The sequence below is a fragment of the Actinoplanes sp. NPDC051537 genome (genome assembly GCF_055586105.1).
This window is the reverse complement of record NZ_JBVJIU010000014.1, coordinates 201,595-302,383: the sequence shown is the minus strand read 5'-3', so window position 1 is coordinate 302,383 and position 100,789 is coordinate 201,595. Positions and strand designations below refer to the sequence as shown.

Here is a 100,789-nt window from a genome sequence, read left to right as displayed (position 1 = left end):
CTAGTCCACGTCCCAATTTTTCCGCCTCCCCCACGGGCGGTTCTTGACCTCTGCCCCCGCCCTCAACCCACGCCGCCCTCCCCCTCCCCCCCGCCCGGTCTTTGCCGGGGCCGGGCGGCGGGCCGCTCTTTTCGCGCCGCCGCTCCTTCGCCGCGCTGCCGCTCTTTCCGCCGTGCCGCGCCCTTTCGCCACGCCGCCACCGTCTCCGCCGCGCCGCCGCCCTTTCGCCACGCCGCCACCCTCTCCGCCGCGCCGCCGCCCTTTCCGCCACGCCGCCACCCTCTCCGCCGCCCTTTCCGCCACGCCGCGCGTATTGGTAAGCAGAGCTGCGGGTCAGGCCTTGGCCGGCGGGTCGGTCCGGGCCTCGCGCGCTCCTTCCGCCCCGCCGCCGCCCTTTCGCCACGCCGCCACCCCTCCCCGCCACGCCGCGCGTATTGGTAAGCAGAGCTGCGGGTCAGGGCTTGGCCGGCGGGTCGGTCCAGGCCTCGCGCAGGTCCTTCTTCGTGGTGACCCACCAGTCGCGGAACTCGGCACCGATGTCGCGGAACGCCTGCCGGAACCCGGGGTCGTCGAGCCCGGCCCCCAGCATCTCGAGGAAGCCCAGCAACCACAGCACGGGCGCCAGCACCAGGGCGAGCGCCGCCGCGATCCACCACCCGGTGACCGCGTGCAGCACCAGCAGCAGGGTCGCCGCCGCCATCAGCCCGGGGCCGCCGTAGTTGGCCCGCCGCATCATCGCCGGCAGCAGCGGCAGGCAGCGCCACGGCAGCCGGCCGGCGGGCACCAGCACCCGCGCGCCGAAGCCGGTCAGCACCGCCGCCAGCACGCCCGAGAGCACCCGGGCGAACGTCGTGGCGTGCGACCACCAGTGTCCCGCGACCAGCAGCGCGCAGACGATCAGCGCGCCGACCGCCAGGCCCCGGCGCAGGCCGCTCAGCACGCCCCGGATCGGCCAGGTCATCGAGATCAGGTCGGGCCGGGCGGGGTTGTCGCGGGCCACGTCCCGCAGCGCGCGCATCGAGCGGCGGACCTTCAACCGCTCGGCGTCGAGCATGGCGATCAACCAGCGCCCGTACGCGTTCTCCGGGTCGATCGCGAGCGCGGCTCGCGCCGATGCCGTCGCCACCTCGCGGTTGCCCGCGTCCCGCTCGACGTCGGCGACCGTGAGCAGGCCCTCCACCGAGCGCGGGCTCAGCGACAGGCCGTGGGCGGCGGCCTCCCGGGCACGCGCGGTCTGGCCGTCCCGGGACAGCGCGCGGGCCAGCACCAGGTAGCCGGAGGAGTCGAACGGCTCGAGCCGGACCGCCTCCCCGGCCGCCGCCACCGCCTCCTTCGCCCGGATCAGCAGCATCAGGCTCTCGGCCCGCTCGGCGTGCGCGTCGGCCAGGCCCGGATCGGCCGCCACCGCCGCGCCGGCCGCCGCCAGCGCCGCCACGTACTCCCGGCGCAGGCGCAACACGGAGGCGAGCAGCGTGAGCAGCCGCCCATGCTCGGGGGCGCCGGCCAGCCCCGCCCGGGCGATCCGCTCGGCCTCTTCGTAGCGCCCGACCTCGGCGAGCCCCTGCGCCCGCCGATAGGCCTGCTCCGCGTCGTCCTCGGTCACCGGGTCATCGGATCTTGCGTTTCTTCAGGTAAGCCGCCAGGTCGTCGTACTCCCCGGACTCGTTGGCGAACATCGCGACGTTGCGGGCCGTGGCGAACCACGCGTCGGTCGACGGGCGCACCTCACGGACGGCGGCCAGCATGTCCTGCTGGGAGATCATGCGGATGTCGCCGGTGGCGATCGAGTCGCGCATGGCGAACTCGGCCGCGGTCTCGCAGACGTGCGCGAGGTCGGCGCCCGAGTAGTGCTCGCTCGCGTCGGCGACCTTGCCGAGGTCGATGCCGGCCACCGGGCGGTCGCGCAGGTGGTACTCGAGGATCGCGGCGCGGGCCGCCTTGTCCGGCGGGAGCACCAGCAGCGTGCGGTCGAGCCGGCCCGGCCGGCGCAGCGCCGAGTCGATGTCCCACGGAGCGTTGGTCGCGGCCAGCACGAAGACGCCGTCGTTGTTGCCGTCGACGCCGTCGAGCTCGGTGAGCAGCTGGTTGACCACCGTGCGCATCGAGGACGAGTTGAGCTGGCTGCGCTTGTGCCCGAGCGCGTCGATCTCGTCGAGGAACAGCACGCACGGCGCGTGGCTGCGTGCCGACTGGAACAGGTCGTGCAGGTTGCGCTCGGACGAGCCGACCCACATGTTCAGCACGTCGGTGATCGACAGCGAGATGAACGCGGCCCCCATCTCCCCGGCGACGGCGCGGGCCAGGAACGTCTTGCCACAGCCGGGCGGCCCGTAGAGCAGCAGCCCGCCGCGCAGGCTCTTGCCGAACAGGCTGCGCAGCTTGGGGTTGCGCAGCGGCCCGAGGAAGGAGACCTCGAGCCGCTTCTTGACCTCCTCCATGCCCCCGACGTCGGCCAAAGTGATCGTCGACGTCTCGATGTCGAACGTGCGGTCGGCGTGCCCCCGAACCGGGTCGGGCTCGTCGTCCGCTTTGGCAAACCGCGGCGGCACGATGTCGCCGAAGTCCTCCTCCATGGCCGCCCAGTCGACCGTCTCGTCCCCCTTGGGGCGGCCGTCGTCCCCGGGCCGGCTCCCGTCTCCGGGACCGCTCCCTTCCCCGGGACCGCGCCCCTCCGCCGGACCACGCCCCTCCGCCGGACCACGCCCCTCCGCCGGACGGCTTCCGTCGCCGGGGCCGCTCCCCTCCGCGGGGCGGCTCTCGGGCGCGGGGGCCGCGCCGCCGCCCAGCGCCGTGGTCATCAGCCGCTGGGCGGTCGCGTTGGCGGGCTCGCGGGCCAGCACCTGCGCGGCGTGTCCGATCGCCTCCGGTCCCCGCCCCGCGTCGACCAGCAGCTCGGCCAGGTGCAGCCGGAGCGGCATGTCATCGGGCCGCGCCTGCACGGCCGCGGTCAGGCTGTCGATCAGCGGCGAGTCGCTCATGACACCGAATTATGCCCGCGCCCCCAACCCGCCGAAGAACGAGGTGATGTCGGCGGCCAGCAGATCAGGCACCTCCAGCGCGGCGAAATGGCCGCCCGACGGGAACTCGGTCCACTGCCGGATGTCGTGCCGCTGCTCGACCAGGGGACGGACCGGCTGGACGATGTCGTGCGGCAGCACCGCCACCCCCAGCGGCGCCGGGCACGGGATCGGCCCGCTGCCCAGCCCCGTCTCCTTGACCAGCCGGGACGACGAGCCCGCGGTGCCGGTCAGCCAGTAGTGCATGACGTCGGCCAGGATCACCTCGTCGGCGATCGGCCGGCTCGGGTCGGCCCACTGATGGAACTTCTCCGCGATGAAGGCCAGCTGCCCGGCCGGGGAGTCGGTCAGCGCGTACGCGATGGTCTGTGGCGCCGCCGCGAACAGCACCTGGTGCGGATGCCGGTTGGCGGCCAGCCGCCGGGTCTTCTCCAGCCGCGCGGCGTCGACCTCGCTGAGCGGCCCGTCCCAGGCGCCGCCGGTGGGCATGAAGTTCACGTGCACGCCGATGACGTGCTCGGGGGCGACCGACGCCAGCAGGCGGGAGATGCCGGAACCCCAGTCGCCACCCTGGGCGCCGTATCGCTCGTAACCGAGGCGGTCCATGAGCGTCGCCCACGCTCGCGCGACCCGCTCCTGCCCCCAGCCGCGGGACCGGGTCGGCCCCGAGAAGCCGTAGCCCGGTATCGCCGGGACGACGAGATGGAAATGGGCCGTGAGCAGCGGGATCAGGTCGAGGAACTCGGCGACCGAGCCGGGCCAGCCGTGGGTGAGGATCAGCGGGATCGCCTCCGGATCGGCGGACCTGATGTGCAGGAACCACACCCGCTCGCCGTCGACGACCTCGACCGACGGCCCGTACGCGTTGAGCTCGGCCTCGTGCGCCCGCCAGTCGAACTTCTCCCAGGCCGCCGCGAGCGACCGCACCCGGTCGAGCGGAATGCCGTAATCCCAGCCGGCGCCGGGCAGCTCGTCGGGCCAGCGGGTGCGGGTGAGCCGGTCGCGGAGATCGTCGAGGTCGGCCTGCGGAACGTGTAGCGCGAATTCGTTCATGCGGCTAACGTTAGCCGCACCAACGTTAGAAGGGCAAACAAAATGTTAGTCTTGGCACATGGAACGCCTGCCGAGCTGGCTGCTGACCCAGACCGCCGCGCACGCCGGTCGCCTGGTCCACGACGGCTTCGCCGAGGTCGGCGCCCGCGGCTACCACTACCGCCTGCTCAACTCCCTGCTGGAGGAGGGTCCGGCGAGCCAGGCCGACCTGGGCCGGCGCACCGGCATCCACCTCAGCGACATGGTCGCGGCGCTCAACGAGCTCCAGCGGAACGGCTACGTGCGCCGCGAGCCCGACAAGTCCGACCGGCGCAGAAACGTCATCTCGCTGACCCGGGTCGGTCACGAGCGCGCGGCCCAGCTGACCAATCGGGCGAGGGACGTGCAGGAAAAGCTGCTCGCGCCGCTGACCGAGGCCGAGCGCGCCCAACTGCTCTCGACCCTGCTCAAGCTCTACGACCACCACAGCAGGCAAGGGATTCCTCCGTTGCCCGAGATGTAGGAACACATTCATTCTCGTCGAATGATGAGACGAGTGCTTCCGGCCTTGCTCGCGCTGACCGCGACCATCGCCGTGCCGGCCACCCCGGCAAGCGCGGCGGCCACCGACGCCACCCGGACGCCGGCGACCCCGGCCTACACCATCAGCCTGACCAGCAACGCGACCGGCGGCGTCTGGACCGGCCACGAGAGCGTGAGCTTCTCGAACGCCTCGGCCGTCCCGCTCACCGAGGTCTACCTGCGGCTGTGGGACAACGCGCACGGCACCTGCTCGACCCTGCCGATCAAGGTCACCAACACCACCGGCGGCACCGCGGGCGCGCTCGAGGTCGCCTGCACGGCGCTGAAGATCACGCTGCCCGCGCCGCTGGCCCAGGGCGCGACCGGCAGCATCGGCTTCGACCTGTCGATCACGGTGACCGCCGGGATCGACCGGTTCGGCCACGACGGCAGCTACTACTTCATCGGCAACGCGATCCCGGTGCTGGCCGTGCGCGACGCGGCGGGCTGGCATCTCGATCCGTACACGAACAACGGCGAGTCGTTCTACGCGCTCGCCTCCGACTACACCGTCGCCCTCGATCACCCGAGCACGATCGCGGCGCCGGCCACGGGCACCTCCGTCGACCGGGCGGGGAGCTCCGGACGTACGGTCACCACCGCCGTGGGAAAGCAGGTGCGCGAGTTCGCCTGGGCCGCCGGGCCGTTCCGCAAGATCTCCGGAACGACGGCGGGTGGCGTCGCCGTCAACGTGTACTCGGTGAGCTCGATCAGCACCTCGAGCGCCAACTCGATGCTGAGCACCGCCAGGGCCGCCCTCGACGCGCACTCGGCCCGCTTCGGCGCCTACCCCTACGGCGAGGCCGACGTGGTGCTCGACAACGGCTACTGGTTCGGCGGCATGGAGTACCCGGGCTTCGTGCTCGACGTGATCAGCTCGACCGCCCTCGCGCACGAGCTCGCCCACCAGTGGTTCTACGGGATCGTGGGCGACGACGAGTACACGACGCCCTGGCTGGACGAGGGCTTCACCGACTACGCCACCGACCTCTACCGCGGCCTGACCGGCTCGGGCTGCGGCATCACCTGGCAGTCATCGGCCGAGAAGCTGACGAACTCGATGGCGTACTGGGACGCGCACTCCAGCCGCTACAGCACCGTGGTCTACGGCTACGGCAAGTGCACGCTGCACGACCTGCGCCGCCTGATCGGCACGACGGCGATGACCAACCTGCTCAAGTCGTACGCGGCGTCGCACTGGTACGGCGTCTCGACGGTGGCCGACTTCAAGGCCGCCGCGCAGGCCGCCGCCGGCTCGACCAGCCTCACCTCGTTCTGGGCCGCGCACCGGGTCGAGGGCTGAGAGGTCGGGGGCTGAGAGGTCGAGGGCTGGGACACAGCGAGGGCCGCCATCCCTGGCGGCCCTCGCTGCACGAAGCACGTACCGAGAAACTCAGCCCGGACGCCGGAAGCCGGCGATCGGTCCCACCTTGTCGAGCACCGCCATGCGCACATGGTCGCCCGTGTGCGGGGCGTGCACCACCTTGCCGCCACCGATGTAGATGGCGACGTGATGGAGACTGCCCGGATAGAAGAAGACCAGGTCGCCCGGTTGCAGCTCGTCCCGCGACACCGCCCTGCCCTCGTTCCACTGGTCTTTCGTGTAGTGGTCGAGGAAGACGCCGACGCTGGCCCACGCCGCCTTCGTCAGACCCGAGCAGTCGTAGCTGTTCGGGCCCTCGGAGCCGAAGACGTAGGGCTTGCCGACGAGGTCGCAGGCTCGCTGCGCCGCGCGGCCACCCTTGTCCTGGCTGTAGGTGACGGGACAGGCCCCGGTCTTGAACGGGCCGTCGGACTCGCCGGCCGCGCCGTACGCCGCGAGCCGCAGCTTCTGGAGCGAGTCGATCTTCTTCTGGATCGCGGCCTTCTGCTGCGCGAGCTGGCTGTCGCGCGCCGCGATCGACTTGGTCAGCACGTCGAGATCGGACTTCATGCCGGCGTACTTGTCACGCAGTTTCGCGACGCCGGCGATCTCGTCCTGCTGGTGACGGGCAAGCTGATCGAGGTACGTCAGCTTGTCGGTCAGCCCGGTGGGCGACCCGCTCACGATCATGGCGTTGAACGCGTTGGGCGAACCCTGCATGTACGCGTCGACGGCCATCCCCCGCACCTGAGACAGGGCAACATCCACCTGGATCTGGAGCGGGGTGAGCTGGGTGGTGAGCTTCTTCAGCTGAGTCTGGTTCTTGAGCAGCTTGCCGTGCACGTCGTTGTACTGCTCAATGACCGGCTCGAGCTCGTTCCACTGCTTGTCGATCTGGGCCTCGACGCTGGCCGGCGAGGGAGTCGCTTGCGCCACGGACGGTCCGGTGAAGACGATCCCGACCGCGGCGAGCGCGCAGGCGAGACTGCGCAGAACTGCGGCGCGGCGCGCCCCAATCCGTTTCACGTAGGTGCGTTATCCCTTCTTCCATCAAGCCGCCGACCGGGTTAGCTGACGGGTTCGGGCGGGAAGCGCGCCCGGCCGCAGGGGATCGCGGCTTCACCCCGACTACTCGGGTCCCCGGTTCGTCGCCATGGACGATTAGGCGGTGGTCCGTCAGATCGTCCGGATGGACGATGGGGGGCTGCCGAACCGGGGACCACCGTACTCCCGATCAAGTCGTTAACTGAAGCTGCCACGGCCAGGAAACTGCTTGCACCGTGCAGGCTACTCAGCGTGACTAGAACGGCCACGCCTCCAGGGCCTGGTCGAGCCAGGGCAGGACCAGGATCACTGTGGGTAGTACGAGCAGGGCCAGGGCGCCGGCCGCGACGGTCACGGTGAGGGCCGCGGACGACCGTGGCGGCGCCGCCAGACGGTCGAGACGGCGCGCCTGGTCGCCCTTCGCGGGACCGACATCCTCCGTCAGAGGGACGGCGTCGGTCAGGCGTTCCAGGGCGCCGCGGAGCGGCGCGGACCCGGTGCGGCGGCGTGCGGCATCGTCGGCCACCATCTCCAGCAGCAGATGTACGGCGTCCAGCGGCGCCCGGCTGCGCAACGGCGCCGGGACGGCGCGATAGAAGGCCGTGAACGACTCCATCACCACCTCGTGGCGGTGGCGCAGATGGGTCTGCTCGTGGGCGAGGACGGCCTCGACCTGAGGACGGTCGAGCAGCCGGAGCGCACCGTCGCTGAGCACCACGCGCGCCTCCCGGCCGGGCACGCAGTAGGCGAGCGGCAGGTTGCCCTGGAGCACGCGGACGTTGTCGTCGTCGAGCTCCTCGCGCTGCTCGGCGCGGTCGAGCAGGTCGACGAGCAGGCGGTGCCGGGCGCGGCGCTCGCGGGAGCGCTTGGTGACGCCGTAGAGCGACCAGAGCAGCCGCAGCACGATGGTCGCGGCCACGGCGAGGGCGCCGACCAGGGCGGCGGCGGTGACCGGCTTGCCGGCGCCGGCCGCGCGGGCCAGCTCTTCCGGGGCAGCGAGCACGACGCCGAGCGCGGAGAGCACGGCGGCCAGGGTGATCGCCTGCCACAGCAGCACCGCCGCGGCCGGCGCGCGGTCGGGCCAGCGGGCGTGGGCGAGGATGCCCGGAACGGCGAGCGACAGGGCCAGCCCGAGCGCGCCGAGCAGGAGCGCGGTCACCCGTCCCACCGCCCCGCCCGCCACCCACGAGCGGATCGGCGAGCCATCATTTCCGCTTGGTCACGGCCTCGAGCGCCGCCTTGAGGGCCTCGGGGGGCAGCCGGCCGACGAAGTAGGCGAGCGCCGCGTCCTGGTCGGTGCTCGCGCTCAGGGCGTCGAGCATCACCGACGCCGTCATCTCCTCGCGGGACTGCGTCGCGGCGTACCGATAAGCGCGGTCGGCCTTCTGCTCGACCACCACGCGCTTCTTGGCCAGGCGGTGCAGCACGGTCATGACGGTCGTGTAGGCGAGGTCGCGATCGGGCCCGATCGACTCGTGGACCTGGCGGACGGTGAGCGGCTCGCCCGCGTCCCACAGGACGTTCATCACCACTCGTTCCAGGTCTCCCAGCGCCATGGACCAAAGTCTACTGCACAACGTCGTACTACAAGGCGTAGTATCTACTACGCGGCGTCGTACTGACTGACGAGGGGGAGCCGATGGACGTGCTGGACCTGACCCGGCTGCAGTTCGCGGTGGTGACGATCTACCACTACTTCTTCGTGCCGCTGTCGATCAGCCTGGCGGCGATCGCGGCCGGCCTGGAGATCACGTGGCTGCGGACGCGCGACGACAAGTACCGCGACCTCGCCCGCTTCGTCGGCAAGATACTGATCGTCACGTTCGCGGTCGGCGTGGTGACCGGGCTCGTGCAGGAGTTCCAGTTCGGCATGGCGTGGAGCGCGTTCGCCAGGTTCTACGGCGACGTGTTCGGGCCGACGCTCGCGATCGAGGGGATGCTCGCGTTCTTCCTCGAGGCGACCTTCCTCGCCCTCTGGTATTTCGGCTGGGATCGGCTGCCCAAGCTGCTGCACGCGGCCACGATCGTGATCGTCTCGCTGGGCACGGTGCTGTCGGCGTTCATCATCCTGGCCGGCAACAGCTTCATGCAGAACCCGGTGGCGTACGCGATCGATCCCGTCACCGGCCGGGCCCGGCTCACGTCCTTCACCGAGCTGCTGCTCAACAAGGTCAACCTGGCGGCGTTCCCGCACACGCTGTCGGGGGCGGCCATGGTCGGCGGGGCGCTGGTGCTGGCCATCGCGGTCTGGCGGATGGCGCACGAGCCGGCCATGCGCACGCTCGCCCGTCTCGGCGCGTGGGTGACCCTGGCCGGCGGTGCGGCCACCGCGCTGACCGGCGACCACCTCGGCAAGGTCATCACCTCGGTGCAGCCGATGAAGATGGCGGCGGCCGAGGCGCTCTACGAGACCACGCGGGGCGCGCCGTTCTCGATCTTCACGGTCGGCACGCCGCTGCCGTCGTTCTCGCTGGACATCCCGTGGCTGTTGTCGATCCTGGCCAAGGGCTCGCCCGGCGCCACCGTCCAGGGCATCGACGACCTCCAGGCCCAGTACGCCGCCCAGTACGGGCCGGGCTCCTACGTGCCGATGATCCCGGTCGCGTTCTGGAGCTTCCGCCTGATGATCGGAGCGGGGATGCTCGCGGCCGCCGTCGCCGCGTTCTACCTCTGGCGTACGCGCAAAGGCCGCTCCGCTCCTCGCTGGCTCACCCGGTGGTTGCCGCTCATCCCGTTGCTGCCGACCGCGGCCAACACGCTCGGCTGGATCTTCACCGAGACCGCCCGGCAGCCCTGGATCGCCTTCGGCATCTCGAAGGTGGCCGACGGCATCTCCCCCGGGCTGACCAGCGCCGAGGTGATCGCGTCGCTCACCGGGTTCGCGATCGTCTACGGCGTGCTGGCCGTGGTGTGGCTGCGGCTGGTCCGGCACCTGGCGCGACAACCCCTGCACCCCGCCCCCGCCGCCGGCACGTCGCCCGAGCTCGCGCCCGTCTACTGAGGGATCTGATCATGGTCACCTTCTGGTTCGCGATCGTCGTCCTCGCCTGGGTCCTGTTCTTCGTGCTCGAGGGGTTCGACTTCGGGGTCGGCGTGCTCGGCCCGCTGCTCGGCCGCGACGACCACGAGCGCGGCGCGATCGTCCGCACGATCGGCCCGTTCTGGGACGGCAACGAGGTGTGGCTGGTCGCCGCGATCGGTGTCACGTTCGCGGCGTTCCCCGCCTGGTATGCGGCGCTGCTCTCCGGGCTCTACCTGCCGGTGGCCGCGCTGTTGCTGCTGCTCGCCGTGCGCGGGGTGGCGCTGGAGTTCCGCGGCAAGGGCGACGGCGCTCGCTGGCGGCGGCGCTGCGACGCGGCCCTGACCGCGAGCTCGGCCGCGATCGTGCTGCTGTGGGGCGCGCTGCTGTCGGTCTTCGTGCGGGGGCTGGCGCTGGGGCCGGACGGCTCGGTCACCGGTCGCGGGCTGGGGCGCAGCCTCTCACCCGTACTCACCTGGGAAGCCGGCGCCGGCGCGCTGGCCGCACTCTTCGCCGCGGTGCTGCTCGGCGCAACCTTCCTCAGCCTGCGCACGAGCGGCCCGGTCCGCCGCCGGGCCCGCACCCTCGCCGGGTGGCTGGGCACCGGCGGCGCGGCCGCACTCCTCCTGATCGGCTTCGGCACCGGCTCGCGCGTGGTGCTCGGCGCCGCCGCCCTGTCCCTGGCCGCCGGCATCCTGGCCCGCAACGGCCGCGAGGCCCTGTCCTTCGCCGCCACCGCCGCCGGCGTGGCGGGCGCGGTGGTCGCCGTCCTCACCGCCCACGGCTCGGTCGTCCTGCCGAGCACCCTCTCCGCGGCGTGGTCGCTGACCATGTCCGGCGCCGCCGCCACGCCGTCCGCCCTGCGCCTGCTCACCGGGTTCGGCGTGGTCATCCTGCCCGGCGTGCTCGCCTACCAGGCCTACTCCTACGTCATCTTCCGCCGCCGCGTGGCGAGCGAGCGGGTGCCATCATGACCGCCGCCGTCTCCCACCACCCACCCGACGCTCCGCCCGCCCGCCCCTCCGCCGTCGGCGGCGGCCCCGCCGCCGACAGCCAACCCACCGCCGCTAGCCAACCCCCCGCCGCTGGCCAACGCACCGCTTCGAGCCGGACCACCGCCTCCGCCGGCCGCGGCCCGATCGACCCGCGGCTGCTGCGGCATGCCCGTTCCGCCCGTCGCGGCGTCGCGGCCCTCGCCGCGCTCGGCTTCTTGCAGGCCGCGTCCACCGTGCTCGTTGCCGTCGCCCTCACGCTGATCGTGGCCGCGCCGCGCTGGTGGGCCCTGGGCCTGCTCGCCTCGGCCTATCTGCTGCGGGCCGCCGCGTCGTGGGCCGAGCAGCGGGTGGCCGTGGCCACCGCCGCCCGGGTGACCGACGAGCTGCGCCGCCGGATGCTCGCCACCCTCCCCCGCCGCGGTCCCGCCTGGGTGGCCGCCTTCGGCGCGGGCCGCCTCACCACGGTGCTGACCAGCGGGCTGGACTCCTTGCGCCCCTGGTTCGGCGGCTATCTGCCGTCCCTGGTGCTCGGCGTGGCCCTGCCTCCACTGGTCATCCTCGGCATGGCCGTCGTCGACCCCGCGTCGGCGCTGATCGCCCTGGTCACGCTTCCGCTGATCCCGCTGCTGGGCGCCCTGATCGGCTGGGCCACCCAGGCCCAGGCCCGCCGCCGCTGGCAGGCCGACGCCCGGCTGGCCGGCCACTTCCTCGACGTGGTGCGCGGCCTGCCCACCCTGCGAGTCTTCGGCCGGGCCGAACGCCAGACCGCCACGATCGCCACCCTCACCGACCAGCACCGCGGCGCGACCCTCCGCGTGCTGCGCGTCGCGTTCCTCTCCTCGACGGCCCTCGACCTGGTCGGCACCCTCTCGGTCGGCCTGATCGCCGTAGAGGCCGGCCTCCGCGTAGCCGCCGGCCACCTCTCCCTGGCCCCCGCCCTCCTGGTGATCCTGCTGGCGCCCGAGGCCTACCGCCCGCTGCGCGAGATGGCGGCCCGCTACCACGCCGCCACCGACGCAACCGCCGTCATCGCCGACGTGGACGAGATCCTCACCGGGGCTGCGCCCCACGCCGACGCCGCCGTGTCCGGGCAGGCTCCCATCGACCGCGCCTCCACGGCCGGGTCTTCCGGCGGGTCTGCCGCCGGCCGCGCCTCCGCGACTGGGTCATCCGCCGGGTCCTCCGTCGCCCGCGCCCCCGCGACCGGGCCCGCCACCATCCGTCCCTCCATGGCCGGGCCCGTCGGGTTGGCGGTGGAGGGCCTGCGCGCTCGCTATCCGGGCGCGGGCGGCGACGCCCTTTTCCTGCCCGCGCTGTCGGTGGCGCCCGGCGAGATCGTCGCCCTGCGCGGCCCCTCGGGCGCCGGCAAGACCACCGCCCTGCGCGTGCTGGCCGGCCTGCATCCGGCCACGGCCGGCGCCTTCAATGCGGCCGCGCCGCTCTATCTGCCGCAGCGCCCCACGTTGCCGCACGCTCGCACCGTGGCCGACCTGTTCCCGTCGCGCGGGGCCGCCGTGACCGCCCTCGCCGCCGTCGGCCTCGACCTGCCGCCGGAGACCCCGCTGGGCGAACACGGCAGCGGAATCTCCGCCGGGCAGCGCCACCGCCTGGCCCTCGCCGCGCTGCTCCACCGCGCGGCCGCGTCCCCCGCGACGCTGCTCCTGGACGAACCCACCGCCCACCTCGACCCCGACACCGAACGCCTCGTCATCGCCCGCCTGCGCGAGGCGGCCGCGACCGGCTCCGCCGTCCTCGTCGTGGCCCACCGCCCGGCCCTGCTCGCCGCCGCCGACCGGATTGTCACCCTGGTCCCGCCGGCGCCCTCCGCGTCGACGGCCCCCGAGGCGCGCCCGGCCGGCCGCTCGGATTCGATCCCGATCCCGATCCCGGCCCCGCGACGCGCCCTGCCGTGGCCGGTAGCGGTCGCGCTGGGCAGTGGTTCCGCCCTGGCCGGGTTGCTCCTCACCGGCGCCGCGGCCTGGCTGCTGGTGCGGGCCGCGACGCTGCCACCGGTGCTCACGCTCTCGACGGCGGTCGTCCTGGTCCGCGGAAGCGCCGTGGCCCGCCCGCTGCTCCGCTACGTGGAACGGCTGGTGTCGCACGACCTCGCCTTCTCCCGGCTCGGAGCACGGCGTTCGCGTGTCTACGCCGCGCTGATCCCCCGCACCCCCGGCCCGCATCTGCGCCGCCGCGGTGACCTGCTCGCCCGCGTGGTCGACGACGTCGACGCCCGCGTGGACGGCCTGCTCCGGGGCCGCCTCCCGGCCCTCACCGCGGCCGTGACCATCGCCGTCGCCGCGCTCGCCGCCGTGGCCCTCGCGCCGCCGGTCGCCGTTCCCGTCGTCGCCGGGCTGCTCGTCGCCGCCGTCGTCGCCCCGGCCCTGGCCGCGCATCAGGCCTCGCGCGAGGACGCCGCCACCGCCGCCGCCCGCACCCGCCTGCGCGACGCCATGGTCGAGACCGTGGACGGCATCGAGGAGCTCGCCGACAGCCGGGTGCCCGAGACCCGCAGTCGCGCCCTCTCCCGCCTCGAGACGCGCGCCGCCGCGTCGGCCGGCCGCGCGAACGCCCTGGCCCACCTGGGTTGGGGCCTGGCCGTGACCGGCGCCGCCTACGCCCTGACCCATGCCGCCACCCTCACCCCGGAGTGGACCGCGGTGGTGCTGCTGGCCATCGTCGCCCTCGGCGAGACGGTCCTGACCCTCCCGGACGCGGCCATCGCCCGCCGTCGCGAGGCCGGCGCCGCCACCCGCCTGGCCGCCCTCACCTCGGCCCCCGCGCCCGCGACGTTCCCGACGGATCGGGCGACTCGCGCGACGTTCCCGACGGATCGGGCGACTCGCGCGACGTTCCCGACGGATCGGGCGACTCGCGCGACGTTCCCGACGGCTGGGGCGACTCCGGTGCCCGCGCCCCTGGGTTCGTTGGCGATCCGCGGGCTCGACGCCGGCTGGGATCTCACCCGAGAGCCGGCCCTGCGCGACCTCGACCTCGACATCCCCGCCGGGGGCCGGGTGGCGGTGGTGGGCCGTTCCGGTTCCGGGAAGTCCACACTCGGGGCCGTCCTGGCGCGCCTCCTCGACCCCCGCGCCGGCGTCATCACGGCCGGCGGTCGCGACCTGTGCACGTTTGCCGAGGACGAGATCCGGGGTCGCATCGTGCTGGTGGGCGACGATACCGGGCACATCTTCGCCTCGACGGTGCGCGAGAACCTGCGCCTCGCTCGGCCTGCCGCCTCCGACTCTGAGCTGGAGGCGGTGCTCGCCCGGGTCCGCCTGGAGGACCGGTTCACGCTGGACACCTGGCTCGGCACCGGCGGCACCACGATGTCGGGTGGGCAGGCGCGCCGGCTGGCCACGGCCCGGGCGCTGCTGGCCGAGCCCGAGCTGTTGATTCTCGACGAGCCGACCGAAGGGCTGGACGAGGACCTCGCCGAAGCCCTGATGGCCGACCTGCTCGACGCCGCCGCGGACCGCACCGTCCTGCTGTTGACCCACCGCACCGAGGGGCTGGACCGCGTCGACCGCATCATCGACCTGACCGCCGAGGCCGAGAAGGTGGGCGCGGCCGAGAAGACGGGCGCGGCCGAGAAGACGCGCGCGGCCAAAGGAGCGGGCGCGGCCAAAGGAACGGGCGCGGCCAAAGGAGCGGGCGCGGCCAAAGGAACGGGCGCGGCCGAGAAGACGCGCGCGGCCCGACGAACTGCCGCGGCCCAAACTGCTCAGTCGAAGTCGAAGATGCTGTGGCTGTCGTAGAAGTGCAGCACGTACCGGCAGCGGCGGCAGATCATCAGGGTCATGCGGTGGCTGGTGAAGCCCCATCGGCTGTCCTGGCGGGACTCCTCGTGCTCGAACTCGGTGCAGCGGCAGAGCGGGCAGGCGAGAACCGGTCGATCCATGCACCCGAGCGTAGGAGGGCGGGGCAATCAGCGGCGCAGGCGGGAGACCACGGCGTCCAGGGTGGCGATCAGCGACTCCGGCTCCACCGCGGGCGGGAGCGCCACCGGGGACGGGGCCGGCACCGACGCGGACTCGGCCACGGCGGCCGGCAGCTCGACCACGTCCCAGACGGCGGTGACGCGGCCGGCGGCCTCCTCGAAGCGAAGGAAGCGCTCCTGGCGGTCGCTTCCGGTCTCGCCCAGGCGCCGGCGGCGGGCTACGACGATCGGCACGCGGCCCAGGCGCTGCACGAGCCGGACGGTGCTTCCGGCATGCGTGATGACGATGTCGGCGTCGGCGAGGCGGCGCTGCATCTCGTCGAAGGGGACGTAGCGGTCGTGCGGGCAGGGCGGCGTCACGGACGAGGCGCCGGTCTGGACGAAGACGTCGTGGTACGCGCAGAGCGGCGCCACGGCGGTGACCAGGCGGTCGAACGGCCATGAACCCATCCCGACGGTCACCAGCAGCCGGGCCATCAGAGCAGCTCGCCGAGATGGACGCCGGGACGGGACGGGCGCTGGGTCAGCACCGCGCCGGCGAGCCACGAGCACAGTCGCGCGCTGCCGACCGGCGGGCCGACCTGGGTGAACGTCTCCACCCACAGCGACGGCACGCGGCACAGGCGGGCCGCGACGAAGTAGGGCACGGCGATCCGGTGGCCGGCCGAGATCACGACGTCGGGTCGCACCCGGCGCAGCCGACGCCACGCCGCGAGCCACCCGGGGCGCCAGCACACGTCGAGGCCGTCGAGCGCGACCAGCGTGTCGGCGGCCGGCGGGGCGACCCAGGACGTCTCGTGCCGGGACCACCACGGGCGCAGCGCGAGCATGTCGAGCAGGACCCCGCCGCTGTCCGCGACGATGAGCACGCGCATGGCAGGAAAGCTAGACCGGCGGGAGCGGTCCCAAAATCCACTGTGGAGCGCATGATCTCCGACGTTCAGGCGATGTTCAACTCCGGGCCGAGGAAGGGGATGGTCAACTCCGGGCTGTGGAAGGCGATGGTGAACTCCGGGCCGAGGAAGGCGATGGTGAACTCCGGGCTGTGGAAGGCGATGGTCAACTCCGGGCTGTGGAAGGGATGGTCAACTCCGGGCTGCGGAAGGGATGTTCAACGCCTCCCGCAGGAAAAGCAGTTCGGGCGTGAGCAGATCGGTGCCGGGCGGCATGTGGCTGGCGCCGGGCAGGGGCAGCACGGTGTGCGGGCGGGCGGCGGCCAGCAGCGCCGCGGAGAGGCGCATCGTGTGGACCGGGTAGACGTTGTCGTCGCGCAGGCCGTGGATCAGCATCAGCGGGCGGGAAAGGCCGGCCGCGTCGTCGATCAGCGAGCCGCGGCGGTACGGCCCGGGGTCGATCCGCGGGTCGCCGAAGAAGCGCTCCTGCCAGTGCGTGTCGTACAGCATGAAGTCGGTGACCGGCGCCCCCGCGACCGCCGCGTGGAAGACGTCGGGCCGGCGCAGCACGGCGAGCGCCGCCAGGTAGCCGCCGGCCGACCAGCCGCGGATGCCGACCTTGGTGAGGTCGAGCGGGTACTGGTCGGCGACCGTGTGCAGGGCCTCGATCTGGTCCTCGATCAGCAGGGTCGACCGGTCGCCGTAGATCGTGCGCTCCCACCGCGGCCCGCGCCCGGGTGTGCCGCGCCCGTCCGCGACGATCACGCAGAAGCCCTGGTCGGCGAACCACTGCGACGCGTAGTAGTAGTCGCGGTCGGCGATCGCCTTCTGCATGGCCGCGCCACCGTAGGGATCCATCAGCACGGGGAGGCGCTCACCCTCCCAGGCCGACGGCAACACGATGGCCGTACGCAACTCGCGCTCGCCGGACCGGATCAATTTCACCGAGGGTACGAGCGGGGAGCGCATCGAGAGATCCTTGACCGTACGCCCGGAGGCCGTGATCGCCCGGCCGACCAGTGTCGCGCTGTTGACCACCGTGGTCCCGGCCGTGCGGATCCCGGAGTGCCACCCGGGATCGGTGGTGAGCCGGGTCGCGCCGTCGGCCGGCGACCAGCTCCACAGGTGCCGCTCGGTCGGCTCCTCCTGGGCCGAGAACAGCACGGCCTCCCCGTCGGCGCCGTGCACCTCGGACACCTGGAGACCGGCCGGGGTGACCGGTTTCCCGTCCACGGTCAGGTGCCGGGTGTCGTCCACGTCGGCGGTCCAGACCAGGGCGCCCGAGGCGGTGCGGACCGGGACGCCGGGGACGATCTGGGTCCAGGCCTCGTCCCGGCTCTCGGCGACCACCGACGCGCTGCCGGTGCCGGGGTCGACGGCGACGATCCGCAGCACCGACTGGGGGCGGTTCTGCAGGACGGCGAGCAGGCCGTGGCCGTCCCAGACGACGTCGACCAGATATTCGTACTCGTCCCAGCCGAAGTTGACCTCGACCCGCTCGCCCTCGGTCGTGTAGATCCACAGCGACACCACCGCGTTGGCGGTGCCGGCGGCCGGGTATCGCTGGGCCGTCGCCGGAGCGGCCGGGTTGCCGGGGTCGCTCAGCCACCAGACCTCGACCGGCGCGTTGTCGACCCGCGCCACCGCCAGCCGCCTGCCGTCGGGCGACCACCAGTAGCCCCGGTTCCGCTCCATCGACTCGGCCGCGACGTGCTCGGCCAGCCCGTACGTGACCTCGGGGCCATCCGGCGAGGCGAGCGCGCGATCACCCGAGCCGTCCGTCCCGATCAGCCGGAGCTCACCGTCGTGCACGTACGCGACGAGGTCGCCGTCCGGGCCGACCGTCGCATCGGTGAGCGGCGTCATCGCCGGCAGCTCGGTGACCGTGCCGGTGCGCGGCCCGACCACGTGCAAGCTCTCCGACAACGTGCACGCTATGACCCGTACGGCCGAATCGAAGCTGTAGGCCACGATGCCGGAACCCTGGTCGCGCGCCCGCTCCCGCCGGATCCGCTCCTGCGCCGAGGGCGCGTCCTGCCCCGCGCCCAGCGTGAGCGGATCGGCCAGCAGGCGCTCCGCCCCGGTCTCGATGTCGAGTTGCCAGAGGCAGCGCACCGGGTCCTCGCCGCCGCGCGAGCGCAGGAAGAGCACGCGCCGCCCGTCCGGGGTGAGGGTCAGGCGCGTCGGCCGGCCGAGACGGAAGCGCTGGGTGCGGCTGAGCAGGCTGGGATACGAGGCAGGCATGCCCGCCAGTCTTCACGATCCGCCCCGCCGTTTCAGTCCAGCCGCTCCACGATCGTGGCGTTCGCGGTGCCGCCGGCCTCGCACATGGTTTGCAGTCCGTAACGGCCGCCGGTGCGCTCGAGCACGCCGAGCAAGGTGGTGGCCAGTCGCGCTCCGCTCGCGCCGAGCGGGTGCCCGAGCGCGATCGCGCCGCCGTCCACGTTGACCTTGGCGAGGTCGGCGCCGGTCTCCGCCCGCCAGGCCAGCACCACCGACGCGAAGGCCTCGTTGACCTCGAACGCGTCGATGTCGGCCACGGTCAGGCCGGCCCGGTCGAGGACCTTGGCGGTGGCCGGGATGATGCCGGTGAGCATGAGGATCGGGTCGTCGCCGGTCACGGTCGCGGTGTGGATGCGGGCGCGGGGTCGCCATCCGTGCTTGCGGGCGTTGTCACTGGTGGTGACGAGCAGGGCGGCCGCGCCGTCGTTGACCGGGCTGGAATTGCCGGCCGTGACCTTCCAGTCGATCGGGCCGAAGCGCTCCTCCCAGGACGGGTGCTCGAACGCGGTGCGCAGGCCGGCCAGCGTCTCGGCGGTCGTGCCCGGGCGTACGGTCTCGTCGATCTTGAGATTGTTCATGCTGGTGATCTGCCCGTCGAAGTGGCCGTGCCGCCAGGCCTCGGCGGCGCGGTGGTGGCTGAGGGCCGAGAACTCGTCGAGCTCGGTGCGGGAGAGGGCCCATTTGCGGGCGATCAGCTCGGCGCTGATCCCCTGCGGGATCAGGCCGCCCGGGTAGCGGCGGGCGAGGGCGGGACCGCCGACGTCGGCGCGGGCGCCGCCGACGTAGGCCGAGGAGCCGATCGGAACGCGCGACATCGATTCCACACCGGAGGCGATGACCAGGTCGTACGCGCCGGAGACGACACCCTGGGCGGCGAAGCTGAGCGCCTGCTGGCTGCTGCCGCACTGCCGGTCGATCGTGACGCCCGGCACCGACTCGGGAAAGCCGGCGGCCAGCGCGGCGAGCCGGGTGGCGTTCAGGCTTTGCTCGCCGACCTGCGCGACCGTGCCGCCGATGATGTCGTCGACCTCGTCCTCGTCCACGCCTTCGTTGCGTTCGATGAGGGCCTTGAGGACGTGTGCGTGCAGATCGACGGGGTGGATGTCGTGATAGGCGCCGTTCGGCTTGCCCTTGGCGATCGGGGTACGAACCGCGTCGACGATGACGGCGTCCCGCATGGGTGCCTCCCTGCTCGGATGTGCCGGACCGATCGGTCCGATACTAAGCGCTTGACGGACCGATCGGTCCGTTAGACTTGTCACTCATGGCACGAGCAGCAGACCCGTCCGGGCGCGAGCGCATCCTGTCGGCGGCGGCGGCGCTCTTCTACGTCCGGGGCGTGCGCGCGGTGGGGATGGCCGAGGTGATCGCCGCGGCCGGGTGCGGGAAGAACATGCTTTATCGGTATTTTCCCGGCAAGGCGGCGCTGGTGGCGGCGTATTTGACGCTGGTGCGGGCGGAGCGCGACCGATCGGCGGCCGGGGCGGTCGCGGCGGTGGGCGCGGGAGGAGCCGACCGAGATCAGGCGGCCGAGGGTGGTGCGCTCGGCGGGGAGGGCGGGGCGCTCGGCAGGGAGGGCGGCGCGCTCGGCAGGGAGGGCGGCGCGCTCGGCAGGGAGGGCGGCGCGCTCGGCAGGGAGGGCGGCGCGCTCGGCAGGGAGGGCGGCGCGGCGGAGCAGTTGGTCGCGCTCGTCGCCGAGGTGGCGGCCTGGGTGCAGCGCCAGGATTATCGGGGGTGCGCGTTCCGGAACTATCTGACCGAGTTCCCGGCGGGCGAGGACGAGCCGGCCGAGGTGGCGCGGGCCTATCTGCGCGACACCCGCAAGCAGGTCGACGACCTGGTGGCCGAGCTGGGCGCGCCGACGGTGACCGCGGACCGGATCTGGCTGCTGATCGACGCGCTCTACGCCAACACCGGCGGATCTCCGGGCGTCGCCGTCGAGTGGGCCCGCGAGCTGGTCACGAGCGACCGGTGCGCTGGCGAGGGATGACCACGCCGGGGGCCTCGGCCGGTGGCGTCAACGCGGTCACTGTCGCATAACCCTCGGCCAAGACTGCCAAATCGGTGCCGGGCTCGGGCACCCGGCTCGTCTGGCGGACGGTCATGCGGACGAAGTCCTCGCCCGCCTCGGCGATCGTCATCTGGGCCTGGCCGAACGACGCCAGCGTGGCCCGGCGCAGCTCGGGGATCTCGGGGCGGTCGGGCACGTTCAGGTTGAGGACCGTGCCGGTGGGCAGGGCGGCCAGGTCGTCGAGAAGGGTCGCGGCGAGGGTGGCGGCGGCGGTCCAGTGCAGGGCGGCGTCGTCGGCGACGGTGATCGCGGCGCCGCCCCGGGAAGGGTCGGGGGACCAGTCGATCACGTCCAGGGAGACGGCCATCGCTCGGGCGCCGTGGGCGGCGGCGGTCAGGGCGGCGCCTACCGTGCCCGAGTGCAACACCGCGTTTCCGGCGTTCGCGCCGCGGTTGATGCCGGACAGCACGACCTCGGGAGGGTCGCCGAAAACTTCCAAGAACGCGAGCATCACGATGTACGCGGGGGACGCCGCCACGGCGTAACCGAGCGGATGCCGTCCCATCAGGATGCGGCCCTCCTCGGTCACCGCGGTCAGGGCGGCGCTCATGCCGCTGGCCTCCTCGGCGGGCGCGGCGACGATCACCTCGTGGCCGGCCGCCGTCGTCGCGGCGGCCAGGGCCGCGATGCCGGGCGCGTCCACGCCGTCGTCGTTGGTGATCAAGACACGCATCAGGCCACCGCCGCCCGGAGAACGCTGAGCAGGGCGCGCATCACGCCACCGCCGTGGGACGGGCGCCGCGCAGGAGCGCGCATCACGCCACCGCCGTGTGAGGGGCGCCGAGCAACGCCGGCGGCACCGGGCGGCCGAAATGGTAGCCCTGGAGGATGTCGAAACCGGCCGCGGTGAGGATGTCGGCGGTCTGTTGGTCCTCGACGCCCTCGGCGACCAGGGTCAGGCCCAGGCCCTTGGCCATCGCGGCGACCGCCTCGACGATCGCCCGGTCCTGGGCGTGGTGGATGCGGTGGACGAAGGCGCGGTCCAGCTTGAGCTCGTCCAGCGGCAGCTGGGTGAGCAGCGCCAGCGACGTGTAGCCGGTGCCGAAGTCGTCCATCGCGATGCGCACGCCCAGGTCGCGCAGGGCCCGCAGGCGGTCGGCGCTGCGCTCGGGGCGGGTCATCACGGCGCTCTCGGTGATCTCGACCTTCAGGGCCTCGGGTGGCAGGCGGTGCTCGGCGAGCAGGCCGGCGACGACGCCGACGATGCGGTCCTGGGCGAGGACCGGGGCGGGCAGGTTGACGGCGACCGGCACCCGCCAGCCGGCGCGGCGCCAGCGGGCGGCCTGGCGCACGGCGTCGGCGAAGACCCGGTCGGTGAGCGCGGTGATCACATCGGAGCGTTCGGCGCCGGGCACGAACGCGGCGGGGGCGAGCAGGCCGTGGCGCGGGTGGTCCCAGCGGACCAGCGCCTCGAGCGAGGCGGTCTCGCCGGTGCGGGCGTCGACCAGCGGCTGGTAGTGGAGCACCAGCTGGCCCTGGTCGATGGCGGCGCGCAGCTCGGCCTGCAGGCGCAGGTCGGTGGCGGACTCGGCGGCCAGCTCGGGGCGCCACAGCTCGACCGCGGTGCGGTGCCGCTTGGCCGCGTACATGGCCGTGTCCGCGGCGGCGAGCAGGCCGCCCAGGTCGCGGCGGCCGGGGGCGGTGCGGGCGATGCCGGCCGACGCCTCGACGGTGATCGGCACCCCGGCCACCGTGTACGGGCCCTGGATGCCGTGCAGCACGCGGCGGGCGAACCCCTCGAGGTCATCCGGCGGATCGTCGAGAAGCAGCACGAACTCGTCCCCGCCCAGGCGGAACACGCCCGGCCCGGAGACGCCGGGCCCGGAGACGCCCGGCCCGGAGACGCCCGGCCCGGAGAGGCCCGCGGGCAGCAACGACACCAAGGCGGACGCCACCTGCCGCAGCAGATCGTCACCGCGGGAGTGGCCGAGCTCGTCGTTGATCTCCTTGAACCGGTCGAGATCGAGCAACATCAGCGCGACCGTACGGTCGTCGCCGGCCAGCAGGTCGTCGGCGACCTCGGCCAGCCGCCGCCGGTTGCCGAGCCCGGTGAGGATGTCCTGCTGGGCGAGGGTCTCGTAGCGGCGGCTCAGGTGCTCGACGAGCGGGCCGACCGGCGCGATGCCGAGCCGGCCGTCGTCGAAGCGGACCACCACCGGGATGGCCTTGGCCGCGTTGGGGCGGGCGAGCAGGGCCCGGGCCGCGTCGTCCCAGGCGGTCTCGGCCGGCAGCACGAGCGCGGGCGCCCGCAGGATGGCGTGGGCGGGGCGGCGGAACAGCAGCGCGCGGCCGTAGCCGAGGCGTCCGGCGAGAACCGATTCGAGGTAGGGCCGGTCGAGCACGTACATGGTGCCGCCGGCGGCCGCGACCAGGCCGAGCAGCTCGGGGTCGGTGCGGATCATCGCCTCGATCTCACCGACGCCGGTGTCGGCGTCGATGACCCGCACGGGGGTCGCGAGGTCGCCGAGCACGGGCGAGTCCGGCATGGGCACCACCTCCCCCGTCCGGCGGTCCCAAAGACTACGTCAGGTTCCGGAACGAGTTCGACCCATGATCCAAGAATTCACGAAGACGCGACCGCCGCCGGTCCATTGCCGACGGCCGGGGCGCGGGCGACTACCAGGCGATGTGCGACGGAACACGGTCGGGGTGGACAGGAAAGATCGTTTGCGATCGCTTAGGGTTCGCCCATGGCTACCATCCACCGGGCCACCCTTGAACCGACGAAGCTCGAACTGCTGGAGGCCTGGCTCCCCGGCCGCCACTGGTATCCCGACGACAAGGCCGGCGGACTGGAGCGGGTCGCCGCGTTCCGCTTCGACGACCCGGGCGGCGAGGTGGGTGTCGAGACCTTCGTGGTGCGCTCCGGTGACGGGCCGCTGGTGCACGTGCCGATGACGTACCGCGCCGAGCCCCTCGAGGAGGGCGACTTCTTCCTCATCGGCACCACCGAGCACTCGGTGCTGGGCACCCGGTGGGTGTACGACGCGGTCGGCGATCCGGTGTACGTGGAGGCGCTGGCCACGGCGATCCGGACCGGTGGCCACGAGGCCGACGAGATGATCGAGACCGACGACGGCCCGCAGCGGCGCGACCCGCTGATGACCGTGCGCGGCTCGGGCATGGCGCGCGCCTCCGACCCGGTGGGCCGCCTGGTCCGCGTCGAGGACGGCGACCCGGCCGTGGTCGTGGCCGAGGCCGCCCGCCTCGACGTGCGCCGCGTCCTCTCCCCCGCCCGCGCGGAGGGCGACCTTCATCTCGAGGGCCGGTGGCCCGCGAACGACCACCCGGTGGTGCTGGCCGTTCTCTACTGAGCCACCCCGACCGTGTGCCCGATCGTGTCCGGCAGCAGGACGCAGGCGAGCATATGGTGGGCGACGTCGGCCCGGGAGATCGAGAAGCCGCCGCGCACGTTGCGGTCGAGGGCCGTACGGTATCGGCCGGTCAGTGGCTTGTCGGTGAGCTTGGGCGGCCGGCTGACCGTCCAGTCGAGCCCGCTGGCGCGCACCACGTCCTCCATCCGGGCGAGGTCCTCGTAGTGGGTGCGGAACATGGCCTTGGCGAACGGGGTGCCGAGGTTGCGCATGAAGAAGCCCTCGCCGGGGTCGTGCCGCGGCGGGTGGGGGCGGTCGGGTGACGCGACCGTGGCGATCGGGGCGGCGCTGACCACGACGAGCCGCCGCACGCCGGCCTCCTTCGCGGCCTCGACCAGGGACTGTGTGCCGCGCCAGGCGACGCCCGCCTCGGCCTTGGTGCGCGCGCCGAGCCCGGACAGGATCGCGTCCGAGTCCCGGACGGCGTCGGCGAGCGTGCCGTCGATGGCCGGGTGCGCCAGGTCGGCGTACACGGTCCGCACCTCGTCCTTGATCTTCTCGGGGCTGCGCGCGATCGCGGTGACCTCGTGGCCGGCGTCCAGCGCCTGGCGCAGCAGTTGACGTCCGATTCCGCCGGTGGCGGCGACAATGGTGAGCCGCATGGCCCCTCCCTCAGATAATATGAAAACCATACCATCTAATTTGAGGCTCGTACGATATGAGTTCCGTATCACCTACCCCGCGACGGCTCGCCAACGGCGTGAAGCAGGCCCTGCGCGAGACCTCACTCCAACTCGCCCTGCTCAACCACCAGGTCGGCGCCCGGCTGAAGCTGCGCGACGTCGATTTCGACTGCCTCAACCTGATCAACCAGCACGGTCCGCTCGGGCCGGGGGCGCTCGCGAAGCTGGCCGGGCTCCATCCCGCGACCATGACCGGGGTCGTCGATCGGCTGGAGAAGGCGGGCTGGGTGACCCGCGACCGCGACCCGGACGACCGGCGCGCGGTGGTGCTCCGGTCGGCGCCCGAGCGCGGCCGCGAGGTGCTCGATCTCTTTCGCGGGATGAACGACGCGATGGACGAGGTCTGCGCCGCCTACTCGGCCGAGCAGCTCGAAGTGATCACGGACTTCCTGCGGCGCGCCGCGGACGCCGGCCGCGGCGCCACGGGCGAGCTCATCTGAGCTCCTTGGCGCAGAAGTCGAGGAAGCCGTCCGGGTCGGGGCCGACGTTCATCAGCACGATGTGGTCGTAGCCGGCCTTCTCGTGCTCCTGGATGGCCGCCCGATAGGGCTCGGGGTCGGGCCCGACCACCATCTTCCCGGCGACGTCCTCGGGCCGGATCAGCGCCGACGCCGCCTCGAAGTTGGCCGGGTTGGGCAGCTCGGACATCACCTTCCAGCCGAGCAGCGCCCACCTCGTAGTGTCGTGCGCGGCCTTGACCGCCGCTTCCTTCGACGGCGCCCACGCCACCGCTATCTCCACATATTTCGGGCCCTTTCCGCCCGCGCCGGCGAAAGTCTCCACCAGATCCGCCCGCGGCTCGGTGGCGAACAGACCCGAACCGTGCGTCGCGGCCAGCTCGGCCGCCTGCTTGCCGCCGGCCGCCACCGCGATGGCCGGCAGCTTGTCCGGAAGGTCGAAGACCCGGGCATCCTCCAGGCGGAGATGGCGCCCGTCGTAGGACTGATAGCCGCCTTCCCAGAGCAAGTTGATGATGTCCAGCGCCTCGGCCAGCCGCTCCTGCCGCTCCCGCACGGCCGGGAAGCCCCGCCCGACCACGTGCTCGTTGAGCCGCTCCCCCGAGCCGATGCCGAGCGTGAACCGGTCGTCCGACAGGATCGCCAGCGTCGCCGCCGCCTGCGCGATGATCGCCGGGTGGTACCGCACGGTCGGGCAGGTCACCCCCGTCGCCAGCCCGAGCGTGGAGGTCTTGGCGGCCAGCGTCGCCAGCACCGACCAGGCGAAGGGCGAGTGCCCCTGCACGTCCAGCCACGGGTGGTAGTGGTCGCTGATCTCCGCGAAGTCGAAGCCGGCCTTCTCGGCCAGCACACCCTGGCGGACGAGCTCCTTGGGCCCGAACGCCTCCGCCGCCAACTTGTATCCGAGTCTCATACCGTCGCTGTTACCCTCGCGAACCGTGGGTGAACAGCACAGCAAGCGGTTGATCGGCGGCCGCGCCTTCGATTTCGCGCGGCAGGTCGCGGTCATGGCGATCGTCAACCGGACCCCCGACTCGTTCCACGACAAGGGCAGCACGTTCGCCCTCGACCGCGCGCTGGAGGCAGTCGACCGGGCGGCCGCGGCCGGCGCCGACTGGATCGACGTCGGCGGCGTCCCGTTCGCCCCCGGCCCCGAGGTCAGCGCGGCCGAGGAGATCGACCGGGTGCTGCCGGTCGTGATCAAGGCCCGCGACCGGGCCGTCGTCTCGGTCGACACGTTCCGGCCCGAGGTCGCCCGCGAGGTGATCAAGGCGGGCGCCGGCGTCATCAACGACACCTCCGGCCTGCGCGACCCGGCGATGGCCGACGCCGTGGCCGGCACCGATGCCCAGCTGGTGATCGCGCACAGCCTCGCGCCGCCGCGCACCCTCTGGCCGTCGCCGCAGTACGACGACGTCACCGCCGAGGTCGCCGCCTTCCTGCGCGAGCGGGTGGCGCTCGCGCTGGAGCGGGGCGTCCGGCCGGACCAGATCATCATCGATCCCGGCCACGACCTGAACAAGAACACCCGGCACTCGCTGGAGCTGACCCGCCGGCTCGACGAGATCGCCGCCGTCGGCTACCCGATGCTGGCCGCGGTCAGCAACAAGGACTTCATCGGCGAGACGCTGGACGCGCCCCAGCAGCAGCGGCTCTCCGGCACGCTGGCCGCGGTGGTCTTCTGCATCGTGCACGGCGCCCGGATCGTGCGCGTGCACGACGTGGCCGCGACCGTCGACGCGGTGCGGATGACCGAGGCGATGCTGGGCTGGCGGGCGCCCGCGTACACCCGCCACAACATCTGACCGCGGCCGCCCCCAACCATTCGGCGCCCCGGAGGCGTCCTGTTCGGCGAGGGGGTGGCGAATGGAGTTCCGGGAGTTCGTCCGGGAACGCTCACCGGCGTTGTCGCGCCACGCGTATCTGCTGACCGGCGACCACCAGCTGGCCGAGGACCTGCTGCAGAGCGCGCTGGCCGCGACGTACCGGCATTGGCGCCGGGTGCGCGACAACAACCCGGACGGCTACGTGCGCCAGGCCATGTACCACCAGCACATCAGCTGGTGGCGGCGCCGGCGCGTGCCCGAGCACCTGGCCGCCGAGCCGCGGGGCGCCGCGCACGCCGACCCGGCCGACGCGACCGCGCTGCGGCTGACGATGGCGCAGGCGCTGGCCCGGCTGAGCCCGAAGCAGCGCGCGGTCATCCTGCTGCGCTTCTACGACGACCTGACCGAGGCCCAGGCGGCGGACGTGCTCGGCTGCCGGGTGGGCACGGTGAAGCGGCACGCCCACGACGCCCTGCGCCGGTTGCGCGAGATGGCGCCCGGCCTGCTCGCGGACGTGCTTTCGGAGGATTCACCTCTTTCGGAGGGGAAGCTATGACCATCGGCTTGCGCGAGGAGCTGCGGCGCGAGGGCGCCAAGGCCAAGACCTACGACGTGTACGCCCGGAGCCTGTCGACGGCCCGGCGGACCAGGCGGCGGACGGCGGTCGCCTGGGCTCTGGTGCTCGCCGGCCTGGCGCTGGTGATCCCGTTCGCGCCCCGGCCGGCCCCGGTCCAGCCCGCCGACGCGCCCGGCCCCTCGCTGCCGGACCGGATCGGCTCGCCCGCCCTCGGCTCGATCCCGGCCACCGGCAGCCCGCACCTCGGCGCCGCGTCGGCCGTGTTCATGGGCTACGGCTGGCGCTTCGGCGGCCTCACCGACGACCCGACCCTGGCCGGCGTGGTCGGCGCCACCACCGAGACCTACCGGACGCTCGAGGTCGGCCCGGTCGACGACGCGGTGCTGCTCTCCCCCGACGGCCGGCGGATCGCCACTCCCGACCGCATCGTCGACCTGGCGACCGGCCGCACCGGGATAAGGCTCGACGGCTGGGGCGTGCCGTTCGCGTGGTCGCCGGACGGCCGCAAGCTGGTGACCGGCGGCGCCCGGCTCACGCTGCTCGACGTCGCGGCCGACTCCGGCGCCGACCTCGGGCCGGCCGACGAGTGGTCGTCCGCGGCCTGGTCGCCGGACGGGAGCCGGCTGGCGTACGAGAGCGACCACCGCATCGTGGTGGCCGACAGGACCGGGCGCACCCTCTCGTCGTTCGTGCCGCCCGCGGGCTCGCGGCTGGCCGGCAAGGGCGCCTGGACGCCGGACGGCCGGGCCCTGGCGCTGACCACCGACCTCATCTGGGCGCCGCACTGGGTCGACGCCGCGACCGGCGAGGCGGCCGACGGGCCGGCGCTGCCGTCGGTGGCCGGCGCGACGACCGGCAGCCTGCTCGGCTGGACCGCGAGCGGGGACGCGCTGGCCTTCGTCAACAACCCGTCGCGGGTGCTGCGGCTGACGCCGGGCGCGGCCGCGCCGGTCACGGCGATCGCCGTGCCCGGCGACCTGCTGTGGATCGACCTGGCGACCGACGCCATCGCATCGGGCAGCATCCGGCACGGCTCCCCGCCGTACGCGCTGGGACCCCGCGCCTGGCTGTGGATCGCCGCCGTGCTCGCGTTGATCGTGGTGGTGGTCCTGTGGAACCGGCGGACGCGCCGGTACCGCCGGGTCGCCGCCATCCCATGGGAGACCGCGCACGGCCCGCTGATCTAGCTGCTGCTCTCGTCGATCCTGCGGCCCAGCTCCTCCTCGACGTCCGGCCGGTTGGCGTGCAGCTTGTTGATGCCCTTGTTGCTGCTGCCGTTCGACGGGGTGCTCGAGGTCGGCGGCCGGTCGGTGAGGAACGTGCCCTCCTCGTCCTGGCCGGTGATGTGCTGGTCGGTGCTCGCACCCGGAACCGTCTGCTCGTTGCTGGTCATGGCTCGTGGTTACCCGCGTCAGTGGTCGGTGAACGTGCTGAGCAGATCGTCCATCCACGGCTTCTGCGGCACCGGCTGCGGGCCGACCACGCCCATCGCGCCCAGGCAGGTCAGCAGCATGCCGATGGCGAAGAAGTCGCGGGCCTCCTCCGAGCTCGCCCCGGTCAGCTGTTTGACCAGGTCGTAGAGCCGCCCGAAGCAGGCCCGCACCGGCTCGCCGATGGCCGGGTCGGCGCTGGCGGTGAAGCCGTGCAGCAGCAGCGTGATGACCTCGCGCTCGGCCAGCAGGTCGTCGTAGGCGTGACCCAGGCTCGCCAGCGTCGCCTCCCGCCCGGCCGCCTCGCGGAACTTCGCCTCGATGCGGTCGCCGGAGTGGTTGACGGCCGCGATGAAGAGCTCCTGCTTGGTGCCGAAGATGCGGATCACGTACGGCTGGGAGACGCCGGCCAGGCGGGCGACCTGATCGGTGGTCGTGCCGGCATAGCCGCCGCGGCTGAACGCGGTGACGGCGGCGGCGACGAGTTGCTCGTGCCGTTCCTCCGCCGTGAGACGTGTGCGCTGGGTCATGCTTGACAGGTTATCAGTGAATAACTACTGTCCTAGTTATCAGTCGATAACAACTACGGGGGTTTCCATGACCGCCACCGCTGTCCGCCCTTCCGTTCAGCGTTCCTCCCGCCCGTTGGCCGCGGTGCTCGCCGCGGTCGGCATCCCGACCTTCATGGTCACGCTGGACAACCTGGTCGTGAGCACCGCGCTGCCGGTGATCCGCACCGACCTCAATGCGTCGCTGGCCGACCTGCAGTGGTTCGTCAACGCGTACACCCTGCCGTTCGCCGCGTTCCTGCTGACCGCGGCCGCGCTCGGCGACCGGATCGGCCGCCGCCGGATGTTCCTGGCCGGCATCACGGTCTTCACGCTCGCCTCGCTCGCGGCCGGCCTGGCCACCGAGTCCTGGCAGCTCACCGCGGCCCGCGCGATCCAGGGCCTGGGCGGCGCCGCCGTCGCACCCCTCGCGCTGACCCTGCTCGCCCAGGCCGTGCCCGATCGCATGCGCACGGCGGCAGTCGGCATCTGGGGCGGCATCAGCGGCCTGGGCGTGGCCGTCGGCCCGGTCGTCGGCGGCGCGGTCGTCTCCGGCCTCGACTGGCACTGGATCTTCTGGCTGAACGTCCCCGTCGGCGTCGTGGCCGTGGTCCTGGCCGCCACCGTGCTCGACGAGTCCCGCGGCGGCGCCCGCAAGCTCGACCCGCTCGGCCTGGTGCTCTCCGCCGCCGGCATGCTGCTGCTGATCTGGGGCGTCGTCGACGGCCCCGACCACGGCTGGTCCTCGACCCGGGTGCTGACCATGCTGATCGGCGGCGGCGTGCTGATCGCCGCGTTCATCGCCTGGCAGGCCCGTAACAAGAACCCGATGCTGCCGCTGTCGCTGTTCCGCTCGCGCGGCTTCAGCCTGGTCAACATCGTGACGCTGACCTTCTCGGCCGGCACGTTCGGCGCCGTCTTCCTGCTGGCCCAGTTCTTCCAGGTGGTCCAGGGCCTGAGCCCGCTCGGCTCGGGCTTGCGCACCCTGCCGTGGACGATGGCCCCGATGGTGGTGGCCCCGCTGGCCGGCATCTTCGGCGACCGCATCGGCCAGCGAAACCTCATCTTCACGGGCCAGGTCCTCCTGGCCGGCGCGATCCTGTGGATGGGCCTGGCTACGACCGCTACGGTCAGTTACTCGGACTTGGTGATCGCCTTCCTGATGGCCGGCGTGGGCATGGGCTTGACCTTCGCCCCGATCAGCACGATGGCGCTGGCCAGCGTCTCCGCCGAGCAGAGGGGCGTGGCGTCGGGGGCGAACAACACGATCCGCGAGCTGGGGGTGGCGGTGGGGGTGGCCGCCCTGGCGTCGATCTTCAGCTCGTACGGCAGTTATGTGTCGCATGATTCGTTCGTGGACGGTTTGCGGCCGGCGGTGCTGGTGGGGGCCGCGATCGTGGCGGCTGGGGCGGTGGTGGCGTTGTGGCTTCCCCGGCGGGAGAAGGTTGCGCTGGGTGAGTGATTGATTTTGGGGATAGGCCCGCCTGGGGGATGTCCTGGGCGGGCCTTTTCATTGGCTCGGGGGTCGCTTTTTGCCGCGTTAGGCCGCGGGCCGCGTCATCGCACTGGCTGAGCCGCTTCGCCGCCGCGTCATCGCACCCCCAGCCGCCGTGTCGCCCGAGCGGCCGGGCCGCCGGATCACCGGATCACCGGGTCGCGGCATCGCCCGAGCCGCCGGGCCGCCGCATCGCCCGAGCCGCCGGGCCGCCGCATCGCCCGAGCCGCCGGACCGCCGCATCGCCCGAGCCGCCGGACCGCCGCATCGCCCGAGCCGCCGGACCGCCGCATCGCCCCGAGCCGCTGGGTCGCGGCATCGCCCGAGCCGCTTTGCCGCCCGAGCCCCGCTAACTCCGAATGCCGCTCGAGCCGCCACCACGCGCCTACCCGAACCGCCGCCTCGCTACCAGAGCCACCTTCGCCACCCGAACCGCCGCACCGCCCGCTGGGCTTTGTCGCTCAACCCGCCCCAACGGCCAGCCCGCCCTCCTCAGGGGGTGCCCCCGCTGGTCATTGTGGCGGAAAACGCGGAGATCAAGCGGATGAGCCGGCCTCGCCTGTGGACGACCCGCCAATGTGGAAAGCGTGCAGTGATCGGGAAAACGTGCTCTGCCCGGCGTGGGGCTCCCGCAGTAAGCGCTGAAGAGTTTCTGCTCGTGGGACGCACAAACTCTTCAGCGCTTACTGCGGGAGGGCGGTCCAAACGGGCAAGCGGACTCAAATCACCCCGCCGCAACGAGCCACGCCGAGCGCAACCCACCACCGCCGTGCCATGGCGGTCCGGCCATGCCACCCGCGGACCGCGAGCGCCGCGCCCACGAGCACCGCACCCGATGAGCACCGCACCCAATGAGCACCGCAGCCGATGAGCACGGCACCCAATGAGCACGGCACCCAATGAGCACGGCACCCAATGAGCACGGCACCCAATGAGCACGGCGCCCAAGAGCACCGCACCCGATGAACACCGCACCCAATGAGCACCGCACCCCACGAACGCGCCACAGCGGCCACAGCGGACAGAGCGGCGGCCGGCGGCCGGCGAAGCACCGAGCCCGCACAGCGAAACAGTGGCGTCGAACAGTCGGGTTCCTCCGCGACATTGGCCCGGCCGGCGACGGGGCGGGCGCGGCGAGAAATCAGGAAACCGCCCGCCACCACAGATAACCGGCCAACCCCAGCGCAGCGACAGCGATCGCGAAGCGTAGCGGCCTCTCCGGCGTGCGGCGGACCAAGCCAGGCCCGATCCAGCTACCCACCAAACACCCGGTGGCGAGCACGGCGGCCGCCGGCCAGTCCACGGGAGCGATCACGGCATAGATGACGGCGGCGGCCAGATTGGCGGCTCCGAGGGCGATCGACTTCACAGCGTTGGTCACCGGCAGCGGCTCGGTGGCGGCCACGGAGAGGACCGCGAGCATCAGGACGCCGGCGGCCGCGCCGAAGTAGCCGCCGTAAATGCCGATCAGGAAGACCGCCGTGGCCAGCAGGGGCGGGGACATCGTGCGGTGGCCGGCCCAGCGGCGCAGCGGGTCGCGCAGCAGGAGCAGGGCGGCGCCCAGGGCGATCAGCAGCGGGACTATGCGCTCGAAGGCCGAGGATGGGGTGGCCAGCAAGAGGACGGCGCCGGCCAGGCCGCCGACCGCGGCTATCGCGCACAGGCGGATCAGGCGGTCGCGGTGGCCGCGTAGTTCGGGGCGGGCGCCGGCGGCGGTGCCCACCGTGTTGGAGAGCAGGGCGACGGTGTTGGTGACGTTGGCGGCGATCGGGGGGATGCCGATGGCCAGCAGGGCGGGGTAGCTGGCCAGGGACGCCAGGCCGGCCATCGAGCCGGTCAGGCCGGCGCCGACCCCGCCGAGCACCAGCAGGATCGCGTCGCCCGGATGCACGCCGCAAAGCTACCGGGCGGCGGAAGCAGGAACGCGCCCCCAAGCTACCCAGGCGGCAGAAGCAGGAACGCGCCGCAAAGCTACCGGGCGGCGGAAGCAGGAACGCGGCAGAAGCAGGAACGCGTCGCAAAGCTACCGGTCCGGGGAAGATCGCCAGACGGCGCGCAGCCACAGGAGGGCGACCAGGGTGATGACGACGATGCCGCCGATCGAGAAGATCGTGAACAGGTGGACCTGTGCGCCGGTCGGGCGGGGGATCCAGCCCTGCGCGAAGAGCCGCTGCTGGGCGGCCGAGCTGGTCAGCGCGTACGTCAGAATGATCGCGATGCCGTGCATGGAGTCCCAGAGCGCGTGCAGCAGGGCGACGCCCAGGTAGCCCAGGACCAGCCTGCCGGTCATCCGCGGCTGACCGGTGGAGCGGGCGGTCGCGAACAGCAGCCCGCCGAGGATGGCCGTCCACAGGCCGTGGCCGAAGGGGGCGAGCAGGCCGCGCAGGATCTCGGTCTCGACCAGCGCGCGCAGCGACAGGCCCTGGACGGTGATCATGGCGTTCAGCGCGTAGCCGGCCGACTCGAAGGCCGCGAAGCCGAAGCCGACGGTGGCGCCGAGGATGACGCCGCTGCGGACCGAGCGGGCGGTGACGTGCCGGGTCAGGAACCACAGGGCGCCGAGCTTGACGCCCTCCTCGATCAGGCCCACGCCCGTGAACATCCACGCCGACGGGTGCACCAGGTAGGACTCGAGGATCGAGGCGCCGAGGACGCCCAGGATGCCGCCGACGATGAAGCACTTGAACAGCAGCTCGACCGGCATGGTGGCCTGGTCGCGGTGCTCGTAGGCCCACGCCACGAAGGTGACCGGAACGAGAAAACTGCCGAGCAGGATCAGCGTGGGTACGAGGTTGGCGTTCCCGGTGATGAAGGTGATCGCCACCGTGAGCAGCCACAGCACCAGCCCGGTGAGCAGGATGGTCAGCCACGGGGGTCGGCGACGCGCGACGCCCCGGACGTCGGTCACCGCGGGTGGGTAGTACGCCATCACCGCAGCCTCGCGGTCCCGGCGCCGGTTGACCTCCCCCGGAAGGGATGAGCGAACGCGGTAGGGGACGAGCGATTAGTTTCGGCGACCCGCGTCGTATCCCCTCTGTGCGTGCAACGGGCGCGCGGGAAAGAGGGAACCGGTGGAAACGGTGCGAGCGAACATCATCGCCGAGCGGCGGGAGCTGGCCGCGATGCTCGGCGGGCTTACGCCGGAGCAGTGGGCGGCGCCGAGCTTGTGCGAGGGGTGGCGGGTGCGGGAGGTGGTCGCGCACATGACGATGCCGTTCCGGATGTCGGCGCCCAAGTTCGCGCTCGAGATGGCCAAGGCGAAAGGCAACTTCAACCTGATGGCCGACCGGATGGCGCGCCGGGACACCGCGCGGCTGAGCGACGCCGACCTGCTGGCCTCGCTGCGGGACAACGTCGAGCACCGGTGGAGTCCGCCCGGCGGGGGTGAGGCCGGCGCGCTTTCCCACGACGTCATTCACGGGCTCGACATCGCGGTGGCGCTCGGGCTGGAACGGCGTCCGCCGGCGGACCGGGTGCGGCTCATTCTCGATTCGATGCGCGACAAGAACGTGCGATTCTTCGGTACGGATCTGAGCGGTGTGCGGCTCGAGGCGACCGACCTCGATTGGCAGATGGGCGAGGGTGAACCGCTGAGCGGGGAGGCGAGCGAACTGTTGCTGGTCGTGTGCGGTCGCCGGCTGCCGGACGGGCTCCTGAGAGGTACGCCGGCGTTCCGCTTCACCGGGTGATCTTGACGACCATCTCTTAGCGTCGATGGCGTGGTCGATGACGAGCCAGCGGAGAAGCCCATCGGACGCGCCACCGTGCGCAAGCCGTCGAAAGGCCGGGCCAGCGTGAGCCGGGCGGTCGGGAAGGCCCCGACGCCGGAACGAGCTCTCACGGACGTGATCAGGGACGACACCCCGCCGTCGCCGATCTTTGTGGATCCGAGCGGGTCCCGTCGGCGCCGGGTGCGCTGGATCGCGTACGTCATCGGTGTGCTCTTGATCTTGTTGGTCCTGACCGTCTGGATCACCCAGTTCACCGGCCCGGCCACGCCGCCGCCGGCTCACGCCCCCTGCCCGTCGGCCTGCGCGCGGTGACCGTCTACGGCGCTCCCCCACCGCCGGCGAGCAAGCGCGGCGGGCCGCTGCGGGCCATCTTCGCCCTCGCCGCGCTGCTGCTGATCGCCACCGTGGTGCTGGTCGAGTTCTACACCGACGCCGGGTTCAGCCCGGACGGCACCAATCCGCGCTCGTCGAAGGACAGCGACGTGCCGGCGAAGGTCCGGGACGGCGGCCCGGTGATCGACATGACCGGCGACGCGCCGAGCTCGACCCGGCTGCCGGCCCGGACCGTGGCGCTGACCTTCGACGACGGCCCGGACCCGACCTGGACGCCGCGCATCCTCGACGTGCTGGCCCGCCACCACGTGCCGGCGACGTTCTTCGTGATCGGCTCGCAGGTCGCCCGGCACCCCGAGCTCGCGCGCCGGATCACGGCCGAGGGGCACGAGATCGGCGCGCACACCTTCACCCATCCCGACCTGGCGTCGCTGCCGGGCTGGCGGCGGGACCTGGAGAACTCGCAGGCCCAGCTGGCGATCGCGTACGCGACCGGCCGGGAGACCGCGCTGATCCGGCCGCCTTACTCCTCGGTGGCCGATGCGCTCACCGACAAGGACTATGCGGCCGTACGGGCGATGGGCGCCCAGGGCTACCTGACGGTGCTCGACGACGTCGACAGCGAGGACTGGCGGCGTCCCGGCGTCGACAAGATCGTGCAGAACGCCACCCCGCCCGGCGACGAGGGCGCGATCGTGCTCTTCCACGATGCCGGCGGCGATCGCGGGCAGACCGTGGCGGCCCTCGACCGGCTCATCCCGCGGCTCCAGGAGAACGGCTACACATTCCGTACGGTCACCGGCACCGCCAACCCGCGGGCCGGGACCGCCGAGATGTGGCGCGGCGGCGCGCTGGTGTGGTCGGTCCGCGGCGCCGACGCCATCCTGCGCCTGCTGTGGCTCCTGCTGATCGTGGCCGGCGGGCTCATCGTCGTACGCACGCTGATCCTGTTCGTTTTCGCCCGCAAGCACGCCCGGAGCCGCCGCGCGCCCACCTGGTCGTGGGGTCCCCCGGTGCGAGATCCCGTCACCATCCTGGTGCCCGCCTACAACGAGGCCTCGACGATCGGGCCCGCGGTCGCGTCCATGGCCCGGTCCACGCATCCGGGGGTGTCGATTCTGGTCATCGATGACGAGTCCACCGACGGCACCGGAGAAGTCCTGAAAAATCAGGACAAGGTGCGGGTGGTACGCGTCCCGAACGGCGGCAAAGCCACGGCGCTCAACACCGGGATCGCCTTCAGCAGCGACGAGCTGATCGTGATGGTGGACGCCGACACCGTGCTCACCCCGGACGCGGTCGAGCGACTGGTCCAGCCGTTCGCCGACCCGCGGGTGGGCGCGGTCGCCGGCAACGTCAAGGTCGGCAACCGCCGCGGCCTGCTCGGCAAATGGCAGCACATCGAGTACGTGATCGGCTTCAACCTCGACCGCCGGCTCTACGACACGTTCGGCTGCATCCCCACCGTCCCCGGCGCGCTCGGCGCGTTCCGGCGCGCGGCGCTCACCGAGGTCGGCGGCCTGAGCAACGACACCCTGGCCGAGGACACCGATCTGACCTGCGCGATCCAGCAGGCCGGGTGGCGGGTCGTGTACGAGGAGACGGCCATCGCCTACACCGAGGCCCCCGCCACCGCGCGCCAGCTGTGGCGGCAGCGCTACCGGTGGAGCTACGGCACGATGCAGGCGCTCTGGAAGCACCGGCGGGGCCACTTCGGGCGTACGCGCATCCCGTTCATCGCTCTTTTCAGCGTGGTCCTCCCCCTGCTCGCTCCCCTGATCGACCTGATGGCCGTCTACGGCGTGTTCTTCCTCGACCGCCGGATCGCGCTGCTGGGCTGGCTCGCGATGCTGGTCGTGCAGGTGCTGACCGCGGTCATGGCGTTCCGGCTGGACCGCGAGAGCCTGCGCCCGCTCTGGACTCTTCCGCTCCAGCAGGTGGTCTATCGCCAGGTCATGTACGCGGTGCTGCTGTCCTCGGCGCTGGCGGCGCTCACCGGGCGCCGGCTCGGCTGGCAGAAGATACGGCGGACGGGAGATTTCAGCGCCGCGCCAAGTGGGTAGAGGGGACACCATGCCCCACCCCGGAGAAATACTCGGTGATCGGTACCGGCTGGACGACCGCATCGCGGCCGGCGGCATGGGCGAGGTCTGGCAAGCCACCGACACCGTGCTCGGCCGCGACGTCGCGGTCAAAACCCTGCACGCCGGACGGGCCGGTGACGAGGGATTCCAGACCCGGTTCCGGCACGAGGCGCGCGCCATGGCGGTTCTGCACCACCCCGGGGTGGCGGACGTCTACGACTACGGCCAGAGCGGCCCCGACGCGTACATCGTGATGGCCCGGGTCAACGGCGAGGCGCTCAACCAGCGGATCGCCACCCGGGGCCGGCTCACCGCCGCCGAGACCATGTCGATCGTGACGCAGGCCGGGAAGGCCCTGGAGGCCGCGCACCAGGCCGGCATCGTGCACCGGGACGTGAAGCCCGGCAACCTGATCATCGAGCCGGACGGGACCGTGGTGCTGGTCGACTTCGGCGTGGCCCGCTCGGCCGAGTCGGCGGCGCTGACCGGGGCCAAGGAGGTCGTCGGGACGGCGCTCTACATCGCGCCCGAGCAGGTCTCCAAGGACATCACCGGACCCAAGGCGGACGTGTACGCGCTGGGCGTCGTCGCCTACCACTGCCTGGCCGGCCACCCGCCGTTCCTCGGCGACAACCCGATCCACGTGGCGATGCAGCACCTGCGGGACGAGCCGCCGCCGCTGCCGGGCGACGTTCCGCCGGCCGTGCGAGCGGTCGTCGAGACGGCGATGGCCAAGGACCCGGAGTCCCGCTTCACGTCGGCGGCGGCGATGGCGCACGCGGCGGAGCTGGCCGTGGCCGGCGCGGACACGACCGCCATCCTGGCCGCGACCACGACGATCGACGGCGGCTGGCCGGAGGCGGCGGCCGCGGGCACGGCCGGTGGGCTGGCGGCGGGCGGGCTGGCGGCCGGCGGATTTGCCGCCGGCGCGGCCGGCGCGGGTGCGAACGGCGCGGGCGGGACCGGTGCTGCCGGCCGGTTTGCCCCGGGTGCGGGTGCGGCGGGCGCGGGTGCGGCGGGCGCGGGTGCGGCGGGCACCGGCCGGTTTGCCCCGGGTGCGGCCGGCGCGGGTGCGGCGGGTGGGTTTGCTCCGGGCGTGGCCGGCTCCGGGCCGGCGGCGCGGTCGGCCGTTCCTCTTGCGGCGCCGGGCTCTCCCCTGCACGACACGGGTGTTCTTCCCGCTCCCCCGGGGGGCGGCGGCCGGCGCTGGCTCCTGCCGGTGATCGCCGCGGTGGTCCTGCTGGCCACGGCCGCGGCGGTGCTGGCGATCTTCAATCCGGGGCTGCTCGGCCACGACGACACGCCGGGCGGCTCGACCTCCACCACGCCCGGCGCCAGCGCTCCGGCCGCTCCGGGTGGCAGCCAGAAGGCCAAGCAGACCAAGCAGAGCACGCGCGGCAGCACCACCGCGCCGAACAACCAGACGGCGACGACGAACCCCGGCGCCCCGGCGGCGACCACCAAGCCGACGCCGAGCCGGGCGGCGACCACGCAGACCACGACGTCGGCGCCGGAGGAGACCACCGCGGCCACCACCGCGCCCGAGGCGACCACCACCACCGCGGACAACAGCGGCCCCGGCGGCGGTGACGGGACCGGCGGCGGGAGCGGGAGCGGCGGCGGGACCGGGAGCGGGAGCGGCGAGGACGCGCAGGTAGCGGTCACCGCCCCCACCCCCTAAATCCCGAAATTTCAGCCGATGTGGATCCAGATGTCGTCGACCGAGCCGTGGAACTGGTCGTTGTCGGCGCCGACGCCCTTGCCGCCGACGCTGAACGGCATGCTCGACACCACCGACAGCGCCTCGGGCACGGCCGCGCTCGCCTGCACCTGACCGTCCACCACGATCGAGAGCGTCGGCCCGGTGCGCCGGCACTCCAGCGTGTGCCACGACCCGTCGGCGATCGACTGGCGGCTGCGGGCCAGGTGCACGGCCGTCTCGTCGTTGCCGCCCATCCCGCAGCTCGGCTTGCCCGAGACGCCGTCGACCTGCAGCTTGTACTGGCCACCGCCGGTCGAGTAGCCCTTCTGGAGGATGTTCTCGCCGCTGCTGGTCTCGGCCGCCGCGAGCAGCACCGACGCCCCGTACCGGATCGGCTTGGCGGCCGGGCTCAGGTCGGGGGTGTCCGCGGCCTGCAGCACCAGTCGCGGGCAGGTCGTCCCGGTGCACTTGGGCGGGAAGGTCAGCGCCTGCCCGCTGCCGTGCGCGGTCAGCGTGACCTTGCCGTCGTTGCGGGTCACGGCCCGCAGCAGGTGACCGTGCCCGGAGCCGTCGTCGAACGTGCCGTCCGCGATCGTGGTGTCGAAGTTGTACGACGCCACGTAGTCGGCGTTGACCGTGGCCCGCTCCTCGCTCGGCGCGACGCCGTCGAACTGCACGTACCGCTTGCGGGCCGCGCCGCCCACGACGGTGAAGTCGCCGACCGCGCTGACCGCGCCGAGGGCCGCGCTGACCGCCAGCTGGCGGGTGCCGGCCACGCCGTTGGCCTGTGGTGACCAGTCGAGCAGGTTGCCCTGGGCGTCAATCGCGGCGAGCTTGCCGCGCGGCACCGAGCCGTCGGTGCACACGCCCTTGATGCCGTTGTTCGAGGTCGTGCAGGCCTTGTCGAAGTGCCCGCCGACGTAGGTGGTGCCGCCCAGCTCGGCGATCGCCTGCGCGTCGCCGTCGAACACCCGGGTCCAGCGGGTGGCGCCGAGGCGGGTGTAGGCGACGGCCCGGCCGCCGAGGCCGCCGAGGGCGGCGTAGACCCCGGTGTCATCGGCGGTGAGCGCGAAGACCTGCGACACCGGCTTGGGCAGGAAGCTGCGATCGAGTACGCCGGTGGCCGGATCCACCGCACTGAGGCGCAGGGTGGAGCTCACCCCGTTCGTCTTGTGGAAGCGCCCGCCCAGGTAGACGCGGTCGCCGGTCAGGGCGACGGCGTTGACGACGTCGTCGGCGGTCGGCGCCCACGCGTCGAGCGCGCCGGTGGCCAGCGTGAAGGCGGCCAGGTTGGACCGGGGCACGCCGTCGATCGAGGTGATCCGGCCGCCGAGGTAGAGGCGGCCGTTGCCGGCGGCGAGCGCGTTCGGCTGCCCGAGCACGGTGTGCCGCATCGAGGTGACCAGGCCGCTGGTGGCGCCGATGCCGGCCACCGCGTCCCGGGTCTCACCGCTGATCGTGTCGAAGTCGCCGGCCGCGTAGACCACGTCGCCGTCCACGGCGAGCGCGCGCACGTTGGCGTCGGCGCTCGGGTTCCACGGCAGCAGCGCGCCGGTCTTGGCGTCGAAGGCCGCGAGCCGCGTACGGGAAACGTTCTTTCCGCCGGCGTTGGCGCTGGTGAAGTTGCCGCCGACGTAGACCGTGCCGCCCCGATAGGCGACCGCGTAGACGGGACCGTTGAACGACGGCGACGTCACGGGGTCGGGCGAGACCACCTCGGCGAGGGCGGCGCCGCCGGCCGCCACCACGACCGTCGCGACGCCGACGATCAAGGTCCGGCGAGCGACCGATTTACCGCTTTTCCGCAAGTTGAGCACATTGCGGGTCAACGCCGGTCTCCGCGCGGAAGTTGCGTCGCCGAACGCAAATCGGACCGATTGGGCTAACCCGGTCGCGACCCCATGGCTCGTGTTCAATATCTTGACCGGCGGGTAACTATGCTTGCCGCGCGTACCCGGGATCGATGAAGGAGAACGCCGTGCCGCGACGCCGCCTCACCGCCGTGCCCCTCGCCCTGGTCGCGACGTTCGCGCTCGCCACCGGCTGCGCGATCGAGATCTCCCCCAGCGCCGTCGACGCGCCGGTCCCGTTCAGCGTGGCGCCGACCCCGTCGGCCTCGGCCGGCGTCCCCAAGTACGTCTGCACGACCGCCTACAAAATCTTGACGGACGGCGCGGTGAAGCTCGCCGGCTACATCCGCGGTTCGGGCCCGCACAACACGCAGGGGCTGCGCGACACGTTCACGGAGATGGCCGGCCAGTTCACGGCCGAGGCCGTCCGGACACCGGACCCCGATCTCCGGTCGGCGCTGAGCGCCGTGGCCGCCTCGCTGACGGCGGGCGCGCAGCAGCCGGACCCGAAGGCCTACGCGAACGGCGAGTTCCAGACGGTCGGGCAGAAGCTCGACGACGCCTGCGCCGACGCCTGATCACTCCGGCAGAGCCACCGGGTAGGGCTGGTCGAAGTCGGCCGAGCCGCTGACCTCGCCCCAGGCCCCGGCCTCGGCGAGCTGCCGCCGGGAGTAGTCCTGGGCCATCGCGAGCGCCCCGGCGCCGAGCACCAGGTGGGTCGGGATGTCGTCGCGCTTGACCAGCCGCACGAGGATCTCGCCGGCCCGGGCCGGGTCGCCGGCGGTCAGGCGCGGGTTGTCCATGTCGCGGATGCGAGCGCCCACCGTGGCGTCGTACTCGGCCGGCACGTCGTGGAAGCTCATCGAGGGCCCGGCCCAGTCGGTGGCGAAGCCGCCCGGCTCGACCACGAGCGTGCGCACGCCGAGCGGCGCGGTCTCGACGGCGAGGACGCGGGTGAGCCCGTCCACGGCGAACTTGGCGGCCTGGTACGAGCCCAGCCCCGGGCTGCCGCCGACCCGCCCGCCGATCGACGAGAACTGCACGATGGTCCCGCCGCCCTGCGCCTTGAGCGTCGGCAGGACGGCCCGGGTCACGTGGTAGACGCCCCAGAAGTTGGTGTCGAACTGCCGGCGGAAGTCGTCCTCCGGGGTGCTCTCGATCGGGCCGATGTTCGCGTAACCGGCGTTGTTGACCACCACGTCGAGCCGGCCGAACTTCGCGACCGCGGCCGTGACGGCGGTGTTGGCGGCGGCGAAGTCGGTGACGTCGAGCGCGATCGGCAGGATGCGGTCGCCGTACTTCTCGGCGAGGTCCGCGAGCTGCTCGGGCTTGCGAGCGGTGGCGGCGACGCGGTCGCCGGCCTCGAGGGCGGCGACGGTGAGGGCGCGGCCGAAGCCGCGGGAGGAGCCGGTGATGAACCAGGTTTGTTCGCTCATGCACTTAGTAAAACGCGGTTGCGTTATTACCGCAACAGCGTTGTGTTAGATTGGGGTGTGACCTCAGCGACTCCGCAGCGCGCCCGCAGCGCCGCGGCCAAGCAGCAGCGCGAGCGCGACATCCTCGAGGCGGCGCGCTCGCTGGCCGGCGCGCGGCCGGTCCGCGACATCACCCTCACCGACGTCGCGGCGGCGGTCGGCATGCACAAATCGGCCATGCTGCGATATTTCGAGACTCGCGAGCAAATCTTCCTGGCCCTGACGGCGGAGGGCTGGCGCGATTGGTCGGCGGCGCTACGCGCGGCGCTGGCCGAGATGCCGGCGGCGGTCGAGTCGGCGGCGGGCGCGGCGGCCGGCAACGCGGCGGGCAACGCGGCGGGCAACGCGGCGGCGGGCGCGGCGGGCAACGCGGCGGCGGGCGCGGCGGGCAACGCGGCGGCGGGCGCGGCGGGCAACGCGGCGGCGGTGGGCGCGGCCATCGCGAAGACGCTGGTCGAGCGACCCCTCTTCTGCGACCTGCTGGCCCACGCGCCGCTCAATCTCGAGCGGAACGTCTCGCTGCAGGCGGTTCTCGACTACAAGCTGGCCACGCGCCGCGAGATCGGGCCCCTCACCGAGGATCTGCATCGCGTGCTGGGGCTCACCGAGGAACAGTCGATCGACCTCATCGCCACGGCGACCAGCCTGGCGGGGGCGTTCTGGCAGATGGCGGCGCCGGGGACGACGCTGCGGGCGTTCTACGAGGCCACGCCGGAGCTGGCGCACGCGGTGGTCGACGTGGAGCCTCGCCTGGCCCGCGTCCTGAGCGCGCTGCTCGACGGGATGCGGGCCGGGCGGTAGGCCGCGTCAAACGAAGACGTTGAGGATGAAGACGCAGATCACGCCGACCACCGAGATGATCGTCTCCATGATCGACCAGGTCTTGATGGTCTGGCCGACGGTCATGCCGAAGTACTCCTTCACCAGCCAGAAGCCGGCGTCGTTGACGTGCGAGAAGAACAGCGAGCCGCAGCCGATGGCCAGGGCCAGCAGGGAGACGCCGGGGCGGTCGAGGGTGGCGGCGAGCGGGGCCACGATGCCGGCGGCGGTGATGGTGGCGACCGTCGCCGAGCCGGTGGCGACCCGGATGCCGACCGCGACCAGCCAGCCGAGCAGCAGCACGTTGATGTGCGCGTCCTGGGCGGCGTCGGCGACCACGCTGCCCACGCCGGCGTCGACCAGCACCTGCTTGAAGCCACCGCCGGCGGCCACGATCAGCAGGATGCCGGCGATCGGCGGCAGCGCGCCACCGAGGACGGCGTTGGTCTCGCGGCGATCCATCCCGGAGCGGTGGCCGAGCGTCCACATCGCGACGAGGACGCCGAACAGCAGGGCCACCGGCGGGTTGCCGAGGACGTCGAGCGCCGTACGGACGCTGTTGCCCTTGTCGAGCGTGAGCTCGCCGATCGCGCGGGCCAGCATCAGCACGATCGGAAGCAGCACGGTCAGCACGGCCGGCCAGAAGCCGGGGTTGTGGCGGGCGGCCCGCGGCTCGGGCCCGCTCTCGGCGATGTCCTCGTCGCCCGGCGCCGACATCGAGACCTCGCTGGACGCCGTTCCGGAGAAGGCGCCCGACGCGGGCGTGCCCGGCGCCGTCGCCGAGCCCGCGCTCACCCCGGCCCCGGCCGTGGTGAGCAGCGCGGGCACCGGCAGCGGCACCCGCTTGGCGATCCAGTTGCCGAAGATCGGGCCGGCCACGATCACCGTCGGGATCGCACAGATCAGGCCGAACAGCAGGGTGAGACCGAGGTCGGCGTTCAGGCTCGAGACGGCCACCAGCGGCCCGGGGTGCGGGGGCACCAGACCGTGCAGCACGGAGAGGCCGGCCAGCGCCGGGATGCCGACGCGCAGCAGGCCGATGTCGGTGCGGCGGGCCACCAGCAGCACGATCGGCACCAGCAGCACGACGCCGACCTCGAAGAACAGCGGCAGGCCGACCAGCGCGGCCACGCCGGCCATGGCCCACGGCAGCGCGTTGCCGGAGACCCGGTCGACGATGCGGTTGACGATGCCGTCGGCGCCGCCGGAGTCGGCGAGCAGGGCGCCGATCATCGAGCCGAGCGCGATCAGCAGTCCCACGCTGCCGACCGTCATGCCCAGGCCGTTGGTGAACGAGGTGACGGTGGAGCCGGGCGAGGCGCCGGCGACCAGGCCGAGGACGGCCGAGCCGATGATCAGGGAGAGGAACGGGTGGAACTTCGCCCATGCGATCAGCAGGACGACGGCCGCGATGCCGAGCACGGCGGCGAGGACGAGTTGAGTGGTTCCGGCGTCGGTGATGGCCTCGGCAGCGAGGGGCGTCATGCGCGCGCGAGTACCCCGCGCGCACATCTTTCAATCTTGGCGGGTGGAGCGGGGTAGAACGGAGGGGTGCGCAGGTCGATCGGGCCGGATGTCCGGGCCGCGGCCCGGGTCCGCCGGGTCGACGCCGCCTGGGCGTTCGCGCTGCGCGCCGGGCTCGCGGTGGCGATCCCGCTGGTCCTGCTCGTCGCCCTGGACCGGCCGTCGTGGGCCGGGGTCGCCACGTTCGGCGCGTTCACCGCCCTCTATGCCCGCGACGAGCCCTACCGCCGGCGCGCCCGGGTCCTGACCGCCGCCGCGGCCGGCCTGGTCGCCTGCGTCGGCATCGGCACGCTGGCCGACGGGCACGAGGTCGCCACGATCGCGTCGGTCGCGGCCGTCGGCGGCCTCGCCACCCTGCTGTGCGGCCGCTTCCGGGTCGGCCCGCCGGGCGGCCTGATGTTCGCCTTCGCCACGGCCGTCACCGCCGCGATCCCCGCACCCGATCTGCCGAGAAATATCGTGCTGAGCGCGGCCGCCGCCGCGCTCGCCTGGCTGATCGCGATGACGGGCGTGCTCGTGGACCGCGACGCTCCGATGAGACTGGCCGTGAGCCGCGCCCTCCGCGCCTCGGCCGCTCTCGTGGACGCCCCCGACGGCCCGCCCGGCATCCAGGCCCGCTACCAGGCCGCCCTCGCGGTCGAGAAGGCGTGGCGCGCCGTCCCGCCCGACCGCCACGTCGAGGCCCTCCTGGTCGCCCACGCCGAGACCGAGCTGAGCGGCCTCCACGGCCACGACCCCGCGGCCGCCGCCCAGCTGCGCGCCCTGGCCGACGCGGCCACCCGCCGCGGCCGGGCCCCGGCCCCACCGGCCGACGGCGGCGAGGACGCCGAGGTGCTCGGCCGCCGCCTGGCCACCCTCCTGCTCAGGGAGCCCGCACGCCGGCCGCCCGGCCCGCTGTGGCCGGCCGCCGCCCGGGTCGCCGCCGGCACCCTGGCCGCGGGGGCCGCCGCCGGCGTTCTGGCCCACGGCACCGGGCTGGGCCATCCCTATTGGGCGGCGCTCTCGGCGGTGGCCGTGCTCCAGGCCGACTCGCTGCGCCTGACGTTCCAGAAGGCCATCCAGCGCGCCGCCGGCACGACGGCCGGCCTGTTCCTGGCCGCGGCCGCGGTCGCCCTCCCCGGCGACAAGTGGACGCTGGTCGCCTCGATCGCGGTCGCCCAGGTCTGCGCCGAGCTGCTGGTGGTGCGCAACTACGGCCTCGCGATGCTGGCGATCACCCCGCTCGCGCTGCTGGTCGGCGAGCTCGGCCGCGCGACACCGCCGGCCGGCCTGGTCGGCGACCGGCTGGTGCAGACCCTGCTCGGCTGCGGGCTCGGCCTGGCCGCCGCCGCCCTGGTGCGCAACCGGGCGGCCGCCCGGCATCTCGACGGCGCGATCAACGAGGTGGCGGCGGCCACGGCGGAGCTGCGGCGCGGGCACGGCGAGGGACCCCGGCTCGCGGGCCTGCTGCTGAAGCTGCGGGAGGCGTACGCGGTGGCCAGTGGCGAGCCCGGCCTGGCGCCCGACGCTACGGAGCGGGTGTTGCGGGCCGAACGTGCGGCTCGCCAGGCCCTGGTCGACCGCCACTGAGCGGCGCCAGCCCCTGCCGCACCGCGTCCGCCACCTGGTTGAGCAGCGTCACCAGCGCGTCGACCCGCTTGCGCCCGAGGACGGCGGCGTTGACCGGCCAGTGGAAGACCGGCGGCCGCCCGCCATATCCCGGCGGCGGGTCCCGGCGCAGCTCGATCACCGTGCGCTCGGTGCGGAAATGAAGATCGAACATTTGCACGTACGCGATGACGAACTCCGGCGGCGGACCGGTGTGCCCCGCGGGCCGGCCCTTGATGTGCAGGGCGCTGCTGCTGAAGCCGACCACCGCGCTGTCGAACAGGCCGGCGTAGACCGTCAGATGCCACAGCGGCCACTCACCCGGGGCCAGCGACAGCTCCTTCCGCCAGTCGTCGGCGTCGCCCAGCACCGTGCCCGGCAGCCCCGGCCCATCCCCCAGCCGGCGGTGCAGCTCGTCGATCGCGGCCGCGCTCGCCAGCTCGGTCGCGTCGGCCGACCAGCCGTTCCAGAGGGCGGCCGTGCGCGGGAACCCGACCAGCGCCTGGGCGACCTCGAAGCGCCGCGCGTGGCGGGTGCTGTCGAGACGCACGGCGCGGATCACCCGCCGGGCGACCGAGGTGTGCCCGTTCTCGTTCAGGTCGCGTACCAGCTCGGCGATCGCCACCGGCGAGTGCCGGCGCAGGAAGAGCCGCAGGTACGCGTCGACGAGGTCGGGCTGCCACCCGTCGGCGCCCGGCGGGGGCGGCGCCGTCGCCAGCAGCCGGATCCAGCCGACGCCGTCCTCGGGGCGGATCACCAGCCGGTCGAGCACGGCGTCGACGTGGCGGCCCTGCCGCTGGGCGTGCAGCCGGCCGAGCACGGTCGTCAGGATCTCCGGCGGCTCGGTGAGCAGCTGGTCGGCCAGCACGGCGGAGTCGACCGAGGTGCCGACGATCAGGCACATGGCCGGCTCGGGCGAGCCCGCGATCACGTCGATGGCCAGCTTGGCCCGCTCGAACGGGTCGGCCGCCGGCAGCTGGGCGGCCTTGGTGAGGGCCTCGGCGAGGATCCGCCCGCTCGTCCGCTGCCCGGCCCGCACCGCCTCGAGCATGGCCGCGAGGATCGCCCCCGGCGGCGACGCGGCGAGCCGGCGGGCGAGGTAGCGCACCGGCTCGCGCCGTTCGAGGTGGACGAGGACCTGACCGGTCAGCGACCAGCCGCCGGCCAGCACCGCGTCGAGCAGCGGCTCGACCGCCTCGACCCGGGTGTCCTGGAGGTGGGCGGCGAGCCGGGCGATCTCGTCCGGGCCGCGGCGGGCCGCGGCCTCGACGACCCGGCGGATGTCGAGCGGGCGCCCGGCGTCGGCGAGCGCGCCCAGCGTGCCGATCGTCTCGCCGATCGGCCGGGTCGCCGCCGCCCGGGCGAGCAGGTCGCCGGCCTCGTCGTCGCGGCCGGCCCGCCACAGCTCGCCGGCCATGCCGAGCAGCGCCTCGGCGGTCAGGGTCGCGGCGGCCCCCGCGATGATCGCGGCGACCGCCCCGGGCAGCTCGGCCCTCGGGTCCGAGCCCGAGCCGGTGGGCGACGCGCCAGGACGCGACGATCCCGCGGGCGAGGCGCCGGAGAACGACGAGCCCGCGGAGGACGCGCCGGAGAACGACGAGCCCCCGGGCGACGCGCCGGAGAACGACGAGCCCCCGGGCGACGCGCCGGAGAACGACGAGCCCGCCGGCGACGCGCCGGAGAGCGACGCGGACTCGGTCGCGCGCAGCAGCGCGAGGAACCCGGCCGCGTCGCGGCAGGCGGCGACGGCCCGGCCGATCAGCCGCCGGGCCTGGTCGTGCCGGCCGGCCTCGTGCAGGGCGACGGCGAGCGCCACCACGTCGGCGGCGGGGCGTGCGGCGAGGACCTCCTCGGCCGGCTGGTAGACGCGGAACGCCGCCTCCTCGCGGCCGGCGTCGCGCAGCACGTCGCCCAGCGCGGCCGCGTCGGCGGGCGGGATGCGCCCGGCCGTGCGCTCGAGCAGCGCGTCGAGCACCCCGCCGTTCAGGGCCGGGGCCGTGGAGATCGCGGCGACCAGGGCGACCATCGCCTCGGGGCGGCCGAACCGCGCGTCGACCGCGGCGTCGAGCAGGGGGTCGCGCTGGTCGGGGACGAGCAGGGCGGCGACCGGCACCGGCTCGCGGGCGGCCACCGCGCGACGGGCCCGGTCGAGCACGCGCGGGCGGTGCAGCCGGATGAGGACCCCGACGAGGGCGGCGATCTCGGCGGCGGGACGGCCCGCGGCCGCGGCCAGCACCCGGTCGGCGTCGGCCATGGCGTCGCCCGCGTCCAGGGCCTCGACGATGCCGACGACCTCCTGCGGTGCGCGGCCGGCGCCGACGGCGTCGAGCAACGCCTCGGCCGCCCGCGCGCCGCCGGACTCGCGCATCTCGCGGACGCGGCCGAGCACGGCGGCCGGAGCGAGCCACGGCGTGGGCGGCGCCTGGGGCGGCGCCGGACGCGGGACGGACCGCGCGGACGTCGCGGGGGCCGGCAGCGTGGCGCGGTTGCGGGTCAGCACGATCCGGTGGCCGCGGTTGCCGGCGCGCTGCACGGGCAGCGGGTGGCCGGCGCCCTGGAGGTCTTCCCGCAGCCGCCAGTAGACGTCCTCGGTGCCGAGCAGGTCGGGCCCGCCCGGGATGCCGTCGGCCAGCAGGCGTACGAGCGCTCCGGTGAAGGCCGTGTATCGCGCGCCCGGCGGCGCCACCGCGAGGCTGAGCTCGCCGCAGGCGGTCAGCAGGTAAGTGCCCTCGACCACGGTCTGCGCCGCGAAATCGCCCATCGTCGCGTGCCCGCTGTAGCAGCAGTCGAGAATGACCACCTTGGACGGGCAGCGGCTCTCCCGCACCGCCCGGCGGATGCGGTCGTAGTCGATGGCCCGCACGATCGGCGCCGACTCGGCCCGGCCCAGCGCCAGGAACAGCCGGCCCGAGTCGAGGTCGAGCAGCCCGTGCCCGGCGAAGTAGAAGATCAGCGTGTCGGACGCCTCGCGCGCCGCGGTCAGCAGCGCCTCCTCGACCTCGTCGGTGCTCTCGGCGTCGGTCAGCGTCACGCAGTTGCCGGCCGGGAGCCCCCAGAGCCCGTCGTCGGCGAGCAGCTCCCGCAGCCGGGCCACGTTGTTGGGGACGGCCGGCAGGGGACTCAGATGCTCGTACGCCGCCGGCCCGACCAGGACGGCCCGGGACCGCCGCGGGTCCGGCAGGCCGGCGTCACTGGTCATCGATGGCCCGCAGCGCCTTCTCCAGCGCGGCCAGGCTCTCCGGCGAGTCGTCGGGCACCGTGATCTTCACGCCGCCGACCTCGAACGTGATCGGCGGCTTGGCCGGGCGGGTGCCGAGCCACGCGCGCAGCGAGACCAGGAAGCTGCCGAGCGCGATCGTGTTGCTGAGCACGATGTTGACGATCTCGGCGGCCCCCTGGTGCGCGGGGCTCGGCACGGCCACGACCTCGAGCTCCGGCGCGCGCCGCAGCCAGTCGTGAAGGGACTGGAGCGCGGGGAGGCTCTGCTGATCAGCGACGGCGGCGGTGACCCTCATGCAAGGGATTGAAGCATGTCGCGGCGATCGGCGCGGACCGGCGTTCAGCCCGCGAGCCCCGCCTTCACGCCGCGGGTCACGTCGTCGGCGAGGATCTCGGGGAGGCCCTGCGCGACGCCGTCGAGGGCGAGCGCGGCCACGATCGCGGGGTCGGTCTTCTGGTCGGCCGGGATGCTCGCGGCCATGTCGGTGTCCATGTAACCGACGTGCAGGCCGGCGACCGCGATGCCGCGCGGGGCGAGCTCCTCGCGTACGGCGTTGGTGAGCGCCCAGCCGGCGGCCTTCGCCGCGCTGTACGCCCCGCCGCCCGCCGGATGCCACCAGGACAGCACCGACAGCACGTTGAGGATCGCGCCGCCGCCGTTGGCCTCGATCACCGGGGCGAACGCGCGGGTGACGGCGAGCGTGCCGAAGTAGTGGGTCTCCATCTCGGCCCGGATCAGGTCGAGGTCGCCGCCGACGAGAGTCTGGTGGAGGCTCGTGCCGGCGTTGTTGACCAGCAGCGTCACATCGGTGGCGAGCTTGGCCGCCCGCTCGATGTCGCCGGGATCGGTGATGTCGATGCGCAGCGGGATGGCGCCGGGCAGGTCGACGGACTGCGGGTCGCGGGCGGCGGCGTACACCTTGGCGCCGCGCTCGATCAGCTGGGCGGCGAAGTGGCGGCCGAGGCCGCGGTTGGCGCCGGTGACGAGGGCTACGGAGTTCGTGAGGTCCATGCGGATTAGATTACGACTGTCATCTAACGGTGGCAACGTAATAGATGACACACGCCATCTATAGCTATAGTCGAAGCATGGGACGGGTATCGCAGGCGCAGGCGCAGGAGAACCGGAAGCGGGTCGTCGAGACGGCGTCCCGGCTGTTTCGCGAGCGCGGCGTGGACGGGGTCAGCGTGGCCGACGTGATGGGCGAGGCGGGCCTGACGCACGGCGGTTTCTACAAGCAGTTCGCCTCCAAGGAGGCGCTGGTGGCGGAGGCGGTCGGGCAGGCGTTCGACGATCTCTCCGACAACCTGGCCACGGCGGACCACGACGATTTCGTACGGGGTTACCTCTCCCCCGAGCATCGCGACCGGCCCGGTGACGGCTGCCCGGCGGTCGGGTTCGGCGGCGACCTCGCGCGCCGGCACGAGGCGGGCGCCGTCGAGGCGTACGCCCAGGGAATTGCTCTTTATGCCCGCGAGCTGGGGAGCCTCACCGATGTCGCCACGCTGGTCGGCGCGCTGGTTCTCGCCCGCGCGACCGCGGGCACCGAGATCTCCGATCGCATCCTGGCCGAGGCCCGGGAGCGGTTGATCAGCGAGGCGTGAACTGCCGCTCGAGGATGCGCAGGGCGTCCTCGACCTTGCTGAAGTCGGCCGGATCGAAACCGTTCGCGCCGCCCGGGGGCGCGACCGCGAGCACGACGCCGACCATGGCCCCGGCGACCACCCGGCTGGTCATGTCGTCGGCCGGCTTGCCCTCCCGCTGGGCCAGCGCCGCGGCCAGCATGTCGACCGCCGAGATCGTCTGGCTCATCGCGCGGACCCGCAGCTCGGGGACGCTTTGATAGATCCGCTGGCGGCGGCGCTCGCTCTCCCACTCCTCGGGGCTGAGCTGGAGGAAGACGTCGCGCATGCTGTTGAGCAGGGCCCGCACCGGCGACGTGCCGGGCGGCTGGGCGAGAATCGACTCGACGATCACCGGGTCGTAGTCGTCGGTGAGGATCACGTCTTCCTTGGTCGGGAAGTAGCGGAAGAACGTGCTCTGCGAGACCTCGGCCGCCTCCGCGATCTGGTCCACGGTGGTCGCCGCGTACCCCTGCTCCTCGAACAGGCGCATCGCGTGATCGCGGATGGCGGCCCGGGTCTTCGCCTTCTTGCGCTCGCGCAGGCCGGCGGGCAGGGACGACGTCATAGTCCCGATTCTGCCAGCACCAGCCGTTCACCTTCCACCGGAGCGACGGCGGCCCGGCTCGGCAGCAGGACCAGCGCGAGCACCGCCCCGATCGCCGCCACCGCCGCCGCCACCAGCAGCGACGTGGTCATGCCGTGGGTGAACGCGTGCTGCGCCGCGCCGGCCAGGCCGGGATCGCCGAGCCGGGTCGCGACCGCCGCGCTCTCCCGGGCCGCGGCCGGGGCGTCCGCCGGCAGGTCGTCGCGGTAGGCGCCGTTGAGCACCGTGCCCAGCACCGCGACGCCGATCGCGCCGCCGACCTGCCGCATCGCCTGGAGCAGCCCGTTGCCGACGCCGCTGCGCTCGGGGGTGAGCGCGCCGAGGGCCGCGTCCATCGACGGCGGCAGTGTGCAGCCGAGCCCGATGCCGGCCACCGTGATCCAGGCCGCGACGAAGCCGTAGGAACTGGTCACGTGGGTGAACGCGCCGGCGACCATCGCCGCCGTCATCAGCGCGAGCCCGGCCGCGATCACCGGCCGGGCGCCGACGCGGGCGGCGACCTTCTCGGCCACCCGGGCGCCGATCAGCAGGCCGCCGATCACCGGGAGCAGGCGCAGGCCGGAGCCGAACGCGTCCTGGCCGCCGACGATCGAGAAGAACTGCGGCAGCGCGAAGAGCAGGCCGAGCATGCCGAAGCTGGCGAGGGTGGCGAGCACCGCGCCGCCGGTGAAGGCACGGGACCGGAACAGCGCCAGATCGACCAGCGGCGCTGTGCTTCGCTTCTGCCAGAGGACGAAGGCGCCGAGCAGAATCACCCCGGCGACCACGGTGAGCAGCGAGCGGGGGTCACCCCAGCCGCGTTCCCCGGCCTCGATGATCCCGTACGTGAGGGCGACCAGCCCGCCCGCCGACAGCACCACGCCGAGCGGGTCGAAACGGCGGCCGCGTTCGCCGTGCGACTCGGGCACCCAGAGCGTGACCGCCACCAGCGCGATCGCCACCAGCGGCACGTTGATCAGGAAGACCGAGCCCCACCAGAAGTTGTCGAGCAGCCAGCCGCCCAGCAGCGGGCCGAGCGGGATGCCGAGCGCGCTCGCGGTGAGCCAGACGGTCAGTGCCTTCGACCGTTCCTTGTTGTCGAAGAGCACGGTGAGCACGGCGCCGGACAGCGGCATCAGCACCGCGGCGCCGAGGCCGAGGGCGGTGCGGGCGGCGATCAGCTGGCCGGTGGTGGCCGACCAGGCGCAGGCGGCCGAGGCGGCGCCGAACACGACCAGGGCGCCGAGCAGCAGCTTCTTGCGGCCGAAGCGGTCGCCGAGCATGCCGGCCGGCAGCAGCACGGCGGCCAGGACCAGCAGGTAGGAGTTCGTGAACCACTGGAGGTCGCCGGTCGAGGCGTGCAGGTCCCGGCTGAGCGTCGGCAGGGCGACGCTGAGGACGGTGGTGTCCAGCCCGATGGCCAGCGTGCTCAGGGCCAGGGCGGCCAACGCGTACCAGCGTGATTTGGAAGTAGCCATGTTTTGACAGTAGCTGTCACTTAGGAGTCGCTGTCAAGTCCTAGGATGGCAATGTGATGGAGTTCTGCGCGCAGCTCGGGCTGCCGGGGTTGTTCGACGTGCACACCCATTTCCTGCCGCCGCGGATGGAGCGCCGGGTGTGGGCGCACTTCGACGCGGCCGGGCCGCTGCTCGGCCGGCCGTGGCCGATCCGCTATCGCCTGCCGGTCCCGGAGCGGCTCGCCCTACTGGACAAATGGGGTGTACGGCATTTCTCGTCGCTCGCTTACGCCCACAAACCGGACATGGCCGCCTCGCTGAACGAATGGACGCTCGACTTCGCGTCCCGTACGCCCGGCTGCCTCCGGAGCGCGACGTTCTTCCCCGAGCCCGGGGTGCTCGACTACACGCGGGCGGCGCTCGACCGGGGCGCACAGATCTTCAAGCTGCATCTGCAGGTGGGCGGCTTCGACCCGCGGTCGCCTCTGTTGTCCGACGCCTGGGGCCTGCTGTCCGAGGCCGGGACCCCGATCGTCGTGCACGCCGGCTCCGGGCCGGTGGCCAGCGGATTCACCGGGCCGGGCCCGATCGGCGAGGTGCTGGCGCGGCACCCGCGGCTGTCGCTGATCATCGCCCACGCCGGCGCGCCCGAATACGCCGGCTTCTTCGACCTCGCGGCCGGCCATCCGAACGTGCGGATCGACACGACGATGGCGTTCACCGACTTCTTCGAGGAGATGGCGCCCTTCCCCCGGGACCTGCTGCCCCGGCTGCACGATCTCGGGCTGGGCGGGAAGGTTCTGCTCGGGAGCGATTTCCCGGCCATCCCGTACGCCTACGAGCATCAGCTGGAAGCCCTGGCCCGTCTGTCGCTCGGCGAGGAATGGCTGCGCATGGTGTGCTGGGAGAGCGCTTGTGATCTGTTCGGTATGCCGCCGCGCGGGTGAAGGTCCGCGAAGGACGTGCGCCGACGTGACACGATCATGTAAGGCACGCCCGGGCCGCGGAAGGGGACCGGCATGAAGAAGGTAGTCGGCTGGATCCTGCTCATCCTCCTCATCTTCTACATAGGCACCCAACCAGGGCCGGCGGCGGACATCGCGCGGAGCCTCTGGGACGGGATCATGAACGCGTTCCGTGGCATCGGCACGTTCTTCCACGATCTCGCCACGTGACCCATGTCCTCTGCGCCGGCCTGGTCACGGTCGACCTGGTCTACCGGGTGTCCCGGATTCCCGGCGTGGACGAGAAGGCACAGGCGCTGGGGGTGGAGATCGCGGCGGGCGGCCCGGCGGCCAACGCGGCGATCACGGCGGCCGCGCTGGGCGCGACCGTCACGTTGGTCACGGCCGTGGGCGCGCATCCGCTGGCGTCGCTGATCCTCGCTGACCTCGCCACCCACCACGTCGAAGTGATCGACGCGGCCGAGGGGTCGGGCGCGCCACCGCCCGTCTCGGCCATCACCGTCCTGGAGTCGACCGGCCAGCGCACGATCGTCAGCCGCAACGCCGGCGACCAGGTCGTCTCGGTCCCCGGCCTCCCCGACGCCGACCTGACGTTGGTCGACGGCCACCATCCGCTCCTGGCGCTGGCGGCCGCCCGCAGCGCCCGCCGCCTGCTCGTCGACGCCGGCACCTGGCGGCCGGTCTTCGCGTCCGTGCTGCCCTGTGCGGAGGTCGTCGCCGCGTCTTCCGCCTTTCGCCACCCTTCGGAGTCCGCCCCCACCGACGCCGCCCTGGCCGCCGCGATCGGCGCGCCTCACGTCGTGGTGACGCACGGCCCCGATCCCGTGCGCTGGTTCAGCGGCTCGCGGTCGGGTGCCGTCCCCGTCCCGCCGGTCGAGGCCGTCGACACGTCCGGCGCCGGCGACGCCTTCCACGGCGCGCTCGCGGTCGCCCTGGCCGACGCCGACCTCCCCCGGCCCGCCGGCGCGCTCCCTCACTCCGGCAAATCCGACTTGTCGGATGCCATCGCCTTTGCCGTTCGGGTGGCCGGCATTCGTGTCTCGCACGCCGGGCCGCGAGCGTGGCTCGCGGCCCTTCCCTGATCGCTCAGACCGTGCGGGCCAGGCGGTCGGCCAGAAGCTTGGCGAACCGCGCCGGGTCCTCCAGGTCGCCGCCCTCGGCCAGCAGCGCCGTGCCGTACAGCAGCTCCGCCGTCTCCGGAAGCGCCGCGTCGTCCGCTGCTCGCTCGTGGGCCGCGCGCAGGCCGCTGACCAGCGGGTGGTTCGGGTTCAGCTCGAGGATCCGCTTCACCCGCGGGCCCTCCTGGCCCATCGCCCGGTACATCTTCTCCAGCGTCGGCGTGATGTCGTCGGTGTCGCTGACCAGGCAGGCCGCCGAGGTGGTCAGGCGGTGCGACAGCCGGACCTCCTTGACGTTCTCGTCGAGCTTCTCCTTGAGGAAGCCGAGCAGCGGCGCGAAGTCGCCCTCGGGCTCCGGCTCGTCGGCGTCCTTCGGCAGGTCGACGGTGCCGCGGGCGATCGACTGGAGCTTCTTGCCGTCGTAGTCGGGCACGGCCTCGACCCAGATCTCGTCGACCGGGTCGGTGAGGATCAGCACCTCGTAGCCCTGGGCCTCGAACGCCTCCATGTGCGGCGAGTTCTCGACCTGCGACCGCGACTCGCCGGTCAGGTAGTAGATCTCCTCCTGACCTTCCTTCATCCGCTCGATGTAGGCGGCCAGCGTCGTCGGCTCGTCCTTCGAGAAGGTCGACGAGAAGGTCGACACGTCGAGGATGGCCTTCTGGTTGTCGGGGTCGTTGAGCAGACCCTCCTTGAGCGCCCGCCCGAACTCGCGCCAGAACGTCGCGTACGCCTCGGGCTTGTTGGTGAGAAGGTCCTTGATCGTCGAAAGGACCTTCTTCACGAGACGCCGGCGGATCATCTGGATGTGCCGGTCCTGCTGGAGGATCTCGCGGGAGATGTTCAGCGAGAGATCGGCCGCGTCCACCACGCCCTTGACGAAGCGCAGGTAGTCGGGGATCAGCTCCTTGCTGTCGTCCATGATGAACACGCGCTTGACGTACAGCTGAAGGCCGCGGCGCGCGTCCCGCTGGAACAGGTCGTGGGGCGCCCGGCTCGGCAGGAACAGCAGAGCCTCGTACTCGAAGGTGCCCTCCGCCTTCATGTTGATGATCTCGAGCGGATCGCTCCAGTCGTGGCTGATGTGCTTGTAGAACTGGTGGTACTCGTCGTCCGAGACCTCGGATCGCGGGCGCGCCCAGAGCGCCTTCATCGAGTTGAGGGTCTCGTCCCCCATCTTGATCGGGAACGAGATGAAGTCGGAGTACCGCTTGACGATCTCCTTGATCTTCCACTCGTCGGCGTAGTCGAAGAGGGCGTCCTCCTCGTCCTTCGGCCGCAGGTGGACCGTCACGCTGGTGCCGACCGGCGCGTCCGGGGCGTCGCCGATGGTGAACGTGCCCTCGCCCGCCGACTCCCAGATCGTGCCGTGGCCCTCGGTGCCGGCCTTGCGCGTCACGAGGGTGACCTTGTCGGCGACCATGAACGTCGAGTAGAAGCCGACGCCGAACTGGCCGATCAGCTCCGGCGCCTCCTTGGCCTCCTTCAGCTTGGTCAGCAGCTCGGCCGTGCCGGACTTGGCGATCGTGCCGATCAGCTCGACGACCTCTTCGTGCGTCATGCCGATGCCGTTGTCACGGATGGTGAGCGTGCGGGCCTCGCTGTCGGCCGCGATCTCGATGTGCAGGTCGGCGGTGTCCGCCTCGAGCCCGTCCTGGAGCGTGGCAAGCCGCAGCTTGTCCAGCGCATCCGAGGCGTTCGAGATCAGCTCCCGCAGGAAGATGTCCTTGTTCGAATAGATCGAATGGACCATCAGTTGCAGCAACTGCCGAGCCTCGGCCTGAAACTCCAGCGTCTCCATTCCGGAACTCCCCAAGTGGTCGCGGACAGGCGTACCGCCAGATCGTATGACCCCACGGTGACGGCCCGGCCACCCCCGTCACCCCGTCACCCGTTCTGGCTGGTCAGACCGTCATCGCCGCCGGCGCCGCGCCGACCTCCGGGCGCGCCTCGCGGTCCCGCACGCGCCGGGCCTCGAGGGCGAGCAGCACCACCGCCGCCAGCGCGAACACCACGTGGCTGGCCACCCGCAACGCGGCCGAGGCGCCGACCACCGGGTACATCGTGAAGCTGTGCCACGCGTACGTCAGCAGGGCTCCGCCGGCCAGCGCCAGCCGATGCCGTCCGTCCCAGCCCGGCCGATCAGACCAGCGCCACACGGCCACGATCGTCCCCGCGAACGCCGCCAGCACGGTGACCACCGCGACGGAGGCCGGCAGCGGATCCACGGCCATCAGCAGAGCCCCCACCGCGAGCGCGACGACACCCACGATCCAGGCCGCCGGCGCCCGCTTGCCGCTCACGTCCGCGGCCCGGTTCTTCGGCACCAGGAACGCCCCCGCGATCAGGGCGCCCGCGACGACGGCGGCGCTGGTGAGCTGCGCGGGCGAGGCCATGAAGTGACCGTCGCTGTAGGAGATCGCGAACGTGCCCACCGCCCCGATCAGCGCGAGCACGCTAGTCACGATGAGCCCCGGAACCTTCAGCCAGGGCACGGTCCGCCGCGTGGTCCATTCCTCGACGAGCGCGATCGGCGTGCTGATGCTCCAGATGGTGTGGATGGCCAGGACGAACAGCGTCCAGGAGACCGAGATGCCGAGCGCCGGGACGAACCCGTGGGCCAGCAGATCCTGGTCGAGGTAGTGCTGATTGAACAGCGACTGCGTCTCGAGCCCCTCCTCGATCACCCCATAGGCGAGCGCGAGCAGAAGCATGGTCGGCCAGCCGCGCCCCGTACGCCGGGCAATCTCGCGGATGAGCACGGCGGCACCCCCGTAGGCGGGTGCCAGCAGAATGAGGAACGGCAGCTGGGCGAGCGTGAAGTCGCCCAGCAGAAACTCGGCCACCAGGGGCGAGACAAAGAAGAGCGCTATCGCGGGCGCCACCCGACGCATGGACATATTCCGATGCTCGCCCTGAGCAGCGCCAATCATCCGGGCCGTATGTCACGGGTCCCCGGTGACATCCAACCGAGCCTTACGGCTGCGCTCGACCACAGTTCACCGCGCCCTCACCGCGCCCGCGCCTCCACCGCGCGCGCCGCACCTCGCACCAATGCCCGCAGCCGCCGCCGGCCGCGTCCGCCAACCGCCCAGGTCGCTGCCGCCGTCAGCCGCAACCGCGCTCGCCGTCAGCCGCGCCCGCCGCCAACCGCGCTCGCCGCCGGCCGCGCTCCCGGGCCGCCGCGTGATTCATTCGGGCGGGGTGAGGCCTCTCGCGCGGCGGGGCGCGACGATCACGCCACCAATCTCGGGAGGTGGCGACGTGGGTTGCCTGTTCGCGTTGTTCGCGGGAGTCTTTCCGCGCCTGGGCCTGTTCATCATCTGGATCGCGCGGCCGGTCCTGGTCAACACCGCCTTCGACACGTGGATCGTGCCGTTGCTGGGCATCATCTTCCTGCCCTTCGCCACGCTGATCTATGTGGTCCTCTACGTCCCGGGCGTGGGCCTGACCGGCTGGGGCTGGTTCTGGGTCATCCTGGCCGGACTGCTGGACATCGGCCACTGGGTTGCGAGCGCCACCCAGCGACGGCAGATCCCCGGCTATCGCGGCGCCTGAGCCTCCTCTCCGCCGGCCACCGCGTCGTCGTCGGGAATCGGCGGCGGGCGGAAGCCGAGGAACGTCGTCACAGTCGAGATCAGGCTGTCTCCGAACTCGAACAGCAACAGGGCGAACGGCTCGAACGCGCCGCCGGGGCCGGTGGGGCGTTCCTGCCACAGGGCGAGACCGCCGTTCGCCGACTCGAAGACCAGGCGGGCGCCGTGGCACGAGCCGTCGGACGCGGCCATGACCGTGGCCACCGTGTCGCGGCCGCGGATCCACCACGTGAACGGGGGCATCGAGTTGATGACGTCTTCCTGCAGCAGGGCGACCAGGGCCGCCACGTCGTCGCGCTGGAAGGCATCGGCGTAGCGCTCGAGCAGGGACCGTTTCGCGGCGTCGGAGAGCGGGCTCGGGGGCGGCAGGTCGGCCTTGCGCAGGGCGGCCCGGGCTCGCTGGAGGGCGCTGGTCACGGACGGGACCGTCGTCTCGAGCAGGGCGGCGACCTCGTCGGCCGGCCAGCACAGCACGTCGCGCAGGATCAGGACGGCGCGCTGGCGGGGCGGGAGGTGCTGCAGGGCGGCCACGAAGGCCAGGCGAATGGTTTCGCGGCTCACGGCCACGTCGGCGGGGTCGGCCACCGAGCGGTCGAGGCCCATCGAGCGGTCGAGGATGGGGAGCACCCAGGTCGACTCGGGCAGCGGGACGCCCAGGTCGCCGCCGGGCGCGGCGGTGGAGGCGAAGTCGACGGCTCGGGCGCGGCGCTGGGCGGAGCGGAGCATGTCGAGACAGACATTCGTGGCGATCCGGTAGACCCACGTGCGCAAGGAACCGCGTACGGGATCGAAATCGCCCCCGTGCTTCCACGCACGCAGCAAGGTCTCCTGCGCGGCGTCCTCCGCTTCAAATGGTGAACCGAGCATGCGGTAAGCGAACCCGACGAGCTCGCCTCGCATGGCCGTGAGCTGTGCCTCCATGCCCGGGAAAGCTACTCGCCCGCTAAGCCAAATACATCAGACCAGGGTCTGACATACAAGACTTGATCTTGTACGCGATCACGAGCACCGTCGATCTCATGCAATGGACGATCGACGGCACCATCAAGCGGGCGCTCTGGATCGGCGGCGGCCAGTGGGCGGGGAAGACCACGGTCGCCGGGCTGCTGACCGACCGGTTCGGCCTCGTTCATTACCACTACGACTTCCACGACGCGCGCGGGCACGACGACCGCCGGCTCGCGGGGCGGGTGCGCCGGGGTGACGCCCTCGACCGGATCGAGCCGGACGCGGAGGAGGCCTGGATCCGGACCAGCCCGGCGGAGATGGCCGCGCGGGTGCTGCGGGGCTTTCCGGAACGGTTCGGGTGGGTGCTCGACGACCTCCGGGGGATCGTCACGCCGCACACGGTGATCGCCGACGGGTGGGGGCTGCGGCCGGAGTTCGTCGCCCGGGTGGCCGACCCGCGCCGGATGGTCGTGCTGGTGCCCACCGACGAGTGGCGACGGCGCCAGGCGCGGGCGATCCCCCGGGCCAGGCGGGTCGGGCACGCGGTCAGCGATCCGGAGCTGGCGGCCCGCAACCGGATCGAGCGCGATCGACTCATAGCGGCCGACGTCGTACTTAAGGCCAGGGCGGAAGGCGTTCGCATTATCGAGGTGGACGGCGTTCTTCCGGCCGAGGAAATTGCGGGCCTCGTGGCCGATTACTTCGCGCCGTTCCTGCCCTAACGTCACCGGCGTGAACCCCATCGCCATCCGAGCCGCCACCCAGGCCGACCATCCCCGGATCGTCGACCTGCTGACCCGCTCGTGGGGCGAGACGATCGTGGTGGGGCACGGGGTTCGGTACGACGCGGCCACCCTGCCCGCGTTGCTGGCCGAGAGGCGGGGGCGCCTGGCCGGGCTCCTGACGTACGACATCGGGGGTGAGGGTTTGGAGGTGGTCTCGGTCGACGCCGTGGTGCGCCAGGCCGGGGTGGGCACGGCCCTGATGGACGCGGCGGCGGAGCTCGCGTGGGCGCGGGGGCTCGACCGGTTGTGGCTGATCACGACCAACGACAACATCGACGCGCTGCGGTTCTACCAGCGCCGCGGGATGCGGATCGTGGGGGTCACGCCGGGCGGGGTGGACGCGTCGAGGCGGGTGAAGCCGTCGATTCCGCTGGTGGGCGACTACGGCATCGCGATTCATGACGAGATCACGCTGGAGCTCAGGAAGCCACCGTGATGCCGGGGGTGTCGTCCGGCGCGCTGAGAGGTGCGGGCGTGCTGGGGCGAGCGGGGATGCGCTCGTGCGGCACGGCGTGCGGGATGGGCATGCGGCTGCTAGCGGGCGCGCGGCACCCCTCGGGCGCGGCACCCCTCGGGCGCAGCGCCGGGCGGGCGCGGCGCTGGCGGGCACGGCGCTGGGCGGGCACGACGCTGGGCGGGCACGACGCTGGGCGGGCACGACGCTGGGCGGGCACGACGCTGGGCGGGCACGACGCTGGGCGGCGGGGCTTCAGGAGGCTGCTCTGAGGATGGCGTCGCTTATGGCGGACTGGTGGGGTGAGCGGCCGGGGCCGCCGGTGAGGCGGTTGGTCAAGTAGGCCACCACCAGGCCGCGGGTGGGGTCGGCCCAGGCTATGCAGGCGTTCGAGCCGTTGTGGCCGAAAGCCGTCGGGTCGCTGTGCCGGCCGATGTAGCGCTCCTCGTCCAGGCCGCCCAGCTGGAAGCCCTCCGACCAGCGGATCGGCACTCGGGTGAACCGGTCGCGCTCGCCATCGCTGGTGGGGACGGTCGCGGTTCGCCAGGTGCCGTCTTCGAGCAGCGACTGGTAGAAGCGCGCCAGGTCGCGGGCGGTGCTCGCGACGGTGGCGGCGGGGATGACGGCGTCGCGGACGGCGCGGCGGTTGAAGAGGGTCTGCGTGATCAGCGTGCCGCCGCGCAGGGGCACGCGGGAGCCGCCGAGGGTCGTGCGGGTCATGCCGCGCGGCTTGAAGACGGCGTTGCTGAACACGGTGGGTAGCGGTTCGCCGGTTACTCTCCGCACCACCTCGCCCAGGAGGAAACCGTGGCTGAGCACGTGATAGGCCGGCACTTGCCCGGGCTCGAAGTGCGGGCGGGCCCGCGCGAGCGCGCGGACCGAACGGTCCCAATCGGTTGCGCGGAGTGCGTCGGTTCCGAGGCTTTGCGCGTACGGGAGTCCGGAGCGATGCCGCAGCACCTGCCGGATGGTGATGGCGCTTTTGCCGTTCCCGGCGAAGTCGGGCCAATGGCGCGCGATCGGGTCGTCGAGCGTGAGCGCGCCCCGGGCGGCGAGGCCGTGCACCAGCATCGAGGTGAGCGGTTTGCCGGCCGAGAAAAGAAGAAACGGCGTGTCGCGGTCGACGCCCCAGGCGCGGTCGAGGACGATTCGGCCATCGCGCAGAATACAGATCTGGGCCGTCGCGCCGCGGTCCTCGATCAGGCGGACGACCGGGTCGAGATTCACTAAATCAGACTAGATGGGTCTCGATTCAGGCCGGTTACGCCCGATCCCTCTCAGTTAGCAGATCACGGTGTTTCGATCGCCGGAATGAGACAGAGCTGTTGCATTGACGGTTCTTTCGGTGTCTGATGCGTTCGATGCCTCCGCACGTGGGCGCATCGATTGGCGTTGTCGTGGGTGGGTGGCCGCCACTGCCTGCCCGCGACTGCGTCTCTGATTCGCGCGGCCGCGTCACCCCCGTGCGCGGCCGCGTCCCCGAACTTCGTGGGAGCCCCTCCGGCGGGCCGGCCGCTGCGACTCGGCGGAACGTGACGGCCGGCGACGGCGCGGGGTCGCGCAGCGTGACGGACCGCGGCGGGCACGGCCGGCAAGGAGGGGCGGCCGGGCTCAGGCCTCCAACTCGGCGGCGCGCGCCTCGAGGAAACGGCGCTCGGCGGTGTTCCCGGTCTGGGCGGCGGCTTCCGCGTATGCGGCGGCGGCCTCTTCGAAGCGGCCCAGGCGGCGCAGCAGGTCGGCTCGGACTGCCTGGCGGACGTGATGGGACTCCAGGCCGGGCAGGGCCTCGACTATCTCCAACGCCGGGGCGGGGCCCTCCACCTCGGCGAGCGCCACGGCTCGGTGCAACGCGATCACCGGTGTGGGGGTCAGGGCGGCCAGGTGGTCGTACAGGAGGAGGATTTGGGGCCAATCGGTGTCGATCGAGGAATCCGCATCGGCGTGGACCGCGTTGATTGCGGCCTGCAGCTGGTACGGGCCGGGGCGGTTGCGGCGCAGGCACGCGCGCAGGAGAGTTTGGCCCTCGGTTATCTGCGGGCGGTTCCAGAGCGTGCGGTCCTGGGCGGACAACAGGATCAGGTCGCCGGCGGGGGTCGCGCGGGCGGGGCGGCGCGCGTCGATCAGGAGCATCAGGGCCAGCAAGCCTCGGGCCTCGGGCTCGTCGGGCATCAGGGCCACCAGCGTGCGGGTCAGGCGGATCGCCTCGGTGGTCAGGTCGGTGCGGGTCAGGTGGTCGCCGGCCGAGGCGGCGTAGCCCTCGTTGAAGATCAGGTAGAGGACGGCGAGGACGGCGCCCAGGCGGGCGGGTAGGTCTTCGTCGCGCGGTATGCGGTACGGGATGCCGGCGTCGCGGATCTTGCCCTTGGCCCGGGAGATGCGCTGGGCCATGGTCGGCTCGGGGACCACGAAGGCGCGGGCGATCTCGGTCGTCGTGAGGCCGCCCAGCAGGCGCAGGGTGAGGGCGACCCGGGAGGCGGGCGCCAGGGCGGGGTGGCAGCAGGTGAAGATCAGCCGCAGCATGTCGTCCTCCTCGGGAGGCTCGGGCGGCTCGGGCGGCTCGGGCTCCGACGGCTGGGGACGGGACGCGGCCTCGCGCGTGGCGCGCTGGGACTCGCGGCGGACGTGGTCGATCGCCCGGTTGCGGGCCGTGGTGATGATCCAGCCGGCGGGGCTGGGCGGGATGCCGTCGGACGGCCAGCGGCGCACGGCCGCGACGAACGCGTCCTGGACCGCCTCCTCGGCGAGCTCGATGTCGCCGAAGTGGCGAGCCAGGACCGCGACGGCGCGGCCGTACTCCGTACGGAAAATGTCCTCGATGTCGCTCACGCGACCGGCCGGACCTCGATCGACAGGGGCGAGAGGATCGCCGACATCCGGCTGCCCCAGGAGAGCGCCTCGTCCAGGTCGGCCGCGTTGATCACGGTGAAGCCGCCCAGGTGCTCCTTGCCCTCGGTGAACGGGCCGTCCGTCAGCACCGCCTCACCGTCCGGCGAGCGGATCACGGTCGCGGTCGACGGCGGATGCAGGCCGGCCGCGAAGACCCAGGCACCGGCCGCCTTGAGCTCGTCGTTCAGCGCGCCGAGCTCCTTCATCATGGGCTCGAGGATCGACGGGGGCGGCGGGTCACCGTCCGGCTGGTAGACGCTGAGCAGATACTGCCTCATGAGATCTCCCTTCGTGTCTCACGGTCTACACGAACGCGGCACCCCGGTTCTCGACATCAACTGCTCAACAGGTTCGCGATGGCGGCGTGGTGGTGGTAATCCCGCGTCTCCTCGATCAGCCCATCCCGTACGCGCAGAACTTGAATGTTGGGAAGTTTGACGCCACGCACGTCGTAGTTCCACTCCGCCACGATGAGCGACGGGTCCGCGGTCTCGTAGACGCGCACGTCCTCGGGCCGCAACGTGATCCGCCCGGCAAGCTGCTCGAAGTGGTCCCTGATCTGCGTGCGGCCGTTCAGGCGTACCGGCCCGGGCATCATGAAGGGGATCTCCACGGATGCGTCCTCCGCGTACAGGAGATGCAGTTTTGTCCAGTCACCGCTGCCGATGCCGGCCGTGAGCTGCTCGAATACCTGCTTGGGTGTGCTCATCGGAACCCTCCGGTAAAATAGAAGTCTCCACTCCGCTTCCGAATATACGGAGTACGCACTCCGTTTACTACCCCGGGATTCCCATGACCCTGCGCGCCGACGCCCGCCGCAACCGCGCCCGCATCCTCGAGGCCGCCGAGCAGGTGCTGGTCGAGAAGGGCACGACCGTGTCCACCGAGGAGATCGCGCGCGCCGCCGGGGTCGGAATCGGAACCGTGTTCCGGCACTTCCCGACCAAGGAGGAGCTGCTCCAGGGGGTCTTCGTGGCGCGCCTGCACCGGCTCGCCGACGACGCGAACCGGCTGGCCGAGGGTCCCGATCCGGGCGCGGCGCTCGCGTCCTTCCTGCGGCAGGCGGCCGAGCAGGGCGAGGTCAAGAACGCGCTGGCGGGCCTGCTCACGTCGGCCGGCGTCGATGTCCAGCAGGCGGCGGCGGAGGTGCATGCCGAGGTGGCGGCGGCGCTGGGCGCACTGCTGCGCAGCGCCCAGGCGAGCGGCGCGGTGCGCGAGGAACTCGAGGTGGCCGATCTGATCGGTCTGCTTGCGGGCACTTCCAAGGCGATCGAGTACGCGCGGCAGGACGCGGCCGCCCGGGAGCGCATCCTCGCCGTCATCCTCGACGGCCTGCGCCCGCGAGGTGCGAGATGAGCCCGCACATCCACGTCGAGCGCAACCTGAACCGGCAGGCCGCCACCCGGAACATGCTGGCCTCGACGTTCGGCCTGATCGCGGACTCGCCCGCGTCGGTCGTCACCGGGTGTGGACTGGAGGTCGGGTACGCGATGACGTCGGCCCGCCCGGAGAGCGTGACCTGCCTCCCCTGCCGTGAGCACGCGGCGCGCTGGCATCGGGCGGCGGCCGCGGATGTGGACCGGCTCGGCCCCGGGGTGGGATTGACGAGCCGTGACCTGTACGCGGCGGTCCGGCACCACCTCGACCAGGCGCGCAAGTTCGGTTAGTGGACCTCGAATTCCTGCAGTGAGTAGCCGTACGCGCTGTTGCGCTTGGTGCCGTACATCCGCACGTAGCGCGCCGCGGTCGGCTCGAGGGGAACGTCGCGGGCGCCGTCGGTGCCGGACGTGGTGCGATAGACGGTGGTCCAGCGCTTGAGGTCGGTCGAGACGTCGACGCGGTAGTTGATCGCGTAGGCGTGCTCCCACCGGAGGCGGACGTCCCGGATCGCGTACGGGGCGCCGAGGTCGACCAGGAACCATTGCGGGTCGGTGAAGCCGCTGCTCCAGCGGGTGGTGAGGTTGCCGTCCACGGCCGCTTGGGCGGGGAAGCCCGGGCCTTCGAGGCTGGACGCTTCGACGTGTTTGTGCAGGGCGAGGTTGGCGCCGGTGGGGTTGGGGCGGCCGTTCGGGGTGGGGGTCGCGGTGCCGTTTGCGCCCGGTGCCGGGGCGGCCGATGCGGTTGAGGTCGGGGTCTCGGCGGGGATCGCGGGATTGGCCAGTCCCGTCTGCGGGGTCGTCTCGGGTTGCGTGGTCGGGGGTTCGGTTTGGTCTTGGGCACGGGCTTGGGTTTGGCCGGCGTGCTGGGGGCGGGCGATGTGGATCTCGCCAGTGCCGATGGCGGCGCCGATGAGGACGATCACGACGAGGACGGGGAGCAGCCAGAGAAGGCGGCGGCGCTTCCGTGGGTGGGGCGTCGGCGGGCTGACGGGATGTGGGTCGCCGCCGCCGCCGAACGCCGCCGGCCGCGCAGCCGAATCCGGCAATTGCCCCGCCCGCGGCGATGAGGCGAACACAGCGCGTAATGATGCGGCTCGCTCGGAGGCGGCCCGCTCGGAGGCGGTGCGCTGGTCAGGTACGTCAGCCGGATCGGTCGGCGCGCCTTCCACAATGTCTCCTCAGCAGCGTTTGGATGGGATGCGGGGGTAGCCTAGCGATCTTCATACATCGACGTTGCTGCGCGCCCCCGGCGGTCGGATATCGGTCAGGCCGGGGCCGATTTCGTCACGCTGCGTATTCTTGTCCGCTTCGGACTGATTGTTGCGTGCGCGGGCACGCTTGCCCGCGCGCGTGCCGGGGCGTCTCAGCGCGTCTTGGCGCGTCCCGGGGCCAACCTTCGACATCGGCGGCATCGGCGTGCTCCCGTCCAGACCAACCGAGGCTCCCACCAGCTCAGGTGGGTCCGGAACTCGCGAACATCGAAATCAGCCGATCGAGGCAACCCGGAAAGTGGGACCCGAACTCTCGAACAAAGCGCAGGTCACGGTAGGCAAACCCAGTAGCTTTAACCGTTGGCGGCAGGCGGCGAACAATCCGTAAAGTCCCGTGGGTGGTGCTAGCTGAGATCCGCAGTCGTCCACGATGACTGGTGACTCCGGCCTCGCCACGCGGTTTGTGAGGTGGACATGGTGCCGTGCACTTCTGCATCGAGGTTGGTGGGCGGTCACCAGCGTCTACCTGGTCGTCGACGCACATCTGCGGGCGTCCGAGCTGGTGTTGATCGGTGTCGGTCAGTCAATCGCCGCGCTGGTGTTCGAGGTCCCAGCGGGCATGCTCGCCGACACGGTGAGCCGCAAGGGGTCGCTGGTCATCTCGCATGTCCTCATGGGCACTGCCATGCTCGCCACCGGCCTCGTCAGCGATTTCGTGCCGGTGCTGGCGACGCAGATGCTGTGGGGACTGTCCTGGAACTTCGCCAGCGGAGCAGACGTGGCATGGATCAGCGACGAACTGGACGAGCCAACAGCCGTCGCCGCGGTGTTGATGCGAGCGGAGCAGGCCCAGCTGACCGGGACGGTCGCCGGACTGGTGAGCGTCAGCGGGCTGGCATGGCTGACCGACCCCCGCTCCGCCATGATGGTTGCCGGAGCCGCCATGCTGCTGCTCGGCGGCTATGTCGTGGCGTGCTTCCCTGAGCGCCGGTTCCGGCCGGTCCGCGTGAAGCGATGGTCCGCTTCCTGGTCGATCCTGGTGCGCGGATCGGCCTTGGTGCGCACCAGTCGTGTCATCCTCGGCATCTTCGCGGCGACGTTTATGGTCAATGGAGTCGTCAACGCGTTCGGCCGCCTCTACCCGTTAAGACTGGTCGATGTCGGGCTATCCGTCGATCCCCTGCTGTGGCTTGGCGGCCTGGGCGTGCTGATGAGCCTCGCCGGCGCCGCCGCATTACGCCTGGTGAGGCCACACATTTACGGTGTCCACACGCTGCGACGAGGCTTCGTCACCGCCTGCACGGTCGCCACGGTAGGCGTCACCGGCCTGGCCATCGCACCCGAGGGAAACAGCGGCAGCCTCGCCGTGCTCCTGGCCGCTGGCGCGCTGCCACTGACCCGCACCTTCACCACCATCTGGATCAACGAACAGACCGTCAGCGCCGTCCGGGCCACGGTGCACTCGTTGCTCGCCCAAGCCAAATACCTCGGAGAGATCGCCTGCGGGCTCGCCATCGCCGCCGTCGCTCACCTCGCCACCATGCCCATCGCCCTGCTGATCTGCGCCGGCCTGCTCGCGATCGCCGCGCTGCTGGTCCAACACACGGGCTCCCCGCGGCCCGAGCCAGCATCATGATGCTCAGCCCATGTCGGCCCCGGTCCACCCCGTACGAAGCCTCGGACGACATTGAGGCGCCGAGCTGAACTCGTGGCTCGGGCTCACGAAGATCTCACACCAGCGTCAGCCCGGAGGCGGCGATGCCGGAGTAGAGCACCGCGTGCCACGGGGTCCAGAACGTCTCGAGCTCGGGCAAGGAGCGAGCGGGGACCCCGGAGGTCGCCATCGGGACAACTTGTATTCCCGGGGGTAAATCGGTTGTCAGCCTCCCGCGCGGGCGGCAGCCTGGGCTACCAGCCAGGGCAGGTGGTCGCGGCCCACGCGGCCGTCGCCCATCAGGGTCACCACGTACGTCGTCTCGCCGACCCGGAACGCCGCGCGGTCGCCGTTCACGAAAGCGCCTCCGGGCAGGGCCGTGCCGCGGCTGTTGGCCCGCCACGCCACCCGGCCGGGCAGGCCGGCCATCGACTGCACCAGCATGACCGGCTTGTCGCGGGAGACCGAAAGGTATTGCAGGCCGAGCGGCAACGGCGCGAACTTCACCGGCTGGCCGACGACCCGGGCGATGTCGTCGGCGGCGAACACGGGCGGGGGCGCGACTGACGGCATCACGGCCAGCGACAGCGATCCGGTCTCCTCCTCGGTCACGGTCGACGCCAGCTCTCGTGACCGGCCGCCGCCGACCAGGGCGACCGCCACCACGCGGCGTGACCAGGGACGGACACTGATGGTGACCGTGTCGCCGTCCTGGCACGATGCCGCGGCGGGCACGGGCAGGCCCCACGCGGTGGTCCGGTCGGACGATCCGTCGTCGACGGCCAGGTGGTCGAGCCACGGCACGGCCGGATCGTCGTTGTTCTGCCGCTTCGTCTTCCACGTCTCGCGCCACAGCACCTCGCCGGTGATCTCGCGGACCAGCGCGAGGTCGAGCAGCGCCCGCACCAGCACGTAGGACCCGAGCAGCATCAGCAGCACGCCCGCGGCCGCGGCGTAGTCGATCGGCCGCAAGAAACGAACGATCAAGAGCCCGACCAGGAGGTACGCCGCGGCGCTGAGCACCAGGTAGGGCAGGGGACGGCCAAATCGGGGCCAGAAGCCGGGGTACCGCACCCGCACCCGGTGCCAGGTCCCGCCGAACGACGACCAGACCAGTTTCTTGTCGCCCATCTCCAGATCGAGGACCGCGCTGGCCAGCCGGGCCGCCCCGACCGCCGCGCCATAGGCGAGGTAGCGATCCCAGACCATCACGGCGGCCGGCGGCAACTCCGCGAACTGCTCGTGCCCGCGCAGCCAGTCGCGCACGCCGAGCCACCGGGCCGCGGCCTCGCGCCCGGCCGGCGTGTCCCGCTCCCCCAGCGACCGCGCCCCGAGCGCGCTGAGCGCCGCGAACGTGAAGATCCCGAAGGCGAGCGCGGGCGGCTTGTCGTCCTCGGTCTTGCCGATGCCGTAGTGCAGCGCGGCCAGACCGACCGCGACGCCGACGCCGGCCGCGAGAACGGAGAGCATGGTCGCGACGGTCTTGCTGATCCGCCGCCGGGACAGCCCGGCCGCCCGCGCCTCGGCGAAGACCGACTGACGCAGGCGCCGGTTCCAGCGGGCGGACTGCCCGGCGTCGCGAAACGTGAGCGCGGTGATCGGCACGACCCCGTCGACCGCGAGACCTTGGATGCGCTCGAGGACTTGCCGCTCGTAGGGCTTGAGCTCAGTTGATCTTGTAGAGAAGGAGGTGGCGGAGATCCCGGAGGGCGACGGCGAGGGAAGGTGCACCGTCGTCTGGAGCGGATCGGCGGCGGGCTGGCGCAGCTCGAAATGGCGCCGGGCGGCCAGGTCGAGCAGGGTCGACTCGGCCGCGTCCTCGGTCAGCGCCCAGCGGTTGACCAGCAGGCTGACCAGGGCCGGCGACTCCGGCCCGAGGTCCATCGTGGCGGGTGCGGCCGACGGCGACGCGGGGCGGGTGAGGACCCGGCAGAACGCGTACACCAGAAACCAGACACCGACGGCGGCGGACGCCACCAGCAGGTCGGCCATGGTCAGAAGCGGACCTGGACGGGACCGCGCTCGTCGCCCGCCACCTGGTAGAACTCGCGGGACCGGAAGCCGGTGACCGCGGCGATCAGGTTGGTGGGCACCGTCTGCACGGCGTTGTTGTAGGTCTGGACCGCGCTGTTGAAGAACTGCCGCGCGTACGCGATCTTGTCCTCGGTGTTGGCCAGCTCCGCCTGGAGCGCCGCGAAGTTCTGGTTGGCCTTGAGGTCGGGGTAGGCCTCGGCCACCGCGAAGAGCCGGCCGAGCGCCTGGGTGAGCGCGCCCTCGGCCTCGGCCCGTTCCACTACGCCCGCACCCTGGGCGGCCGACATCGCGTTGCCGCGGGCCGCGACCACGGCGTCGAGCGTGCCCCGCTCGTGCGCGGCGTACCCGCGGACGGTCTCGACCAGGTTCGGGATGAGGTCGTACCGGCGCTTGAGTTGCACGTCGATCTGAGCCCATGAGGCGTCCGCCTGGTTGCGCAGGCGGACGAGGCGGTTGAAGGTGGCCACCAGCACGGCGACCACGACGATGAGAAGGACGCAGATGATTCCACCGACGACGGCCGCAGCCGTGCCACCTGTCATGGCCCCGAAGATAGGGGTGCCGCGCTACTCGATCAATTAGCCGATCGTGCTCTGGCGGGCGATCAGCTTGTGTGCCGCTCGCAGCTCGACCCCGGGCACCGCGGACGGCGCGCCGATCCGCATGACCAGGCGGTCTACGGCCATCTGCGCTATCGCCTTCTTGTCCGGCTGGATCGTGCTGATCGTCGGCTGGCTGTACCGGCCGTCCTCGATGTCGTCGTAGCCGATGATCGCCACGTCCTCGGGCACCCGCAGCCCGCGGCCGAGGACGGTGTGGATCGCGCCGGAGGCGACCAGGTCGCTGTAGCAGAACACGGCGTCGGGCGGGTCGGCCCGGTCGAGCAGGGCGGCCATCGCGGTGGCGCCGTCGATCCGGTTGAACCGGGCGGTGCCGATGATCAGGGACTCGTCGACCGCGAGGCCGGCCGCCTCGTGCGCCGCCCGGAAGCCGCGGGTACGCAGCTGGGCGGCCTCGCCGGTGGGGTACGGCTGGTCGCCGATCGCGGCGATGCGGCGGCGGCCGATCTCGATCAGGTGCGACACCGCCTCGGTCGAGGCCGCGACATCGTCGATGCCCACGTGGTCGAACGTGCCGTCGGAGCGGCGCTCGCCCAGCACGACCAGGGGAAGGTCGGGATCGCGTACGGACAGATCCTCCTGAGCGAGTCCCAGCGGGCTGATGATCATGCCGTCGAAGAGGAAGCGGCGGGAGCCGCGCCCGATGAGCTCGCCCTCGTGCTCGCGGTCGCCGTCGGTCTGGTCGACCAGCACGTTGTAGCCGAGCTTGCGGGCCGCCGGGATGACCGCCTGGAGCAACTCGGCGAAGTACGGCGTGTCCAGGTAGGGCACCACGACGACGATCTGCCCGGAACGCCCGGTCGCGAGGTTGCGGGCGAGCACGTTGGGCCGGTAGCCCAGCTCGGCGATCGCGAGCTCGACCTTGGCCCGGGTGCTGTCGGTGACCTTGGCGTAGCCGTTGACCACGTTGGACACGGTCCGCGGCGACACACCGGCCAGCTCGGCAACATCACGCAGCGTAGTTTCTCGCACGAAACGCCTCCCCCATTTGTTGCTGCGATAACGAAAGTATTTCCACGACGTTGCCTCTTGCCAGAGCTGAACGGCCGAGGCATAGTCCTTTGCAGCGCTGCAAACGGAACTTACATCACACATCACCGACGAGTGGTGAGCTCCCCCTCCCCTCGGCATCCACCCAGATAGCGCGTCCTCCCCCGGTGCTGGCCTCACAGCCCGTGACTTTTGCTGCCCTCGGGAAGACGCGCCACCGGTAAGAGGAGGCCAGGAATGCGCTTCAAGAAGAGTCTTTCTGTGGTGGCCCCCGTCGTGCTCGCCCTCGGCCTGGCCGCCTGCGGCGGCGGGGACGACGACAGCGGTAGCGGCGGGACCGCGGCCAAGCCCACCAACTGCACCAACAAGATCGTTCACGAGGACGCCAAGCGGGTCCTGGTCTGGGCCTGGTACCCGAACATGGCCAAGGTCGTCGACAACTTCAACAACCAGCACACCGACGTCCAGGCCTGCTGGACCAACGCCGGCCAGGGCCAGCCCGAGTACGCGAAGTTCCAGACCGCGATCTCGGCCAAGAAGGGCGCGCCGGACGTGGTCATGCTCGAGGCCGACCAGCTCGTCGGCTTCGAGATCCAGGACGCGCTGGTCGACCTCGCCCCGTACGGCGCCGCCGACGTCAAGAAGAACTTCAGCGACGGCGCCTGGAAGGACGTCTCCCAGGGCGACAAGGTCTACGCGGCCCCGGTCGACGGCGGCCCGATGGCGCTGATCTACCGCACCGACGTGTTCCAGAAGTACGGGATCAAGGAACCCCCGAAGACCTGGGACGAGTACGCCGCGGACGCCAAGAAGGTCAAGGACGCGGGCGGCCCGGTCTTCGGCGACTTCGGCAGCAACGTGCCGGCCGTGACCACCGCCCTGATGATCCAGAAGGGCGCCGCGCCGTTCACCTACAACCTGGCCGACAAGCAGAACATCACCATCAAGGTCGACGACCAGGCGACCAAGGACGTGCTCGACTACTGGGGCAACCTGTCCAAGCAGGGCCTGGTCGGCAAGGAGGACCAGTTCACCACCGACTACATCGCCGGCATGGTGGGCGGCAAGTACGCCACCTACGTCTCGGCGGCGTGGGCGCCCGGCTACCTGACCGGCGCCGGGGTCGGCGCCGGCAAGGACAAGGGCAAGTTCGGGGTCGCGCCGCTGCCGCAGTGGGACGCGAACAGCCCGGTCTCGGTCAACTGGGGCGGCTCGGCGTTCGCGGTCACCTCGCAGGCCGCGGACAAGGCGGCCGCGGCCAAGGTCGCGCTCGGCCTCTATGCCGACGACGCGTCGCTGACCGACGGCTGGAAGACGCAGACGATCTTCCCGCTCAACCAGGGCGTGCTGAAGTCCGACGAGTTCCTGAACGCGAAGATCGACTTCTTCAACGGGCAGACCGTCAACAAGGACATCTACGTCCCGGCCGAGAACGCCTACCAGGGCGCCGTCTACAGCCCCTTCACCGTCTACTACTACGCCCAGCTCCAGGCTCAGATCGCGAAGATCAACAACGGCGGGACCACGGGCTCCCAGGCGGCGACCGACCTGCAGAACCAGCTGGTCCAGTACGCCAAGACGCAGGGCTTCACGGTTCAGTGATCGCCGGCCGGGCGGCCTCGGCCGCCCGGCCTCCTCCCCTGGAGTGCACCCCATGGCAGTCGAGACGCCGGTGAGCGCCGGCTCCTCCACGGTTACTCCCCTCGCCGAGCGCCGCGGCAAGAGACGTCGCGGCGGCGTGGGCTGGCTCTTCATCGCCCCGTTCCTGGTGATCTTTCTGGCGTTCCGGGTCGCGCCCCTGGCGTACGCGGGCTATCTGAGTCTTTGGACGAAGGGCCTGGCCACGGGCACCACCTTCGCCGGGATCGACAACTACACCCGGGCCTTCAGCGACCCGTCGTTCCGCAAGGGACTGTGGTTCGTGCTGCGGTTCAGCGTCGTCGTGATCCCGCTGCAGATCCTCGTGGCGCTCGTCGCGGCGCTGCTGCTCGACGAGATCACCGGGCGGCTGGCCAAGTTCGCCCGCCTCACGATCTTCTTGCCGTATGCGATCCCGGCCGTGCTCGGGGCGCTGATGTGGGGCTTCCTCTACTCCCCCAGCTTCGGCCCGATCGAGCAGATCGCCTCGTTCTTCGACGTGCGGGCGCCGTTCCTGCTCAGCCAGGGCAACGTCTTCTACGGACTGCTCAACGTGGTGACCTGGCAGTGGTCCGGTTACTACATGATCATCATCTACGCGGCGCTGAAGAGCATCGACTCGACGATCTACGAGGCGGCACGCATCGACGGCGCCTCCGGGCGGCAGATCGCGCAGCGGATCAAGGTGCCGATGGTCAGCTCGGCGCTCATCCTGATCCTGGTCTTCTCGCTGATCGGCACGCTCCAGTTCTTCAGCGAGCCGCAGATCCTGCGGCCGATCGCGAACGGCTCGATCACGCCGGACTTCACCCCGAACATCTACGCGTACGAGTTGGCCTTCAACTATGCGCAGTTCAACTACGCCTCGGCGATCTCGTTCGCGCTCGGTTTCGTGGTGTTCGTGGCCGTCGCCATCTTCATGATCGCCACCCGCAAGCGAGGGAGCCTCTTCACATGAAGCCCCGCCATTTGTGGGCGAAGCTCGCCCTGCTGGCCCTGGCCACCTACTTCCTCATCCCGGTCTGGTGGATCGCGGTCGCCAGCACCAAGAACGCCGAGGGCCTGTTCGCCGGCACCGGCTCGCTCTGGTTCCACGGCTTCCACCTCTTCGACAACCTGAAGAGCCTGTTCACCTACAACAACGGCGAGTACCTGCGCTGGCTCGGCAACTCGGCGCTGTACGCGTTCGCCGGCGGCATCGGATGCACGATCGTCTCGGTGCTGGCCGGCTACGGCTTCGCGAAGTTCGACTTCCGCGGCCGGAACATCGTGTTCGCCCTGGTGCTGGGCTCGGTGATGGTGCCGCTGACCGCGCTGGTCATCCCCACGTTCGTGCTGATGAGCAAGTTCGGGCTGGTCGACACCATCTGGGCGGTGATCCTGCCGTCCCTGCTCAGCCCCTTCGCCGTCTACCTCATGCGGGTGTACGCGGGGGCGTCCGTCCCCGATGAGCTGCTGGACGCCGCCCGGATCGACGGCGCCGGCGAGCTGCGCACGTTCTGGCGGGTGGCGTTGCCGATGATGCGCCCCGGCGTGGTCACCGTGCTGCTGCTGTCGGTCGTGGCGACCTGGAACAACTTCTTCCTGCCGCTGATGATGCTGTCGACCTCGCGGCTCTACCCGCTGACCGTCGGCATCAACCTGTGGCAGCAGCTCGCGAGCTCCAACAACGGCGGCGGCCAGTCGCTGTGGAACCTGATCATCATCGGCTCGCTCGTCTCGTTCGTACCGCTGATCATCGCCTTCCTGACGCTGCAGAAGTACTGGCAGGGCGGGTTGTCGGTGGGCAGCCTCAAGTGATCTCGGGAGTACCGTGCCGCACGCTTCGTTTCGCCTCGACCCCGCCTTCACCATCGCGCCGGTCTCCCGCCGCACCTTCGGCTCGTTCGTCGAGCACATGGGCCGCTGCGTCTACACCGGCATCTACGAGCCGTCCCACCCGACCGCCGACGCCGACGGGTTCCGGGAGGACGTGCTGGCGCTGACCCGGGAGCTGGGCGTGTCGCTCGTGCGCTACCCGGGCGGGAACTTCGTCTCCGGATACCGCTGGGAGGACGGCGTCGGCCCGGTCGCCGACCGTCCGGTCCGGCGCGACCTCGCCTGGCACAGCCTCGAGACGAACGAGGTGGGCATCGACGAGTTCATGCGCTGGGCGGGCAAGGCCGACGTCGAGGTCATGTACGCGCTCAACCTCGGGACCCGCGGCGTGCAGGAGGCGCTGGACGTCCACGAATACCTGAACCACCCGTCGGGGACGCGGCTGTCGGAGCAGCGTCGGGCTTTCGCCTCGGACAAGCCGTACGGGATCAGGATGTTCTGTCTCGGGAACGAGATGGACGGGCCCTGGCAGACCGGACACAAGACCGCGCACGAGTACGGGCGATTGGCGGCCGAGACGGCGCGGGCGCTCAAGGCGGCGGAGCCCGGCCTGGAGCTGATCGCCTGCGGGAGCTCGAACTCGTCGATGCCGACGTTCGCGGCGTGGGAGTCGGAGGTGCTCGAGCTGGCCTACGACCAGGTCGACTACATCTCGGCGCACGCCTACTACGAGGTGATCGACGGGGACGTGGGCAGCTTCCTGGCCTCGGCCGTCGACATGGACCATTTCGTGAACAGCGTGGTGGCGACGGCGGACAGCGTGGCCGCCCGGCTGAAGTCGCCGAAGCGGTTGCAGATCTCGTTCGACGAATGGAACGTGTGGTACATCCGGGAATTCGAGGCCAATCGGTCGTACGACGAATGGCCGATCGCGCCCCGGGTCATCGAGGATTCGTACAACGTCGCCGATGCGGTGGTGGTCGGGAGCTTGCTGATCTCGCTGTTGCGGCATTCTGATCGGGTCGCGGCCGCGTGTCAGGCGCAGCTGGTGAACGTGATCGCGCCGATTCGGACCGAGCCGGGTGGGCCGGCCTGGCGGCAGACGATCTTCCATCCGTTTGCGCTTACCTCGCGGCTCGCTCGCGGTTCCGTGCTGCGGGTCGAGGTGTCGTCGCCTTCTTACGAGACTGCGCGATTTGGGGCCGTGCCGGTCGTCGATGCCGTGGCGACGCATGATGCCGAGACCGGAGATATCACCATTTTTACGGTTAACCGGGATCAGTCTTCTTCTTGCGATTTGTCGGTTTCGCTGGAGGGGTCGTACGTCGTTGCCGAGTGCTGGACACTTTCGGACTCCGATCTGACCGCTACCAATACGGCCGAGGACCCGGACCGGGTGGTGCCCCGGGCCGGGTCGGCTTCGATTTCGGCGGAGGGGGCGCTTTCCGCGTCGTTGCCGCCGGTTTCGTGGAGCGCGATCCGGCTTTCGCCCGCCGCTGCCGTCGCCGTCAATTAGCCCGGCCGGCGCCGTCGCTTAGCCCGGCCGTCGCCTGGAACGGCCGTCGCCGTCGCTTAGCCCGGCCGTCGCTTAGCCCGGCCGTCGCTCAGCCCGGCCGTCGCTCAGCCCGGCCGTCGCTCAGCCCGGCCGTCGCCTGGAACGGCCGTCGCCTGGAACGGCCGTCGCTTAGAAGGTGATGGTCCAGCCCTCCTCGGCGGCCTGGTCGGCGGTGTAGGCGACGCCGTCGACCTTGAGGCCGCGGCCGTCGAGGACGGTGATCGTGCCGCCCCGGTTGCCGAGCGCGAACGGGGCGGCGACGCTCACCCTTCGCGCATCGCCGGCCGGGAGCTGCCCGTCGAGGTCGTGGCGGTTGCCGGCGCGGTCGAGGAGCTGCCAGCCGGTGAGGTCGATGCCGGCCGGGGACGCGTTGAGCAGGGTGACGGTCTCGGGCTCGGGGGCGGGACCGATCGGGTTCGCGAGGGCGGCAATGATGCGTACGACCGTCTGCTGATCTTGATCCTCTTCGGTGGGGATCGTGTGCCCGGTCGTGTCGTCGGTGTGGAACGACTGGGACTGGAAGGCGAGGAAGATCGCCACCCATTTGCCGTCCTGATAGTTCAGCAGGAGGCCGCCGTCCTGGAATATGCCGTCGTCGTCGGCGAAACGGCCGCTGTTGCCCTGATTCATATGGACGTCGTGGACGCCGTTCCCGGGCAGGAAATCGAACACCTTGTCCTTGGTGGTCGGCTCCGGCCCCCACGCCTGACCGAACACGAAGGCCCGCGCCTGCGGATCGCCGAGCGCGCGCTGAACGTAGTGGTCGAGGAAGTCGCCGAGGTCGTTCTCGGGGCCGGGCTCGGCGGTCGGCACCGGCCGCATGGCCTCGCGCGCGAAGAGATTGCCCCGGATGTAGTCGAGCGCCGCGCCGGCCCCGTCGCTGGTCAGCTCCGTGAACCCGTCGGGCAGCGCCGCGACGCGCTCGAGCAGCGGATGCTGAAAGTCGTCGACGGCGACGTAGAGAAGCTCGGGCGGCCGCTGCTGCGACCGCACATTGACCGCGGCCCGGTAATCGACCCCGGCGGCGCGCAGATGAATTTGATAGTGCGGCGTGTCGGCCGTCTCGATCCGGCGGTCGACAACGACGGCGCGGAGGACGCCATAGGGCTTGATCGGCATGGGCGCGATTAGAGCACCCATTTCGACGGGAGCTCAGTCAAAAGATCTACAAACGGCGCCGAGTTAATCCGATCTACGCGGCGAATTGGTTTCCACGGCCGCGGGCGGTCACCCGATCGGTCAGCTCTTGGTGCCCGCCGTTCGGCGCGTTGCAGTGCCCGCGCCCTTGCCGCACCCCGGGCCGTTGCCGCACCCCGCCGTCACCGCACCCACGCCGTCGCAGCGTCCCCGCCATCGCCACACCCGTGCCGTCACCGCGCCGCGCCGCCACCGCGCCCGAGGCGTTGCAGCGTCCCCGCCATCGCCGCACCCATGCAGTCACCGTCACCGTCACCGCGCCGCACCGCCACCGCGCCCGCACCGTCGCAGCGTCCCCGCGGTCGCCACACCCGGGCTGTCACCGTCACCGCGCCAGCGCCACCACCGCGCCCACGCCGTCGCATCGTCGGCGCCGTCGCATCGTCCGCGCCGTCGCATCGGGGCCACCCCGTCTCGGCGGGCTGCGCGCCGTCGCGGTCGGCTGTGGCCCCACCCTCTAACTGGGTGGGGCGAGTTTAGAGCCCAGCTACGACAATTTTCCGCGACTGTCCACAGGGCGCCGCCGATGAGTGCGGGGGGACTTCGCCGGGCGGGACGGTCAGTCCCAGACGGGCACCCACCATTGCCAGTCATGCGGGGCCGGGGGCCATTCGGGGTCGGGCCGCCAGCCAGGAGGAGGCGTCCAGCCGGTGGGTGCGGGCGGCCAGCCGGGTGGCGCGGCGAAGCGGATACCGGTGGGCGGCGGCGGGATCGGGCCGTGGTCACGGATCTCCGGCGGCGATGGCGCCACGGTCATCGGAACACCCGCGATCGGCCCGCTGGGGTCGCGCGACCCAAGCGACCCAAGCGACCCAAGCGACCCACGCAGGCCGGGTGGCGCGGGAACGACCGGCACGGACGGGCTCGGGCGATGGTCACGCGACCTCAGCGGCACGGGAACGGCCGTGACCGGGCCATGGTCACGCGACCCCGGCGGCAGGGGAACTGCCGGCACCGGGGCGATCTGCTCGGTTGCGGCGTCGGCGGGTCGCGTCGGCCGGGGCGGGATGGGCGGCGCGAGGAAGGGACGCGGGGCGGTGGACGGGCCCGGCGCGGAGACAAGGTCGGTCACGGTGACGGGGTCGGCCGCGACAAAGGGAGCGGTCAAGGGAGCAGTCAAGGGAGCGGTCAAAGGAGCGGTCAAAGGAGCGGTCAAAGGAGCGGTCAAAGGAGCGGCAAAGGAAGCCGTAGCGGAAGCGGACGGCGCGGACGAGGACGCGGACGCGAGCCAGCCGGGCGGCAGTTCGTGGGCGCGCAAGGCGTACAGGATGACGTCGGTCTTGAGCTGATTTCCGCGGATCAGCGCCCGAACCACCGTGGTGCGGCCCTGGGCGGCCAGATGCCTGATCACGGGGAGCAGGTCGCCGCTCGTTGTGGGGGTCACGAAGCCTATGCGGGCGCCGTCGAGGCGGACCTCGGCCGAAGGCTGGTCCGGCGACTCGTGCAACGTCGCGTGGGCCCAGCACTCGCCCTCGGGGCGCAGAAACGGCCGCAGCGTGTCCTGATGATGATCCTCGCCGGTCACCGGGATGGCGTTTCCGGTGGGGAGCAGGCGGTGCGGTCCGGCGGGCGGCGCGTTGACGGGCGTGAGCAGGTGCGGCTCGGCCAGGTCGAGGCGCACCGAGCCGCGGAGCGAGCGGTCGTCCCACACGCGGGCGGCCACCTGCGGCGACCAGCCCTGCGAGACCAGGAAGGTCAAGATCGGCGCATAGCGTACGGCCTCCGCGCGCGGAAGATAGCCGACCGGCCGGTCGCCTATGCGCACGCCGACCGCGTGCTGGTTGGCGGGCTCGGGCACGAGCGTGGCGACCGCGATGACCGCGGCGCCCTCGGGTTTGAAGTCGTTGCCGAGCACGTGGCGGATCGCGTCGGCGTGGTGCGATTCGCCGACGATGTCGGCGTGCGGGTATCCACGCTGGCCCCAGAGGTCCAAGGGAGTCGCCATCACCGGACCGTAGTGCCTCGCGCACGCGACGGGACTCGCCCTGACGGGTGACCCGGGCCAGCCGTCAGGGCGAGGAACTGAAGGGAGTCAGTGGACGGTGCGCAGGACGGTGTGGATCCAGGGGACGATGTTGTCGGTGCGGGCCGCGGTCTCGATCTGGGTGTGCGGGCAGCTCGGGCCGTTGCTCACCACGGCGACCAGCCGGGGCCATCGGTGTGACTGCTCGACGAAATAGGGGCCACCCGAGTCGTACGGGCATGGGGTCGTGTCCGGCGCCGGAGCGTAACCGTGCAGGCCCAGCACCGCGTCGCCCACCGTGACCACCGACAGTTGGCCCGTCCGCAGCTGCGTGGACGGCACCGGGTTCACGCTGGTCGTCGCGCCGTAGCCGGTCACCCGCAGGATCGCGCCGGTGGCCGGGGCGGTGCGGGACAGCGCGATCGGGCGGACGCCGAAGATCGGCGCCGAGAGCTCGGCCAGCGAGACGTCCGCGGTCGGGGACTGGCGGACGGCGATCACGGTGGCGGACCGGCCGCCCACCGTGGCCGTGGTCAGGTCGGCCACCGGACGGTCCACGCGCACGTTGTTGGCGTCGCGGAAGCAGTGGCCCGCGGTGATCAGCCAGCGCGCCGCGATCAGGGCGCCGGAGCAGGCGCTGTTGCGGCGCCCGCCGTCGGCGGTGGGGATGCCGGTCATGGTCAGCCGGACGGAGAACGTGTACTTGCCGTCCGGCACCGGTTCGCCGTTGGCGATGGCCCAGGCCGGAGTGCCGGCCCCGAGCACGATTCCGAGCGTTGCGGCAACGGCGAGCAGCCGTCGTGTCGATCGTGACATCGGCCCACCGTATCGATGGCTGGCAATCAACGCATGCCCAGCATCGCCTTCACGAGGTCCTGCAGCGGGGCCACCAGCTCGGCCTCGGTGGCCGAGGCGAGCGGCTCGACCGGGGTCGACGAGCGCAGCAGCGTGATGCCGATCGCGGCGGCCAGCACGATCTCGGCGCGCAGCAGGTGCCGGTCGGGCTCGCCGGCCAGGCCGGCCAGCTTGGCGGCCGACGAGCGCAGCACCGAGAGCCGGATCTGGTCGGCCCGCTCGTCGCCGGACGAGCGCAGCAGCAGGGCGAGCTGGGCGGCCATGCTGTCGGAGGAGGCCATCCCGGCGATGTGGCCGGCCATGGTCTCGGCGACCCGGTCGGCCGTCACCTCCCCGGTGGTACGCCGCAGGTCCTCCCCCGCCGTGGTGAGGCACGCCTCGAACAGGCCCTCCTTCGACGAGAAGTAGCGGCTGATCAGGGCGACGTTGACCCCGGCGTCCTCGGCGATGTCGCGGACGGTGGTCGCCGCGTACCCCTCCTCGGCGAAACGGCGCCGGGCCGCCTCGAGCAGCAGTCGCCGGGTCTTGGTCGCGTCGCGGCGTCGGGGAACGGTCACGCAGAGCAGCCTAGCCGATGTAAACGCCTGTTGACTTCGACGGGTCACGAAGACTACCGTGCCGAAGTCAGCAGACGTTTACTTACGGGGGATCCATGTCGTCCCAGCCCCGCACCGGTCGCGTGGTGCTCTTCCTCTCGCTCGGCGGCCTGGCCTTCGCCGTGCTCCAGTCGCTCGTCGCCCCGGCGCTGCCGGTGATCGGCAAGGACCTCGGCGCGTCCACCGAGGACATCAGCTGGGTGCTCACCGCGTACCTCCTGGCCGCCTCTGTTCTCACGCCGATCCTGGGCCGCCTGGGCGACATGATCGGCAAGCGCAAGGTCATGCTCGCGGTTTTGGTGATCCTGGCCGCCGGCACGCTGCTCGCCGCCCTCGCGCCGAGCCTGCCGGTGCTGATCGCGGCCCGCGCGTTGCAGGGCGCGGCCGGCGCGATCCTGCCGCTGTCGATCGGCATCGTCCGCGACGAGCTGCCCCGGGAACGCGTCGGCGTCGTGGTCGGCCTGCTCTCGGCGATCTTCGGCATCGGCGCCGGCCTCGGCATCGTGGCGGCCGGCCCGATCGTCGACCACCTCTCCTGGCACTGGCTGTTCTGGCTTCCGCTGGTGCTCATCGGGGTGGCGCTGGCCGGCGTGCTGGCGGGGGTTCCCGAGTCGCCGGTACGCGCGCCCGGCCGTCTCGACGTGCTCGGGGCGACCATCCTCTCGGTGTCGCTGGTCGGGTTGCTCCTGGCGATCAGCAAGGGCCGCGAGTGGGGCTGGGGCGACGCCAAGACCCTCACGCTGCTGATCATCGGCGCGATCGCCCTGGTCGTCTTCGTGCTCGTCGAGCTGCGGGTCAAGGAGCCGCTGATCGACATGCGGCTGATGGCGCTGCGCGGCGTGTGGACGACCAATATCGTGGGCCTGACCTTCGGCTTCGCGATGTTCGGCACGTTCCTGCTGATCCCGACCCTGCTCGAGCTGCCGGCGGTCACCGGCTACGGCTTCGGCAAGAGCGTCTCGCAGGCCGGCCTGTTCCTGCTGCCGACCACGCTCATGATGCTCGTCTTCGGCCCGCTGTCCGGGCTGCTCGAGCGGCGCTACGGCCCGAAGCTGCCGCTGTTCCTCGGCTCGGTCGCGGTCGTCGCCGCGTTCGCGCTGCCCGCGGTGATGCACGACCAGGTGTGGCACCTGCTGGTCTCGGGCTTCCTCACCGGCGCCGGCATCGGCCTGGTCTTCGCGGCCATGTCCAACGCGATCATCGAGACCGTCCCGGCCACCCACACCGGCGAGGCCACCAGCGTCAACGCGATCGTCCGCACGGTCGGCGGCAGCGTCGGCAGCGCGGTGGTGGCGGCCATCGTCGCCTCGGACCTGACCGCGCAGGGCGTTCCGGCCGACCACGCGTTCACCACCGGCTTCTGGGCCTGCGCCGGGGTGGCGGTCATCGCCGTGATCGCGTCGCTGGCGCTGCCGTCGGCCCGCAAGCGGCACGACCAGGCGGTGACGGCCGACGCTCTCCCGGCGGAACCGGTCGAGCTGCACCGGTAACGCCACAGGAATTCTGCAAGGAAACCTCCACCGTCGTGGTGCAGCCTGACCGGCGTCCGCACCACGACGGGGAGGCTTCACATGATCAGATCCAGGGTGGCAGGGATTCTCGCGGCGCTCGTGCTGAGCGCGGGAGTCGTCGTCGCACAGCCGCAGGCCGCGCTCGCCGCATGGTGCGGTTCGAAGTGCAACGGCAAGGACCCGATCGCCATGGGGTGCGCCGGCGATGCCACCAACGCCCGGAGCGTCTTCATCACGCGGAGCGGGGGGATCGTCATCGGCTACCTCGACCTGCGCTACAGCCCGTCCTGCCGGACCGCGTGGGCCCGCATCTCGATCTTCATGGACGACTACCCGAGGGTCAGCGGGGCACGGGCCGAGGTCACCCGGACCCGGGACCTGCTGCGCTACTCGTGCTCGGGTCTCACCTGGAGCGACAGCCTCAAGCGCTACACGTGCTACTCGCCGATGGTCGACGACGGCGGGTACGTGTCGTACGCGTACGGCGAGCTCCATTACAACAGCGAGTTCATCAATCCGAGCACGTCGACCTACTGACCGTCGCGGCCATTGACCGATGGGTGTACCGCCGTCAATATCTCTGTGTCCGGCGGGGGCGCGGGGACAGACGGGGGCGGTGGGTGGATCTTCGGTTGCTCGGGCCGGTGGAGATGTGGGGTCCGGCGGGACCGGTCGATCTGGGAACGCCCCGCCAGCGCAGCGTCCTGGCCGCGCTCGCCTGTGACCCCGGGCCGGTGCGCGCCGAGGTCCTGATCGACCGGGTCTGGGGCGATGAGCCGCCCGGCCAGGCGCGTGCCACGCTGCACTCGTACCTCGCCCGGCTCCGCAAGATCTTGGAAGCCGCCGGCGGCGTCCGGCTCGTCCGGCGCTCCGGCGGCTACCTGCTCGACGGCGATCCCGGCCTGGTCGACCTGCACCAGTTCCGCGCGCTGGTGGCCCGCGCCCGGGAGCAGACCGGCGACCAGACCGGCGAGCGCGCCGCGCTTCTGCGCCGGGCGCTCGAGCTGTGGCGCGGCGTCCCGCTGGCCGGCCTGCCCAGCCCCTGGGCCGCCGCCACCCGCGCCGCCCTGCGGGCCGAGCACCAGGAGGCGACGCTCGCCTGGGCCGAGGCGGAGCTGCGCCGGGGCAACGCCGCCGACACCGCCGGCCGGCTCACCGACCTGCTCAGCGCCGACCCGTACGCGGAACCGGTCGCCGCCATGCTCATGCGGGTCCACTTCGCCCTGGGCCGCACCGCGGAAGCCCTCGGCCTCTACGCCACGCTCCGGCAGCGGCTGGCCGACGATCTCGGCGCCGACCCGTCCCGCGAGCTCGCCGAGGCGTACCGGCTGATCCTGCGCGGCGAACCCGCGGCGCCGGCCCGCGGTCCCGCGCTGCTGCCGCCCGACGCGTACGGCTTCATCGGCCGCCGCGCCCAGCTCGACCGCCTCGGCGAGGTCCTGGACCGGGCCGCCCGCCAGCCGACCGCCGTGGCGCTGTGCCTGGTCACCGGGCCGCCCGGGGTCGGCAAGACCAGCCTCGCCGTGCACTGGGCGCACCGCGTCCGCGACCGCTTCCCCGACGGCCAGCTCTACCTCGACCTGCGCGGCTTCGGGCCGGGCTCGTCCGCGCTGACCACGGCCCAGGCCGTCCGCCGCTTCCTCGACGCGCTCGGCGTGCCGCCCCGCCGGATCCCCGCCGACGTGGACGCCCAGCTCGACCTCTACCGCAGCGAGCTGGCCGGCCGCCGGATGCTGGTGCTGCTCGACAACGTCCGCGACGCCGCCCAGGCCCGGCCGCTGCTGCCCGGCGCCCCGGGCACGCTCGCGGTGGTGACCAGCCGCAACCGGCTCACCGGGCTGATCGCGACCGGCGGGGCGCGCCCGGTCCACCTCGACGTGTTCAGCGAGGCGGAGAGCCACGAGTTCCTGCTCGGCCGGATCGACGACGGGCGGGCCGAGGACGACCCGGCCGCGATCGCCCGGCTGACCGTCCAGTGCGGACGGCTTCCGCTGGCGCTGGCCATGGTGGCGGCGCGGGCCCTCCAGCGCCCGGCGTTCTCGCTGGCCGAGCTGACCGACGATCTCGCCCGGCCGGGCGGGCGGCTCGACGCGCTCGGCGGCGACGACCTCGCGACCGATCTGCGGTCGGTGTTCGCCCGGTCGTACGCGGCGCTCGACCCCGCCGCGGCGCGGATGTTCACGCTGCTCGGCGCCTGGCGCGAGCCGGAGGTCACGGTGGCGCTCGCCGCCAGCCTGGCCGCCGGGTCGCCGGCCGAGGCGCGGCGCACGCTGGCCCGGCTCGCCGAGGCCCACCTGGTGACCGAGCGGCCGGCGGACCGGTACGGCGTGCACGACCTGCTGCTGGAGTACGCCGGCGAGCTCGGCGACGACCCCGGCGCCGTACGCCGTGGTCTCCTGCACCTGCTGCACACCGCGCACGCGGCCGACGCCGCGCTGATCGACCACCGGGACATCGAGCCGCTCGACCCGCCCGCCGGGGTGGTGGTCGGATCGTTCGCGACGATCGACGAGGCGTTCGCGTGGTTCGGGCGCGAGCTCGGCCCGCTGACCGCCGCGCTCGAGCGGGCCGGACGGGAGCCGGACCTCACCGCGTACGTGCCGAGGCTCGCCGACGTCATGACCACCTACCTGTACCGGAGTGGCTACTGGACCGAGCAGGCCGCCGTGCAGGAGGCGGCGCTGCGGGCCGCGCGGGAGCTCGGCGACGACGCGCGCGCCGCCCACGCGCATCTGGCCTCCGGGAACGCGCTGACCCCGGTCGGCCGGCACGACGAGGCCGAGGCGCACTACGAGTGGGCGATCGACCTGTTCGCCGAGGTCGGCAACCGGCACGAGGAGGCCCGGGCGAACCGGCACCTGGCCTGGCTGCACGAGCGCCGGCACCAGTACGCCGAGGCGCTGCCGCACGCGCGGCGGGCGCTGGAACTGGCCGCCGAGACCGGGGTCAGCCAGGCGCACGCCGACGCGCTCAACTCGGTCGGCTGGTACTCGACGCTGCTCGGCCGGCACGACGAGGCGGTCGAGCACTGCCGGCGCTCGCTCGACATGCACCGCCGGATGGGCAACCGGTCGGGCGAGGCGAACGCCCTCGACAGCATCGGATACGCCTGGTACCGGCGGGGAAACTTCGCCGAGGCGGTCCGCAACTACGAAAAGGCGATCGATCTCTTCCGTACGGTCGGAGCCCGCGCCGACGAGGCCGAGGCGCTCGACCATCTGGGCGACGCCCACGCCGCGCTCGGGGCGACCGCCCGCGCCCGCGTCGCGTGGACCGGCGCGCTGGCCATCCTGGAGCCGCTCGGTTTCGAGGACGCGGCGCCGATCCGGGACAAGCTCGACGCCGTACGGTGAAACGCATGAAGATCGTGATCCTGGACGACTACCAGCGGGTCGCCCGGTCGTACGGCCCGTTCGACACCCTCGGCGCCGACGTCGAGGTGCGGCACGAGCACCTCGGCGACCCGGTCCCGGCCCTGCGCGGCGCCGACGTCGTGGTGGCCATGCGCGAGCGGACGCCGTTCCCGGCCGCGATCTTCGACCGGCTCCCGCACCTGCGGCTGCTGGTGACGACGGGCATGGCCAACGCGTCGATCGATCTCGGGGCGGCGGCCGCGCACGGTGTGACGGTCTGCGGCACCGAGTCCGGCGCGGCCACCGGCACCGCCGAGCTGACCTGGGCGCTCATCCTGGCCTGCCGCCGGCACGTGGTGGCCGAGGACCGGGCGCTGCGGGACGGACGCTGGCAGACCACGGTCGGCGCCGATCTGGCCGGTACGACGCTCGGCGTCCTCGGGCTGGGCCGGCTCGGCCGCCAGGTCGCGACGATCGGCCGCGCCTTCGGCATGCGGGTGATCGCCTGGAGCCAGAACCTCGACGCCCCGGAGCGGGTGAGCAAGGAGGAGCTCTTCGCCACCAGCGACGTGCTCACCATCCACCTCAAACTCAGCGACCGGACGGCCGGTCTCGTCGGCGCCGGCGAGCTGGCGCTCATGAAACCGTCCGCCATCCTGGTCAACACGTCGCGGGGGCCGATCGTCGACCAGGCCGCCCTGGTCGCGGCCCTGACCACGGGGAAGATCGCCGGGGCCGGCCTCGACGTGTACGACGTGGAGCCGCTGCCGGCCGGGAACCCGCTGCGCGGCGCCCCGAACACGGTCCTGCTCCCCCACCTCGGCTACGTCACCGAGGCCGGGCTGCGCACGATGTACCGGCAGGTCGTCGAGGACATCGCGGCGTGGCGGGCGGGCGCGCCGCTGCGGCTCCTGACGCCATCCTGACTTTTGGGTTCACCGCGCCCGCAACTAGGCGCTACATGGGGTGATGGAAACCCGTATCGACGACGACCGGGCGATCGTCCTGGCCGACCTTCCGGCCGGCCCCGCCCGCGATCTCGCGGCCAAGGCGAACCGGCCCCGCGGACCGGGCGACGCCACCCTGCGCACCCAGGCCGAGTTCACGGCGCTGCTCGCCCAGCCCGGGGCCGAGCCGCTGGCCGCCGTCTTCAAGAAGGCCTCGATCGGCCGCGAGGAGTTCTTCGCCCTGCCGACGTACCAGGTGGCCATCACCGACTGGCCGCCGGCCGACATGAAGCCCGAGGTGCCGGTCGAGTCCAGCGGCAACGCGCGCGTCGCCCTCTGGCGCGCCGACCCGGCCGACCAGCGGCCGATCCCGCCGCCCGACCAGGCCGGCGTGCTCTACACGAGCACCACGTTCTCGCTGGTCAACAGCGGCAACCGGACGAAGTACGCGCCCAAACGCTCGTGGAAGGTGGACGTCGACCCCGGGGACGACGACGACCGGATCGTCGGGATGTCCCGGCTCAACCTCAAGTCCATGTACAACGACCCGGCCCAGATGCGCGAGGCGATCGCCTGGGCGCTGTTCCGCAAGATCGGCATCCCGGCCGCCCGGCACACCTACGCCCGGGTCGCGATCAACGGCGCGTACCAGGGCCTCTACTCGCTCATCGAGCAGGTGGACCGGGGCTTCCTCAAGGAGCGGTTCGGCGCGAACAACCACGGCAACCTCTACAAGGCCTACTGCGGCGACGTCGGCTGCGCGACCCTCGAGCACCGCGCCGGCCGGGACGGCGACGACGGCGGCAAGCAGTACTTCACCCGCCACGACGACCCCGATCTGACCTACCGGCTCAAGACCAACGAGGACGACCAGGACCTCAACACCTACGACGATCTCGCCGACCTGATCCGGGCCCTGCACGGCGGCTCGATGGCGGAGATCCAGGACCTCTTCGACGTACGGGGTTTCCTGCGCTGGGCGGGCCTCAACGTGCTGCTCGGGAGCTGGGACAACTACTTCGCCACCCCGGCCAACTACTACCTCTACAACGCGGGAAAGTCCGGTTCGCCGAAGGACTTCCTGGACAAGCCGTACTTCACCTTCATCCCGTGGGACTACGACAACTGCCTCGGCATCGACTACTTCGGGACCGCCTGGCAGTACACCGACCTGCTCGACTGGCCGGCCAACACGAAGGCGTACCACCAGGGGAAGGGTTTGTCCCGCATTCCGCTGGTGACCAAGCTGCTGGCCGATCACGACTGCGCGCAGTACTACCTCGACCACATCGACCATCTGCTGGCGACCGACTTCACGCCGGCCGCGCTGACCGATCGCATGAACGCGCTCTGGCCGCGGGTGGTGCCCTCGGCGTACTTCGAGGCCGGTCTCCCGAACTCGGCGCCGTTCACCGGCCGGCAGTTCACCAACGACGAGGTCTACCGGGCCGGCCACGAGCAGCAGGAGCTCCGGCACGCCAACGAGTTCGTGCTCGGCATCTACCACTACGCCCGGATGCGCTGCGACAGCGCGCACGAGCAACTGGCCGCGCTGCGCAAGACGTTCCCGGCGGGCGCGAGCGGCGCGACCTTCTGATGAGACTGATCAGCCAAACCCGCATCCGCGGCCTCCTGCCGGCCGGCAGCCCCGGCCGGCTGGAGGCCAGCGGGGTGATCGCGGTCGACGACTACTACCTGGTCATCTTCGACAACCTGCGGATGGTCGCCCGGATCGCCGCCGGCCCGCTGGCGCCGTCCGACCTGGTGTCGACCGCGACCGGCCCGTCCGACGGCTACGAGGACATCGCCCGCGACCCGCTCACCGGCCACCTCTACCTGCTGGTCGAGTCGGCGCCGCGCGACGGCGGCTTCCAGGCGCGGGTCGAGGAATACGACGAGAAGCTGGTCTTCGTCGACGCGGCCTGGCTCGAGTACCCGATCGCCCGCCCGAACAAGGGCATGGAGGGCCTCGAGGTGGTACGCGTCGGCGACATCCCGTACCTGCTGGCGCTGCACGAGGACGAGGGCCTCCTGGTCTTCCGCCGCGGCCGCCACCACTGGCATCCCGAGGCGAAGGTCGCCCTGCCGGCCGGCACCGGCCTGGCCGACTACGCCGCCCTCTCCCTCGCCGGCCGCCGCCTGGCCATCGTCTCCCAGCAGTCCGGCGCCCTGTGGGTGGGCGACCTCGACCCGGCGACCTGGACCGCCGGCCCGGGCCGCACCGACCGTTTCCCGCCCGGTTACTGCACGGTCGAGGGCGTGGCCTGGCTCGCCCCCGACCGCATCGTGACCGTCTCCGACCGGGCGAAGCGCGACAGCCAGCCCGCCTCCTGCCGGGTCGAGGAGGAGTCGCTGCACGTCTTCGAGATACCGGGCTGACCGGAGCGCCGCCCGTCCTTCCGGCTGACCTCGGCCCGGTTCGCCGGCCTCGCCCGGGGGCCGATCGGCCACACCCGCGTGGGTTGTCACGCTCGCCGCCGCCGTGCTGCTGATCGCGGCGGTGCCGGCGATCGCCGGCCTCGGCCTCGTCCTCGTCCTCGTCCTCGTCCTCGTCCTCGGCCTGATCTTCGTTGAGCCGAGGTGCTGGGCGTCCTGCTGCTGCTCGGCGTCGCGTTCCTGCCGCGGCCGCGGCTCGGCCGGCTGGCGGAGGTGGTCAAGCAGGGCCGGACCGTCGAGCGGGACGCCGCGCCCGAGCTGTTCGCGCCGGCCGGCCATCGGCGCTCGTCCGGGGTCAATCAGCGCGACTCGCAGCGCGCCGAATACCTCGCCGACGAACTGGACGCCCGGGCCGGCGGGACGGAGGCGGCCATCCGGACGGTCGACCATCTGCTGATCGGCGCCGCCCTCGGCACCGTCATCCGGCGGGCGGCCCGGCCCGGGAACGGCGCGGCGGCCTGGCGCGAGGCGATGGTCCCGGCGCGAGACAGCGGTGCCGGCGCGAGACAGCGGTCCCGACGCGAGACAGCGGCCGCGGCGCGCGACAGCGGTCCCGGCGCGAAAAGCGGCCGCGGCGCGAGACAGCGGTCCCGGCGCGCGACAGCGGTCCCGGCGCGAAACGACGGCCCCGGCGCGGGACGGTCAGCGGCCGACGCCGGCCTGATGCGGCGGCTCAGCCGGCACACATCGGTGTCGCTGTGCGCGTCGCACCCGCCGGCCGGCCCGCGCGGCGGGATGCTCGCGCAGCCGCCGGTCCGGCCGGCGGCCGCGCGTATAGGTAAGCAGAGCGTCCGACCCCGGTCCCCGCGCCTTGGTGCTGCTGAGCGACGGGGCGTCGGCGCGGATCGACGCCGAGCTGGCCGGCTACTCGGAGCGGGTGCGGCGGGTGCTCGCCGACAACACGGAAGCGCCGGCCCCGGGGTGGTCCCGGGACGGCGCTGAACGCGTACGTCAGGCGGCTATGAGCTCTTTCTCCTCGGTTTCCGCCGCATCGCCGGCCAGGTGCTTGGTCAGGCCCTCGCCCTCGACGTCGACGTTCGGGAGCACGCGGTCGAGCGCGCGCGGCAGCCACCAGGCGGCCTTGCCGAAGAGCGACAGCACGGCGGGGACGATCGTCATGCGCACGAGGAAGGCGTCGACCGCCACGCCGAACGCCAGCGCGAAGCCCAGGGTCTTGATGATGGTGTCGTCGGCCAGGATGAAGCCGGCGAAGACGCTCATCATGATCAGGGCCGCGGCCGTGACCACCCGGGCGCCGTGCTTCATGCCGCTGATCACCGCCTCGTCCGGGCCCGCGCCGTGCACGAACTCCTCGCGGGTGCGGGTGACCAGGAAGACCTCGTAGTCCATGGCCAGGCCGAACAGGATGCCGATCAGGAAGATCGGCATGAGGCTGATGATCGGGCCGGTCGAGTCGACGCCGATCAGGCTCGCCAGGTGACCCTGCTGGAAGACGAAGACCACGGCGCCGAACGTCGCGCCGACCGAGAGCAGGAACCCGAGCGTCGCCTTGAGCGGCACCAGGACGCTGCGGAACACCAGCATCAGGAGCACAAAGGCAAGACCGACCACGATCAGGAGGTACGGGACCAGAGCCTTCGTGATCTTGTCGGTGACATCGATGTTGATCGCCGTCGTGCCCGTCACCGCGAGCGCGGCGCCGTCGACGTCGGGCAGGTCGCGGATGGCCGCGACCAGGTCTTGGGTGGCCCCCGCCGTGGCGCCGCTGCCCGGGATGACGGTGAGCAGCGCGGTGTCGCCGGCCTTGTTCATGGTCGGCGGCGTGACCAGCACGACGTCGTTCAGACCGGAGATGGTCTTCTGCGCGGCGGCCGCGGCGGCCGCGGTGGTGTGCTCGGCGATCACGATGAGCGGCCCGTTGAAGCCGGCGCCGAACCCCTCGGCGAGCTGATCGTAGGCCTTGCGCTGGGTCGAGGCCGGCGACGCGGTGCTGTCGTCGGGCAGCGCCAGGTGCAGGTCGAGGGCGGGGAGGGCGGCCACCGTGATCACGCCGAGCGCGAGCACGAGGGCGACGACCCGGTTCTTGAGCACGAGCCGGACCCAGCGCTCGCCGAACGGCATCTTGCCGTTGCCCGGCCGAATCGCCGCGCGGTCCTTCTTGGCGAGCACCTTCTTGCCGGCGAAGCCGAGCAGCGCCGGGGTCAGCGTGAGCGTGATGACCACGGCCATCGCCACGGTGAACGCGGCGGCCAGGCCCATCGCCGACAGGAACGGGATGCCGGTGACGCTCAGCGCGGCGAGCGCGATGATCACGGTGAGGCCGGCGAAGACCACGGCCGAGCCGGCGGTGCCGGTGGCGCGGCCCGCGGCCTCCTCGCCCGCGCGGCCCTGGGCGAGCTCGTGGCGGAAGCGGGAGACGATGAACAGCGCGTAGTCGATGCCGACCGCGAGGCCGAGCATGGTGGCCAGGGCCGAGGTCGACGACGAGAGGTCGAAGAAGCCGGTGGCGATCTGGATGCCGGTCATGCCGAGCCCGACGCCGATGATCGCGGTGAGCAGCGGCAGCCCGGCCGCGACCAGCGCGCCGAACGTGATGACCAGCACGAACGCGGCGATGATGACGCCGAGCGCCTCGCTCGAGTGGCCGCCCTCCTGGGTGGCGACCATCTCGCCGGAGTACTCGACGCCGAGGCCGGCCGTCTTGGCCTCGTCCCCCGCCGCGAACAGCGCGTCGCGGGCGGCCGTGGTCACGTCACCGGCGGCGACACCGTAGTTGACCGTCGCGTACGCCGTCCGGAGGTCCTGCGAGATCGTCTTCGCGGTGAAGGGGTCGGCGACGGAGGTGACCTGCGGGGCCTTCTCCAGCGCGGCGACCGCCTTCTCGATCGCGGCCTTCTGCTCGGCGCCGGTCAGCTTCGCGTCGCCCCCGGCGGTGAAGACGACCTTGGCTTCCGCGCCCCCGGACCCGGCGCCGAACTTCTCCGCCATCACGTCGAGCGCGCGGGACGACTCCGTTCCCGGGATCGAGAACGCGTCGCTGGTGGGGCCGCTCAGCGTGGCCGCGCCCACCCCGAACAGGACGAGCACCGCCACCCACAGCAGGCCCACCAGCTTGCGCCGGCGGAACGAGAACCGGCCGAGCCGGTACAACAAGGTCGCCACGAAGTCTCCCCCTCTTACGTGCTAGGCGTCTTACGTTTCGGCACGGCAACCGTAGAGCTGAGCCTTACCGATCGGCTAGCTTTCTACTAGCCAAGCGGTAAGGCTCACACTTGCCCATCGGCTAGTTTTTTCGCACGTGTGTCGATACGATGAAGGGCGTGACGCAGGGTGCCGGGGTGCGACCGCGCGGCGCCGGCCGGGCCGCGCTGCACGAGGCCGCGTTGCGCTTGTTCGCCCGCGACGGCGTGGAGGGCACGTCGTTGCAGGCGATAGCCGACGACATGGGCGTCACCAAGGCCGCGGTGTACTACCACTACCGCAGCAAGGACGACCTGGTGCTGGGCGTCCTGGCGCCGCTGTTCACGTCGCTGGACGACATCCTCGACCGCGCCGCCGCCCAGCGTTCCCGCGCCGCCCGCCTGGACGAGTTCGTGACCGGCATGGTCAACCTGATCGTCGACAACCACTCCCGTTTCGCGGTCCTGATCGGGGATCCGTACGTGGCCCGCCTGATGGAGTCCCACCACGATTTGGTGGGCTGGTGGAACCGCATCGTCGACGAGATCCTGGGCCCCAAATCGGACCCCCTGACGCAGACCGCCTTGATGGTCTTCTTGAGCGGCATGACGGCGCCGTTGACGACACCGAGCGAGGCCGCCCCCGACACCGAAACCCAGCGCGCCCATCTGCTGGAGTGCGGCCGCCGCATCCTGGCCATCCGCCGGCGGCCCGCCTAGCACCGCTTCCACACCTTTCCGGCGCCGCCGCTTCCGTCGCGCCGCCGCCCTCCCCGTGCCCGCACCGCCGGCCTCCCCGCGCCGCCGGCCTCCCCGCACCGCCGGCCTCCCCCGCACCGCCGGCCTCCCCGCACCGCCGGCCTCCCCGCACCGCCGGCCTCCCCGCACCGCCGATCTCCCCGCGCCGGCCGGTGTCGCCCGCACGCACAAAAAGGTCCGACCGGTCGTATGGTCTTGCCGGACGAATCAGCTCCCGACCGGTCATCGGAGCTGCTTGGCCGCCTAGAGTGCACCTTGCCGGTCGGACGGTTGGGCCGGGCGCACGGTTGGGCCGGGCGCGCGGTTGGGCCGGGCGCGCGGTTGGGCCGGGCGCGCGGTTGGGCCGGGCGCACGGTTAGGGCAGGGCGCACGGTTAGGGCAGGGCGCACGGCTAGGCAAAGCGCGGTTAGGCGGGCCGAGCGGTTGGACCGGCGCGGTTAAGCGGGCCACGCGGTTGGACCGGCGCGGTTAAGCGGGCCACGCGGCTGGACCGGCGCGGTTAAGCGGGCCACGCGGCTGGGCAGGCGCGGTCAGGCAAGACGCGCGGTCAGGCGCGGTCAGGCAAGACGCGCGGTCAGGCAAGGCGCACGGGGTCGAGCGGAGCTCGCAGGCCGGGCAAGGCGCTGACCTGCAGCATGTTAGCGATAACAATCGCTCCCGTCGAGTGGCGTTGACACCTGTGTTGTTAGCGATAACAATGCTGAAACGCCCCCTCAACGTGGAGGTATCCCCCCATGCCCGTTGACCTCTCCGTGGCCTGCGTGGTCGGTGTCGATTACGGCACCCTCTCCGGCCGCGCGGTCGTCGTTCGCGTCGCGGACGGCGCGGAGCTCGGCTCCGCGGTGCACGACTATCGCCATGCCGTCCTCACCGAGTCGCTGCCCGACGGCACCCCGCTCGGCCACGACTGGGCCCTGCAGGTGCCGAGCGACTACACAGACGTTCTCAAGCACGCCGTGCCCGCGGCGATCAGGGCCGCCGGCATCGACCCGGCGCACGTGATCGGCGTCGGCACCGACTTCACCGCCTGCACGATGGTGCCGACGCTCGCCGACGGCACGCCGCTCAGCGAGCTGGACGAGTGGCGGGGACGTCCCCACGCGTACGTCAAACTCTGGAAGCACCATGCCGCCCAAGCGCAAGCGGATCGCATCAATGAGCTCGCGGCGAAGCGCGGCGAATCCTGGCTGCCGCGCTACGGCGGGCTGATCTCGTCGGAGTGGGAGTTCGCCAAGGGACTCCAGCTGCTGGAGGAGGACCCCGAGGCGTACGCGGCGACGCAGCGCTGGGTCGAGGCCGCCGACTGGATCGTCTGGCAGCTGACCGGCACGTACGTGCGCAACGCCTGCACCGCCGGCTACAAGGGCATCCTCCAGGACGGCGCCTACCCGTCCCGGGAGTTCCTCGCCGCGCTGAACCCGGCGTTCGCGGACTTCGTGGCCGAGAAGATCGAGCAGCCGATCGGTCAGCTGGGCGCCACGGCCGGCACGCTCACCGCCGAGGCCGCCGCCTGGACGGGACTGCCCGAGGGCATCGCGGTCGCGGTCGGCAACGTCGACGCGCACGTCACGTCGGCCGCGGCGCAGGCGCTCGAGCCGGGCCAGATGGTGGCGATCATGGGCACGTCCACCTGCCACGTCATGAACGGCGATGAGATCCGCGAGGTCCCGGGCATGTGCGGGGTCGTCGACGGCGGCATCGTGGCCGGCCTCTGGGGATACGAGGCGGGGCAGAGCGGCGTCGGCGACATCTTCGGCCACTACGTCGACAACCTGGGCGCCGAGTGGACGCACGAGCGGCTCACCGAGCTGGCCATCGGCCAGACGCCGGGGCAGCACGGGCTGATCGCGCTCGACTGGCACAACGGCAACCGGTCGGTGCTGGTCGACCACGAGCTCTCCGGCCTGCTGGTCGGCGAGACGCTCGCGACCCGGCCCGAGGACGTCTACCGCGCGCTGATCGAGGCCACCGCCTTCGGCACCCGCAAGATCGTCGAGACGTTCACGGCGGCGGGCGTGCCGGTGCGGGAGTTCATCGCGGCCGGCGGCCTGCTCAAGAACAAGCTGCTCATGCAGATCTACGCGGACGTGCTGAACATGCCGCTCTCGGTGATCGGCTCGGATCAGGGACCGGCGCTCGGCTCGGCGATCCACGCGGCCGCGGCGGCAAAGGCCTATCCGTCCGTACGCGCGGCGGCCGCGGCCATGGGAAGCGTCCAGCGGGACGTCTACCGGCCGTCGGCCGAGGCCGCGGCGATCTACGACGAGATCTACGCCGAGTACTCGACGCTGCACGACTACTTCGGGCGGGGCGCCAACCGGGTCATGCGCAAGTTGCGGGCCATCCAGCGGAAGGCGACCGCGTGAGCGTCCTGTTCGACGTCAAGCGGATGGTCGCCGACCTGCACGCGGAACTGACCCGGAACGACCTCGTCGTGTGGACGGCGGGCAACGTGTCGGCCCGCGTCCCGGGCGAGGACCTGCTCGTGATCAAGCCGTCCGGCGTCGCCTACGACGAGATCACGGCGGACGCGATGGTGGTGACGGACCTCGACGGCAACCTGGTCGAGGGCGAGCACCGGCCGTCGTCGGACACGGCCGCGCACGCGTACGTCTACCGGCACATGCCGCACGTGCAGGGCGTGGTGCACACCCATTCCACGTACGCGACGGCGTGGGCCGCGCGCGGCGAGCCCATCCCGTGCGTGCTCACCATGATCGCCGACGAGTTCGGCGGCGACATTCCCGTCGGGCCGTTCGCTCTGATCGGCGACGACTCCATCGGCCGGGGCATCGTCGAAACGCTTCAAAAGCACCGCTCCCCCGCCGTGCTCATGCGCAACCACGGCGTCTTCACCATCGGCCGGTCCGCGCGCGACGCGGTCAAGGCGGCCGTGATGTGCGAGGACGTCGCCCGCACCGTGCACATCGCCCGGCAGCTCGGCGAGCCGGTCCCGATCCCGCAGGCCGACATCGACTCCCTTTTCGCCCGCTATCAGAACGTCTACGGACAGGAGCCCGTCGCATGAAGCCCCAAATCTGGTTCCTGACCGGCAGCCAGCACCTCTACGGCCCGGAGACCCTCGACCAGGTCGCCGCGCAGTCGGCCGAGATCCAGCAGCTGCTCGTCGGCGCCGGGGTGAGCGCCGAGATCGTCGGGAAGCCCGTGCTGACCGACTCGGGCGCGATCCGGCAGACCATGCTCGAAGCCAACGCCGACCCGTCGGTGCTGGGCGTGATCGCGTGGATGCACACGTTCTCGCCGGCCAAGATGTGGATCACCGGGCTGGACGCGCTGCGCAAGCCGCTGCTGCACCTGCACACCCAGCACAACCAGTCGCTGCCGTGGGCGACGATCGACATGGACTTCATGAACCTCAACCAGGCGGCGCACGGCGACCGCGAGTTCGGGTTCATCCAGACGCGTCTCGGGGTGCCGCGCAAGACGGTGGCCGGGCACGCGGCCGACCCGGTGGTGGCGGAGCGCATCGACGCCTGGATCCGGGCGGCGGCGGGATATCAGCACCTGCGCACGCTGCGGCTGGCCCGGTTCGGCGACAACATGCGGGACGTGGCCGTCACCGAGGGCGACAAGGTCGAGGCCGAGCTGCGCTTCGGCGTCTCGGTCAACACGTACGGCGTCAATGATCTCGTTGAAGTGGTGGACGCCGTCTTGCCGGCCGACGTCGATGCGCTCGTCGCGGAGTACTCCGACATTTACGATTTGTCGCCTTCGTTGCGTAAGGATGGCGAGCGGCACTCGTCCCTGCGGTATGCCGCGCAGATCGAGGTCGGACTGCGCCGCTTCCTGACCGACGGCGGGTTCGGGGCGTTCACCACGAACTTCGAGGACCTCGGCGGGCTGCGGCAGCTTCCCGGCCTCGCCGTGCAGCGGCTGATGGCCGACGGCTACGGCTTCGGCGGCGAGGGCGACTGGAAGACATCGGCGCTGCTGGCGGCCGTGAAGGCGATGGGCGCCGGGACCGGCAAGGGCACGTCCTTCATGGAGGACTACACCTACCATTTCGGCCCCGGCGAGCCGAAGATCCTCGGCGCGCACATGCTCGAGGTCTGCCCGAGCATCGCCGCCGAGCGCCCGCGCTGCGAGATCCACCCGCTCGGCATCGGCGGCCGCGAGGACCCGGTGCGGCTGGTCTTCGACGCGACCCCCGGGCCCGGCGTGGTGATCGGCCTGGCCGACATGGGCGACCGGTTCCGCTTGGTGGCCAACACCATTGAGGTGGTACGCCCGGACGAGCCACTCCCGAGCCTGCCGGTGGCCCGTGCGGTGTGGAAGCCGGCGCCGTCCCTGTCGACGTCGGCCGAGTGCTGGCTCACCGCCGGCGGCCCGCACCACACGGTGATGACCCAGGCGGTGGGCGCCGAGACGCTGCGCGACTTCGCCGACATGGTCCGGACGGAGCTGCTGGTCATCGACGAGAAGACCACGCCCTACGACTTCGCCGACCGTGTCCGCTGGAACCAGGCGTACTACCGCCTGGCCCGCCCGATGTAGCCGGCCGGGGGGGGGGGGGGGGGGGGGTGGGGGGGGGGGGGGTTTTCCCCCGTTTTCTCTCCGCCCCCCCCCCCCCCCGCCCAACAACAACCCCCCCCCCCCCCCCTCCCACCCCCTTCCCAGCAGAAACAGGCCCCCCCCCCCCCTGCCCCCCCAAAGTCACCCGCCCGCCCCCTCCCCCCCCCCCCCCACCCCGCCCCCGGCTTTCCACGGGTGCTTCCCGGCGCCACGTCGCCCGGCGATCGGCTCAGCGCGCCTCCCGCCCGGGCCGCGAGCATCCGCAGGAGACCCTTCGTGCCGACGAGGGCGCGCAAGTTCGACGGGTTGAAGAACTCGGGAATCGGCACGGTCCCGGTCAGGACGCCGAGGAATCTCGTTGTCTGGGCCGGGCTTTCGGCCACCGCTGGGAACAGGATCTCGTTCGCCGGGTCGGGGCGGAACGACGCCAGGCGGGCGGTCAGGTCGTACATCGGGCGACGGGCCCGGTCGCGCTCGCGGTGGAATTCGCGGAACGCCCTCGTGGTGCCGGCGACGACGGCGGTGGCCAGGGCGTCGGCGTCGCGCAGGGCGTTGCCGATGCCCTGGCCCGTTATCGGGTCCATGACCAGTCCCGCGTCGCCGGCCAGGGCCCAACCCGGACCGTGCGGGCGGCGCATCACGGCCGGGAGGTCGGTGGTGGCTCGGACGTGCTCGACCAGGGTGGCGGCGGCCAGGCGTTCGCCCAGGTCGGCCACGTCGGCGGCGGCCGCTCGGAGGTCCCGGCGGAACCGGTCGAAATCGGCGCGGGGCATCCCGGCGTACAGGATGGTCCGCCCCTCGTCGGTCGGCCAGAGACCGAGCACGCGGCCGGGACGCGTGTAGACCTCGCCGCCCTTGACCGGGAGGCCCTCGAAATAGGCGTAACACGCGGCCGATCGGGGTGCGCGGACCCGGTATCGCCCGGCGTCGACGGCCTTGGCGACCGTGGAGTGCTTGCCGTCGGCGCCGATGACGAGGCCGGCGGTGATCGTGCGGGTGGTGGAGCTTCCCTTGCTACTGCCTTGGAGGCCGTTGGTGGTCAGGGCCTCGACCGCGAATCCTTCCTCGAACTCGGCGCCGGCCTCGCGGGCGGCGTCGAGCAGCAGGGTGTCGAGCACGGTTCGGCGCGGGCTGTACACCGCGTCGACGCCGTCGAAGGTCGCGTACTCCCCGCGCAGGACGGCCGGGCCGGCGTCGAAGGTCACGCTGCGGGCCGGCGGGGTCCCGTACGCGATCAGCCGGTCGAGAATGCCCCATCGGCGCAGAAGTGCGCCGCCCGGAAGTTGCACCTGATGGGTGGAGAGGGTGTCGCTCGGGAATCGGGCCCGGTCGACGACGAGCACGCGCAGGCCGGCGCGGGCCAGCAGCATCGCGGTCGCGGAACCGGCCACCCGGGCGCCGACCACGATGACGTCGTAATCCATGATGACCTCCCGTCGAGTTTCGATACGGCGTAACGTAACAGCGTCCCGTATCGTGGGGAAGCATGGGACGTCCGAAGGAGCACGGAGCGCAAACCCGGGCCGCGTTGCTCTCCGCGGCGGCGGAGATCCTTCATGCCGAGGGCGCCACCGCGGTTTCGGTACGCCGGGTGGCCGCCGCCGTGGGAACGTCCACCCGCGCGGTGTACAGCCTGTTCGACGACAAGGACGGCCTCTTGCGGGCGCTCTCGGTCGACGTGGCCGAGACGATGCGCCGCCATCACGAATCGGTTCCGCCGCAGCCGGACCCGATCGCCGAGATCATGGACCTGGCGCTGGCCTATCGGGCGGCGGCCCTCGAAAAGCCCAAGCTCTACGACCTGTTCTTCGGCACGGTCAGCGCGGACGCGAACCAGGCGGATCCGTTGTTCGCGCTCGTTTATCGCAGCTTCGAACGGGTGCTGAGCGTGGTGCGGCGGGCGATCGCGGACGGGGTCTTTCCGGGACGGGCCGAATTCGACGTGGGGCGGACATTGTTCGGGCTCGTGCACGGGCTGGCGTCGCTCGAACTGCGCGGGGTGCTGGGGCCGGCGGACCAGGCGGCGGCGATCTGGCGCCGATCGGCGGGGGCCTTGCTGGCCGGCCTGCAGCAACCGGCTGACGGGGCCAGGTAAGTCAAGACTTACTTCCGCGGGGAATCTGCCGACAATGGGAGCGGTGGACGAGCAGGCATTGGTTTCCCGGATGTACGAACGGCTCGACGATGAGGAACGCGAGGTTCTCGGCGAGCTGGCGTCGAGACCCGGCGGCGAGCGGCAAGCGCTGCTGCGTGCGCGGTTGCGGGCGATCCGGGCGGCCGAGGCGGGGCTGGTCTTCGGACGGATCGACCGGGCCGGCGGGGAATCGCTGCACATCGGGCGGCGGGGGCTCCGCGTCGGCGGCGAACCGCTGCTGGTGGACTGGCGGGCGCCGGCCGCGGCGGCGTTCTACGAGGCGACGCCCGCGCATCCGATGGGGCTGCGGCGACGGCGGCATCTGCGGCTCGACGGGCGGAAGGTCGCGGCGATCGCGGACGAGATCCTGGACGGGTCGGCGCCGCGGGGCGATGACGTGCTCGGCGACGGGCCGCTGGCGGAGGCGCTGGCGGCGCCCCGGACCGGGCGCATGGGCGACGCGGTCCGGACGCTGCAGAGCGAGCAGGACGCCATCGTCCGGTCCGGACATCGCGGGATCACGGTGGTGCAGGGCGGGCCCGGAACCGGCAAGACCGTGGTGGCGCTGCATCGGGCGGCGTACGTCCTCTTCGCTTTTCCGGCGGCGACCGAGCGCGGGGTGCTGGTGGTCGGGCCGGACGCGCGATTTCTCGAATACATCTCCGAAGTGCTGCCGTCGCTCGGGGAGAACGACGTCCGGCTGACCACCCGCACCGGAATCGCCGGCGGCGCGGTCACCGATTCCGAACCGGCGGAAGTCGCCCGGCTCAAGGGGCGGGCCGTCGTGGCCGATGCCCTCGCGGATTGGGTGCGGGCCCGGCGGCCCTCCGGCGTGGCCGCGAACCTGCCGCACAACCTGGGGCGGAAGGCCTTCGAGGAGTACCTGGTGGCCGAGCTGCGGCGGACGCTCGAGCGGGACTTCGCCGCGACGCTGGAACGGATCGACGCGGAGACGGCGGCGAGCACCGGGATCGACCTCGATGCGGCCGTCGCCGCCGACCTGCGATCGCTGGGGCTGGCCGGCGTCGCTGCCGCCGTCGAGGAAGATGTCCTTCCCGATCCGCCGATCGGAGCGGCCCTCGATCGGCTGTGGCCGG

General features: G+C 72.1%; 91 protein-coding genes and 1 riboswitch (1 of these 92 cut by a window edge). Of the genes, 46 read left to right on the top strand and 45 right to left on the bottom strand.

Features of this window, described 5'->3' with window-relative positions:
- Nucleotides 1–454 precede the first annotated feature (454 nt).
- The 3 genes from ACZ6TB_RS32505 to ACZ6TB_RS32495 are packed head-to-tail and all read right to left on the bottom strand — an operon-like array spanning nucleotide 455 to nucleotide 4,070.
- Nucleotides 455–1,603, bottom strand: a complete 1,149-nt coding sequence (locus ACZ6TB_RS32505) for a tetratricopeptide repeat protein (protein WP_465560790.1) — start codon at nucleotides 1,601–1,603, stop codon at nucleotides 455–457.
- Between the two features lie 4 nt (nucleotides 1,604–1,607).
- Nucleotides 1,608–2,978: an AAA family ATPase gene (locus ACZ6TB_RS32500; RefSeq protein WP_465560788.1), complete on the bottom strand. Its 1,371-nt coding sequence runs from the start codon at nucleotides 2,976–2,978 to the stop codon at nucleotides 1,608–1,610.
- Nucleotides 2,979–2,987: 9 nt separating this feature from the next.
- A complete protein-coding gene (locus ACZ6TB_RS32495; protein ID WP_465560785.1) occupies nucleotides 2,988–4,070 on the bottom strand; it encodes an epoxide hydrolase family protein in 1,083 nt (360 codons plus the stop codon).
- A 58-nt stretch (nucleotides 4,071–4,128) separates the two neighbouring features.
- On the opposite strand from ACZ6TB_RS32495, the gene ACZ6TB_RS32490 reads away from it, so the two are divergent.
- Nucleotides 4,129–4,572 (top strand): MarR family winged helix-turn-helix transcriptional regulator, encoded by a 444-nt coding sequence (locus ACZ6TB_RS32490; RefSeq protein WP_465560782.1) that lies wholly within the window; start codon nucleotides 4,129–4,131, stop codon nucleotides 4,570–4,572.
- A 21-nt stretch (nucleotides 4,573–4,593) separates the two neighbouring features.
- Nucleotides 4,594–5,934: a M1 family metallopeptidase gene (locus ACZ6TB_RS32485; protein WP_465560779.1), complete on the top strand. Its 1,341-nt coding sequence runs from the start codon at nucleotides 4,594–4,596 to the stop codon at nucleotides 5,932–5,934.
- Nucleotides 5,935–6,024: 90 nt separating this feature from the next.
- Here ACZ6TB_RS32485 and ACZ6TB_RS32480 read toward each other — a convergent pair whose 3' ends face one another.
- The 3 genes from ACZ6TB_RS32480 to ACZ6TB_RS32470 form a co-directional block, all read right to left on the bottom strand.
- Complete coding sequence (locus ACZ6TB_RS32480; RefSeq protein WP_465560776.1) at nucleotides 6,025–7,020, bottom strand: C40 family peptidase; 996 nt, start codon at nucleotides 7,018–7,020, stop codon at nucleotides 6,025–6,027.
- A 14-nt stretch (nucleotides 7,021–7,034) separates the two neighbouring features.
- Nucleotides 7,035–7,172, bottom strand: a riboswitch (cyclic di-AMP (ydaO/yuaA leader).
- Nucleotides 7,173–7,294: 122 nt separating this feature from the next.
- The gene (locus tag ACZ6TB_RS32475) at nucleotides 7,295–8,197 is read right to left on the bottom strand and encodes a M56 family metallopeptidase (protein ID WP_465560773.1); all 903 of its coding nucleotides are present in this window, start codon (nucleotides 8,195–8,197) and stop codon (nucleotides 7,295–7,297) included.
- 46 nt (nucleotides 8,198–8,243) lie between these two features.
- A complete protein-coding gene (locus ACZ6TB_RS32470; protein WP_465560770.1) occupies nucleotides 8,244–8,594 on the bottom strand; it encodes a BlaI/MecI/CopY family transcriptional regulator in 351 nt (116 codons plus the stop codon).
- Nucleotides 8,595–8,677: 83 nt separating this feature from the next.
- On the opposite strand from ACZ6TB_RS32470, the gene ACZ6TB_RS32465 reads away from it, so the two are divergent.
- The 3 genes from ACZ6TB_RS32465 to cydC are packed head-to-tail and all read left to right on the top strand — an operon-like array spanning nucleotide 8,678 to nucleotide 14,807.
- Nucleotides 8,678–10,039 carry a cytochrome ubiquinol oxidase subunit I gene (locus ACZ6TB_RS32465; protein WP_465560767.1) on the top strand — a complete coding sequence of 454 codons (1,362 nt, stop codon included), beginning with the start codon at nucleotides 8,678–8,680 and terminating at the stop codon, nucleotides 10,037–10,039.
- A gap of 11 nt (nucleotides 10,040–10,050) precedes the next feature.
- Complete coding sequence (cydB, locus tag ACZ6TB_RS32460; protein WP_465560764.1) at nucleotides 10,051–11,031, top strand: cytochrome d ubiquinol oxidase subunit II; 981 nt, start codon at nucleotides 10,051–10,053, stop codon at nucleotides 11,029–11,031.
- On the top strand, nucleotides 11,028–14,807 hold the full coding sequence (gene cydC / locus ACZ6TB_RS32455; protein WP_465560761.1) for a thiol reductant ABC exporter subunit CydC: 3,780 nt from the start codon (nucleotides 11,028–11,030) through the stop codon (nucleotides 14,805–14,807). Before cydB ends, cydC begins: the two co-directional genes overlap by 4 nt.
- On the opposite strand, the gene ACZ6TB_RS32450 is transcribed toward cydC, so the two are convergent.
- From ACZ6TB_RS32450 to ACZ6TB_RS32425, 6 genes are all read right to left on the bottom strand, one after another.
- The gene (locus tag ACZ6TB_RS32450; protein WP_465560759.1) at nucleotides 14,774–14,950 is read right to left on the bottom strand and encodes a hypothetical protein; all 177 of its coding nucleotides are present in this window, start codon (nucleotides 14,948–14,950) and stop codon (nucleotides 14,774–14,776) included. The genes cydC and ACZ6TB_RS32450 overlap by 34 nt on opposite strands.
- A gap of 27 nt (nucleotides 14,951–14,977) precedes the next feature.
- The gene (locus ACZ6TB_RS32445; RefSeq protein WP_465560757.1) at nucleotides 14,978–15,466 is read right to left on the bottom strand and encodes a glycosyltransferase; all 489 of its coding nucleotides are present in this window, start codon (nucleotides 15,464–15,466) and stop codon (nucleotides 14,978–14,980) included.
- Nucleotides 15,466–15,864: a hypothetical protein gene (locus ACZ6TB_RS32440; RefSeq protein WP_465560754.1), complete on the bottom strand. Its 399-nt coding sequence runs from the start codon at nucleotides 15,862–15,864 to the stop codon at nucleotides 15,466–15,468. Before ACZ6TB_RS32440 ends, ACZ6TB_RS32445 begins: the two co-directional genes overlap by 1 nt.
- Before the next feature lie 65 nt (nucleotides 15,865–15,929).
- Nucleotides 15,930–16,052, bottom strand: a complete 123-nt coding sequence (locus tag ACZ6TB_RS32435; RefSeq protein WP_465560751.1) for a hypothetical protein — start codon at nucleotides 16,050–16,052, stop codon at nucleotides 15,930–15,932.
- A 22-nt stretch (nucleotides 16,053–16,074) separates the two neighbouring features.
- A complete protein-coding gene (locus ACZ6TB_RS32430) occupies nucleotides 16,075–18,126 on the bottom strand; it encodes a S9 family peptidase (RefSeq protein WP_465560748.1) in 2,052 nt (683 codons plus the stop codon).
- Between the two features lie 32 nt (nucleotides 18,127–18,158).
- Nucleotides 18,159–19,343 (bottom strand): thiolase family protein, encoded by a 1,185-nt coding sequence (locus tag ACZ6TB_RS32425; protein ID WP_465560745.1) that lies wholly within the window; start codon nucleotides 19,341–19,343, stop codon nucleotides 18,159–18,161.
- An 86-nt stretch (nucleotides 19,344–19,429) separates the two neighbouring features.
- On the opposite strand from ACZ6TB_RS32425, the gene ACZ6TB_RS32420 reads away from it, so the two are divergent.
- Entirely contained in the window at nucleotides 19,430–20,155 is a 726-nt protein-coding gene (locus ACZ6TB_RS32420) for a helix-turn-helix domain-containing protein (RefSeq protein ID WP_465560743.1), read from the top strand.
- On the opposite strand, the gene surE is transcribed toward ACZ6TB_RS32420, so the two are convergent.
- Both surE and ACZ6TB_RS32410 read right to left on the bottom strand, forming a co-directional pair.
- Complete coding sequence (surE, locus tag ACZ6TB_RS32415; protein ID WP_465560740.1) at nucleotides 20,124–20,909, bottom strand: 5'/3'-nucleotidase SurE; 786 nt, start codon at nucleotides 20,907–20,909, stop codon at nucleotides 20,124–20,126. The two genes, ACZ6TB_RS32420 and surE, sit on opposite strands and share 32 nt — an antisense overlap.
- A gap of 82 nt (nucleotides 20,910–20,991) precedes the next feature.
- Nucleotides 20,992–22,722, bottom strand: a complete 1,731-nt coding sequence (locus ACZ6TB_RS32410; protein WP_465560737.1) for a putative bifunctional diguanylate cyclase/phosphodiesterase — start codon at nucleotides 22,720–22,722, stop codon at nucleotides 20,992–20,994.
- A 204-nt stretch (nucleotides 22,723–22,926) separates the two neighbouring features.
- On the opposite strand from ACZ6TB_RS32410, the gene ACZ6TB_RS32405 reads away from it, so the two are divergent.
- Complete coding sequence (locus ACZ6TB_RS32405; protein ID WP_465560734.1) at nucleotides 22,927–23,550, top strand: CG0192-related protein; 624 nt, start codon at nucleotides 22,927–22,929, stop codon at nucleotides 23,548–23,550.
- On the opposite strand, the gene ACZ6TB_RS32400 is transcribed toward ACZ6TB_RS32405, so the two are convergent.
- Nucleotides 23,544–24,212 (bottom strand): NAD(P)-dependent oxidoreductase, encoded by a 669-nt coding sequence (locus ACZ6TB_RS32400; RefSeq protein ID WP_465560731.1) that lies wholly within the window; start codon nucleotides 24,210–24,212, stop codon nucleotides 23,544–23,546. The two genes, ACZ6TB_RS32405 and ACZ6TB_RS32400, sit on opposite strands and share 7 nt — an antisense overlap.
- Before the next feature lie 56 nt (nucleotides 24,213–24,268).
- Between ACZ6TB_RS32400 and ACZ6TB_RS32395 the strand changes: the two genes are divergently transcribed.
- Nucleotides 24,269–24,733 carry a MarR family winged helix-turn-helix transcriptional regulator gene (locus ACZ6TB_RS32395; protein WP_465560728.1) on the top strand — a complete coding sequence of 155 codons (465 nt, stop codon included), beginning with the start codon at nucleotides 24,269–24,271 and terminating at the stop codon, nucleotides 24,731–24,733.
- Here ACZ6TB_RS32395 and ACZ6TB_RS32390 read toward each other — a convergent pair.
- On the bottom strand, nucleotides 24,726–25,664 hold the full coding sequence (locus tag ACZ6TB_RS32390; protein ID WP_465560725.1) for a TIGR03557 family F420-dependent LLM class oxidoreductase: 939 nt from the start codon (nucleotides 25,662–25,664) through the stop codon (nucleotides 24,726–24,728). The two genes, ACZ6TB_RS32395 and ACZ6TB_RS32390, sit on opposite strands and share 8 nt — an antisense overlap.
- Before the next feature lie 94 nt (nucleotides 25,665–25,758).
- Between ACZ6TB_RS32390 and folP the strand changes: the two genes are divergently transcribed.
- From folP to ACZ6TB_RS32375, 3 genes are all read left to right on the top strand, one after another.
- Nucleotides 25,759–26,556 (top strand): dihydropteroate synthase, encoded by a 798-nt coding sequence (gene folP, locus ACZ6TB_RS32385; protein ID WP_465560801.1) that lies wholly within the window; start codon nucleotides 25,759–25,761, stop codon nucleotides 26,554–26,556.
- 61 nt (nucleotides 26,557–26,617) lie between these two features.
- Entirely contained in the window at nucleotides 26,618–27,133 is a 516-nt protein-coding gene (locus ACZ6TB_RS32380) for a SigE family RNA polymerase sigma factor (RefSeq protein ID WP_465560722.1), read from the top strand.
- Nucleotides 27,130–28,341, top strand: coding sequence for a WD40 repeat domain-containing protein (locus tag ACZ6TB_RS32375; protein ID WP_465560719.1), 1,212 nt, complete (start codon nucleotides 27,130–27,132; stop codon nucleotides 28,339–28,341). Before ACZ6TB_RS32380 ends, ACZ6TB_RS32375 begins: the two co-directional genes overlap by 4 nt.
- On the opposite strand, the gene ACZ6TB_RS32370 is transcribed toward ACZ6TB_RS32375, so the two are convergent.
- Together ACZ6TB_RS32370 and ACZ6TB_RS32365 are read right to left on the bottom strand one after the other, a co-directional pair.
- A complete protein-coding gene (locus tag ACZ6TB_RS32370; protein WP_465560716.1) occupies nucleotides 28,338–28,547 on the bottom strand; it encodes a hypothetical protein in 210 nt (69 codons plus the stop codon). The two genes, ACZ6TB_RS32375 and ACZ6TB_RS32370, sit on opposite strands and share 4 nt — an antisense overlap.
- 18 nt (nucleotides 28,548–28,565) lie before the next feature.
- A complete protein-coding gene (locus ACZ6TB_RS32365; RefSeq protein ID WP_465560713.1) occupies nucleotides 28,566–29,114 on the bottom strand; it encodes a TetR/AcrR family transcriptional regulator in 549 nt (182 codons plus the stop codon).
- 67 nt (nucleotides 29,115–29,181) lie between these two features.
- On the opposite strand from ACZ6TB_RS32365, the gene ACZ6TB_RS32360 reads away from it, so the two are divergent.
- Complete coding sequence (locus ACZ6TB_RS32360) at nucleotides 29,182–30,594, top strand: DHA2 family efflux MFS transporter permease subunit (RefSeq protein ID WP_465560710.1); 1,413 nt, start codon at nucleotides 29,182–29,184, stop codon at nucleotides 30,592–30,594.
- A gap of 1,174 nt (nucleotides 30,595–31,768) precedes the next feature.
- On the opposite strand, the gene ACZ6TB_RS32355 is transcribed toward ACZ6TB_RS32360, so the two are convergent.
- Together ACZ6TB_RS32355 and ACZ6TB_RS32350 are read right to left on the bottom strand one after the other, a co-directional pair.
- Nucleotides 31,769–32,518: a sulfite exporter TauE/SafE family protein gene (locus ACZ6TB_RS32355; RefSeq protein ID WP_465560707.1), complete on the bottom strand. Its 750-nt coding sequence runs from the start codon at nucleotides 32,516–32,518 to the stop codon at nucleotides 31,769–31,771.
- Nucleotides 32,519–32,650: 132 nt separating this feature from the next.
- Nucleotides 32,651–33,556, bottom strand: coding sequence for a PrsW family intramembrane metalloprotease (locus ACZ6TB_RS32350; RefSeq protein ID WP_465560705.1), 906 nt, complete (start codon nucleotides 33,554–33,556; stop codon nucleotides 32,651–32,653).
- A gap of 142 nt (nucleotides 33,557–33,698) precedes the next feature.
- On the opposite strand from ACZ6TB_RS32350, the gene ACZ6TB_RS32345 reads away from it, so the two are divergent.
- Genes ACZ6TB_RS32345 through ACZ6TB_RS32330 form a run of 4 tightly spaced genes read left to right on the top strand, consistent with a single transcriptional unit; the run spans nucleotide 33,699 to nucleotide 38,456 of the window.
- Entirely contained in the window at nucleotides 33,699–34,316 is a 618-nt protein-coding gene (locus ACZ6TB_RS32345; RefSeq protein WP_465560702.1) for a maleylpyruvate isomerase family mycothiol-dependent enzyme, read from the top strand.
- Between the two features lie 30 nt (nucleotides 34,317–34,346).
- Entirely contained in the window at nucleotides 34,347–34,670 is a 324-nt protein-coding gene (locus ACZ6TB_RS32340; protein ID WP_465560699.1) for a hypothetical protein, read from the top strand.
- The gene (locus tag ACZ6TB_RS32335) at nucleotides 34,667–36,754 is read left to right on the top strand and encodes a bifunctional polysaccharide deacetylase/glycosyltransferase family 2 protein (protein ID WP_465560697.1); all 2,088 of its coding nucleotides are present in this window, start codon (nucleotides 34,667–34,669) and stop codon (nucleotides 36,752–36,754) included. The genes ACZ6TB_RS32340 and ACZ6TB_RS32335 overlap by 4 nt, the downstream gene beginning before the upstream one ends.
- Before the next feature lie 10 nt (nucleotides 36,755–36,764).
- Nucleotides 36,765–38,456, top strand: a complete 1,692-nt coding sequence (locus ACZ6TB_RS32330) for a serine/threonine-protein kinase (RefSeq protein ID WP_465560694.1) — start codon at nucleotides 36,765–36,767, stop codon at nucleotides 38,454–38,456.
- Between the two features lie 11 nt (nucleotides 38,457–38,467).
- Here the strand turns inward: ACZ6TB_RS32330 and ACZ6TB_RS32325 are convergent, their stop codons facing one another.
- A complete protein-coding gene (locus ACZ6TB_RS32325) occupies nucleotides 38,468–40,294 on the bottom strand; it encodes a LamG-like jellyroll fold domain-containing protein (protein WP_465560799.1) in 1,827 nt (608 codons plus the stop codon).
- 161 nt (nucleotides 40,295–40,455) lie between these two features.
- Between ACZ6TB_RS32325 and ACZ6TB_RS32320 the strand changes: the two genes are divergently transcribed.
- A complete protein-coding gene (locus ACZ6TB_RS32320) occupies nucleotides 40,456–40,905 on the top strand; it encodes a hypothetical protein (RefSeq protein WP_465560692.1) in 450 nt (149 codons plus the stop codon).
- Here ACZ6TB_RS32320 and ACZ6TB_RS32315 read toward each other — a convergent pair whose 3' ends face one another.
- The gene (locus ACZ6TB_RS32315; RefSeq protein ID WP_465560689.1) at nucleotides 40,906–41,763 is read right to left on the bottom strand and encodes an SDR family NAD(P)-dependent oxidoreductase; all 858 of its coding nucleotides are present in this window, start codon (nucleotides 41,761–41,763) and stop codon (nucleotides 40,906–40,908) included.
- A 57-nt stretch (nucleotides 41,764–41,820) separates the two neighbouring features.
- Here ACZ6TB_RS32315 and ACZ6TB_RS32310 point away from each other — a divergent pair, with 57 nt between their 5' ends.
- On the top strand, nucleotides 41,821–42,603 hold the full coding sequence (locus ACZ6TB_RS32310; RefSeq protein ID WP_465560686.1) for a TetR/AcrR family transcriptional regulator: 783 nt from the start codon (nucleotides 41,821–41,823) through the stop codon (nucleotides 42,601–42,603).
- A gap of 6 nt (nucleotides 42,604–42,609) precedes the next feature.
- Here the strand turns inward: ACZ6TB_RS32310 and ACZ6TB_RS32305 are convergent, their stop codons facing one another.
- Nucleotides 42,610–44,106, bottom strand: a complete 1,497-nt coding sequence (locus ACZ6TB_RS32305; protein ID WP_465560684.1) for a GntP family permease — start codon at nucleotides 44,104–44,106, stop codon at nucleotides 42,610–42,612.
- A gap of 66 nt (nucleotides 44,107–44,172) precedes the next feature.
- Here ACZ6TB_RS32305 and ACZ6TB_RS32300 point away from each other — a divergent pair, with 66 nt between their 5' ends.
- Nucleotides 44,173–45,714, top strand: a complete 1,542-nt coding sequence (locus tag ACZ6TB_RS32300) for an FUSC family protein (protein WP_465560681.1) — start codon at nucleotides 44,173–44,175, stop codon at nucleotides 45,712–45,714.
- On the opposite strand, the gene ACZ6TB_RS32295 is transcribed toward ACZ6TB_RS32300, so the two are convergent.
- From ACZ6TB_RS32295 to ACZ6TB_RS32285, 3 genes are read right to left on the bottom strand one after another with little or no spacing between them, the layout of a single operon-like run.
- Complete coding sequence (locus tag ACZ6TB_RS32295) at nucleotides 45,653–48,931, bottom strand: caspase family protein (RefSeq protein ID WP_465560678.1); 3,279 nt, start codon at nucleotides 48,929–48,931, stop codon at nucleotides 45,653–45,655. The two genes, ACZ6TB_RS32300 and ACZ6TB_RS32295, sit on opposite strands and share 62 nt — an antisense overlap.
- A complete protein-coding gene (locus ACZ6TB_RS32290; RefSeq protein WP_465560675.1) occupies nucleotides 48,921–49,247 on the bottom strand; it encodes an effector-associated constant component EACC1 in 327 nt (108 codons plus the stop codon). Before ACZ6TB_RS32290 ends, ACZ6TB_RS32295 begins: the two co-directional genes overlap by 11 nt.
- A 44-nt stretch (nucleotides 49,248–49,291) precedes the next feature.
- Nucleotides 49,292–49,963: an SDR family oxidoreductase gene (locus tag ACZ6TB_RS32285; protein ID WP_465560672.1), complete on the bottom strand. Its 672-nt coding sequence runs from the start codon at nucleotides 49,961–49,963 to the stop codon at nucleotides 49,292–49,294.
- A 77-nt stretch (nucleotides 49,964–50,040) separates the two neighbouring features.
- Between ACZ6TB_RS32285 and ACZ6TB_RS32280 the strand changes: the two genes are divergently transcribed.
- Nucleotides 50,041–50,556, top strand: a complete 516-nt coding sequence (locus ACZ6TB_RS32280; RefSeq protein ID WP_465560670.1) for a TetR/AcrR family transcriptional regulator — start codon at nucleotides 50,041–50,043, stop codon at nucleotides 50,554–50,556.
- Here the strand turns inward: ACZ6TB_RS32280 and ACZ6TB_RS32275 are convergent.
- Both ACZ6TB_RS32275 and ACZ6TB_RS32270 read right to left on the bottom strand, forming a co-directional pair.
- A complete protein-coding gene (locus ACZ6TB_RS32275) occupies nucleotides 50,543–51,142 on the bottom strand; it encodes an acyl-CoA-like ligand-binding transcription factor (RefSeq protein WP_465560668.1) in 600 nt (199 codons plus the stop codon). The genes ACZ6TB_RS32280 and ACZ6TB_RS32275 overlap by 14 nt on opposite strands.
- Nucleotides 51,139–52,638, bottom strand: coding sequence for a DHA2 family efflux MFS transporter permease subunit (locus ACZ6TB_RS32270; protein WP_465560666.1), 1,500 nt, complete (start codon nucleotides 52,636–52,638; stop codon nucleotides 51,139–51,141). The genes ACZ6TB_RS32275 and ACZ6TB_RS32270 overlap by 4 nt, the downstream gene beginning before the upstream one ends.
- Before the next feature lie 56 nt (nucleotides 52,639–52,694).
- On the opposite strand from ACZ6TB_RS32270, the gene ACZ6TB_RS32265 reads away from it, so the two are divergent.
- From ACZ6TB_RS32265 to ACZ6TB_RS32255, 3 genes are all read left to right on the top strand, one after another.
- Nucleotides 52,695–53,564 carry an amidohydrolase family protein gene (locus ACZ6TB_RS32265; protein WP_465560796.1) on the top strand — a complete coding sequence of 290 codons (870 nt, stop codon included), beginning with the start codon at nucleotides 52,695–52,697 and terminating at the stop codon, nucleotides 53,562–53,564.
- A 72-nt stretch (nucleotides 53,565–53,636) separates the two neighbouring features.
- Nucleotides 53,637–53,792, top strand: a complete 156-nt coding sequence (locus ACZ6TB_RS32260; RefSeq protein ID WP_465560664.1) for a hypothetical protein — start codon at nucleotides 53,637–53,639, stop codon at nucleotides 53,790–53,792.
- Nucleotides 53,789–54,664 carry a PfkB family carbohydrate kinase gene (locus ACZ6TB_RS32255; RefSeq protein WP_465560662.1) on the top strand — a complete coding sequence of 292 codons (876 nt, stop codon included), beginning with the start codon at nucleotides 53,789–53,791 and terminating at the stop codon, nucleotides 54,662–54,664. Before ACZ6TB_RS32260 ends, ACZ6TB_RS32255 begins: the two co-directional genes overlap by 4 nt.
- A gap of 4 nt (nucleotides 54,665–54,668) precedes the next feature.
- On the opposite strand, the gene htpG is transcribed toward ACZ6TB_RS32255, so the two are convergent.
- Together htpG and ACZ6TB_RS32245 are read right to left on the bottom strand one after the other, a co-directional pair.
- Nucleotides 54,669–56,501, bottom strand: a complete 1,833-nt coding sequence (gene htpG, locus ACZ6TB_RS32250; protein ID WP_465560660.1) for a molecular chaperone HtpG — start codon at nucleotides 56,499–56,501, stop codon at nucleotides 54,669–54,671.
- A 103-nt stretch (nucleotides 56,502–56,604) separates the two neighbouring features.
- Complete coding sequence (locus ACZ6TB_RS32245) at nucleotides 56,605–57,600, bottom strand: hypothetical protein (RefSeq protein WP_465560658.1); 996 nt, start codon at nucleotides 57,598–57,600, stop codon at nucleotides 56,605–56,607.
- A gap of 364 nt (nucleotides 57,601–57,964) precedes the next feature.
- Between ACZ6TB_RS32245 and ACZ6TB_RS32240 the strand changes: the two genes are divergently transcribed.
- On the top strand, nucleotides 57,965–58,258 hold the full coding sequence (locus tag ACZ6TB_RS32240; protein ID WP_465560657.1) for a hypothetical protein: 294 nt from the start codon (nucleotides 57,965–57,967) through the stop codon (nucleotides 58,256–58,258).
- Here the strand turns inward: ACZ6TB_RS32240 and ACZ6TB_RS32235 are convergent.
- Nucleotides 58,243–59,217, bottom strand: a complete 975-nt coding sequence (locus tag ACZ6TB_RS32235; protein ID WP_465560655.1) for an RNA polymerase subunit sigma-70 — start codon at nucleotides 59,215–59,217, stop codon at nucleotides 58,243–58,245. The two genes, ACZ6TB_RS32240 and ACZ6TB_RS32235, sit on opposite strands and share 16 nt — an antisense overlap.
- A 98-nt stretch (nucleotides 59,218–59,315) precedes the next feature.
- Between ACZ6TB_RS32235 and ACZ6TB_RS32230 the strand changes: the two genes are divergently transcribed.
- A complete protein-coding gene (locus ACZ6TB_RS32230) occupies nucleotides 59,316–59,966 on the top strand; it encodes a hypothetical protein (RefSeq protein ID WP_465560653.1) in 651 nt (216 codons plus the stop codon).
- 10 nt (nucleotides 59,967–59,976) lie between these two features.
- A complete protein-coding gene (locus ACZ6TB_RS32225) occupies nucleotides 59,977–60,465 on the top strand; it encodes a GNAT family N-acetyltransferase (RefSeq protein WP_465560651.1) in 489 nt (162 codons plus the stop codon).
- 273 nt (nucleotides 60,466–60,738) lie between these two features.
- Here the strand turns inward: ACZ6TB_RS32225 and ACZ6TB_RS32220 are convergent, their stop codons facing one another.
- The 4 genes from ACZ6TB_RS32220 to ACZ6TB_RS32205 form a co-directional block, all read right to left on the bottom strand.
- The gene (locus ACZ6TB_RS32220; RefSeq protein ID WP_465560649.1) at nucleotides 60,739–61,710 is read right to left on the bottom strand and encodes a serine hydrolase domain-containing protein; all 972 of its coding nucleotides are present in this window, start codon (nucleotides 61,708–61,710) and stop codon (nucleotides 60,739–60,741) included.
- Nucleotides 61,711–62,094: 384 nt separating this feature from the next.
- Nucleotides 62,095–63,309 carry an RNA polymerase sigma factor gene (locus ACZ6TB_RS32215; RefSeq protein WP_465560647.1) on the bottom strand — a complete coding sequence of 405 codons (1,215 nt, stop codon included), beginning with the start codon at nucleotides 63,307–63,309 and terminating at the stop codon, nucleotides 62,095–62,097.
- Entirely contained in the window at nucleotides 63,306–63,647 is a 342-nt protein-coding gene (locus ACZ6TB_RS32210; RefSeq protein WP_465560645.1) for a YciI family protein, read from the bottom strand. The genes ACZ6TB_RS32215 and ACZ6TB_RS32210 overlap by 4 nt, the downstream gene beginning before the upstream one ends.
- A 56-nt stretch (nucleotides 63,648–63,703) precedes the next feature.
- Nucleotides 63,704–64,078, bottom strand: a complete 375-nt coding sequence (locus ACZ6TB_RS32205; protein ID WP_465560643.1) for a nuclear transport factor 2 family protein — start codon at nucleotides 64,076–64,078, stop codon at nucleotides 63,704–63,706.
- An 83-nt stretch (nucleotides 64,079–64,161) separates the two neighbouring features.
- Between ACZ6TB_RS32205 and ACZ6TB_RS32200 the strand changes: the two genes are divergently transcribed.
- Nucleotides 64,162–64,725 carry a TetR/AcrR family transcriptional regulator gene (locus tag ACZ6TB_RS32200; protein WP_465560641.1) on the top strand — a complete coding sequence of 188 codons (564 nt, stop codon included), beginning with the start codon at nucleotides 64,162–64,164 and terminating at the stop codon, nucleotides 64,723–64,725.
- Entirely contained in the window at nucleotides 64,722–65,036 is a 315-nt protein-coding gene (locus ACZ6TB_RS32195) for a hypothetical protein (RefSeq protein WP_465560639.1), read from the top strand. The genes ACZ6TB_RS32200 and ACZ6TB_RS32195 overlap by 4 nt, the downstream gene beginning before the upstream one ends.
- Here the strand turns inward: ACZ6TB_RS32195 and ACZ6TB_RS32190 are convergent.
- A complete protein-coding gene (locus ACZ6TB_RS32190; RefSeq protein ID WP_465560637.1) occupies nucleotides 65,033–65,671 on the bottom strand; it encodes a discoidin domain-containing protein in 639 nt (212 codons plus the stop codon). The two genes, ACZ6TB_RS32195 and ACZ6TB_RS32190, sit on opposite strands and share 4 nt — an antisense overlap.
- A 718-nt stretch (nucleotides 65,672–66,389) precedes the next feature.
- Between ACZ6TB_RS32190 and ACZ6TB_RS32185 the strand changes: the two genes are divergently transcribed.
- Nucleotides 66,390–67,595 (top strand): MFS transporter, encoded by a 1,206-nt coding sequence (locus ACZ6TB_RS32185; RefSeq protein WP_465560635.1) that lies wholly within the window; start codon nucleotides 66,390–66,392, stop codon nucleotides 67,593–67,595.
- A gap of 243 nt (nucleotides 67,596–67,838) precedes the next feature.
- On the opposite strand, the gene ACZ6TB_RS32180 is transcribed toward ACZ6TB_RS32185, so the two are convergent.
- From ACZ6TB_RS32180 to ACZ6TB_RS32170, 3 genes are read right to left on the bottom strand one after another with little or no spacing between them, the layout of a single operon-like run.
- Nucleotides 67,839–69,605, bottom strand: coding sequence for a DUF2207 family protein (locus tag ACZ6TB_RS32180; protein ID WP_465560633.1), 1,767 nt, complete (start codon nucleotides 69,603–69,605; stop codon nucleotides 67,839–67,841).
- Nucleotides 69,606–69,607: 2 nt separating this feature from the next.
- Nucleotides 69,608–70,189: a LemA family protein gene (locus tag ACZ6TB_RS32175; RefSeq protein WP_465560630.1), complete on the bottom strand. Its 582-nt coding sequence runs from the start codon at nucleotides 70,187–70,189 to the stop codon at nucleotides 69,608–69,610.
- Nucleotides 70,190–70,225: 36 nt separating this feature from the next.
- Nucleotides 70,226–71,239 (bottom strand): LacI family DNA-binding transcriptional regulator, encoded by a 1,014-nt coding sequence (locus ACZ6TB_RS32170; RefSeq protein WP_465560628.1) that lies wholly within the window; start codon nucleotides 71,237–71,239, stop codon nucleotides 70,226–70,228.
- A 255-nt stretch (nucleotides 71,240–71,494) separates the two neighbouring features.
- Here ACZ6TB_RS32170 and ACZ6TB_RS32165 point away from each other — a divergent pair, with 255 nt between their 5' ends.
- Genes ACZ6TB_RS32165 through arfA form a run of 4 tightly spaced genes read left to right on the top strand, consistent with a single transcriptional unit; the run spans nucleotide 71,495 to nucleotide 76,229 of the window.
- Entirely contained in the window at nucleotides 71,495–72,859 is a 1,365-nt protein-coding gene (locus ACZ6TB_RS32165; protein ID WP_465560625.1) for an ABC transporter substrate-binding protein, read from the top strand.
- A gap of 52 nt (nucleotides 72,860–72,911) precedes the next feature.
- Nucleotides 72,912–73,853, top strand: a complete 942-nt coding sequence (locus tag ACZ6TB_RS32160; protein ID WP_465560622.1) for a carbohydrate ABC transporter permease — start codon at nucleotides 72,912–72,914, stop codon at nucleotides 73,851–73,853.
- Nucleotides 73,850–74,695, top strand: a complete 846-nt coding sequence (locus ACZ6TB_RS32155; RefSeq protein ID WP_465560619.1) for a carbohydrate ABC transporter permease — start codon at nucleotides 73,850–73,852, stop codon at nucleotides 74,693–74,695. Before ACZ6TB_RS32160 ends, ACZ6TB_RS32155 begins: the two co-directional genes overlap by 4 nt.
- A 13-nt stretch (nucleotides 74,696–74,708) precedes the next feature.
- Nucleotides 74,709–76,229 (top strand): arabinosylfuranosidase ArfA, encoded by a 1,521-nt coding sequence (gene arfA, locus ACZ6TB_RS32150; protein ID WP_465560616.1) that lies wholly within the window; start codon nucleotides 74,709–74,711, stop codon nucleotides 76,227–76,229.
- A 168-nt stretch (nucleotides 76,230–76,397) separates the two neighbouring features.
- Here the strand turns inward: arfA and ACZ6TB_RS32145 are convergent, their stop codons facing one another.
- The 4 genes from ACZ6TB_RS32145 to ACZ6TB_RS32130 form a co-directional block, all read right to left on the bottom strand.
- Nucleotides 76,398–77,387 carry a DUF2278 family protein gene (locus ACZ6TB_RS32145; RefSeq protein ID WP_465560613.1) on the bottom strand — a complete coding sequence of 330 codons (990 nt, stop codon included), beginning with the start codon at nucleotides 77,385–77,387 and terminating at the stop codon, nucleotides 76,398–76,400.
- Nucleotides 77,388–78,024: 637 nt separating this feature from the next.
- The gene (locus tag ACZ6TB_RS32140; RefSeq protein WP_465560610.1) at nucleotides 78,025–79,410 is read right to left on the bottom strand and encodes a hypothetical protein; all 1,386 of its coding nucleotides are present in this window, start codon (nucleotides 79,408–79,410) and stop codon (nucleotides 78,025–78,027) included.
- 87 nt (nucleotides 79,411–79,497) lie between these two features.
- Nucleotides 79,498–80,244, bottom strand: coding sequence for a S1 family peptidase (locus ACZ6TB_RS32135; RefSeq protein WP_465560608.1), 747 nt, complete (start codon nucleotides 80,242–80,244; stop codon nucleotides 79,498–79,500).
- A gap of 26 nt (nucleotides 80,245–80,270) precedes the next feature.
- Entirely contained in the window at nucleotides 80,271–80,840 is a 570-nt protein-coding gene (locus ACZ6TB_RS32130; protein WP_465560606.1) for a TetR/AcrR family transcriptional regulator, read from the bottom strand.
- A 95-nt stretch (nucleotides 80,841–80,935) separates the two neighbouring features.
- Here ACZ6TB_RS32130 and ACZ6TB_RS32125 point away from each other — a divergent pair, with 95 nt between their 5' ends.
- The 7 genes from ACZ6TB_RS32125 to ACZ6TB_RS32095 all read left to right on the top strand — a co-directional run bounded on the left by ACZ6TB_RS32125 (nucleotide 80,936) and on the right by ACZ6TB_RS32095 (nucleotide 90,068).
- Nucleotides 80,936–82,369 (top strand): MFS transporter, encoded by a 1,434-nt coding sequence (locus ACZ6TB_RS32125; protein WP_465560604.1) that lies wholly within the window; start codon nucleotides 80,936–80,938, stop codon nucleotides 82,367–82,369.
- Nucleotides 82,370–82,450: 81 nt separating this feature from the next.
- On the top strand, nucleotides 82,451–82,927 hold the full coding sequence (locus ACZ6TB_RS32120) for a DUF2690 domain-containing protein (RefSeq protein ID WP_465560602.1): 477 nt from the start codon (nucleotides 82,451–82,453) through the stop codon (nucleotides 82,925–82,927).
- 83 nt (nucleotides 82,928–83,010) lie between these two features.
- A complete protein-coding gene (locus ACZ6TB_RS32115) occupies nucleotides 83,011–85,743 on the top strand; it encodes an AfsR/SARP family transcriptional regulator (RefSeq protein WP_465560599.1) in 2,733 nt (910 codons plus the stop codon).
- Nucleotides 85,744–85,748: 5 nt separating this feature from the next.
- Entirely contained in the window at nucleotides 85,749–86,669 is a 921-nt protein-coding gene (locus tag ACZ6TB_RS32110) for a D-2-hydroxyacid dehydrogenase family protein (RefSeq protein ID WP_465560598.1), read from the top strand.
- A 43-nt stretch (nucleotides 86,670–86,712) separates the two neighbouring features.
- Nucleotides 86,713–88,287, top strand: a complete 1,575-nt coding sequence (locus ACZ6TB_RS32105; RefSeq protein ID WP_465560597.1) for a CotH kinase family protein — start codon at nucleotides 86,713–86,715, stop codon at nucleotides 88,285–88,287.
- The gene (locus ACZ6TB_RS32100; RefSeq protein WP_465560594.1) at nucleotides 88,287–89,069 is read left to right on the top strand and encodes a hypothetical protein; all 783 of its coding nucleotides are present in this window, start codon (nucleotides 88,287–88,289) and stop codon (nucleotides 89,067–89,069) included. The genes ACZ6TB_RS32105 and ACZ6TB_RS32100 overlap by 1 nt, the downstream gene beginning before the upstream one ends.
- Nucleotides 89,070–89,270: 201 nt before the next feature.
- Nucleotides 89,271–90,068 carry a hypothetical protein gene (locus tag ACZ6TB_RS32095; protein WP_465560592.1) on the top strand — a complete coding sequence of 266 codons (798 nt, stop codon included), beginning with the start codon at nucleotides 89,271–89,273 and terminating at the stop codon, nucleotides 90,066–90,068.
- A gap of 9 nt (nucleotides 90,069–90,077) precedes the next feature.
- On the opposite strand, the gene ACZ6TB_RS32090 is transcribed toward ACZ6TB_RS32095, so the two are convergent.
- The gene (locus ACZ6TB_RS32090; RefSeq protein ID WP_465560590.1) at nucleotides 90,078–92,249 is read right to left on the bottom strand and encodes an MMPL family transporter; all 2,172 of its coding nucleotides are present in this window, start codon (nucleotides 92,247–92,249) and stop codon (nucleotides 90,078–90,080) included.
- Between the two features lie 158 nt (nucleotides 92,250–92,407).
- On the opposite strand from ACZ6TB_RS32090, the gene ACZ6TB_RS32085 reads away from it, so the two are divergent.
- The 4 genes from ACZ6TB_RS32085 (at nucleotide 92,408) to araA (ending at nucleotide 97,540) form a co-directional block, all read left to right on the top strand.
- Nucleotides 92,408–92,986: a TetR/AcrR family transcriptional regulator gene (locus ACZ6TB_RS32085; RefSeq protein WP_465560588.1), complete on the top strand. Its 579-nt coding sequence runs from the start codon at nucleotides 92,408–92,410 to the stop codon at nucleotides 92,984–92,986.
- Between the two features lie 773 nt (nucleotides 92,987–93,759).
- Nucleotides 93,760–95,391 carry a ribulokinase gene (gene araB / locus ACZ6TB_RS32080; protein ID WP_465560585.1) on the top strand — a complete coding sequence of 544 codons (1,632 nt, stop codon included), beginning with the start codon at nucleotides 93,760–93,762 and terminating at the stop codon, nucleotides 95,389–95,391.
- Entirely contained in the window at nucleotides 95,388–96,053 is a 666-nt protein-coding gene (locus ACZ6TB_RS32075; RefSeq protein ID WP_465560583.1) for an L-ribulose-5-phosphate 4-epimerase, read from the top strand. Before araB ends, ACZ6TB_RS32075 begins: the two co-directional genes overlap by 4 nt.
- On the top strand, nucleotides 96,050–97,540 hold the full coding sequence (gene araA, locus ACZ6TB_RS32070; protein ID WP_465560581.1) for an L-arabinose isomerase: 1,491 nt from the start codon (nucleotides 96,050–96,052) through the stop codon (nucleotides 97,538–97,540). The genes ACZ6TB_RS32075 and araA overlap by 4 nt, the downstream gene beginning before the upstream one ends.
- On the opposite strand, the gene ACZ6TB_RS32065 is transcribed toward araA, so the two are convergent.
- Nucleotides 97,516–98,982 (bottom strand): FAD-dependent oxidoreductase, encoded by a 1,467-nt coding sequence (locus ACZ6TB_RS32065; RefSeq protein ID WP_465560578.1) that lies wholly within the window; start codon nucleotides 98,980–98,982, stop codon nucleotides 97,516–97,518. The genes araA and ACZ6TB_RS32065 overlap by 25 nt on opposite strands.
- Nucleotides 98,983–99,044: 62 nt before the next feature.
- Here ACZ6TB_RS32065 and ACZ6TB_RS32060 point away from each other — a divergent pair, with 62 nt between their 5' ends.
- A complete protein-coding gene (locus ACZ6TB_RS32060; protein ID WP_465560576.1) occupies nucleotides 99,045–99,653 on the top strand; it encodes a TetR/AcrR family transcriptional regulator in 609 nt (202 codons plus the stop codon).
- A 43-nt stretch (nucleotides 99,654–99,696) separates the two neighbouring features.
- Nucleotides 99,697–100,789, top strand: the 5' portion of a protein-coding gene (locus tag ACZ6TB_RS32055) for a HelD family protein (RefSeq protein ID WP_465560574.1). Its footprint extends 665 nt past the window's final position; 1,093 of the gene's 1,758 nt are visible here — the first part of the coding sequence; its start codon is at nucleotides 99,697–99,699; its stop codon lies beyond the right edge, outside the window.

Coding starts and splice junctions, on each gene's coding strand:
- ACZ6TB_RS32180 (WP_465560633.1), bottom strand. CDS start 69,605: ATGGCCGACCTGCTGGTGGCGTCCGCCGCCGTCGGTGTCTGGTTTCTG.
- htpG (WP_465560660.1), bottom strand. CDS start 56,501: ATGGAGACGCTGGAGTTTCAGGCCGAGGCTCGGCAGTTGCTGCAACTG.
- ACZ6TB_RS32140 (WP_465560610.1), bottom strand. CDS start 79,410: ATGGCGACTCCCTTGGACCTCTGGGGCCAGCGTGGATACCCGCACGCC.
- ACZ6TB_RS32175 (WP_465560630.1), bottom strand. CDS start 70,189: ATGACAGGTGGCACGGCTGCGGCCGTCGTCGGTGGAATCATCTGCGTC.
- ACZ6TB_RS32245 (WP_465560658.1), bottom strand. CDS start 57,600: ATGTCCATGCGTCGGGTGGCGCCCGCGATAGCGCTCTTCTTTGTCTCG.
- ACZ6TB_RS32485 (WP_465560779.1), top strand. CDS start 4,594: ATGATGAGACGAGTGCTTCCGGCCTTGCTCGCGCTGACCGCGACCATC.
- surE (WP_465560740.1), bottom strand. CDS start 20,909: ATGCGTGTCTTGATCACCAACGACGACGGCGTGGACGCGCCCGGCATC.
- ACZ6TB_RS32295 (WP_465560678.1), bottom strand. CDS start 48,931: ATGACCAGTGACGCCGGCCTGCCGGACCCGCGGCGGTCCCGGGCCGTC.
- ACZ6TB_RS32270 (WP_465560666.1), bottom strand. CDS start 52,638: ATGGCTACTTCCAAATCACGCTGGTACGCGTTGGCCGCCCTGGCCCTG.
- ACZ6TB_RS32200 (WP_465560641.1), top strand. CDS start 64,162: ATGACCCTGCGCGCCGACGCCCGCCGCAACCGCGCCCGCATCCTCGAG.
- ACZ6TB_RS32365 (WP_465560713.1), bottom strand. CDS start 29,114: ATGACCCAGCGCACACGTCTCACGGCGGAGGAACGGCACGAGCAACTC.
- ACZ6TB_RS32395 (WP_465560728.1), top strand. CDS start 24,269: ATGAGTTCCGTATCACCTACCCCGCGACGGCTCGCCAACGGCGTGAAG.
- ACZ6TB_RS32105 (WP_465560597.1), top strand. CDS start 86,713: ATGGAAACCCGTATCGACGACGACCGGGCGATCGTCCTGGCCGACCTT.
- ACZ6TB_RS32210 (WP_465560645.1), bottom strand. CDS start 63,647: ATGAGGCAGTATCTGCTCAGCGTCTACCAGCCGGACGGTGACCCGCCG.
- ACZ6TB_RS32330 (WP_465560694.1), top strand. CDS start 36,765: ATGCCCCACCCCGGAGAAATACTCGGTGATCGGTACCGGCTGGACGAC.
- ACZ6TB_RS32445 (WP_465560757.1), bottom strand. CDS start 15,466: ATGGCCCGGCTGCTGGTGACCGTCGGGATGGGTTCATGGCCGTTCGAC.
- cydC (WP_465560761.1), top strand. CDS start 11,028: ATGACCGCCGCCGTCTCCCACCACCCACCCGACGCTCCGCCCGCCCGC.
- araB (WP_465560585.1), top strand. CDS start 93,760: ATGCCCGTTGACCTCTCCGTGGCCTGCGTGGTCGGTGTCGATTACGGC.
- ACZ6TB_RS32410 (WP_465560737.1), bottom strand. CDS start 22,722: ATGCCGGACTCGCCCGTGCTCGGCGACCTCGCGACCCCCGTGCGGGTC.
- ACZ6TB_RS32235 (WP_465560655.1), bottom strand. CDS start 59,217: ATGGAGGCACAGCTCACGGCCATGCGAGGCGAGCTCGTCGGGTTCGCT.
- ACZ6TB_RS32110 (WP_465560598.1), top strand. CDS start 85,749: ATGAAGATCGTGATCCTGGACGACTACCAGCGGGTCGCCCGGTCGTAC.
- ACZ6TB_RS32390 (WP_465560725.1), bottom strand. CDS start 25,664: ATGAGACTCGGATACAAGTTGGCGGCGGAGGCGTTCGGGCCCAAGGAG.
- cydB (WP_465560764.1), top strand. CDS start 10,051: ATGGTCACCTTCTGGTTCGCGATCGTCGTCCTCGCCTGGGTCCTGTTC.
- ACZ6TB_RS32195 (WP_465560639.1), top strand. CDS start 64,722: ATGAGCCCGCACATCCACGTCGAGCGCAACCTGAACCGGCAGGCCGCC.
- ACZ6TB_RS32060 (WP_465560576.1), top strand. CDS start 99,045: ATGGGACGTCCGAAGGAGCACGGAGCGCAAACCCGGGCCGCGTTGCTC.
- ACZ6TB_RS32120 (WP_465560602.1), top strand. CDS start 82,451: ATGATCAGATCCAGGGTGGCAGGGATTCTCGCGGCGCTCGTGCTGAGC.
- ACZ6TB_RS32280 (WP_465560670.1), top strand. CDS start 50,041: ATGGGACGGGTATCGCAGGCGCAGGCGCAGGAGAACCGGAAGCGGGTC.
- ACZ6TB_RS32380 (WP_465560722.1), top strand. CDS start 26,618: ATGGAGTTCCGGGAGTTCGTCCGGGAACGCTCACCGGCGTTGTCGCGC.
- ACZ6TB_RS32400 (WP_465560731.1), bottom strand. CDS start 24,212: ATGCGGCTCACCATTGTCGCCGCCACCGGCGGAATCGGACGTCAACTG.
- ACZ6TB_RS32155 (WP_465560619.1), top strand. CDS start 73,850: ATGAAGCCCCGCCATTTGTGGGCGAAGCTCGCCCTGCTGGCCCTGGCC.
- ACZ6TB_RS32285 (WP_465560672.1), bottom strand. CDS start 49,963: ATGGACCTCACGAACTCCGTAGCCCTCGTCACCGGCGCCAACCGCGGC.
- ACZ6TB_RS32260 (WP_465560664.1), top strand. CDS start 53,637: ATGAAGAAGGTAGTCGGCTGGATCCTGCTCATCCTCCTCATCTTCTAC.
- ACZ6TB_RS32185 (WP_465560635.1), top strand. CDS start 66,390: ATGACTGGTGACTCCGGCCTCGCCACGCGGTTTGTGAGGTGGACATGG.
- ACZ6TB_RS32160 (WP_465560622.1), top strand. CDS start 72,912: ATGGCAGTCGAGACGCCGGTGAGCGCCGGCTCCTCCACGGTTACTCCC.
- ACZ6TB_RS32265 (WP_465560796.1), top strand. CDS start 52,695: ATGGAGTTCTGCGCGCAGCTCGGGCTGCCGGGGTTGTTCGACGTGCAC.
- ACZ6TB_RS32290 (WP_465560675.1), bottom strand. CDS start 49,247: ATGAGGGTCACCGCCGCCGTCGCTGATCAGCAGAGCCTCCCCGCGCTC.
- ACZ6TB_RS32135 (WP_465560608.1), bottom strand. CDS start 80,244: ATGTCACGATCGACACGACGGCTGCTCGCCGTTGCCGCAACGCTCGGA.
- ACZ6TB_RS32065 (WP_465560578.1), bottom strand. CDS start 98,982: ATGGATTACGACGTCATCGTGGTCGGCGCCCGGGTGGCCGGTTCCGCG.
- ACZ6TB_RS32495 (WP_465560785.1), bottom strand. CDS start 4,070: ATGAACGAATTCGCGCTACACGTTCCGCAGGCCGACCTCGACGATCTC.
- ACZ6TB_RS32125 (WP_465560604.1), top strand. CDS start 80,936: ATGTCGTCCCAGCCCCGCACCGGTCGCGTGGTGCTCTTCCTCTCGCTC.
- ACZ6TB_RS32145 (WP_465560613.1), bottom strand. CDS start 77,387: ATGCCGATCAAGCCCTATGGCGTCCTCCGCGCCGTCGTTGTCGACCGC.
- ACZ6TB_RS32305 (WP_465560684.1), bottom strand. CDS start 44,106: ATGACGCCCCTCGCTGCCGAGGCCATCACCGACGCCGGAACCACTCAA.
- ACZ6TB_RS32470 (WP_465560770.1), bottom strand. CDS start 8,594: ATGGCGCTGGGAGACCTGGAACGAGTGGTGATGAACGTCCTGTGGGAC.
- araA (WP_465560581.1), top strand. CDS start 96,050: ATGAAGCCCCAAATCTGGTTCCTGACCGGCAGCCAGCACCTCTACGGC.
- ACZ6TB_RS32440 (WP_465560754.1), bottom strand. CDS start 15,864: ATGCGCGTGCTCATCGTCGCGGACAGCGGCGGGGTCCTGCTCGACATG.
- ACZ6TB_RS32230 (WP_465560653.1), top strand. CDS start 59,316: ATGCAATGGACGATCGACGGCACCATCAAGCGGGCGCTCTGGATCGGC.
- ACZ6TB_RS32420 (WP_465560743.1), top strand. CDS start 19,430: ATGGCACGAGCAGCAGACCCGTCCGGGCGCGAGCGCATCCTGTCGGCG.
- ACZ6TB_RS32205 (WP_465560643.1), bottom strand. CDS start 64,078: ATGAGCACACCCAAGCAGGTATTCGAGCAGCTCACGGCCGGCATCGGC.
- ACZ6TB_RS32500 (WP_465560788.1), bottom strand. CDS start 2,978: ATGAGCGACTCGCCGCTGATCGACAGCCTGACCGCGGCCGTGCAGGCG.
- folP (WP_465560801.1), top strand. CDS start 25,759: ATGGCGATCGTCAACCGGACCCCCGACTCGTTCCACGACAAGGGCAGC.
- ACZ6TB_RS32425 (WP_465560745.1), bottom strand. CDS start 19,343: ATGCGGGACGCCGTCATCGTCGACGCGGTTCGTACCCCGATCGCCAAG.
- ACZ6TB_RS32165 (WP_465560625.1), top strand. CDS start 71,495: ATGCGCTTCAAGAAGAGTCTTTCTGTGGTGGCCCCCGTCGTGCTCGCC.
- ACZ6TB_RS32315 (WP_465560689.1), bottom strand. CDS start 41,763: ATGAGCGAACAAACCTGGTTCATCACCGGCTCCTCCCGCGGCTTCGGC.
- ACZ6TB_RS32360 (WP_465560710.1), top strand. CDS start 29,182: ATGACCGCCACCGCTGTCCGCCCTTCCGTTCAGCGTTCCTCCCGCCCG.
- ACZ6TB_RS32370 (WP_465560716.1), bottom strand. CDS start 28,547: ATGACCAGCAACGAGCAGACGGTTCCGGGTGCGAGCACCGACCAGCAC.
- ACZ6TB_RS32100 (WP_465560594.1), top strand. CDS start 88,287: ATGAGACTGATCAGCCAAACCCGCATCCGCGGCCTCCTGCCGGCCGGC.
- ACZ6TB_RS32405 (WP_465560734.1), top strand. CDS start 22,927: ATGGCTACCATCCACCGGGCCACCCTTGAACCGACGAAGCTCGAACTG.
- ACZ6TB_RS32450 (WP_465560759.1), bottom strand. CDS start 14,950: ATGGATCGACCGGTTCTCGCCTGCCCGCTCTGCCGCTGCACCGAGTTC.
- ACZ6TB_RS32350 (WP_465560705.1), bottom strand. CDS start 33,556: ATGGCGTACTACCCACCCGCGGTGACCGACGTCCGGGGCGTCGCGCGT.
- ACZ6TB_RS32275 (WP_465560668.1), bottom strand. CDS start 51,142: ATGACGTCGTCCCTGCCCGCCGGCCTGCGCGAGCGCAAGAAGGCGAAG.
- ACZ6TB_RS32430 (WP_465560748.1), bottom strand. CDS start 18,126: ATGCCTGCCTCGTATCCCAGCCTGCTCAGCCGCACCCAGCGCTTCCGT.
- ACZ6TB_RS32375 (WP_465560719.1), top strand. CDS start 27,130: ATGACCATCGGCTTGCGCGAGGAGCTGCGGCGCGAGGGCGCCAAGGCC.
- ACZ6TB_RS32490 (WP_465560782.1), top strand. CDS start 4,129: ATGGAACGCCTGCCGAGCTGGCTGCTGACCCAGACCGCCGCGCACGCC.
- ACZ6TB_RS32465 (WP_465560767.1), top strand. CDS start 8,678: ATGGACGTGCTGGACCTGACCCGGCTGCAGTTCGCGGTGGTGACGATC.